Raw genomic sequence first — 115,343 nt, 5'->3', positions numbered from 1 at the left:
ATCTTATTGTCTCCTTTCGTTGTTTAGTACGAGCAGAGACATCGGATATTAATGACTCTGTTCGCTTTAATTAATACTAGTTGTGCACGTTCGCGGGTTTGAATCGTCCATATTTCTATGATTTTAATTTAAAAGCGTTGCAAAGGTAAAGAAAATAGTTGGATTGCCCGTTGATAATCAACTGGCTTAACATAGATTAAGCGTCGTCGTAACCATCTTTTTTGTACCTTTGCGCCCGAAAATCAGAGTGATAATTTAAATATTGAAATATTATGAGTAAGAAAGCCCTTTTAATGATCCTCGACGGTTGGGGACTAGGTGACCAAAAGAAAGACGACGTAATCTTCAACACTCCCACTCCTTATTGGGATTATCTGATGAACACTTATCCTCACTCTCAGCTCCAGGCAAGTGGTGAAAATGTAGGTTTGCCCGACGGACAGATGGGTAACTCTGAGGTAGGACACTTGAATATCGGTGCAGGACGCGTAGTTTATCAGGATTTGGTGAAAATCAACCGTGCGTGCGCTGACAATAGTATTCTGAAAAATCCGGAAATCGTTTCGGCTTTCTCTTATGCAAAGGAAAACGGAAAGAATGTGCATTTCATGGGACTGACTTCCAACGGTGGCGTGCATAGCTCACTTGTTCATCTTTTCAAACTTTGCGATATCGCTAAGGAATATAATATCGACAATACATTCATCCATTGCTTCATGGACGGTCGTGATACAGACCCGAAGAGCGGTAAGGGATTTATTGAGGAACTGTCTGCTCACTGTGAGAAATCGGCAGGGAAGATCGCTTCCATCATCGGTCGTTATTACGCAATGGATCGTGACAAACGTTGGGAACGTGTAAAAGAAGCATACGATCTGTTGGTGAACGGTGAAGGAAAGAAGGCAACCGATATGGTTCAGGCAATGCAGGAATCTTACGATGAAGGTGTGACGGATGAATTTATCAAGCCGATTGTAAATGCCAATGTCGACGGAACAATCAAAGAAGGTGACGTGGTAATCTTCTTCAACTATCGTAACGACCGTGCCAAAGAGCTGACCGTTGTGTTGACTCAGCAGGATATGCCGGAAGCAGGCATGCACACCATTCCGGGATTGCAATATTACTGTATGACTCCGTATGACGCTTCTTTCAAAGGTGTACATATCCTGTTCGACAAAGAAAATGTAGCTAACACTTTGGGCGAGTATCTTTCTGCTAAGGGTATGAGCCAGCTTCATATCGCTGAAACGGAGAAGTATGCTCACGTGACGTTCTTTTTCAACGGTGGACGTGAAACTCCGTTTGACAAGGAAGACCGTATCCTCGTTCCGTCTCCGAAAGTAGCTACTTACGACTTGAAGCCGGAAATGAGCGCTTACGAAGTAAAAGATAAGCTGGTGGCTGCTATCAACGAAAACAAATATGATTTCATCGTAGTGAACTTCGCCAACGGTGATATGGTAGGCCATACGGGTATTTACGAAGCTATCGAGAAAGCTGTTGTTGCTGTAGACGCTTGTGTGAAAGATGTGATCGAAGCTGCTAAAGCACAGGATTACGAAGCAATCATCATTGCCGATCATGGTAATGCTGACCACGCTTTGAATGAGGACGGTACTCCGAACACGGCTCACTCTCTGAATCCCGTTCCTTGTGTTTACGTGACAGAAAATAAGGCTGCGAAAGTAGAGAACGGTCGTCTGGCTGATGTTGCTCCGACTATCCTGAAGATTATGGGATTGGAAGTTCCGGCTGAAATGGACGGTAGCGTGTTGATTAAGTAATTTAGATTTCTATAATTGGGAGGGCGGGGTAGAACTCCGCCTTTTTTGTCTGATATAAATATTGCAAATGATACAGATTGATGATGTAGTTGTATCGCTGGATGTGCTTCGGGAAAAGTTCCTTTGTAATCTGGACGCTTGTAAAGGTGAATGTTGTATTGAGGGAGATGCAGGGGCACCTGTAGAGTTGGAGGAAGTGGAGAAATTGGAAGAAGTGTTGCCGGTTATTTGGGATGAGCTGGCACCCGAAGCCCGTGCGATAATAGAAAAGCAAGGAGTGGTATATACGGATGAGGAAGGAGATCTGGTGACCTCTATTGTTAATAATAAAGACTGTGTCTTTACTTGTTATGATGAGAAGGGATGTTGCTACTGCGCTATTGAAAAAGCCTATCGTGAAGGAAAAACAGATTTCTATAAACCGGTATCCTGCCATCTTTATCCTATCCGTATCGGAGATTACGGACCTTACAAGGCTGTCAATTATCATCGTTGGGATGTATGCAAGGCGGCAGTATTGCTGGGTAAAAAGGAAAATCTCCCGGTTTATCGGTTCCTGAAAGAGCCTTTGATCCGTAAGTTCGGTGAGGAATGGTATAAAGAACTGGAAATAGCGGTTGAGGAACTGAAAAAACAACATCTTCTCTGATTCCCGGTTTCACGGGATAGTAAGATGAAAAGAAAAACGCCTGCTGTGAGATTACTCTCCGGCAGGCGTTTCCTCGTTGTAAGATGTGAGGTTGGTTTATAAAAACGTAATATGACAACTATGCATCGATATTTGCATACGTTGCGTTCTCTTCAATAAATTCGCGGCGCGGACCTACGTCTTCACCCATTAGCATGGAGAAGATATAATCGGCTTCCGCTGCATTATCTATATTTACTTGTTTCAGCATACGGTTTTCGGGGTCCATAGTCGTACTCCATAGCTGTTCCGCATTCATCTCACCCAAACCTTTGTATCGTTGGATGTGTACGGCGCTTTCGGAACCACCGCCGTAAGTGTCGATGAAATTCTGAAGCTGTGCGTCTGTCCAGCAATATTCTTTTACCTTGCCTTTCGTACAAAGGTAGAGCGGAGGAGTAGCAATGTACAGGTATCCGTTCTGAATGATTTGAGGCATATAGCGGAAGAAGAAAGTCATAATCAATGTGTCGATGTGAGAACCATCGACGTCGGCATCGGTCATGATGATAATCTTGTGATAACGCAGCTTTTCGATATTTGCTTCTTTGCTGTCATCTTCCGTTCCGATTGTTACCCCTAATGCGGTATATATATTACGGATTTCCTCGCTTTCCAAAGCTTTGTGGTACATGGCTTTCTCCACATTCAGAATCTTACCGCGTAGCGGGAGGATGGCTTGGAACATACGGTTACGGCCTTGTTTTGCAGTACCGCCTGCCGAATCTCCCTCGACAAGGAACAGTTCGCATTTAGACGGATCTTTGTCCGAACAGTCGGCCAGTTTACCCGGCAGACCGCCTCCGGACATCGGAGACTTGCGTTGTACCATTTCACGGGCTTTTCTTGCAGCATGACGGGCGGTAGCGGCTAAAATCACCTTGTCAACAATTGTTTTGGCCTCTTTCGGATGTTCTTCCAAATAGTAGGATAACACTTCACCTACCGCTTGGTCTACGGCACCCATTACTTCGTTGTTACCCAACTTCGTTTTGGTCTGTCCCTCAAATTGAGGTTCGGCTACTTTTACAGAAATAACAGCAGTCAAACCTTCGCGGAAGTCATCTCCCGAGATTTCCACCTTCACCTTTTCCAGCATTTTGCTGTCTTCGGCATATTTCTTCAATGTACGGGTTAATGCACGACGGAATCCGGCCAGGTGCGTACCACCTTCGATGGTGTTGATATTATTAACGTATGAGTGAACGTTTTCGGAGAATCCGGTATTGTACATGATAGCCACCTCAATAGGAATTCCCTGCTTCTCTGAATTGAGATAAATAACATCGTTTATCAAGTGTTCGCGAGAAGACTCGATGAAGCGTACAAATTCTCTCAGACCTTCTTCCGAATAGAATTGCTCGCTTTTGAAACTGCCGTCTTCATTTACCACGCGGCGGTCGGTCAGTGAGATGCGTAGTCCTGCATTCAAGTAGGCCAATTCGCGCAGACGTGAAGCCAATATTTTGTAGTCATACACCGTTTCCGTGAAAATGCTGCCATCCGGCCAGAATTGTTGGCGGGTACCGGTAATGTCGGAAGTACCGACTTCTTTTACAGAATAAAGTGGTTTACCTATTTCATACTCCTGTTGGTAAATCTTACCACCCCGGAATACTTGAGTAGTCATGTGCGTGGACAATGCGTTCACACAAGACATACCTACACCGTGCAGACCTCCGGATACCTTGTAGGATCCTTTATCGAACTTACCTCCAGCATGCAGTACGGTCATGGCTACTTCCAATGCCGACTTCTTTTCTTTCTCGTGATAGTCTACCGGAATACCGCGTCCGTTGTCCTGTACTGTGATTGAGTTGTCTTCGTTGATTGTCACCTCTATGTGCGTACAGTATCCTGCCAACGCTTCGTCGATGGAGTTATCAACAATTTCGTATACTAAGTGGTGAAGTCCCTTTACGCTGATGTCACCGATGTACATCGCAGGGCGTTTTCTTACTGCTTCGAGACCTTCCAATACCTGGATACTATCCGCAGAATAAGACCCGTTATTGGGAGTGATTTGTTCTTCGCTCATAATTGCCTTTCTAACTTTAATAACAGAGCAAATATAGTGAAATTTGTCGACTTGACGAAGAATAAACCGTGAAAAATTAAGAATGGAAGAGGTTTCTCCGTTTTCTTGGGTGAACTGTAATTATAAACAAGAAAGGCCGAACTTAAAAGTTCAGCCTGATGCTATATAGAATTATTGAATTCTTCTTATTAAGCGAGCTTGTTGATGTAAATAGCCAACTTAGATTTCAGATTGTTAGCTTTGTTTTTGTGAATCACATTTGTTTTAGCCAACTTATCCAACATCTTTGTAATGCCCGGATACATTGCAACTGCTTCTGCTTTATCAGTAGTTGCACGAAGCTTTCTAACAGCATTTCTCATGGTCTTGCCATAATATCTGTTGTGAAGTCTTCTAGTCTCTTCTTGTCTGATTCTTTTCAGTGATGATTTATGATTTGCCATCTCGACTAATCTGTTTTTTTAGTTCGTTTATTCTTTTAACTTGTAGCCCGTGGGGGAATCGAACCCCCCTTTCAAGAATGAAAATCTTGCGTCCTAACCGATAGACGAACGGGCCATCCTGTGTTGCATTTCTGCTTTTGCTTTCTCGAATCTGTGTTTGTTTCTCGATTGCGGATGCAAAGGTAGGAACTTTTTTGAAACTGACAAACAATTTGCTGAAAAAAATAGCATAAATTTTCTGATTATCTTCTCTCTGTTTTCTTTTCTTTCTGATATTCAAGTAATTATACTTCTCTGTTTCTCGTGAGAAAACTTCATTTTTCCTTTTGCCAATATCGGATGTACTTTTGCCTATACCTTATTATATATAAAGGGTGCTCTTTTCGTCTTCTTTCTCTCTGCGAACGGAATCGTTTATTTTCTTTTATTCGGCAGTCAACGGGATTCTTATTTAGAAGATTTTTTGTAGTTTTGTTCCGGAATGGAAATTTGTGATTGGTTATGCTGCAAAAAACGAAAGGAATCGTTCTTCATACATTAAAGTACAATGATACTTCTATCATTGTAGATATATATACGGAGCTTTCCGGCAGGGCTTCTTTTCTTGTGGCGGTTCCCCGTTCACGAAAAGCAGCGGTGAAATCCGTTCTTTTCCAGCCGTTGTCTTTTATTGAATTTGAGGCGGATTACAGACCGAATGTGACTCTTTATCGGGTGAAAGAGGCGAAATCCTTTTATCCTTTTTCTTCCATTCCCTATGATCCTTATAAATCTGCGATGGCACTTTTTTTATCGGAATTCCTTTATCGGGCTATTCGGGAGGAGGCTGAGAACCGTCCGCTGTTTGCTTATTTGCAGCATTCCATCATTTGGTTGGATGAGTGCAGGGAAGGATTCTCTAATTTCCATCTTGTTTTTCTAATGCGTCTTTCCCGTTTTTTGGGCCTTTATCCCAATTTGGAAAACTATCATGCCGGTGATTACTTCGATTTGCTGAATGCTTGTTTTACTTCTACTCGTCCCCAGCTGCATTCATCCTATATCAATCCTGAAGATGCGGGACGTCTTCGGCAATTGATGCGTATGAATTATGAGACTATGCATCTTTTCGGCATGAGTCGTGCCGAACGTACTCGCTGTCTGACGACTATCAATGATTATTATAGTCTGCATTTGCCGGACTTCCCGGTGTTGAAATCATTAGAAGTGTTGAAAGAACTGTTTGATTAGCTCTTTTCGGCTGATAGGCACTGATTTAGTAGATGAAAGAAGTAGGGATACAATGTGTTTATTCCCTGCATTGCTCATATTGGATACCGATATAGATGGTTTGTCATGGCTGTGGTGACTTCTTCTCACGGCTGTGACGAGATCCTACCACGGCCATGAAGAGATCTCGTCACGGCCGTGACGAATTAACTATATCGGTGTTTTAACAGAACAATGTCGGTAGTTTTATAAACTTATGCCAGTGCTTTGATAGATGGATGCCGGTGCTTTGATAGATGAATGCCGATACTTGAAGGATGATGAGAGATGTTTTGAGGAAATGATGAGAGATACTGGGAGAAATGATGAGAGATAACTCATCGTGAGTTATCTCTCATAAATTATGTTGCTGATATTTAATCTTTTATCTCTGACTTATGAGATATGAGAGATCGGAAGTAAAAACTTCTCAGTAGAGAGTGGATGAATTATCCCAAAAGCTCTTTTACTTTTGCTGAGATGGCACGGCCTTCGGCAAGTCCTGCCAATTTCTTGGAAGCTACTCCCATTACTTTACCCATGTCTTTTCCGCTAGTGGCACCCACTTCGGCAATGATTTCCTTTAATGCCGCTTCCAGTTCTTCGGCAGACATTTGTTTCGGCAGATACTTCTCCATAACGGCTACCTGTCCTAGCTCTGCGTCAGCCAAGTCCTGACGGCCTTGTCCGATATAGATCTCGGCAGAGTCCTTTCCTTGTTTTACGAGTTTTTGGATGATTTTAAGTGCTGCATCATCTGTCAGTGTATCGTTAGCTCCCGGAGCAGTCTTTGCTTCAAGGAAAAACTTCTTAACGTTTCTCAAAGTCTCTAAGGCTACTTTGTCCTTTGCCTTCATTGCGTTTTTTATGTCTTCGCTGACTTTATCAAATAAATCCATACTATTATAATTAAAAATTAAAGATTAAAAATTATAACCGAAGCCTGATTCTGCGAGTTTATAATCTTCGTTCTTAGTTCTTTGTTTAGAACGTAATCACTCCATTCTCGTCTGTTGCTTCCTCCGTTGCGACTTCTTCCTCCAGAGCGGCTTTGGTCCGTATCTTGGTGAGGGTTGTCTTATCGCGCATATATGTGGGAGAATCCTCTACCATAGCGATGATGTCGTCGTTGTCCAGGTCTTCCATATTGAAGAGGTAGATGTGACGACGTTTGCGCAGGCTCTTACTTCCGATATTGCTGGCGCTTTCTCCGTATGCTTTGCGGATGCGTTCTTTGTTTTTCTCTTTCTCTTCTTCCAGTTGCAGTTGGCGTTCCTCTTCTTCCTGGCTGCGCGCAGCGTGCAGGCTGTCCATGCCGGGAACATCCTCTACTCCGAATCCGGTTGCAAGTACGGTAATCTTCACTTTTGTTTCCAAAGAGTTGTCGATGGCGACACCCCAGATAACCTCCACACCTTCGCGGAACTTACTCATGAATTCATGTATCTCGTTCATCTCTTCCATCATCAATTCGGATGACGGACAGAAGGAAACGTTCAACATCACCTTTTTGGCGTTGAAGATATCGTTGTTGTTGAGTAGCGGAGAATGCAGCGCATCATCGATTGCTTTGGTTACCCGATTTTCTCCTTCACCGAATCCGGTACTCATGATGGCTACTCCACCATCTTTCAAGATAGTCTTCACATCGGCAAAGTCCAGATTGACCGTACCGCGCATGGTGATAATCTCGGCAATACTTTTGGCAGCGATGGAGAGTGTATCATCGGCCTTGCCGAATGCATTCATAAAGGTAAGGTCGGCATATATTTCGCGCAAGCGTTCGTTGTTGATAACCAATAAAGCGTCAACGTGTTGAGCGATACGTTCCACACCGTCCAACGCTTGGATAATTTTCTTTTCCCCTTCGAAGATAAAGGGGATGGTAACGATACCGACTGTCAGAATATCCATCTCCTTTGCGATGCGGGCAATGACAGGGGCTGCGCCGGTTCCTGTTCCACCACCCATTCCGGCAGTGATGAATACCATCTTGGTGCCGTCGTTCAGTTGATTTCTAATGTCTTCTATACTTTCTTCGGCGGCATCGCGTGCCCGTTCGGGACGGTTGCCGGCCCCAAGACCTTGTGTGATGCTACGGCCCAGTTGCAGTTTCACCGGAACCGGTGATTCGGCCAATGCCTGGTTGTCCGTGTTGCAAAGAACGAACGTTACATCATGAATACCTTCCCGGTACATGTGGTTTACAGCGTTGCCACCACCACCACCTACGCCAATCACTTTGATGATCTTCGGTGAATCTGTCGGGAAATCGAATTGTACTATCTCGTCCATAATCTTATGCTAATTACTAGTTACTATTTACAAATTACAAGCTATGTCTCCGGAAGTTATTTCATATCGTCGTCAGAGAAGATTTCTTTTGTCAACGAATCTATTTTGCGTTGAATCCAACTGGGACCGGCTTCTCTTTTCCGCCTTTCTTTCTCTTCCTTTTCTTTCTGCTTGCGAAGTTTATCGGCTTCTTTGGCAGCCAGTTTGGCTTCTCGTTCCTCTTCCTCCTTCTTGAGTCGGGCGATGCGGGCTTGTTCTTTCAGCTCCTGGTCGTCCTCGAACATATCGGCTGTCTTGAGAACTTCCGCTTCCGGTTTAGGAGTGGCCGGAGCAGGTTGAGAAACTGTTTCTATCAGGCAGCAATTCTGGTTCCCTTCAAACAGAAGTCCGAATAGCGTATTCTGCGAGCCGTCTTTTTTCAGGATATCGCTAGGGGCATGAACGGTATTGCGTGGAAGTCTTGCCATTCTGATTTTCTCTATTTTGCTACGTTTGCGCAACATCTCTTCCAGGTTCTTTAGGTTGGCAGCTCCTCCTGTCATGATAATTCCTGCCAGCAGTTTGTCGTCAAAGCCGGAGAGTTGTATCTGATTCCATACATTGGCAATGATTTCTTCGGCACGGGCTTCGATGATATTGTTGAGGTCGGCTACTTTAATGGTACGGCTGTCATCGTCTAGTTTGCAAGTAGCCTCTTCTTGTTCGGGCTCTTCTTCATAAAGAGCGTCACCGTAGGTTTTCTTCAAACGTTCTGCTTCTTCCTCTTCCATCTGCAAGGTGGTGATATCTCGTGTGATACTGTTACCTCCTAGTGGCAGCACAGTCAGGAAGCGGAGGATATTGTTTTTGTAAACGGAGATGGTAGTCGTATCTGCACCGAAGTCGACCAAAGCGCAGCCCGAACGGCGTTCGCTTTCTGTCAATACCGCGTTGGCTGTCACGAGCGGGGCAATCAGTTGTTCGGCTATATCTATTTTTGCCTGTTGGAAGCAATGCTCCAAATTCTTCCGCACGGAAGCACGGGCGACAATATTGAGGAAACGGCCTTCGATATGGCTTCCTACCAGACCCACCGGATTGGCTTGCAGGTTATTTCCCACCTTATATTCCTGTGGCGCTACGTCTAGTATGTCCATATCTACCACCGGGATGGCGATGTTCTCGTCGCCGATAGCGCTGACAAGTTCCTCCGATATGATGGCTTCTTCTTCCAGATCGCGGCTTACCACGTTGCGTACTGTGCGAAGTGATTGACCGCCAATACCTACATATACTTTAGCAATTGAGTTTTTCAACTCACCTTCCAGTCTGTTGATGATAGAAGTCAGACTTTGTGCCGTCTTGTCCAGGTTAAAGATAACTCCTTTACGGATGAACGTAGAAGAGTCTTCCTGTGCATACGCCAGTATCTGCATACTTCCGTCACTGTTCTTTCTTCCGGCCACACCGGTTATCTTCGATGAACCAAGTTCAATAGCGGCGATAAATTCTGTTGTTGCCATCTCTTTATTTACTATTTAATTGTTTACAATTTACTATTTGGAGAGATCTGTCACTTATATCTCATCACTTATCACTCATCGTTCTCTTTTCGTACAGATAATCTGATTGCTGAATTCAAGGTTGATGCGTGAATATTTGTTCCAGCCTACCTTATTGAGCCCTTTCTTATAGAATTCTTTCAGGCGTGCCAGTTTGTCTTCAAAGTCATCCAGTTTGCCGAGATAGACAAGGTGGTCTCCCACACGTGGCACTAATTCGATATTGCGGTCGGGCAATACATGAATCTGTTCTATCTGCGCATCCCAGAACTTATTGTTATGCAAAAATACACCAAACTTATATAAATCCTTCATTGCAAACGACTTTTCTACGTTTCCGGTGACAATTACCCGGTGAGCGACGCATTTTGCATCGGGAGGCATGACGGTTCCTTTGTTGTCAAGGTAGTAATTCTCACCGTTGGCGCTCATTACCCGTAAGATAGGAATGCGTTGTGTCACTTCCACGCAGACTTTGCCGCTAGGAGTCTTGTAGCATTCCGCTTCGTCAATCAACGGGTGTTTACTCAGTTCCCGTTCCAATGACTTGGTAGAGATGCGTTCCATCTTTTTCCCGATGGGGTAGATGCCTTTTTTCTGAAGGATACCTTTCAGTTCGTCTTTAGTGATGAAACCGGCATAAGCGGTATCCTTAATAACTAATTCCATGTCACGGCAGGTCTGGTCGGCAGGCTTGCGGTTGAAGGCGCTGACAGCTACGACCAGGTAGGCTATGAGCACCAACATGACGATGGACAGAAGGATTCTCTTTACCATAAATTATTAATCATTCTTCCTTTCCAGTATTTTCTTTATCTCGGGGACATAGTTGTCTATATCTCCTGCTCCCAAAGTTATTAATACTTCAATGTTTTTATCTTTCAGAATGTTCAGTATATCTTCCTTTTTGCACATACTTTTTTCGATACCGGGACGGAGATTGTCGTAAATCAGCCGGCTGGTAACTCCCGGAATCGGGGCTTCGCGTGCCGGATAGATATCTACCAGAATCACTTCGTCAAGCAGCGACAGGCTGTCGGCAAAGTCTTGATAGAAATCGCGCGTACGGGTATAAAGGTGTGGCTGGAAGATAGCTGTAATTTTCTTGTCTTTGTAAAGCTCCCGCATAGACAGTACACTCTGCTTGATTTCTGAAGGGTGATGGGCATAGTCGCTCAGGAAGACTATCCGGTCGTTCTTGATCTTAAAGTCGAACCGGCGGTCTACTCCCCGAAAACTAGCCATGCCTCTTTTAATCTCTTCATCGGTTACTCTGTTCAGGTGTGCCAATGCCATAGCAGCTACGCCATTTTCTATATTGATACTCACCGGCACTCCGAGTTGGATATCGTTGATACGGGTATCCGGCGCCACAAAGTCTATAAATATCTCTCCGTTTCCGATGCGGATATTCTCTGCATGGAAGTCGCCCTCGTCACGTGAATAGGTGTAGACGCGTACACCGGGTTGCACTTTGGGCTGTAGTGAGATGCCTTTGCGGATGATCAATGCGCCGCCCGGCTGGATGAGGGTTGTGTAATGTTCGAAACTTTCCAGATAAGCTGCTTCTGTTCCGTAAATATCCAAGTGATCCGGATCGGTAGCTGTAATGACAGACATAAACGGGGACAGCCAATGGAAGGAACGGTCGAATTCGTCGGCTTCGATTACCGTGTAAGGGCTTTTCTGTGAAAGCAAGAGGTTTGTTCCGTAATTTTTCGAGATTCCTCCGAGAAAGGCGGTACATTCTACGTGTGACTGATGGAGCAGATGTGCCGTCATGGTGGATGTAGTGGTCTTGCCATGAGTACCGGCTACACACAAGCCTTTGCTCGAATGTGTAATCGTTCCCAATACTTGAGCGCGTTTTTGTATTTCGAATCCGTTGTTGCGGAAGTAAACCAGTTCTTCGTGTTCCTGTGGGACGGCGGGGGTGAATACGACGAGCGTACTTTCTTTGTCTTTACAAGCATCCGGAATCAAATCCACATTTTCTTCGTAATGTATCTGCGCGCCTTCGGCAATCAGAGCTTCAGTCAATGGAGTGGGAGTACGGTCATATCCGGCTACTACCTTGCCTTTGAAGAGGAAGTAGCGTACAAGGGCACTCATACCGATACCGCCGGCACCTACGAAATAGACTGATTTTATAGTTTCGATATTCATTTCTTCTATCTTTAGTATTTGTATGAATCGATTAGTTCTTTGCTTCCGCCAGTTTTATCACTTCCTGCGCGATGATTTTCGCAGAATCGGGTAAAGCCAGCTTGGCTATATTCTCGCTTAATTCTTTTAATCTCCGCTCATCATTGACGGTGGCTAAAGCCACATCTATCAATGTCTTTTCCGCTTCGCTGTCTTTGACGTAGATAGCTGCCTGTTTGTCTACCAGTGCTAGGGCATTCTTAGTCTGATGGTCTTCGGCCACATTGGGGGAAGGTACCAGAATGACAGGTTTATGCAATAGGCAGAACTCGGAGATGGAGCCTGCTCCTGCACGGGAGATAACAAGGTCGGCCGCTGAATAGGCAGCTGCCATATCCTTGATAAAATCCGTTACATATAGATTGGGAAGTGCGCCTGCCGCTTTCACGGCTTCTGTCACTTGCGGATAGTAATATTTACCGGTTTGCCAGATAAATTGTATGTTTCCGTTTTCTTTGATTGTCGCTAATCCGGCAGTCAGCGTGTTATTGATGGTGCGCGCTCCCAAGCTGCCACCTACGATAAGAATCGTTTTCTTGTCCGGTTGCAGATGGAAAGAACGTAGTGCGTCCTCTTTGGACGGCATATCTTCTGTCAGGTTCTGACGTACCGGATTTCCCGTCATGATAATCTTATCGGCTGGGAAAAATTTCTCCATACCGTCATAAGCTACACAGATTCTCCGGGCTTTCTGTGCCAATAGTTTATTGGTGACTCCGGCATACGAGTTCTGTTCCTGTATCAAGGTAGGCACTCCCATCATTCCGGCGGTCTTCAACGTGGGACCACTGGCGTAACCGCCTACGCCTACCGCTACTTGCGGACGGAAGTTCTTGATGATACTGCGCGCCTTCCATTGGCTGCGTATCAGTTTGATGATTACCGATACATTCTTCCATAAATGCTTGCGGTCGAAACCGGCTATCGGAAGACCGATGATCTGATAGCCCGCATCGGGAACCCTTTGCATTTCCATACGGCCTTCCGCTCCTACAAAGAGGATTTTGGCGTCAGGGCGTAACTCCATTATCGCGTTTGCAATAGAGACGGCGGGAAAGATGTGTCCTCCCGTACCTCCACCGCTAATAATAATTCTAAGTTTTTTTTCCATCATAGTTCTTTTCTCCTATCCGTTTCGTTCAGTTGACCGTTTCGTGCTACTGACCGTTCATCGCTTGTCACTCTCATCCTCGAATTTTGCATCGCTGTTCAAAATCTGTGCAGTTGGCTCGGCAGCAGTCTGAGCTTCCGAATTGGCGGTCGCATCTGTCGCGATCTGCAACTGAATCTGCGCATCGTGCGCTTTCTGTTCTTCCAGATGAGCGGTATATCGGCTGACGCTTAATATCATTCCGATGTAAGCGCAATTAATCAATGTACTTGTTCCTCCTTTGCTGACTAGAGGTAGCGGTTGTCCTGTGACGGGGAATAGTCCGACGGCAACCATCATGTTCAGTATTGCCTGCGATACCAACAACAAGGCAATCCCCATCACAAGGAAGGCGGGAAAAGTCCTTTCGCATTTCTGGGCGATTCGTCCGGCCCGCATCAGCAAGCATAGATAGAGGAATACCACGAATATCCCCCCTATCAATCCCATCTCTTCGATCACAATGGCGAAGATAAAGTCGGAGAAGGCTTGACTGAGGAAATCGCGTTGTATTGAGTTGCCCGGACCTTTGCCGACTACATTGCTGGTAGCAATGGCGATCCGGGCGTGTGCTATCTGCGCGTCTTTATCAATATCGAACTTGGCGGCAGGTACTTCTTCATTCTCGAAGAAGCCGGAAACACGGTTCTGCCAGGTCTCGAAACGGTGAAGTCCCGGTGTATTGTGCAGTGTCTTTCCGGGAATGGCCATTAGTATTCCCACAGCCACTATGCCTACAAGTGCCATTAGCCCCAGCATACCGAACAGTTTCTTGGAAGATACCCGCCCGATGAACATCATCATACATACAACTCCGAATAGCAGCATGGCTGTTGAAAGGTTTTCCGGTGCAATAAGCAGAAAGACCAGTCCGGTAAGAATCATAATGTATTTGAAGGCTTTCGAGTTGGCTCCGTATTCGTCCTGTTTCTTGGACAAGATAAATGAGACGGCAATGATAACTGCCATTTTTGCCAACTCCGACGGTTGGAACTGTAATCCCATAAAGGTCATCCAACGCGCAGCTCCGTTGACACGGTCGCCTGTAATGATACCCATCAGGGTGACAAATGCCAACAGTACCAGAGAAATCGGATACAGGAAGACCGGAAATACCTGAAACCATTTGTAGGGTATGTTGTGTAGAATTACCACTACTACTGCACCCACCATCAGAATAACAGAGTGCTGTGTAATCGGTCCCCAATGGTCGCCACTTTTATAAGTCAGTGTCGACGCTGCCGAGAACACCTCGACTATCGAGATGAGGCAGAGACAAAGGAAAATAATCCAGATTACCTTGTCGCCTTTGAATATGTTTTTTAATAAATCCAATCTTGCAGAAATTAAAAATTATAAATTAAAAATTAAAGGGCACGGACGCATTCTTTAAATTGCTCGCCACGATCCTCGTAACTCTTGAAGAGGTCGAAAGAAGCGCAGCAAGGACTCAATAATACGGTTTCACCTTTCTTCGCCAATTTATAGGCGGCTTCTACAGCGTCTTTCATGCCGGTTTGCACATCTGCTACGGGCAAACCGAAACGGTCGAAGAAATCATGCAGTTTCTCGTTGTGAAGTCCCATATATACAAGAGCCGAGCACTTTTCGCGTACCAGGTCTTCAATTTCCGTATAGTCGTTTCCTTTATCTTTTCCACCGAGAATCAATACTGTTTTGGTAGTCATGCTTTGCAGGGCATACCAACACGAATTGACGTTCGTCGCTTTGGAGTCGTTGATGAAATCAATTCCGCGGACACGTGCCACTTTCTCCAACCGGTGTTCCACGCCCTTGAAGTCGGAGAGGGCCTTGCGTATGTTCTCTTTGGTGATACCTGCCAGATTGGCTGAGATACCGGCTGCCAAAGAATTGTACAGGTTATGCTGGCCTGTCAAAGCCAATTCCTCCTGTTCCATATTGAAAGCAATCGGCTCGTTGATTTTCACTTCGTGATCTTCTACGTATGCAATCGCTCCGTCTTCCTTTACGGCTGCGAAAGGGTAGAGGTGTGCTTTCAGACCATGCTTTGCCAATTCGCGTTTAATGATAGGGTCGTCGTTCCAGAAGATAAAAGCGTCGTCCGGAGTTTGATTCTGGGTGATACGGAATTTGGCATCGATGTAATTCTGCATACAATGATCGTAGCGGTCCAGATGGTCCGGAGTAATATTCATCAATACGGCTATATTCGCACGGAAGTTATACATATTATCCAACTGGAAAGAACTCAGTTCGATAATATAATAGTCATGGTGGTCTTCGGCTACCTGCAAAGCCAGGCTCTTGCCGATATTACCTGCCAAACCTACATTCAGACCTGCACTCTTGAAGATATGGTAGATGAGGGAAGTCGTAGTCGTCTTTCCGTTCGAACCGGTGATACAGATCATTTTGGCGTCCGTGTAACGTCCGGCAAACTCAATCTCTGATATAACCGGCGTTCCTTGAGCTTTCAGTTTCAGAATGAGGGGAGCGTCATTCGGAATACCCGGACTTTTGATTACTTCGTCGGCATTCAGAATGAGTTCTTCGGTATGGCGGCCTTCTTCCCAGTCAATGTGGTGGCTGTCGAGAAGTTCCTTATACTTGTCCTTGATGGCGGACATATCCGAAACAAACGTCTCAAATCCTTTGACTTTAGCGAGTACGGCTGCACCTGCACCGCTTTCGCCAGCTCCTAAAATTACTATTCTTTTCATTTACACTAATGTGCTCTTGTCTCCAATATGCTGCATTGCCTATTAGTTGTGCACATCCTTTAAAAGTTAATAATCGGGTTAATACTCTCTGATTCTTTATTGTTAATTCACGCTTCAGCTATCTTCAGCGTTTACCTTATTTTCAGCGTTATAATCGTTATGGCTGCCAGTACGATGGTCACAATCCAAAAACGGACAGTAATTTTTGATTCGTGGAACAGTTGGTCGGGCTTGGTGAACTTCACCGTACATCCCGGTTCTATCAAACTCATGGAAGTGCGGAAATGATCGTGAATCGGCGTCCGTTTGAACAGCCGTTGTTTCACTCCTTTTCGTTTTCCGGCTTTATAGTAAGCCCGTTGAAGAATGACCGACAGATTTTCTACGAGGAATACACCGCAGAGAATCGGTATCAGCAATTCTTTATGGATGATGATGGCGAATACGGCAATGATTCCGCCAATCGTCAGACTGCCGGTATCTCCCATGAATACTTGTGCCGGATAGGCATTGTACCAGAGGAAGCCAATCAATGCACCGATAAAGGCGCAGATGTAAATTACGAGTTCTTCCGATCCCGGAATGTACATAATGTTCAGATAGCCGGCAAACTCGATGTGTGATGATACGTAAGCCAATATCCCTAGCGTAGCTCCGATGATGGCGGAGTTGCCCGCCGCCATTCCGTCCATTCCGTCATTCAGGTTGGCTCCGTTGGATACGGCGGTAACGACAAAGATGGTGATGATAACGAACAGTACCCATCCGGCCGTTTGTGCGTGATCGCCCATGAAAGCTACCAGATCTGCATAGTCGAGGTTGTTGCTCTTAAAGAAAGGGATGGTTGTCTGGGTAGATTTCAAGTCATTCGTTCCGTGTACCACTTCCATCTCCTGTCCCGGATTGTGTATCTCGATGTTTTCGCGAATGACCACGTCCGGACTTAAATATAAAGTAAGTCCGACAATCAGTCCCAGACCTACTTGCCCGATGATCTTGAACTTGCCATGCAGTCCTTCTTTATCTTTCTTGAAAATCTTGATGTAGTCGTCGGCAAAACCGAGTGATCCCAGCCATACGGTGGTGATCAACATAAGTATCATATATATATTATGCAACTTGCCTAAAAGCAGGCAAGGAATCAGGATGGCTGTAATGATGATGACGCCTCCCATACTTGGTACGCCTACTTTGTTGACGCCGAACGGGTCGATTTTCGCATCCCGTTGTGTCTCCGTGATTTGTTTCTTCTTGAGCAGGTTGATAAACTTATCTCCCCAGATACTCGAAATAAGTAGGGCGAGGATAACTGCCATCAGTGCACGGAATGAGGTATATCCAAACATTCCCGCTCCGGGAAAATTGAGCTTATGCAGCCATTCAAACAAATAATATAACATTTCTTCAGTGGTTGGTGTCTAATCGTTCAACATTCTCTTCACTTCTTCTTTGTCGTCGAAGTGATGTTTTACTCCTTTTATCTCTTGGTAATTCTCGTGCCCTTTTCCGGCAATGAGTATTACGTCTCCTTTCTCAGCCAGCATACAGGCCGTACGGATGGCTTCCTTGCGGTCGGCGATGCTTAATGTTTTTCTCATGTCTTCCGCATCCAGTCCGGCCAACATATCGTTGATGATGTCTTGCGGCTCTTCAAAACGGGGATTGTCCGAAGTGATGATAACACGGTCGCTGGCTTTGGCGGCTTCCTTTGCCATGATGGGGCGCTTGCCTTTGTCACGGTTGCCGCCCGCACCTACTACGGTGATTACTTTTCCTTTCCCTTCCAATACCCCGTGTATGGCATTCAGCACATTAGTAAGGGCGTCCGGAGTATGGGCGTAGTCGACAATTGCGGTAACTCCGTCTTTTGAACGCACAGCGTCGAAACGTCCTGCAACCGGATGCAGTGTGCTAAGGGCAACCAACACATCTTCTTCTTTTTTCCCAAGCAGGACAGCGGCACCGAATACCGCCAATAAGTTGGAAGCGTTGAACTTGCCGATAAACTGAACTGCCAACTCGTGATTGTTGAAATCAAGTAGCATTCCTTCAAAATGGGATTCCAACACCCGTCCTTTGAAGTCACTGAGACTTCTCAGCGAATAAGTATAGACTTTGGAACGTGTGTTTTGCGTCATTACCAGCCCGTTCTTGTCATCGAGATTGGTCAGACTGAACGCATTCTTCGGTAGGTCATCGAAGAACTTTTTCTTAGCTTTCAGATAATTCTCTACCGTCTTATGATAGTCCAGATGGTCACGGGTGAGATTGGTGAAGATACCTCCGGCGAATTTTAATCCGCTGATACGCTTCTGTGCGATCGAATGGGAACTGACTTCCATAAAGGCGTATTTACATCCTTCGTCTGCCATCCGTCCCAATAAATGGTTCAGCGTGATAGGGTCAGGTGTGGTGTGCTCCGTTGGAATCGGCTCGTCATCGATATAATTGCAGACTGTAGAGATAAGTCCTACTTTATATCCGAAATAGCGGAAGGTATTATATAATAAGGTAGCGATAGTTGTTTTTCCATTCGTTCCGGTGACACCGACCAACTCCAGTTTGGAAGTCGGATCTCCGTAGAAGGTAGTGGCAATCTTGCCTACCGCGTCCTCGCTGTCTTTTACTTGTATATAGGTAATTCCCTCCACCGGTTTTTCGGGCATATCCTCGCAGAGGATAGCGGTGGCGCCTTTACTGATGGCGGCGGGTATATAGGCATGACCGTCGGCTTGCGTACCGCGCATAGCCATGAACAGTTGTCCGGCTTCTACCAAACGGGAATCTATGTTGATTCCGGTAATTTCTATATTTGAATCTCCGGCTATCTGTACCGGTTGGATTGCTTTCAGTAGCTCATTTAATAACATTACTCTATTTATTTTTTAATCATTCACTATTTTAGCGTAAGCGTCACTGTCTGTCCTTTTCTAACAATGCTTCCGTTGGCTATCGACTGACTTTTTACCTTGCCCACTCCGACAAGATGCACTTTCAACCCTTTACTTTCCAGCAGGTATACAGCGTCTTTAGCTCCCATACCTATGACACTCGGTACAAAATTCTGCATATTGCTCCGACTCTCCAGCACTACGGCTTGTGGAGCCAGGTGGGTATTTCCCCACACTTCTTTTCCTGCGTCGGCTATTTTACCTTGCACCTGAATATTCAGTTCTTCCAATACCCGCTGAGCTTCCCTCATCTCTCCGGCTTTTACGTTCGGAATGACTACGGAATTCGTATCAATCGCATTGGTGAGCGGCAAACGTAAGTCTTTGGCGTATACTCTTTCGGCAATCCTGCTGAATACGCTACCTGCCATCAAACCTCCTGAGGCCGGTAGTCCCGGTTTCTGAATGGAAACAATCATACTATATTTAGGATCTTCTGACGGGAAATACCCGCAGAAACTGACTAGATAATTCGTTCTCCCCGTCTTGTATCCGGCTGCTCCCTGTGAGATTTGCGCTGTTCCCGTTTTTCCCGAAACATGGAACTGTTTGCTGCCTGCCGGTTTGGCAAGTCCTTCGCCTACTACTTTACGCAATATCATCTGTATGTCTGCCAATGTCTTGTCCGAACATATCTTCGGATTGATAACTTCGGTCGGATATTCTTTTACTACCTCTCCGTCTTTTATCGCTGCTTTTACGAACTTGGGACGCACCATTACGCCTTTGTTGGCTATTGCATTGTAAAAAGTAACGATGTTCATCGGTGGTACTTGTGTCTCGTAACCGATACTCATCCATGGCAAGGCGGTCTTTGAAAAATAACTTCTCTCTTTGGGTCCCCGAATGTTCGGCTTCCCTTCTCCGGCTATCTGCAGATGGAGAGGTTGGTCAATACTCATCCGTTTTAGTCCGTCGACAAACTTCTGCGGATTGCTTCCGTAGAAGTGGTCTATGATATACGATGTGCCCACGTTGGAAGACACCCCTAATATCTCGGTGACAGTTAGTTTGCCGTATCCTCCGCGATGCCAGTTGTGGTCCTTCATCACGCGACCATGCATCGGCATTTGCCCGTTGCCTGTATCCACTACGTAATCAGGAGTGATTTTCCCATCTTCAAGAGCTACCATAATGGAGGCCGTCTTGAAGGTAGAACCGGGTTCAAGCATATCACTGATGGCGTTATTGCGCATTTCGTAATATTCTCCGTCCTTGCCCTGCATCATATTGACGATTGCTTTTACTTCTCCCGTAGCCACTTCCATCAGAACGACTACACCGACACTTGCATTCAACTCTTTTAACTTGTCTACCAATGCCTTTTCGCAAATATCCTGCATACCCACATCAATAGTAGTGAGGAGGTCGCAACCGTCAACCGGTGGTACGTCTACTATATTCAGGTATTTATTCATCACTTTCTGGCGATGTGTCAGTCCGTCCCGTCCTTTTAAGATGGTGTCAAAAGCTAACTCTATACCATTTCTGGCTCCTTTTGCCGTATCGGCATAAACATCTCCCAACGTACGTGCTGCCAACGAGCCAAACGGTTTTTTCCTCTGGTTGTAAGCTAATTCTTTGAATCCTCCTTTGTATCGGTTCAGGCAGAATACAGGCAATCTCTTTACCTCTTTATATTGTATATAGGAGATGCGTTTCGGATAAATCAGATAGTTACGGCTCTTAGCTTGGCGTCCTTTTTTAAGATGTGCCTTGAATTGAGCGACACTCTTATCCGGGAAAATCTTGTTCAGTCCGATACAGATTGAATCCATGTTGGCGTTAAGAATGGAATCGCGTCTGGCCTGATCTTTCTTTCTTCGTTTTTCGTCCTTCTCACCGGACATGAAGTCCATATATATCCTGTATTCGGGTAAGGAACTGGCCATTAGTTTACCGTCGGAGGAAATAATGTTTCCACGATTAGGCTTCACCGTTACGTTCTCTTTCACGAAACGATCGGCTACGTCCTGCCAATACTGACGCTCGGCGAACATAGTGATTCCTGCCTTTACGACAATTGCTACACCTATCAACGCCATCACGAGGATGACGAAGAAATAGCGGGTCATTATACTCTTTTTATTAACTGCCACAGTGCTTCTCTTTTAAAACTCCCAGATCTCCACCTATTTAATAAGGTAAGGAGGGTTGGTGGATGTCTGCAAATCACTCTCCTTACTCGAAATATAGTCTTCTATACGTGACTGGCGGCTCTTCTCCATCAGTTCCGAGCTACGTGTCAGCGCATCGTATTTTATATCTATCAGTTCCTTTTTCAACCGGTCTATCTCGATCTGCTGTTGCTGACTGGCATAGCGGTTATGGATGTAGAAGATGATGAATACCATGATCAGTACCAGCAACTTCGTCTGACGGCGGAAAAAGTCGGTAGCCAGAATGTCTCCACCCAGAATACTTTTTAGTGAGGTGCGTTTTTTCTTTTTTCCCTCTTCTGTTTTCTTATTTACTACTTCCTCTTCCATTTCTCTTTATTTCTTTTCTGCAATTCGTAATTTAGCACTTCTTGAACGCGGATTCCTTTCTATTTCCGTTTCGTCGGGAACAATCACTTTGTTGTTGACAAGGCGGAAGGGGGTATTCAGATTCCCGAAGAAATCGCTTTCTGCTTTTCCCTCTACATTTCCGGTTTTCATAATGTTTTTCACCATGCGGTCCTCTAGTGAGTGATAGGTGATCACTACTAGTCTGCCACCCGGTTTCAATGCCTCTGTTGCTGCCAGTAACATTTCTTTCAAGGCTTCCATCTCTTGGTTTACTTCAATCCGCAATGCTTGAAATACCTTTGCCAATTCCTTCTTTTCCCTTTCGCGGCCAAAAAGTGGCTTGATGACTTCCAAAAACTCTCCGATGGTACGGATAGCCTGCCCGTTCCGTGCTTTGACAATCACAGACGCGAGTTTACGGCTATTCTTTAATTCTCCATAGAGATAGAAAATGTTGGCGAGGCGTTCCTCTTCGTAAGTGTTTACGATATCGGCTGCCGTAAGTCCTGCACGTTTATTCATGCGCATATCCAGATCTCCGTCGAAACGGAAAGAGAAACCGCGCTCACTGTCATCAAAATGATGGGAAGACACACCTAGATCGGCTAAAATCGCATCTACCTGCTCGATATCGTGATAACGCAGGAAATTGTGCAGGTAACGGAAGTTGCTGCGTACGAAAATAAAGTGGGGATCATCAACGATATTCCGTTCGGCGTCTTCATCTTGGTCAAATCCCAAAAGTCGTCCGCCTTCCCCGAGCCGTGAAAGAATCTCTCGTGAATGTCCCGCTCCGCCGAAGGTAACGTCTACATACGTTCCGGCAGGGCGGATGTTCATCCCGTCAACGCTTTCTTTCAGCAGTACAGGCACATGATATGTCAGTTCATCTTTCTCCATCTTGTTTGTTTTCATCGTTCATAATTTCTTCTAATGCCGCTCCGAACTCTTCGGGTGACATAAACGGCTGTTCTGCCCGCTCCTTCGACCAGATCTCTATCTTGTTGTCGATACCGATGAAGCGTATATCCCCATGTATATTGCAGATCTGTAAATACCGCTTGGGGATTAATATGCGTCCGTTGCTGTCCGGTGTCACCACCTCAACGTCGCTCACAAACTGTCTGAAAATGAGTTGATGTTTATTGTTCCACTTGTTAAGTCTGCTGCGAAGTTCGTTCAACTCCTCGTTCCACACGCTCTCTGGGTATAGAGTCAGGCAGTCTTGAAATACGTCTTTACGCATAATAAGCCTTTCTTCAGAAGCAGCTTGTAATTGCTTCCTGAAGATAGCGGGAATGAACACTCTTCCTTTAGTGTCTGCTTTGGCTTCAATATTACCTAAAAAACGTATCATTACCTTATTATAATAAGAGACCGTAAAAGTATGAAATTCCCCACAATTCCCCACGATTTTCCACAAAAACTTTTAGAGAAGTTTTCAACAGAGTGTTAAATGTTGATTTACTTGAAAAAAAGAGCCCCGAGTGTCGGTATGCTCAACACTCGGGGCTCGTACAGTTTAGTATCTTTTTAGTTAAGGTCTAGCGAAAGTCTTTCAGGTCTTCCTGCAATTTCTGGCGTGTGAAGAAGATGCGGCTTTTTACTGTACCCAAAGGGAGGTTCAGTTTTTCCGCAATTTCTCGGTATTTGAATCCTGAAACGTGCATTGCAAACGGAACTCTGTATTCTTTAGGGAGTTTGTTGACTACTCGGTGCATTTCTTTCAGGTCGTATGCTCTCTCTGTACTTTCATAACTTGCATCTTGCGGCAAGTTCAGGTGGTATAAGTTGTCGGTTTGGTCAACAAATGTTTGATCGCGGACTACCTTGCGGTAGTTGTTGATGAATATATTGCGCATGATGGTGTACATCCATCCTTTAAAATTAGTATCAGGCATATATTTATCTTCGTTATCTAATGCTTTTAATGATGTCTCCTGCAACAAATCGTTTGCTTCTTCACGATCAGTTGTCAGTTTGTAGGCGAAGCGGAATAATTCTTCTTGTACTCCTACTAAATCTTTTCTGAAGCTTAAACTTTTCATACTGTGTTGCTTTTAAATTGTGAATATTCGTTCGTAAATTTCGATGTTGCAATTTTACGGTATTTTCAGGAATCCGATGGGGGAAAATCAGACTGAATTTGACCTAAAAATTGTCAGCTGATAGTTTTTAGGTGGTATTTGATAGTTTTTGGGTGCTATTTTTTTGTGTTATGAACTTTAATCCTGCATTTTCTACCAAATTATTGCGATTAATAAAAAAGAACCGTTAATTTTGTGCCATCATTTTTATTTGAAAAGAATGACTGATGACTCTTTATTTTTGATTGATGTCGATAAGATTCTTCGGACAAAAGCTCCGAAGCAATATAAGTACATCCCTAAGTTCGTGATTTCTTATTTGAAGAAAATTGTTCATCAGGATGAGATCAATGTATTCCTGAATGAATCGAAAGATAAAGTAGGGGTAGACTTCTTGGAGGCATGTATGGACTTTCTGGATGCGAAGGTGGATGTGAAAGGTATCGAAAACCTGCCTAAAGACGGATTGTACACCTTTGTGTCCAATCATCCGCTGGGAGGACAGGACGGTGTCGCGCTTGGTTATGTACTGGGGCGGCATTATGACGGGAAGGTGAAATATCTGGTGAACGACTTGTTGATGAATCTTCACGGATTAGCTCCGCTTTGCATACCTATCAATAAAACCGGTAAACAGGCAAAGGACTTCCCCAAGATGGTGGAGGCCGGATTTAAGTCCGACGATCAGCTGATCATGTTTCCTGCCGGTCTCTGCTCGCGTCGGCGTAATGGAGTGATTCGCGATCTGGAATGGAAGAAGACATTTGTAGTAAAGAGTATACAGGCGGAACGTGATGTAATCCCCGTGCATTTTGGAGGTCGGAACTCCGATTTCTTTTATAATCTGGCAAACTTCTGCAAAGCATTAGGCATTAAGTTCAATATCGCCATGTTGTACCTTGCGGATGAAATGTTCAAGAACCGACACCAGACTTTTACTGTAACTTTCGGTAAGCCGATACCCTGGCAGACTTTCGATAAATCGAAAACTCCGGCACAGTGGGCGGAGTACGTGAAAGACATTGTATATAAACTGTAACTGATAGAACAACTATAACAAGAAATATGGAAGAGATTATTAAACCGGTAAGCAAAGAGCTGCTGAAGGCGGAGTTGACGGAAGACAAACGCTTGCGAATGACGAATAAAAGTAATAATCAGATTTATATTATTACTTATCAGAATGCACCCAATGTAATGAGGGAAATCGGTCGTTTGCGTGAAATCGCTTTTCGTGCTGCCGGTGGAGGAACGGGGCTGTCGATGGATATAGATGAATATGACACTATGGACCATCCATATAAACAGTTGATCGTATGGAATCCGGAAGCAGAGGAAATATTGGGCGGCTATCGGTATTTGCTTGGAACGGATGTGCGTTTCGATGAGAAAGGCGCTCCGATTCTGGCTACTTCTCATATGTTTCATTTCTCGGAAACTTTTATTAAAGAATATCTTCCTCAGACCATTGAACTGGGGCGTTCGTTCGTTACGCTCGAATATCAGTCTACACGTGCCGGTAGCAAAGGATTGTTTGCTTTGGATAATTTGTGGGATGGGTTGGGTGCGTTAACGGTGGTCATGCCGAACGTGAAGTATTTCTTTGGAAAAGTGACCATGTATCCTAGTTATCATCGTCGGGGACGTGATATGATTCTTTATTTCCTCAAAAAGCACTTCTATGATAAAGATGAACTGGTTACTCCAATGGAGCCTTTGAAGTCGGAGACTTCCGAAGAAGAGTTGAAGGCTTTGTTCTGTAAGGATACTTTCAAGGAGGACTATAAGATATTGAATTGTGAGATTCGTAAATTGGGATATAACATCCCGCCGTTGGTGAATGCTTATATGAGCTTGAGTCCTACGATGCGGATGTTCGGAACCGCCATCAACTATGAATTTGGCGATGTGGAAGAAACCGGAATCCTGATTGCGGTAGATGAAATATTGGAGGATAAGCGGATGAGACACATCCAGACGTTTATAGAAAGCCATCCGGATGCGATGAAAATGCCTTGTGATAATGATGAAGCATTCGCTCCGAAAGTTGTTACACCGCAGGCAGACTGTTGCCGTTAATTTTACGATAAAGATCAAGAGCGAAGACATCGGTCATACCCGATATATAGTCAAGTACCGCCTGTATTCTTTCATAGAGTGCAGGCGCTTTTATATTATACTGGCTTGAAACCCGATTGATGAGCAACTCGGAATACGCCTTTCCTGGAGAGGTTACCGCATCTATCATCAGTTCCAGCAAGGTACTGATGACGCGGAAACCGGCTAACTCGATGTCCAGTACATCCCTTGACCGGTAGATCTTTTTCAGGGATACTTCGGCGCAGTGCTTGTATGCGTTTGCCGGACGCTCGGATATATGTTTGATAAGCGCTCCTTCAAAAGTGCCGGATAGAATTTCCGCTTCGTGCTCCAGAAATACACGGGTACATTCGCGAATCAGTAATCCGATGACGGAAGAACGCAGATAAGCGATTTGCTCATTCGTGTCGCTGACAATGAGGAAGGTTTGTCGGATGCGTTCCCGGCGTTCTTCACTGAAATAGGCCATTAACAGTTCCTTTGTCTCTTCGGTAGTGAGGATTTTCAGTTTATGCGCATCTTCAATATCCATCATTTGATAGCAGATGTCATCTGCTGCCTCTACCAAGTAGACCAATGGGTGACGTGCATATTTCAACGGATGTTCATTAAGTAAGGTTAATCCCAACTCGGTTGCTATCTTATGGAAACTTTCTTCTTCGCTGACGAAGAATCCGAATTTGGATTTTGTGCCGGCAAGACTCGATGAAAAGGGGTATTTCACAATGGAAGCCAATGTCGTGTATGTCATTGCAAATCCTCCTTTCCGCCTGCCTTCAAATTGATGTGTCAGGAGTCGGAATGCGTTTGCGTTTCCTTCAAAATGTGTCAGATCTTCCCATTCCATCGCAGAAAGTTGCTCTCCGTTCGGCTGTATTTCTTTCAAGCGGAGTCCTTTCCCTTCAGAGAAGAATGTGGATATAGCCCGCTCACCGGAATGTCCGAAGGGAGGATTTCCCAAGTCATGCGCCAGACAAGCGGCGGAGACAATAGAACCGATCTCCGGTAAAAAGGATTCTTGAAGCTCCGGTTGGCGTTGCAGGATGGCTTTGGCTACATCATTGCCTAGAGAACGGCCGACACAAGAAACTTCGAGACTGTGTGTGAGCCGGTTGTGTACAAAGACACTGCCCGGCAGGGGAAATACTTGCGTCTTATTCTGTAACCTGCGGAAAGGAGCGGAGAAGATCAGACGGTCATAGTCCCGTTGAAATTCCGAGCGGTTCTCCTGTCGTACTTCGTGGAATTCTTCCATTCCGAAGCGTTTAGCTGATATTAATTGGTTCCAATTCATGGCAAATGTGTGCATTATTTATTATTTAACTGCAAACTTAACTATTTTTCAGTTCAAAATGTGTATTTTCGCCTGTTAATATAGTAAACGTGTATTTTATGAATATTCAAGTTATCAATAAATCGAAGCATCCGCTTCCGGCTTACGCCACAGAATTATCTGCAGGAATGGATATCCGTGCTAATCTTTCCGAACCTATTATATTGGAACCGTTACAGCGTTGTCTGGTACCTACCGGATTATATATAGCTCTTCCGAAAGGATTCGAAGCGCAAATACGTCCCCGTAGCGGGCTGGCTATCAAGAAAGGAATCTCCGTTCTCAATTCTCCCGGAACGATTGATGCGGATTATCGGGGGGAGATTTGCATTATTTTAGTCAATTTATCGTCCGAAGCGTTTGTGATTGAAGATGGAGAACGTATCGCCCAAATGGTGATAGCCAAGCACGAACAAGCCGTGTGGCAGGAAGTGGAGGTGCTTGATGAAACAGAACGTGGAGCCGGAGGCTTCGGTCATACAGGGAAAAAATGAAAAAGATAATACTATTCTTGCTGATAAATGCCTTACTGTTTCCTCTTTGCACGACTGTGCAAGGTAAAAAGAAAAAGGTGAGGAAGGAGGAGAAAACTGTTGTACTGCAACTGACGGAAGAGCAGCAACGTAAATATGACTATTTCTTTCTTGAAGCTATACGAATGAAGGAAAAGAAGGAATATGCTACGGCTTTTGGTCTGTTACAACATTGCTTGGATATCAACCCGAACGCTCCGTCTGCCCTTTATGAAATTTCTCAATATTATATGTTTCTCCGTCAGGTACCTCAGGGGCAGGCTGCTTTAGAGAAAGCGGTGGCTTATGCTCCGGACAATTATTGGTATAGTCAGGGATTAGTCAGCCTGTATCAGCAGCAGAATGAACTGGATAAGGCTGTGACTTTGCTTGAAACAATGGTTACTCGTTTTCCGGCGAAGCAAGACCCTTTGTTCAATTTGCTTGATATTTACAGCCGTCAGGAGAAATATAATGATGTGATTTCCACATTGAATCGTTTGGAGAAACGTTTGGGAAAGAACGAACAGTTGTCTATGGAGAAATTCCGTATTTATCTTCAGATGAAAGATGATAAAAAAGCATTCAGGGAGATAGAAAGTCTGGTGCAGGAATATCCGATGGATATGCGCTATCAAGTGATACTGGGGGATGTATATCTGCAAAACGGAAAGAAGCAGGAAGCATACGAAGCGTACCAGAAGGTATTGGCTGTGGAACCGGATAATCCGATGGCGCTTTTCTCGATGGCTTCCTATTATGATCAGACCGGACAGAAAGAATTGTATCAGCAACAATTGGACACATTATTGCTGAATAAGAAAGTGGCGCCTGATACTAAAATTAATGTGATGCGTCAGATTATTGTGGAGAATGAGCAATCGGTCGCTAAAGACAGTACCCAAGTGATAGCCCTGTTTGATCGGATTATGAAACTGGACCAGGATGATCCGCAGATTCCCATGCTTTATGCACAGTATCTATTGTCGAAGAATATGGAACCGGAAGCAGTGCCTGTATTGGAACAGGTGGTTGATTTAGATCCCACGAATAAGGCTGCCCGCTTGATGTTGGTCAGCGCTGCCGTGAAAAAGGAAGACTACAAGCAGATTATAAAAGTTTGCGAGCCGGGCATTGAAGCTACTCCGGATGCATTGGAACTTTATTATTATCTGGCTATTGCCTATCATCAGGCAGAGCAGACAGACAGTGTGTTGAGTGTTTGTAGCAGGGCATTGGAACATATTACACCCGATACCCGAAAAGAGGTCATTTCGGATTTCTATTCAATTATGGGGGATATCTATCATACCAAAAAGCAAATGAAGGAAGCTTATGCTGCCTACGATTCAGCTTTGGTGTATAACCCTTCCAACATCGGTGCGTTGAATAATTATGCCTATTATCTGTCTGTGGAACGGCGTGAATTGGATAAAGCGGAAGAAATGAGTTATAAGACCGTAAAGGCAGAACCTAATAATTCGACTTATCTCGATACGTATGCCTGGATTCTTTTTGAAAAAGGCAACTATGCTGAGGCTCGTATTTATATTGATAATGCAATGAAGAGTGATGGAGGGAAAAGTGATGTGATAGTGGAGCATTGTGGGGATATTTATTTTATGACGGGTGATGTGGAAGGCGCACTGGGATATTGGAAGAAGGCATTGGAGATGGGTAGTGAGTCGAAAACATTGAAGCAGAAAATAGAAAAGAAGAAATTTATAGCAGAATGAAAAGAATAGTTTATCTATTGTTGGTTGTGGTTGTGTTGGCTGGTTGTAAGAGTTCGAAGCGCCTGGTGACTTCGGAGACAAAGGCACCTGTATCCAGTTATCTGGCTTCCAAGCTCCAACTGACTATTCCCGATAAAAAAGGAGGAAGCCTGTCGGTAGGAGGAACCATGAGGATGAAAACTCATGAGCGGGTGCAAATCTCTTTGCTGATGCCTATTCTGCGTACAGAGGTAGCACGTATCGAAATGACTCCTGAGGAGGTATTGTTAGTGGACAGGATGAACAGAAGATTTGTTCGTGCAAGTAAAGAAGAACTGAAGGGTATATTACCCAAGAATGCGGAGTTCTCTCGTTTGGAGAAGATACTGACAGATGCGTCTTTACCCGGTGGAAAGACAGAACTGACAGGAAAGGATATAGGAATTTCTTCGTTGGAAAAAGCAAAGGTGCAACTTTATGAGTTTTCTACGAAAGAGTTTTCAATGACTCCGACTGAGTTGAGTTCTAAGTACAGACAGGTTCCTATGGAAGAATTAATAAAAATGTTGGTAGCTTTGTTATGATGAAACGTTTTTTTGTTATTCTTATCGGTTGCCTTTGGCTGGCAGTTCCGCTTTTCGCTCAATCGAACAAACTGATTCGTGAGTTGGAGAGCAAACGTGGTGCGCTGCAAAAACAGATTGCCGAGTCGGAAACGATATTGAAGAATACAAAGAAAGATGTAGGTAGCCAGTTGAATAGTCTGGCGGCATTGACCGGGCAGATTGAAGAGAGGAAACGTTATATCATGGCTATTAACAATGATGTAGAGGCTATTGAGCGTGAGTTGGCTTCTCTTCAACGGCAATTGAGGAGCTTGGAAAGAGATTTGAGAGATAAGAAAAAGAAATATGAAGCTTCTGTCCAATACCTGTATAAGAACAAATCGATAGAGGAAAAACTGATGTTTATTTTTTCTGCCAAGAACTTGGGGCAAACTTATCGCCGTATGCGTTATGTTCGCGAATATGCTACCTATCAGCGTTTGCAAGGAGAAGAAATCCTGAAAAAACAGGAACAGATACGTAAGAAGAAGGCGGAACGGCAGCAGGTAAAGGCTGCCAAAGAGAATTTGCTGAAAGAACGTGAAGGCGAAAAAGTGAAGTTGGAAGCACAGGAGAAAGAAAAACGGACTTTGGTTGCCAATCTGCAAAAGAAACAAAGAGGATTGCAGAATGAGATTAATAAGAAACGGAGAGAGGCTAATCAACTGAATGCCCGTATTGACAAGCTGATTGCAGAAGAGATTGAACGTGCCCGTAAGCGTGCACAGGAGGAAGCCCGTCGTGAGGAGGCAGCTCGCAGGAAGGCGCAAGGCAAGGAAGGGCAATCGGCTGGAACCGGAGCGAAAACGAAGTCGAAGCCTTTGGAGGTGTATACAATGAGTAAGGCGGATCGGGAGCTATCCGGCAATTTTGCCGCCAATCGTGGAAAGCTTCCTATGCCTATATCCGGTGCTTATATCATCACCAGTCATTATGGGCAATATGCGGTAGAGGGACTACGCAATGTGAAACTTGATAATAAAGGAATAGATATACAAGGAAAGCCGGGTGCTCAGGCGCGTGCCATTTTTGACGGAAAAGTGGCGGCCGTATTCCAACTGAACGGATTATTTAATGTTCTTATCCGGCATGGTAATTATATTTCCGTTTATTGTAATCTGTCTTCCGCTTCTGTGAAGTCCGGTGATACAGTGAAGACTAAACAGCACATCGGACAGGTCTTTTCGGATGGAATGGATAATGGACGGACGGTGTTGCATTTCCAACTGCGTCGTGAAAAGGAGAAACTGAATCCGGAGCCTTGGCTCAATCGATAAAGTGATAGTTGAAGATACTAGAGTATAACGAGCGGACTTCTGTATTAAAGCAGAAGTCCGTCTAATAATTCCAGATATAGTCCGATAGCTTCTTCTATCTCTTTCAGCATAATATACTCTTCTGCCGTATGTGAACGTGAAGAACGTCCCGGTCCTATTTTTACCGATGGAAAAGACATCAATGCCTGGTCGGATAGAGTAGGGGAACCGAAAGGGACACGCCCCATTTTTATTGCTTTTTGGACAAACGGATGTTGCTCGTCGATCCGTGAGGAGTTGAGACGGAACGAGCGGGCTTTGGCTTCGCAAGAGATATGTTTCTTGATTTCAGCAAATAAATCTTCATTCGAGTAAAGCTCGTTGCTACGGATATCAACAACGAAAGTACACTTATCGGGAACTACGTTGTGTTGAGTACCTGCATTAATTACAGTTACGCTCATTTTTACCGGTCCTAGTAACTGCGATTCTTTATCAAAGCGATAGTCGCGGAACCAGGCAATATCATTCAATACCTTATAAATGGCATTGTCTCCCTCGTTGCGTGCGGCGTGTCCTGCCTTGCCTGTGGCGGTAACGTCCAATACCATCAGCCCTTTTTCGGCAATGGCAGGTTGCATCTCCGTCGGTTCGCCTACGATGGCGAATGAAATGGGGGGGAGTCCAGATAATACACTTTCAATTCCGTCTTTGCCCGATACTTCTTCTTCACAGGAAGCAAGATAAATCAAATTATATCTCTGTGAAGTACGACATAGTTGCAGAAACACCTGTAATAGAGATACAACACTTGCGCCTGCATCGTTGCTTCCCAGTCCATACAATTTTCCGTTCTCTTCACGTGGCGTGAACGGGTCTTTCCGCCAGCCATTGACAGGTTTGACGGTATCTATGTGGGAATTGAGCAGGATAGTCGGTTTCTTCAGGTCAAACATAGGGCTAAAACACCATACATTATTACCCTTGCGTCCGGTCTGCATACCTTCCATTTCAATATAATTTTGCAGGAAGTCTGCGGCCTGAGCCTCTTCCCGGCTAAGAGAAGGGATACTGATTAACGACTTAAGAAGGCTTGTAGCCTCTGCTGCCATAGTCGGAATGTCATATTTCATACTGCAAATATTTTGTCTATTACTTAATATTTGCACAAAGATAGTCGTTTTGCGCAATTGTTTCAAATAAAACTAATACCTTTGTACCATATTTACTAATACAAAGAGTATGACTTATCATCATTTATCTGTCTTAGTCCATCGTCAGGCTGAAAAGTATGGCGACAAGGTAGCCTTAAGGTACCGTGACTATGAGACAGCTCAATGGATTCCGATCACCTGGAATCAATTCTCCGGAACTGTGAGGCAGGCTGCCAATGCGCTCGTTGCGTTGGGAGTGGGAGAACAAGAGAATATCGGTATCTTTTCGCAAAACAAGCCTGAATGGTTTTATGTAGATTTTGGTGCATTCGCCAATCGTGCTGTGACCATTCCATTTTATGCGACCAGTTCACCGGCACAAGCACAATACATTATCAACGACGCACAAATACGCTATCTTTTTGTAGGTGAGCAATTTCAATACGACGCTGCATTCAGTATCTTTGGCTTTTGCACCTCACTGCAACAACTGATTATCTTTGACCGTTCGGTCGTAAAAGACCCCCGTGATGTGTCGTCCATCTATTTTGATGAGTTTATGGCGATGGGAGAAGGACTTCCGCACAATGATGTGGTAGAAGAGCGTACGGGACGTGCCTCTTATGACGATTTGGCTAATATTCTTTATACGTCCGGAACGACAGGTGAGCCGAAGGGAGTCATGCTTCATCATTCTTGTTATTTGGAACAGTTTCTCACTCATGACGACCGCCTGACCACGATGTCGGATAAGGATGTTTCTATGAACTTCCTTCCATTGACGCATGTATTTGAAAAGGCTTGGTGCTATCTCTGTATCCATAAAGGGGTACAGATCTGTATCAATCTCCGTCCGGCGGATATACAGACAACCATTAAGGAAATTCGTCCGACATTGATGTGCAGCGTTCCTCGTTTCTGGGAAAAAGTGTATGCCGGAGTACAAGAGAAGATCAATGAGACCACAGGAATGAAGAAGGCATTGATGTTGGATGCTATCCGGGTTGGTAAGATTCACAATCTTGATTATCTGCGGAAAGGAAAGACGCCTCCTGTGATGAATCAATTGAAATATAAGTTCTACGAAAAGACAATTTATTCTTTACTGAAGAAGACCATCGGTATTGAAAACGGGAATTTCTTTCCGACTGCCGGTGCTGCCGTACCCGATGAAATCAATGAATTTGTCCATTCGGTAGGCATTAATATGGTTGTCGGTTATGGACTGACAGAGTCTACGGCTACTGTGTCTTGCACATTGCCGGTGGGATATGATATCGGTTCGGTAGGTGTTGTGTTGCCGGGAGTTGAAGTGAAGATCGGTGAGGATAATGAAATTCTTCTTCGAGGTAAAACCATTACAAAAGGATATTATAAGAAAGCGGAAGCTACGGCTGCTGCTATTGATCCGGACGGATGGTTCCATACGGGCGATGCAGGCTATTTTAAGAATGGGCAGTTGTTCCTGACAGAGCGTATTAAAGATCTATTCAAAACTTCGAATGGAAAATATATCGCTCCGCAGGCTTTGGAAACAAAGTTGGTTATCGACCGTTATATTGATCAGATTGCTATTATTGCCGATCAGCGTAAGTTCGTCTCTGCTTTGATTGTTCCCGTATATGGATATGTGAAAGAGTATGCGAAGGAAAAAGGTATTGAGTATAAGGATATGAGTGAATTGTTGCAACATCCTAAGATTGTAGGGTTGTTCCGTGCGCGGATAGAAACCTTGCAACAACAGTTTGCGCATTATGAGCAAATCAAACGTTTCACCTTGCTTCCCGAACCATTTAGTATGGAGCGTGGAGAGCTTACCAATACATTGAAACTGAAACGTTCGGTCGTTTCTGAAAATTATAAAGACCTGATTGAGAAGATGTACGAGGAGAGTTGAGAGCCAGGCTTGAGATTCGTTGTGAGATAAGTGTACGATTATAATTTATAACTTTTAATTTCTAATTTAAGAAGATGATTACTATTGAACAACTTAAAGACGTGAAAGAGCGCACGGATGCGCTGAGGAGGTATCTTTGACGTCGACGGGAAGAAAATTCAAGTCGAAGAAGAACAGTTAAGAACGCAGGCTCCGGGATTTTGGGATGACCAGAAGAAAGCTGAAGCCCAGATGAAGTTGGTGAAAGACCTGCAAAAGTGGATTGACGGCTATAATGAGGTCAAAACGCTGGCAGATGAACTTGAGCTGGCATTTGATTTCTATAAAGAGGAATTGGTAACAGAGGAAGATGTGGATACTGCTTATGCGAAAGCGCGTGAGGCGGTAGAAGCGCTCGAACTCAAGAATATGCTTCGTGATGAGGCCGACCAAATGGATTGTGTGTTGAAGATCAATTCCGGGGCCGGTGGTACGGAGAGTCAGGATTGGGCTTCTATGTTGATGCGTATGTATTTGCGTTATGCTGAGACAAATGGCTATAAGGCTACTATTGCTAACCTTCAGGAAGGTGATGAGGCCGGAATCAAAACCTGTACGATCAATATTGAAGGGGATTTTGCCTACGGTTATCTGAAAGGAGAAAATGGTGTGCACCGTCTGGTACGTGTCTCTCCTTACAATGCGCAGGGTAAACGTATGACATCTTTTGCTTCTGTCTTTGTCACCCCGTTGGTAGACGACAGTATTGAGGTGAATATTGAGACGGTACGTATCTCTTGGGATACCTTCCGAAGCGGTGGTGCCGGTGGTCAGAATGTGAACAAGGTAGAATCCGGAGTTCGTCTGCGTTACCAATATAAAGATCCTTATACAGGTGAGGAAGAGGAGATTCTGATTGAAAATACGGAAACCCGCGACCAGCCTAAGAACCGTGAAAATGCAATGCGCCAGTTGCGTTCTATCTTATATGATAAAGAGTTGCAGCACCGTATGGCAGAACAGGCGAAGGTGGAAGCGGGAAAGAAGAAGATCGAATGGGGCTCGCAGATCCGAAGTTATGTATTTGACGACCGCCGTGTGAAAGATCATCGTACCAACTATCAGACTTCGGATGTGAACGGAGTGATGGATGGTAAGATAGAGGATTTTATTAAGGCTTATCTGATGGAATTCTCTTCACAGGAATCATAAAATACAAAATTAGCAACTGTTATTTTTGGAAAGTTAAAAGATTTGTCCTTACTTTGTTAGCGTTGAACTTTAAAGCTAACTATTATGGGCAAGGGTAAGAAAAAAGTAGCGATTAGTAAGAAGGAAGAAGAGCAGGCCCAGAAGGTTGTCAAAATAGTGTTTGTCTCATTAATTATTTTGGCACTGATTATGCTGATTGCCTTTTCCTTTTTCGGCTGATAATCTCACCACAGGTTTGTGTAATCTGTGGTGAGTTTTTTTGTAATACTACTGTAATCGGATTGTCATTCTTGTGTATCCTTGCAGTTGTACTTTTGCTGCGGATTAAGTAGCAAACAACTGAAATGAGTAGAATTACAACAACAGTCGTAACATTATTGTTGGCGGCAACAGCTTTCGGACAGGCTAAAGAAGACGCCGGAGATGGCAAAAAATTAGATAAGCAGACGATGGAATGGAAAGACTATTTGCCCGAGATTCACGGAACGATTCGGGGAAAATACGAATTCCAGACAGAAACAGGGGAAAGTCGTTTTGAAGTACGTAACGCGCGCTTTAGTGTTTCGGGAAATGTGCATCCTTTGGTTGCTTATAAAGCGGAAATCGACCTTTCTGACGAGGGCTCTATTAAAATGCTGGATGCGTATGCACGTGTCTTTCCGATGAAAGATCTTAATTTCACGATTGGGCAAATGCGGGTACCTTTTACGATTGATGCTCATCGTTCTCCTCACCAACAGTATTTTGCCAATCGTTCATTCATAGCCAAGCAAGTAGGAAATGTCCGTGATGTTGGGTTCACTACTGCTTATAAACATACGAGTGGCTTCCCGTTTATTCTTGAGGCCGGATTATTTAATGGTTCGGGGCTTACCAATCAGAAAGAATGGCATAAAACATTGAACTACTCGGTTAAAGCTCAGTTATTACCCGGCAAAAATTGGAATATAACACTCAGCACCCAGATGATAAAGCCGGAATCCGTACGGATTAATATGTATGATGCCGGTATTTACTATCAAAATAATCGTTTTCATATTGAAGCGGAATATCTATATAAAATGTACAGGCATGAGACGTTTAAAGATGTGCACGCTGTGAATAGCTTTGTCAATTACGACTTACCTTTGAAGAAAGTATTCAATAAAATTTCTTTTCTTGCACGTTATGACATGATGACGGATCATAGTGACGGCAAAATAGATAAGACGACAAATGCCTTGGTTATAAACGATTATGCACGCCATCGTGTCACGGGTGGGATCACACTTAGCCTTTCAAAAGCTTTCATTGCCGACCTTCGTTTGAACTTCGAAAAGTATTTCTATAAGAAAACCGGTATCCCAAAAGAATCGGAGCAGGATAAAATCGTAATTGAATTTATGACAAGGTTCTGATTTTTATGATTACTTTTGCGGTATGGCACAAGAAATAGAACGTAAATTTTTAGTTATCGGAGAGTATAAGTCGTTGGCATTTGCGAAAAGTCGTATTGTACAGGGATATATCAGCAGTGCTCGTGGAAGGACTGTCCGGATACGTATCCGGGATGATAAGGGATACCTGACTATCAAGGGGGCTTCCAACGCTTCCGGTACAAGCCGTTATGAATGGGAAAAGGAACTGTCTTTGCCGGAGGCGGAAGAATTGATGAAGTTGTGTGAACCGGGAATTATTGACAAGACCCGTTATCTGGTGCGTAGCGGCAGGCATATATTTGAAGTTGACGAGTTTTATGGTGAGAATGAGGGGCTTGTGGTGGCGGAAGTCGAGCTGGTTTCTGAAGATGAGGCCTTTGTGAAGCCGGACTTTATCGGTGAAGAAGTGACGGGCGATATACGTTATTACAATTCCCGGCTAATGAAAAAACCGTATAAGATGTGGTGAACGTTAACAAATAAACCGTATATTTGTTCTTATAATAAAAAGGGTAGTATATGGATATGGAACAGTTATATGGTTATGTGCCACGAGAATTGGTAACCTTTATTCTGGTGACTTTATTCTCCTTGTTAATCGGACTCTCACAGCGCCGTATCAGTCTGAAGCGTGAAGGGGAGACGACTCTTTTCGGTACTGACCGCACATTTACTTTCATCGGTATATTAGGCTATCTTCTTTATATATTAGACCCTACGGGTATGCGTTTGTTTATGGGAGGAGGCGCCGTTTTGGGGCTGTTGCTGGGACTGAACTATTATGTGAAGCAGGCTCAATTTCATATTTTTGGCGTGACGACTATTATTATCGCCTTAATCACCTATTGTCTGGCTCCCATTGTGTCCACCCAACCTTCCTGGTTTTATGTCATGGTGATTGTGACGGTACTTCTGCTTACAGAACTAAAGCATACCTTTACGGAATTTGCCCAGCGGATGAAAAATGATGAAATGATTACGTTGGCAAAGTTTTTGGCTATTAGTGGTATTATATTACCTATGCTTCCACATAAAAACCTGATTCCGGATATAAATCTGACTCCTTATTCTATTTGGTTGGCAACAGTGGTCGTCTCAGGTATTTCCTACCTTTCTTATTTGCTGAAGCGGTATGTGTTTCATGAATCCGGCACTTTGGTGTCCGGTATTATAGGTGGGTTGTATAGTAGTACAGCCACTATTTCGGTACTTGCACGTAAAAGTCGGAAAGCTTCGGAGCAAGAGGCTACGGAGTACGTCGCAGCCATGTTATTGGCGGTCAGTATGATGTTTCTGCGTTTTATGATACTGATACTTATTTTTAGCAGGGAGATCTTTCTTTCTATTTATCCGTACCTGTTGATAATGTCAGTGGTATCCGCGATAGTAGGCTGGTTTATTCATTCACGGCAGAAACTTCCTAAAGATACTTCTGTCGAGTCGGAAGAGGATGATAGCAGCAATCCATTGGAATTTAAGGTTGCGTTGATCTTTGCCGTATTATTTGTCGTATTTACGGTTTTGACACATTATACTTTGGTTTACGCCGGTACAAGCGGATTGAATTTGCTCTCTTTTGTATCCGGTTTCAGCGATATAACCCCTTTTATTTTGAACTTATTGCAAAATACGGGGAGCGTTGCCGTACTGATTATTACAGCTTGCAGTATGCAGGCGATTGTAAGTAATATACTGGTGAATATGTTTTATGCCTTATTCTTTGCCGGGAAAAGAAGTAAACTTCGTCCTTGGATTTTGGGAGGCTTCGGAGCAGTGATTGCCTGCAACCTTATTTTGCTATTATTCTTTTATCTTTAAGCAAGTCTCCTTTTTTCTATTTGTCATACAAACATCTTCTTTTTCGTTTGCTTTCTGCTAATAAAAAGATTGAAAAACTTTGTTTTTCTTTTTTCTTTTTGTGTTTTATTAAAAAGTTAGATTTATATTTGTTATCTTGTGATATTTAATCTATTTTTGCGCCTGATTAGCATTGTATTAGGGAACAATGTAGACAAATAAGCAAAAATAAACGCGTAAGACGCAGGTTATGGGAAATGAGGGCGAAGGGCATAGTGCTTTCCTTGTACAAGGAAAGCCGGTGTCGTTTATATGTAAACACAAAAAGATTTGGCATATTTCTAGAATAAAACTACTATTTTGTGTATTGTTTTTATTCTTTTCCTTTTTAGGGGTAGAATGCTATGCTCAATCTTCTATGCGTAAAAAGGCAGTAGAAAACAAGGATTCTATCATGCCTTTTAAATCTCGATGGGCATTTAAAACAAATGCTGTCGAGTGGCTTGTATTGTTACCTAATGTTACTGCCGAATTCGATTTGTTTGGCTCTCCTTACAAACACTACACATTAAGTCTCGGTATCAAAGGCAATTGGAATACTTCTCAAAATTATAAACCTAGCATTGTATATAATCTGGTTGATGCCCGTATGGAGTTCCGGAAATATTTCCGTACTACTCAACGTAACTTCCATCATCTGGATTCTGCTTCTTTCTTTCAACGGATGAAAGAGGAAGTGTTCACTATTAAACGTTTCCATCCTCGTTATTGGCGTGCCTATTATTGGGGGGTGTATGCTGACGTTGCTAATTATAATTTTAAATTTGGTTCGACAGGGATGCAAGGTTCTGCTTACGGTTTGGGTGTATCCGGTGGATTCAGCATTCCTTTATATGGTTATCGCCAGAACTTCATTGATTTGGAGTTAGGTGCCAGTGTCGGATTTGTATACACTAAATATGATGCGTATAAGCATGATGCTGAAAGTAATTGTTATCCTCGCTTACCTGAAAAAAGTAAGGGAGGCCATTTAGTCCCTTTTCCGGTTGTCAGTGATTTGCGGGTAGCTTTTGTTTATCGTTTCTCTACTTCTGTCAAGAACAAGTATAAGCTAATTGATTATGATAAGATAAATGCGCGTGCGGAAGCTAAGCGTCAAAAGCAATTGAGGCGTGATTCTATTAGTGAAGCGCGGGATAAGGCGAAACATCTGAAAGAGTTGCAGAAAGACTCTATACGATTGGCAAAAGAAGCTTTGGATCAGATAAAGGACTCACTTAAGAGACAAGATAAGTTGATGAAAGATTCTTTAGAACAAGTGAAAAAGTTGGAGAAGAAAAATTCAAAGGAAGAGAAGAAGCAAGCTGGAAAAGTAGTGGAAACACCTGAGATACAACAATCAACGGAGGAACAGCAACCTGCTCAGGAGAAACAGCCTGCTAAGTCTGACTCGCCTGAACCGCAGGCCGTCGAACCACAATCTTTGAAAGATCAGGGAATCGTGCCACTAACGACTAATGAGGGAGGTGAAGTGTAATGAAAGTGACTGTTATATATCAAATTCTATTGGCTTCCTTGCTTTTGGTCGGTTGTACAAAGGTAGATCTGTGTGATGAAACTACACATCCGCACGTGGTGGACGGGTTCTCGGTTACATATAATTGGAATGAACTGGGCTTGTCTGCCGATGAAACGCCTGAGAAATTATATTTTGTGGCTACTCGTATCCTGAATACACGCCATATAGTTTATCAGACAGATAAAGATGGAAACTTTAAAGTGGAGAAGAGCAAAGAAGATACGGCAACAACTCCTGATGACGGAAATACTGAAACTTCGGGTGATGGTTCAACCACTCGCGATAATACCGACATCACGACTCCCGATGACCAGTCCGAACCTCAGAGTGAGTATCAGCCTGATATCAAGCTGCCTGGAGGTGAATATTTTATGATGGCTTTTACTAATCCTGCATATCCGATGGTGACAGTGACGCAGAAGGATGAAGCAAATGGAGACGTACAGGTTGAAAAAGAGGATACAAGAGTTGAATTAGTTAATCTGGATGAATTTAAGACTAATGAGGCGATTCCGGTGAAAGAAGTTAAAATGCGCCATAAGGAAGTGGAACACAAAGATGTTAGCAAAGAATTTGTAAATAATTGGAAATGGGCGGATCTAAATCCCGGTATCGGTTATGTGCGGGAAGCGGGACGAAAGTTGTTGGTTGCCCGTTGTGACTATTTAGAATTGGATGCAGGGAAGAATTATACGCAACCTTTCGATTTTGTTTCTTTAACTCAACATATTGATATAAACTTTACTGTTCAACTAGTAGCGGATAAAGATGGAAATCAGTTGACAGAGGAAGATATTCGAGATATCTATATAGAAATGGCGGGTATCGCTCCTGAGGTTTCCCTATCTACCGGCATTTTAAATATCGCAGAGTTGAAGAGAACAATTGTAGAAGTTACTGACCCGGAGGTTTCTCGGTCTGTAGAAGAAGAGAAGCCTACTGTGACTCTTTCGTGTAAAGCATCTTTGGAGGTATTTGGTTTAGTAGGGAGTGTAGATAGTTATACGATTACAGGTCCCGGTGTTTGTTGTATAGTTTTATATGTGAAGACAGGTACGGATACTCGTGCTATTCATGCGAAATCAAATTTGTCGAAGCAGATCAAGGAACAGGCAATTACGGTAGAAACAGGGCAAGTCAATGAAAGAAAGAAGGCGAAAGATCAGGCTGTATTGAAAATTGAGACACCTTTTCGTATTGTTGGTTTGAATCCTGAAATGGGAAGTGATGGCATCTGTGGATGGATACCGGTAGATGATGATATTCATGTAGAAATATAATGGGATGATGAAAAAAGGACAGATAACATATAAGAGGATTAAACAATACTTATTAATCGGGTTTTGTTCGATACTGTTGTTTAATTGTTCCAGAGATACGTATGTTGGGGAATTGCCGACAGACGATGATGCGCCTTTAGTGGAGCCAGTTCCTATTGTGTTGAGTTTAGGAATGTCTGATTTTGATATACTGACACGTGGTAGTGGTGAAGTCAATAATGGCAATGATGCCGATTTTTGGAATCAAGTAAGATTCTATGTGTATGCGTTCAATAAGGATCCGCAGACTGACTTGTCCAAACCTTGGAGTGCGACGAACGAAGATTTCTGTTTGTTGGATGGTTCTAGAACAGGAGGAGTGAATGCACAGGTTTCTAACCACGGGAAAGAAGTAGGAGTGAAGAAGGAAGATTCCAATTTAATGCTTTTCTATCCGGATGAAGAGTCGCAGAGTATCTATTATAATATGAGACATACCGATTGGCCATACAATTTCTTTGCTTACTATTTAGATGATTATGTTAGTGAGTGTCACCGTGAGAAAGATTATATCTATTACGACATCGAACTGGATGGGCGCAGAGACTTTATGTCATCTATGGCAAATATTGACAAACAGGAAGATAAATACGAGGGTAATCCATATAAAGATAAGATCTTGGGACGCGCATATAGTGCATATTCTGCTAATCATGGACTAAATCCGGTATTTCAGTTTGAACATCATTTAGTACTTCTTCGCTTTGTGGTTTGTAAACCGGATAATAGTCCCAATGAGGACAAAGATGAAAAAAAGAACATTCCCCCTTTGGATCCTAGTTTAACTGTAAAAAAGATTGAGGTAAATTCAAAATATAAAGGACGTTTTATAGTGGCGGTGAATGATCCTACTGATCAAACGAAACCTCAAAGAGGAATCTCATTTAATAATGAAGAATATAAGTATATCGAACTCAGAAAGAAGAATGGAGAATTGATAGGGAGTGATGGTTGGTGCGTAGTAGCTAAATGTCCTGTATATGGGGATGAACGGGATCATCTTTATGTCCTTGACAAAGATATAGATAATGATCGTGATACTGGTACAAGTTTATTAGTGGCACCTGCTGATTTTTATGAGGCTAAAATTAGTTTGAGTGCGGAAAATGGATTGCAAGGGTCATTATATACAGAAGTAGATGTTAAACTAGAAAATGATGAAGTATTCAGTGCAGGAAAAGCTTATACTATTTATCTGACAGTTAATAGTCTGTCTGATATTACGCCGAAGGTAACAATGGGGATGTGGGAAGATGGTGGAAGTGGAACTATAAACCCGAATGATAAATTTGAAGATGAAATGTGAAATTAAATATATTATTAATCTAAAAATTATGTGATTTATGAAACGATTTTTTCTTTATGCAATGATGACAGCCGGGATGCTGGCTTCTTGCTCGCAAAGTGAAAACGAAGGCTTATCTGGAGATGAAACAGATATGCTTCCGAGTGCAGACAAAATCCTGATTTCTGCATCTGCTCCAATTGCTAAAATAGATGCAACTCCCACTCGAAGTTCTGGCTCTATTGGAGCTGATAAAGATGATTTACACGGCAAATGGAATAATGAAATACTTCATATTTATGCCTGCCAAAAAGATCCAGAGACGGGAATAACTCGTGCTGACAAAATTACTACAACTCAGGATACTTATGTGTTATTTGATGAAAAAGCGAAAGCAACTGGTGGATCTGATAGGGGAGATATAACTTGGCTGGAAGGAACTCCTTCTCGTTATTTTCCTCGTAATGGAGCCTATGACTTTTTTGGCTATTATGCTGATAATGCAATATCGGATGGTACAGTTGCACAAGTGAAAGATGGAAAAAGTGGCAATGGAAACAAAGTTCTATTTAAAGAGTTTACGATTACTGGTGCGGAAGATTTGATGGTTGCTAAAGCTAAATTGACTGATGAACAAAAGCCTAATCTTGATCAAATTGATTATAATAAAGCATTTAGTTCATATACTGCTCGTAGAGGCGTTCAACCTTCTATGACATTTGAACATTTATTAACTCGTTTAGTCTTTTTTGTAGATGGAGAAGGTAATGCGGCACCGGAGAAAGCTTATGTAAAGTCTGTTACAGTAAAGTCAAAAACGACAGGTGAGTTAGCTGTTGTTTATTCTGATGAAGATGATAAGGGGATTGTTTGGACAACTAATGATGCCGATAGGGTACCTTTGGCTCTTAAAGAAAGAGGTGATGATGGTCAAATGATAGATCTAGTGCCAGCTAATTCTTATGCTCCTCGAAAAGATGATCCTGCCAAAACGATTGGTGAAGCATTATTGGTGGAGCCAGAAGTGGAATCTTATGAAATTACAGTAACAATTCGTCAAGAAGAGGATGCGAATGGTAATCCTATAGATAAGCCCGAAGATACATTTACTAGAATATTGAAAGCCTCTGATGTAACAACAAAAGATGGTACTAAACTTGATAAATTTAAGGCCTCTAATTCTTACAATATTACTATAAGTGTTTATGGTGTAGAGAAAGTTGAAATTGAGGCTGTACTTGGTGCGTGGGGAGAAGGTGGTTCTGCTAGTATGAATCCGGATGAATTTACAGATGTACAATAATGACTAATTTATATATGAAAAAAAATAATTTATTTGTGTTTGGAATAATAGCGATGATGGCGAGTTGTTCCAATGGAGAAATGGGTGATCAGAAGGGACAGGATAGTTCTATTATAGATATACCTTTTGATGGAAGAATAGCTTTAAGTGCAAGTCCTGAAATTTCTGTTACTGAGACGAGAGCGGCTGTAACTGGATGGACTGATACTCCTATTCGTGTATGGGGGTTAAATAATACCGGTACTGGTTGGGACACTGATGATTCTTGTTTATTTCCGGGACCAAACCATTATGCAAATGGCGTAGTTGATTCAAACGGTAATGTTGTTTTTGATGGTTCAGAAGTTTATTTTTATCCCTTGAATAGTGATGTAGACTTTTCTTTTTATTCATGTAGCCCTCAGCCGCAGTCTACAATTACGCCAAATGCTGTTTTGGCCACATATGATATTACGGGTGCCCAAGATATTCTTTGGGGAGAAGCAATTGCTGCTGATGCTGAAGCTGAAAAAGGAGAGGTAATAGTAGATGGTATAAAGTATAATGGGTATAATGCTCGTTATTTTCGTAAGGGAGGTAAAACTCCTGTGCTGAAGTTCAAACACTTATTAACTCAATTACAATTTAAGGGTATTAAAGGTGACGAAGGAGGATATACCACAGGTGATGGTGTAGTTTGGCCTGTAAGTATTAGGAATATAGAGGTTATTTCAGCTCCAAAAGCTAGCTTGGTTGTGGCTGGTGCTAATAAAGGAACTTTAACTGCTGCCGCTGCTGATGATGATATTCCTGTGTATTTTGAAGGAGATATACCATATAGTAATTCTACGGCTACGGATGTATCTCCAGTGGAAAATACAGGAGCAAATGCTGGAACTACAATGGTGTTGCCTTCAACAACTGGTACTTATAAGGTTAAAGTAACATTGGTTGCTAATGTTAATGGTAAAGATAAAACGCAAGAAAATATAATTACTATAACATATAAGAAAGATGGTGCTGTAGCTCCATTTGAAGCTGGTAAAATTTATACCGTTAATTTGACAATATATGGCTTACGTTTAGTTGATTTGGATGCGTCATTAGAACCGTGGACAAGTGAAGGTGCTATTGATCAAGAAGTAAACTAATTTATATGAATAGATGGATGATAGTAGGCGTATCATTATTATTTTTTACAGCATGTAGTAAGGATGATGATGGTACGTCTCAATCGGGTAATAATAACAATAATATGAATGGTGGAGCTGTGTTATCTTTCAGCTCCAGCATTTCTGCTTCTATTGTTGTAGATGTGATAGGACCTGGAACTCGTGCGCCATTAACGACCCTTGAACCGAATGCTCAGGTAGGCATTTTTGGTATTCCCGCAATTCAGGGTGCTTCGAATTCAGATTGTGACTTGTTTAATAAAAAACGTGAAAGTGATTTTCAGCAGAATCTGTTTAATGCTTGCTATACTTATGTGCCTGGATATGAGACTTTGCAAACAGAAAATTTGGCAACTTTTCCTAATACGAGTAATGCTGGATTAATGTTATACGGTTATTATCCTTTTACTGAAGATGTGGAGTGGCGCGAGATAAAGAGTGTGGCTCAGTGGGCTATACCATGGAAGCTGAATACTGCTGATATGTCTCTTACTAAAGATTATATGTATACATCTCAAACACCAACATGGTATTCAGAAGTAGGAACTAGTCCTATTGTTCTGAATTTTAAACATGCGTTTGGACGACTGGATTTTTGTTTTTATTCGACAAGTGCAGAGGTCTGTGAGGCTAATTATCGGGTTCAATCTGTGACAGTACAGTGTGATACTCCTGAAACTGGCTGGATGTCTTTAACGGACGGAACATTATCTTTTTCTTCTCCCAAATTATTGTCTTGTTTCCATCCTGTAGATAACGTAGGGATAGCTTATAATATGCCAGGAGAATCTGTTGCGAAGTTCATGTTTCCACCTGAGCAAACATTGATAAAAAAAATCACTTGTCTGGTTAAAGATGGGGGAAATAATGAACGTGAATATACTATTTATACTTCTAGTTATGGGTATAAGATACCGATAAAAAAGGGAAAGACTACATTGATGCGTATAAATTTCTTGCCAAAGGATGCTACATTCTCAGGACCGGCAAATGTGGATTCTTGGACTAACGGTACGACAATAGATAAGGATGTTAAGTTACAGTAATTGAAAGCATGACACGAATCGTAAAATATCTGTTCTTCTTTATTTTGCTGCTTGGGGCTGGAGCACAAGAGATGTGCGCCCAGCAAATAGCAGTGAAAACCAATGGCTTGTCACTTTTGGCAGGAGTGCCTAACTTAGGATGTGAACTTGTAGTGGGAGAACGCTCCAGTGTTGATTTAAGTTTCTATGGAGGATACAAACCTTGGGGGACAGATATCAAGCTTATCGGAGTACAGCCGGAGTATCGATATTGGTTTAACGGACGTCCTATGGTGCGTGAATACATAGGTATATCCGCTTTAGGTGCGAGCTATGATATGCATCTGGGAAAACATATTTACGATGGGGATGCCATAGGTATTGGTATAACGATGGGATATTCGATGGTATTGGGAAAACGTCTGAACCTTGAATTTTCGGCAGGTTTCGGAGCCGTTTGTTTCTGGCACCAACAATACTATGAGAATGATAATTTTGAGGATTATCTGATCAATAATCCGGGAAAGACGAATGCGCATGGATATAAATTGTTTCCAGCCAAGTTAGCGGTTTCTATTTCTTATATTATTAGATAGTTAGAAAGTGAGATTGTAGATATGAAAGTAAATTTGATAAGGGTGAACGGAGCTATGAGAATAGCTTTTCTATTGATATGTTATTTAGCTACTTGTGTTCAGTTGAATGCGCAAGCTCCCAAATTAGTGATGGGACGTATTCTGGACAAAGAAGCATCCGAGAAGAAACGAAAACCTGTCCCGTTTGATATTTCTTCTATTGGTGACATAAAGATTTATTATTTCAATACCGTTCAAGAAGGAAAGGATATGGAAGCGGCACTGAACAAAGACAATATCAGTTTGACCCTTTCAGCCATGTACGAAGTACCCGATGCGACGGGAGCTTATCAGATTACTTTACCGGAGACCGGCTCATTGGTTATCAAAGTAAGTACGGCGCCCGCCGTATTTGAAGCAATCAGTGGGCGACGGGAGATTACTACGTATGTAGATATGGGACACATGATTAGTCAGGTAACCGTTGTGGGGCAACGTACAGAGGTAACGTCCATGCCCGAAACGCCCGACCAGTATGGAGATATGATTATTTTGAACGGGGCGAAAGTTGCAGTTCCTCCACGTATTGGAAAGGACAATGCCCGAATGATTGTACAGCCATACGTGATAAATAATAGTAAAGGAAAGAAAGTTGAAATGTATCGTCTGCCTCGTGTATACGATGGTTCGCAATATTATCTGACTCAGGACCGTCGTATGGGATATGATATAACCCGGGATTCGCTGGACGCTTTTATCATTGAAAACGAACCCCTCTCGGCGGAGAAGGCTTCCTATATGTGGAATGATACAATCAAACTATCCAATGCGCAAGATAACTTCCAAGTGCTGGCTCTTATGCAGATGGAAGATTATACGCGTCCTTATTATGAACGCCTGTTGGAGCTCTCCACCCGTAGCCCCAGACGTCCGTTACGTTTCCTCGAATATTCGCTCGACCAGTATGAACTGGACCCTAAGAAATATGAGGAAAAACCGAAAGTTGAACGCCGTACCGGTGTGGAAGACATTTCTTTGAGCTTCTTACTGGGGAAGGCGGAATTGGATCCTGAAGATCCTAATAATGAAGTACAGTTGAATAAACTGAAAGCGAAGCTGTTGGAGGTGGTAAATGGCGAAAGTTCTACTTTGAAAGAACTTCATTTGTATAGCGTTTCGTCACCGGAAGGTTCTTATGCGTCTAATATGGCTTTGTCGCAACGTCGTCTGGCATATGCACGTTCGTTGGTGTACTCTGTTATTCCGGTTCATACGATGCAACGCTTGTATACTTATACACCTAATGATTCGCGAGTTGCTACTTGGTTGGAGGTAGCGGATTTGCTGGAGCAAGATACGCTGCCTGCGGAGGCTGCCGCTATTCGCGAAATTGTAGAGAAATACCCGAAGAACCAAGACCAGCAATTTCGGCAAGTAGCTGCTTTACCATATTATAGTACTATTATAAAAAGCCATCTTCCCAAATTGCGTTCAATGAAGTGCGAATATACCGCAGAAATTTATCGTGCCTTGACGAAGGAGGAAATATTGAATCGTTACCGGAATGATCCTGATTATCATTCGGGAAAAAAGAATTTTGCTTTGTATGAATACTGGCACTTATTCAATATGGTGAAAGATCCTAAGGAATTGGAGGAGCTGTATCGCCGTGCATATCACTATTCTCAAGAATTGACGGGAGGAAAGCCGTGGGTGCTGGCTGCTAATAATTTAGCGGTGGCTTACTTGAAACGCGATACGGTGGATACGGAAGTATTGAAGCCGTTAATTGATTTCTCAGTGAGAGGCTGTAATGTGGAGCGTACGTTTGACGGACGTGTGATTGGTATTGATAATGTTGAGGAGGTGGTAGCCAATCAACTTGCCATGTATTTGAAGAAGGGAGATTTCTCGGAGGCCAGTCGTCTGGCACAATTACTGCCCGACAATGAGAAGAACAAGAAGATAAAGGCATTTGCGTTCTGCTTGGGAGGATATTATAAAGTGACCAGCGGATTGAATGATGCGGAAATAGCCCGTCGTCTGGAAACATTTGAATTGGTCAAGAATAGTTCGCCTCTTAATAATGTCGTGATGTGTCTGGCGATGAAGACACACGCATGGAATGAAAAAGCGGAGAAAGCATTGGAGGATTTACCCGCAGACGATCCGAAGACGATGTACTTGAAAGCGGTGTTATATTGTCGTAAAGGAGACTTTTATGCCATGCAGGCAGAAGAGGCGTTGACAAACTGTTTCAAGAAGGACAGCAGTTATATCTCAATAGCCGAATGGGATGGAGATATCAGTGAAGACTGTTTCAAATATGCTAAGATGGGGTATGAAGATGCAATGACTACGGGAGGAAATGAATAGCTTAAATAGATAAATAATGGTGATGAAAAGATATATATTGACGTGTATTTGTTGTGGAATATTTGCGGGCGGCGTACTTGCCCAGCAGCAAGATTCCATTGCAAAGATGCGAGATGCAGCAGCTGCTCAGGATTCCGCAATGCAACGAAGAAGCCAGGCCGATACAGCCTATCGTGTGAAGTTCAATGCAATGAAGTATTCAATGCAGAAACGTTATCAGCCTAAAGGGATGGAGTTCAACAATAAAAAGTTCCTTGATAACTTCTTCTTCGGTTTTTGGGGTGGTTACAACCGTATTATTCCACAAGGGGATATGAATCTTTCCGGCGGACCGGAAATCGGACTGTCTGCAACTAAATTCTTTTCTTCTAAAAACGGAATGCGACTCTATGGAACATGGCAAAGCGCCAGTCGTCAGAGTGATAATGAAAAATGGAGCAATTATTCGTTCGGTATAGATCATATATTCAATCTTAGTACGGCTTTTGCCGGATATAATCCTTATCGTATGTTCGAGATTTCTACGGTTGAAGGGCTGGGTGTACATCTCGCTTCTTTGGCTGGAGAGAAAAAAAGAGCAGGCGATTTCCATCTGGGCTTACAGATGAAGTTGGCCACCGGAACGCGTCTGGACGTGTTTGTAGAACCGGCAATCTCCTTTTATACCGATAATATCGATATCTCCGGAGAAAATAACTGGCACGGATATGATATGGGATTTAATGCCCGTGTGGGGATGAATTATCGTTTAGGAACCTTCAAGCAGCGTGGAAGTACGGAAGCAGGAGAGGAGAATTTCTTGGATAATACTTTCATCAGTGCGGCTATGGGACTTCAAGCGCAAAATTCCTCATTGGCTAGGGAACAAGGATTGCTGGGCTCTACAGGACCTGTTTTTAATGTGTCCGTAGGTAAATGGTTCTTGGATCTGTTTGGTTTCCGCTTATCTGCATTCGGATCGTATGATGCGTGGAAAGAGAATCAAAAGGCAGGTATGGACAGAATGACTCTGTATGGAGGCGGACGGGCAGAAGTGATGTTGAATCCTTTTGCGTTGTTCAAGAAAGAAGCGCGTTCTATGCGGTGGGGAGTTGTCCCGATGTTCGGTGTCGAGTTGGGGATGATGAAGAAACAGGATGAGCAGGAGGTTATTTCTAAAACATATACGGGATGGACAGGTGGAGTACAGTTTAAGTATTATCCGATAGAGAACTTGGCTTTCTTCGTAGAACCACGTATGTCCTTTGTACCTTATACCTTTACAGAGAAGACGATTTCCGGAAAAGTGAATGAGTATTCTTTTATGGATAAGTTGATGAATATTAGTGTAGGGGTCGAATTGCGTCGTCCTACTCGTCCGCAATGGCAGCAGTTAGCCAAACTCAGGGGAGATTTTACTCCTTATTATTATACTTCTTATGCTGTCGGCATGACAATGCCGCAACAGTTGAACCGCCCTACTTCACGCCGCCCGGGTTTCATTACCGGAGCTGCGGTCGGACGGCAGTTTAGTCCGCTTTCCGGATTCCGTTTAGGACTTGACTTCAATAATGCGGCTACCCGTTTGGCGGATGCTAAGATTGACCGTTACACTTTTACGAGCCTTTCTTTGGATTATATGTTTGATATATCCAATTGGGTAATCGGTTATGATCCGGAACGTAAGTTTGGTACGGAAGTTTTTGCCGGTCCGGTCATTACCCATCGCTTTGAACCGGGAAAGACCTATTTGGGAGGAGAAGGCGGTGTACGTCCTTATTGGAGGCTAGGTGAGCAATTTGATGTTTTTGCTGAGTCTAAATTGCGACTGTATACGCAACGTTATATCAATTCGCGTGAGGGTAAGGGAACTCCTTTACAGCTCTCTTTTGCGGTGGGTACTTCGTATCGGTTCAGCCCTTCTTATCGTAAGAAATTGTTAGAAAGCGGTTTTGGTGATGGAACATTCTGGGGAAATACTTTTATCAGTGGAGGTGTCGGCTTTCAGTTCCTAAGTGGTTCGGGACGTTCTATGGGAGCTTTAGCTTCGGTAGGGCCTACTATGAGTGTATCTGCCGGTAAATGGTTTCTACCTTTCTGGGGATTACGTTTCTCCGGTTTTGCAGGCATAAGTAGTTGGGGACAGGCTGCGCGTGAAGATGGAACTCTTGCTGACAAGCGAACGATGCAAGGAGGAGTTCGGATAGAGAGTATGTTGAATCTTCTTTCTTTCTGGCAGCATGATAATGAACAACGTTGGGGAATTGTTCCGATGTTAGGTCTGGAACTAGGTAAGGTACGGAGGCAAAATGAAAATATAAAGGTTAGTGCGGCAGGTGCTGCATATGCCGGTGTGACGGCAGGGCTGCAATGTAAATATTACTTCTCCGATCATACGGCATTATTTATAGAACCTCGTTTCTCTCGTATTCCTTATTCTTACAGAGATGTCAACGTTATTGATAATTATGTGGGTCCTCGCATCTCTACGGCAGATAATGTGATGAGTGTGCAGGTCGGACTGGAATTCCGTCGTGCAGGTGGTAAGACGTTGAAAGAGCTGGCTGCTCGCAGAAGTGAATTCGAGCCTTATTATTTTGCCTCATGGAATGTAGGTGGAAATATGCCTATTCATCGGGTGAAGCTAGATGACGGTTCCGGTCTTGGAGTTTTAATAGGAGTGTCTGGGGGACGGCAGTTTTTCCCTTGTTCCGGTGCACGGGTAGGCTTGGATTATGTTGCTTTGCCGGGAAAGAACGGATCGGATGCCCGCAAGCTGATTAGTTTATCGGCAGATTATCTCTTTGATGTGACTCATTTTATGGGAGGTTATAATCCGGACCGTAAATTTGGTGTCGAGTTGCTTGCAGGTCCTGTGTTGTCATTCGGAAAAGAGCCTAATAAAACGAATATCGGTGCGGAGGGCGGCGTACATTTTTATTATAAACTGCTTAAGGGATTCGGTGTTTTTGCCGAACCTCGTTTGCGACTATACACTAAAGATATATGGTCGGGTGGAGATTTGACTCCTGTTCATGCGTCATTCTCGGTGGGAACCTCTTACAGATTTTGATTTATGAGAGTATAACGTGTACTCAAAGTATTGCAAGCTTTTTTAGGGATATTCCTTAAATATAAAATATAAGGCAACTGATTCGTAATGAAGAAGTTGCCTTATTTATTAAATATAGTCATCGCCCAGTTGAATTTGGGCGTCATTGACATATTTGCGGATGGAATGTTCTTCGTCTTTACGGCAAATAAGTAGGACGTTCTCGGATTCCGCTATCAGGTATCCTTCCAATCCGTCAATTACAGCGAGTTTTCCTTTCGGTAATACTACCATATTGTCTTTGCTGTTATATAAAAGTGAATGACATTTTAAACTGACGTTACCTTCTTGGTCTCTGTCTGATAAATCATAGAGTGATCCCCAGGTTCCAAGATCAGACCAGCCAAAATCTCCTAATGATACATATACATTATCTGCTTTCTCCATAATGCCGAAATCGATGGATACATTAGGGCATGCCGGGAAATTTTCTTCAATAAATGCTTTTTCTTCATCAGTGGCATAAATTTCCTTTCCGGGCGCCAGTTTAGAAGTCAGCTCGGGCAATAAGGATTCACTCGCTTTGATAATGCTATTTACATTCCACATGAACAGTCCGGAATTCCAATAAAATTCTCCACTTTCTACAAATACCTTAGCTAATTCCAGTTCCGGTTTCTCGGTGAATGTTTTTACTTTGTAGAAGTTATCTCCGGCAGGCTCGGCGATTTGTATATATCCGTATCCGGTTTCCGGTCGATTAGGCTTAATTCCTAGTGTCAGTAGCTTTTCAGAGTGTGAGACAAAATCCAGTCCTTTTTCGATAGCGGCAAGAAATTCATCTTCCTTTAAAATAAGGTGGTCTGAGGGGGCCACTACTATATTGGCATTTGGATTCAGTGCCCTGATGTGATAGGAGGCCCAAGCTATGCATGGAGCGGTATTTCTTCGTGCAGGTTCTAGCAGTATTTGTTTTTCGTTTACTTCGGGTAGCTGCTTTTTAACTAAGTCTGCATACATTGCATTGGTAACGATAAGAATATTTTCTGTTGGTATTACCTTTTGGAAACGATCAAACGTTTGTTGTAAGAGTGAACGACCGGTTCCGAAGAAATCTAAGAATTGTTTAGGCAATGTTTTGCGGCTAAACGGCCAGAAGCGGCTTCCAATACCGCCACCCATAATCACGCAATAATTATCCTTGTTTGTCATAATAGAGACTCTATTTAAAAGTTTCTGCTAATGTACGGTTTATTCTCTGAATATAGAAGTGTTTGAGATATGTTTTATTATTTTTTTCTCCTTTTTTCTGCCAAACTATTGCAGATTCAAAATAATGTCGTATCTTTGCACCGCAATTGAGAAATCAAGTATGCCCAGATGGCGGAATCGGTAGACGCGCTGGTCTCAAACACCAGTGGATTCACTTCCATCCCGGTTCGACCCCGGGTCTGGGTACGAAGATGAAAGCTAAGTAGTTGATAATTCAATACTTAGCTTTTTATTTTGCCTGAATTTTCCCCACATGTGCAAAAATATAGCAGTAAGTTATTATTTCCTTTGGTTGAACGTAGTAAATAAGTTACCTTTGAAAAGAAATAAAGCCTATTAAATAAAAGTAATGGAACAAGGTGTTTGGCAAGAGATAGAACTGTTGTACCAGAAGTTTCAAAAACTTGGTATCAGTGAAGCGGTGGACTATGATAAGTACTACCTTTATTCTCTCATTACCCATTCCACAGCCATAGAAGGCTCAACATTGACCGAACTTGATACGCAGCTTCTCTTTGACGAGGGAGTAACAGCGAAAGGGAAACCGCTTGTGCATCATCTGATGAATGAAGATTTGAAGCAAGCGTATGAACTTGCCAAAACTGAAGCAGACAGCCTTGTTCCTATAACTCCTGCTTTTCTGAAAAGGTTGAATGCAATACTGATGCGTACTACTGGCAGCGTTCACAGTGTGATGGGTGGCTCTTTTGATTCTTCTAAAGGAGAGTTTCGCCTATGTGGTGTTACGGCTGGCGTTGGCGGACATTCTTATATGAACTATTTGAAAGTTCCTACTAAGGTGGATGAACTTTGTGCGATTCTTCAAGAGAAGCAAAAGACCGTGGGAACATTTCGGGAACAATATGAATTGAGTTTTAATGCCCACCTTAATTTAGTAACCATACATCCGTGGGTGGATGGCAACGGCAGAATGGCTCGATTACTAATGAACTACATCCAATTTTGCAATCGCCTTTTCCCGACCAAAATATTTAAAGAAGATAGAGAAGAATATATTCTTTCCCTGCGCCAATGCCAGAATGAAGAAACTAATAAGCCGTTTTTAGACTTTATGGCAAGGCAGTTGAAGAAATCACTTTCTATAGAGATTGAACGATTCAATGTTTCACGAAAGAAAGGGTTTGGTTTTATGTTCTGATACTATATAAAACAAGAACTGCTATTTACGAGTTTATGGTAAACTTGTATGTGGGAAAGTTTGAACATCCATGGAAAGTACCGTACTTGCCTTTCCTTAAAATGAGATGTCCTCCGCATTGAGGACAAACACCTTGATTTATTAGGCGTGAACTTCTGTATTGCCGAGCCTTTGCGTTATGCTTATGCTGTTTTAGTTTTTCTTTATCAGCAATTATGCGATTCTGGTTAATTGTCTGTATTATCCAATTTATGGTCTCCTGATTAAGAATAGCAGTTCTGTATTGTAATATAGCACGTTTTAGATTATATCTGTTTACAACTATGTTATTGTCAGTATGCACTTTTAATTCCGCACTGTTATTGAAAACGACAATCAGAATAAAAAGTATATCTATGGATATGTATTTCGTTACCTAATCAGTTTTCGTTCAACAACTGTCGAACGATAGTTCAACAATTGTCAAGCGCTCGTTCAACAACTGTTGAACGAAAACCAATTAGGCAATCGAAAAACTAATATAGGTAAGAAGAATAAATAAAGTTGCATTCTGAAGAACTGTTGTATTCTGAAAAATAGATATGCAAATGCTGTTTGTTAAAAGGCGATGGGCAATTCGGAAGACTGACTGCAATTTCCTGTTTATTGTGTTTTTGCGGTAAAAGCTGTAAGTTGAATTCATAAATTTTATCCAAAAGAAGGCAAAAGAATAGAATAAACAAGCGGAAGCGTAACACCCTGTCAATAAAAATACTATATTTATTGCAGCTAGAGAGCACTTTAAGTAATGTTTAAGAGAAAAAAAGAAAAGTAGTATATATACTATATATTTTCTATTATTAATTACTTAAACACATTTTTTATGGAAGCCAAGAAATCAAAAAAGGCTGCAATTGAGAATCAACGGGGTTCTTGGTTGTTGATGGGTTTGGTTGTTGCGCTCGCTTTCATGTTCGTTTCGTTCGAATGGACACAACATGATGTCAGGGTTGCGGCACTATCATCAGATGATGAATCCATCTTTGTGACAGAGCTAGTTCCAATCACATTCCCTGAGGAGAAACTGGAACCGCCTCCACCTCCCGAAAATAAGGTCGTAGACATATTAGAAATAGTAAAGAACGATATAGAGGTGGCGGATGAGGTTTCTACAGTATCAGAGGATATGAATGCAGTTCATGAGATTGTATGGATACCGCCTGTGGTGGAAACCGAAACGGTAGTTGAAGACGTTATTCATGTCAGCGTTGAGATTATGCCGGAGTTTCCGGGTGGTACGGCTGCTTTAATGAAATATTTAAGCGGTAATATCAAGTATCCGACGATTTCACAAGAAACCGGCTCACAAGGAAAGGTTATTGTTCAGTTTGTTGTAGACAAGGACGGGACGATAACGAATCCTGAAGTGGTACGAGGGGTTGATCCGTATTTGGATAAAGAAGCTGTCCGTGTGATCAGTTCTATGCCGAAGTGGAAACCCGGAATGCAGAACGGTAAGAAAGTTCGAGTAAAATATACTGTGCCTGTAATGTTCAGACTTCAGTAATTGCTTGAAATAGATGAGTGTAAAGAGGGTATGTCAAGATTCGGAATCGAATGAGCCATTGACATACCCTCTTTTTCTATATTTGTTTTTTATCTTTTTCGGTCATACCAGATATTTGAGAGTAAAGAGGGCTGCCAGAATATACATGGTGAGTGATATCTTCTTGAACTTACCCGATAGCAGATTGGTCAGTACATAACTGATAAGCCCGAGAACAATACCGTCTGAAATGCTATACGCCATTGGAATCATAATGATACAGATGAATGCCGGAACTGATTCCGTGAAATCATCCAGATCAATGTCTTTGATAGGTGACATCATGAATAAACCGACCAACACCAGGATAGGGCAGGTTGCCGCACTTGGGATGGAGAGGAAAAGCGGTGCGAAAAGTAAGGCTATTCCGAAGCAGATAGCAGTTACAAAAGAAGTGATTCCGGAACGGCCTCCTTGAGCGATGCCTGATGCGCTCTCTACAAATGTGCTTACCGTATTGGTTCCTAACATTGCCCCTACGGTAGTCCCGATAGCGTCGGCCATAAATGCCTGTTTGGCACGGGGCACTTTCCCATTAACCAACATTCCGGCTTTGTTGGATACGCCGACCAACGTGCCGATGGTATCGAACATATCAATAAATAACAATGTAAACACAGTAAAAGCCATTTGAGTGGTGAGCACTTTTGAGAAGTCGAACTTGAAAAATACCGGTTCCAATGAGGGAGGTATACTGACGATTCCGTTAAATTCGGTAATTCCCATCGGAATGCCGATCAACATTGTCAAAAGGATTCCCCATAGCATAGACCCTTTTACCTTCTTTATAAGTAACACGGAAGTGATGGCAAGTCCGATAAGCGCCAAAAGCGGAGAGCCGGAAGTGATATTGCCGAGTGTCACTAAGGTTGCATCGTTCTTGGTGATAACTCCGGCATTCTGCAATCCGATGAAGGCGATAAAAAGTCCGATACCTGCCCCAATGGCGTTCTTTAGGGAGTCAGGTATGGCATTGAGGATGGCTTCACGTAAGTTGGAAAGGGTCAGCAGGATAAACAGGAGGCCTTCGATAAGCACTGCCGTTAATGCAAATTCCCAAGTATTGCCCATACCCAGACAGACTGTGAAAGCGAAAAAAGCATTTAGTCCCATGCCGGGAGCAAGCGCGAACGGAAGTTTGGCCCATACCGCCATAATAAGAGTGGCTATTAAGGAAGCTGTGGCGGTAGCGGTGAATACCGCCCCCTTATCCATGCCTGTGACACCCAGTATGCTAGGATTCACGGCAAGAATGTATGACATGGTCAGAAATGTAGTAATACCTGCAAGAATCTCAGTTCTTACCTGCATGGAATGAGAATTGAATCCAAACAACTTTTGTAGCATATTCTTGTTTTCCATATTCTTCGAATATTTTTAGACGTTACAAAAGTAGATAAATTTTAGACAATCGGGGTATATTCAGTTGTTGAATTCTTCTCGCGCCACTATTCTGTCTTTGCGATAAAAAACATATCTTTGTATCCGAGAATAAAAAACGAACGTTTGTTTTATGAATCTTCTACTTTCTATAAAAAGACCTTTTATTTGGCTTTCCCGTTTTCGCTATCGTTGCGGATATGGTGTGCATTCCCCTTTTGCTTTCAGTCTGATAACGGATGTGATTTATGAGAATACACCCTATTATGCATATCATGCTTTGCAAGAAGAGCAGAGAAAGAAAGTGAGAGAATGTGGGTGGAGTAAGAGTAGAGGAAAAATAAACCGCTTTTTGTTCCGGTTGGTGAATAAAGTACAACCTGCCACTGTTATAGAAGTGGGACAGCCTTCGACGGCTTCACTTTATTTGCAGTCGGCTAAACCCTCCGCTTCTTATCTATTTGCTTCCGACCTCTCGGAACTGTTTCTGGATGCAGATACTCCGGTCGATTTTTTATATATGAATAATTATCAGAATCCTGAACTGATAGAAGAAGTTTTTCATATTTGTGCGCAGCGGGTTACTTTGAAAAGTGTGTTTGTGGTGCAGGGAATTTGCTATTCAAAGAAGATGAAAACGCTTTGGAATCAATTGAAGGAGGACGAGCGGGTTGGGGTTACTTTTGATTTGTATGACTTGGGTTTACTCTTTTTTGATAAAACAAAGATAAAACAGCATTATATCGTCAACTTCTGAGAACCTTTGTACGTTAACCTTATATAGATGATTAAAAAAGAAAATTATGAAAAAGAGCCTTGTATATACAAAAACCGGTGACAAGGGGACTACCAGCCTGGTTGGCGGCAGTCGTGTGCCGAAAACGCATATCCGCCTGGAAGCCTATGGGACAGTGGACGAACTGAATTCGAATTTGGGCTGGTTGTACACCTATCTGTTGGATGAGGCGGACCGTCACTTTATTTTAGGAGTTCAGCATAAGTTGTTTGCTATCGGCTCCCATCTCGCTACCGATCAGGAGAAAATGCAGTTGAAACCTGCGAGTATTATAACTTCCGGAGACATAGAAAGTATTGAACATGAAATTGATAAGTTGGACGAACAATTGCCGGAGCTTTGTGCCTTTATTATTCCGGGTGGAAGTCGGGGCGCATCTGTTTGCCACATCTGCCGGACAGTCTGCCGACGGGCCGAAAGACGTATTTTGGCTTTATCCGAAACTTGTACAATTTCGCCCGAAGTATTAGCTTTTGTCAACAGATTGTCAGATTATTTGTTTGTATTATCCCGGAAAATTAATTTTGATGAACAAAATAACGAAATATTTTGGGATAATAGTTGGAAATGATAGATTTTATTATACTTTTGCCGAAAAATAGAAAGCAAGACAAATTTAGTATTCACTTTAAATACTCAAAATTATGTATTGGACATTGGAACTAGCATCAAAACTTGAAGATGCTCCCTGGCCGGCAACCAAGGATGAATTGATTGATTATGCCATGCGTTCGGGTGCTCCTCTTGAAGTTATTGAGAATCTCCAAGAGATGGAAGATGAGGGCGAAATCTATGAAAGTATCGAAGATATTTGGCCGGATTATCCTAGTAAGGAGGATTTTTTCTTTAACGAGGAAGAGTATTAATTTTAACTGAGAACTGAACATATAAAATGCCCGATAACTATACAAAAAAGCTATCGGGTATTTTTTATATCTTACAGTATTTAGAATACGGGCATTTGCCAGATGAAACCTACAGATACCCGGTTCGTAGTGTAATCCGTTTGTCCCAATGCTTTGGCCCGGGAAGCAAAGTCATAGCAACGTCCTACGTATGTTACGAAGAAGTGCAGATTGGTTTCCATCGGATAGAATTCAATACCGGCGAGATATCCCCACGAGGTGCGGTAATTCCCTTTTTCCACTCCTTCGGAGGCTTTAGTGACAGATGCGGTCTCATACATCCCTTTCACGAAAGCGTTCCATTTCGGCAGAAAACGGTAGTTGCATTTGGCTACAACGGAGAGATAACCGGTGTCGAAGACGTTATGTCCGCCTTGATGTCCGACAATACTCGTGATGATTCCCTTGCGGTCGATATCTTCTTTCGAATACATGAAATCTACAAAGGCGTTCCACTTACCCAGATTCAGTTCATTACCTATGGCATAATAATACATATTATGATTTTTGGCTTCATTCATGATAGAGGCCGACCAACGGGTTTTGAACACGTTGTTGAAGTTGCCATTCCAGTTCAATGTATATACCAGCGGCATTTTCCCGGATTTCAGATCGGGTACATTACCTTCGGCGTCTTCTGTAATCCCGTAGGTACTGTCGAAAGAACCGTTGCGGCTGTTTAGGATTTGCAGATTCAGTTGCTGGTCGGGAGTGATATTATAACCAACATTCAATCCGGTCATGAAGTTACTCATGTAATCAATCATGTCGCAATATTGGTAGACATCAATCGGATTCAGATCGAATTCAAAACCACCGTAAGCGGCGCATTGCTTCCCGGCGAAAAGGCTGAACTGCTCATTTAGTTGGATACCGATACCTGCATAATCTATAGAGGTGGGAAGATTATCAATCATGCCGTTTGCATCGTTCGAGCGGTTAAGGCGTTGACGGTAACGGTAGGAGAGCCAGTTGTTGATATTACCTTTTGCCTCGATGCGGAGTTGGTGCATATTGAAGTCACCTTCTTGAAATCCGTCCCGGAAATGGGCATCAAAGCTGCCTTGCATATTCAGATAAAGGTTGAACTTATCTGTTTTCTTTTTCACGTCTGTCAGTTCCTCAAATAAAGGAGTATTAGGAGAGAATTTGTCTTTTTTCTCTGCTTTTTGGGCATATATTCCCTGTATGCTGCCCGTAAGGAGCAGCATAAAAATCAATTTTTTCATAAGTCAGTCAGGGTTTAGTATTCGTTAAAATATTGCTGAATTTGCTTCCAGTCCGTAGTTTTGGTTAATGCAAGCATTAGCAATACACGCGACTTTTGCGGATTCAACTCCTGCGAAGCCACAAACTGATATTTAGCGTCGTCTACTTCTGCGTCAAGAGTAGTAGGACCGGTTGGGACACGGGAGGAACGAACAACAAGAATCCCTTTTTTACGTGCATCTATCAATGATGGGAAGATGTTTTTATGGATATTCCCGTTACCTACCCCGGCATGGATGATTCCTTTATATCCGTTGTTGAGCAGAGGAGTCATCATATCGGCCTCAATATTGGAATAGCTATATACGATACCTACTTTGGGGAGTGAAGTAAGGCGGGTCACGTCAAATACTGATCGGGTGGTATGCTTCTTGAGTGTTATCTGATTATAGAATACTTTTCCATTTAGTACATAGCCCAGTGCGCCGGAATTGGGAGCTTGGAATGTCTGTACGTCAACGGTGTTCATTTTCACTGTGCTTTCCGCTCCCAAGATAAGTCCGTTCATGGCGATCAGTACTCCTTTATCTTTCGATTCTGTGGCGGCGGCAGTGACTACGGCATTATAAAGGTTTAACGGTCCGTCGGCACTTAATGCGGTAGACGGACGCATGGCGCCTACCAATACTACCGGTTTATCACTTTTAACGGTTAGATTCAGAAAATAAGCGGTTTCTTCCATTGTGTCCGTTCCGTGAGTAACGACAATACCATCGATATCCGGACGTTTCAGCAGTTCGTTGATTTTCTTGGCAAGTGTAAGCCATACTTCATCGTTCATGTCTTGCGAACCGATTTTTACGATCTGCTCACCTGTAACGTTAGCGATCTCTTTGATTTCCGGTACGGCGTCAAGCAGCGCACCGATGGCCACCTGTCCGGCTGTGTAACTGGTTCCGGTAGCAGAGCTTCCTGTACCTGCAATCGTTCCTCCTGTGGCAAGGATATGAATATTCGGTTTTGCGGCAAACGCCATTGTCACGGTTAATAGTAGTGTTACTGCTATCAGACCAAATCTTTTGAATTGTTTCATAACTGAATGAAGTTTAGGTTAATAATATATAGTTAGAATATTTGTATAAAAAGCAACCCTAGTCCGATAGCAACAGCCGTTGATACAAGTCCGGGCATCATGAATGAATGATTCAACACATATCTGCCGATTTTTGTTGTTCCCGTACGGTCAAAATTGATAGCGGCTACTACGGTAGGGTAGTTTGGAATAAAGAAATATCCGTTCACTGCGGGGAATAAGGCAATCAGCATATAGGGAGAGATACCGAGTGCAATGCCTAGCGGTACTAGTGCACGTACGGTGGCGGCCTGGCTATATAATAGGATAGACATCACAAACAGTGCAATTCCGAAAAGCCATGGCATTTGACGTACGATACCTTCGATGGAGAAAGTCAGTTGCGCCATATTACCTTGAAGGAACGTATCTCCCATCCAGGCAATACCGAAAATGGCGATTACCGCTTGCATTCCGGCAGGAAATACAGAGCCTTGTGTAGCTTTGATTCCGTCTGTCTTTGTTAGCAATAGGATGATGGCGGCAGCCGACAACATGACGATTTCGATGATGGAGGACATTTCTAAAATAACGATTTCACCATCGATAAGAAAAGACGGGCGCATTCCTTCAAAAGAGCCGAAGAGTACGATGAAGGCGGTAGCCAACATGAAGATGATAACGGAAATCATAGCTGAACGTTTGTTCTTGACATCCTTGATTTTTATCTTCTTGTCGTTGAAAAGCCCTTCTTTCAGACGTTTCTGGTATTCGGGATCTTCTGACAGGTTTTTGCCCACTCTCATAGAAAATAACGCACCTACCAAAACACCGGCAATGGTAGCGGGAATCGTAATCTTGAGAATATCGAACAGAGTGATGTCGAAACCGGCCAATAGTCCGAGTAAAGCAACTGTGGCTGCAGAAATCGGGCTTGCGGTAATCGCTTGTTGAGAAGCGATTACCGCGATACCGAGCGGACGTTCCGGACGGATTTTTGTTTCGGTGGCAACTTCCGCAATAACCGGTAATACGGAATAGGCCACATGACCGGTTCCGGCCACAAAAGTAAACAAGTAAGTCACTAATGGGCTTAACAAAGTAACGTGTGACGGATTCTTCCGTAATAAATGTTCTGCCAGCTTCACCATATAATCGAGTCCGCCGGCAGCCTGCATACAGGCGGCGGCTGAGATAACGGCTGCAATCATTAACATTACGTCGATAGGAGGAGCCGTAGGTTGCAGTCCAAAAACGAAGGTAAGTATCGCCAATCCGATTCCTCCCATCACTCCGAGACCGATTCCTCCCAAGCGTGCACCAATAATAATGGCAGTCAGAACAAATGCTAATTGTAATATCATAAGGTTATTGCGTTAAGTTTAAAGACAAAGATAAGTGATTTCTTTCTTTGTACTTTCTTTTTCCTGTATTAAGAACAAAAAAGTTATTGAATAGTTTTTGCATATTTATTAAAACAATAACCTTGTTGGTTGGTTATTATAAGAACTAACTAAAATGTCATTGTTATAAAACAACCGATATGAAACAGAATTTATCAATAAAAACTCGTACAGAAAGCGACTTGATAGGTAGTCGTGAGGTGCCGGAAAGTGCATTGTACGGAGTGCAGACACTCCGTGGTATTGAAAATTTTCGCATCAGCAAATTTCACTTGAACGAATACCCTTTGTTTATTCAGGCTTTGGCTATTACAAAGATGGGAGCTGCCGTTGCCAATCGTAAATTGGACCTGTTGACAGAAGAACAGGCAGACGCCATATTGAAAGCCTGTAAGGAAGTTCTTGAGGGCAAGCATCATGAACAATTTCCGGTCGATATGATTCAAGGTGGTGCCGGAACGACTACGAATATGAATGCCAATGAGGTGATTGCCAACCGTGCATTGGAATTGATGGGACACCGGCGCGGAGAATACCAGTATTGTTCTCCCAATGACCATGTGAACCGTTCCCAGTCTACTAATGATGCTTATCCTACCGCTATTCACATTGGTTTGTATTACACTCATCTCAAATTGGTGAAGCATTTTGGAGAATTGATAGCTTCTTTCCGGAAAAAAGGGAAAGAGTTTGCACATATTATCAAAATGGGACGTACCCAATTGGAAGATGCGGTACCGATGACGCTTGGACAAACTTTTAATGGATTTGCAAGTATTCTGGAGCAGGAAGTGAAGAACTTGGATTTTGCCGCACAGGATTTTCTGACAGTCAATATGGGAGCGACAGCTATTGGAACCGGAATCACAGCCGAGCCGGAATATGCGGAAATGTGTATTGAGGCTCTGTGTAAGATTACAGGACTGGATATAAAGTTGGCGGATGATTTGATTGGAGCGACTTCGGATACTTCTTGCATGGTGGGTTATTCGGCAGCGATGAAGCGGGTAGCTGTAAAGATGAATAAGATATGTAATGACTTGCGACTGTTAGCGTCCGGACCGCGTTGTGGGCTGGGCGAAATTAATTTGCCGGCTATGCAGCCGGGCTCCTCCATCATGCCAGGAAAAGTGAATCCGGTAATACCTGAAGTAATGAATCAGGTCGCCTATAAAGTAATAGGTAACGACCTTTGTGTGACAATGAGTGGGGAGGCTGCCCAGATGGAACTAAATGCAATGGAGCCGGTGATGGCGCAATGCTGTTTTGAATCCGCTGATCTGTTGATGAATGGTTTTGATACTTTGCGTACTTTATGTGTAGACGGCATTACTGCCAACGAAGAAAAGTGCCGTAGAGATGTTCATAATAGTATCGGGGTAGTGACAGCTTTGAATCCGGTAATCGGTTATAAAAACTCTACTAAGATCGCAAAAGAAGCTTTAGAGACAGGGAAAGGAGTGTATGAACTTGTATTGGAGCACAATATTCTTTCTAAAAAAGACTTGGATACCATTCTGAAACCGGAGAATATGATTAAGCCGGTGAAGTTGGATATTCACCCGAATCGTTGATTGGTATTTATAGTAAGTGGGATTGGTTTAAGATGAGAAATCGCCGAGCAGATCGTTGATCTGTTCCGGTGGTTTTGATGATGTACTACTTTGATTTTATACGGGAATAATTGCTAATTTATCCGGCGAAATGGTTATTGTTTATTACTTCGAAAGTGGCGAACTTTGCAATATCCATTGGCGCGTATCGGATTGAATGAGGATGAGGCTCGAAAGCTGAATTTGGATGTGATTATCAAGAAATTGCCTGTTATGGCGATACCGAGAGCAAAGACATTGGGAGAGACGGACGGTCTGCTAAAAGCTGTCATTGATAAGAATACGGGAGAAATAGTAGGTTGTATGTTGTTTGCGCCTGATGCCAGCGAAGTCATCAATATAGTTGCCATGGCAATGAAAACAGGTCAGGATTATACTTTTCTGCGTGATTTCATTTTTACTCATCCCTGCATGAGCGAAGCGTTGAATGATTTGTTTGCCCTGTGATTACTGATTAGCTAATTTCCGGTCAGCGGAAGTTTTGACTGAATAAATTATGTATGAGAATCAGGAAGTAAAGAATGAACAAAGAACCGATAATTTGTGTTTATATAATCTAAATATATATCTTTGTCCCGAATTATAAACACGTAAATTTATGAAAAAGATTTTTGGTGCTTTAATGATTGCCGTATGTATCGGTATGGCAATGCCTGCTCAGGCGCAGATACACTTTGGTGTAAAGGGAGGTTTGAACTTGTCAAAGGCGAGTTTCTCTAATGTGGGCGAAAACTTCAAGAAGGATAATTTTACTGGTTTCTTTATCGGTCCGATGGCCGAGTTTAATATTCCAATCGTAGGGTTGGGAGTAGATGCATCTTTGCTTTTTGCTCAACGGGGTATCAAAGTTTCAGAAGGAAATGATGAGTACACTATTAAGCAGAACGGTATTGATATTCCTGTAAACCTGAAGTATACCATTGGTTTGGGAAGTCTGGCAGGTATTTATCTGGCTGCAGGTCCTGACTTTTATTTCGATTTTGCTGGAAATAAGACTGTTGAAGGTATGAGAACAGATAAGAAGAAAGCTGAAGTAGGTATCAATGTGGGCGCCGGTTTGAAGTTGCTGAACCATTTGCAGGTGGGTGCTAATTACAATATCCCATTGGGTGATACAGCTGATATTGAAGGAACAAATGCTTCTTATAAGACTAAGACTTGGCAAGTATCTGTAGCCTATATTTTTTAAGTAGTCTATCGCTTTACCTAATATATGAAAAAGAGTTTCCGATAACCGGAAACTCTTTTTTGTTTGGGATTGTCCTGTTGCGCTCTCAAATATATTTCTTCCAATTCTCGTATGAAGTAGAGTTTTCTTTTTAAGTGTTCTCTCTCCCTTCTTTTAAATCCCCGTTTTTTTATTGTATTTTTGTAGCTGCAATGAAAAAGTATGTAGATGTCATATTACCGCTTCCGCTTCCGAAGAGTTTTACTTACTCTTTGCCGGATGAATGTGCGGAAGATGTGAAGATAGGCTGCCGGGTGGTAGTTCCTTTCGGGCGGAAGAAGTTTTATACGGCTATCGTCCTTAATGTTCATTATTGTGCTCCAACGGAGTACGAAGTGAAAGATATATCTGCATTGCTGGATGCTTCTCCCATTCTGTTACCCGCTCAATTCAAATTTTGGGAGTGGATAGCTGATTATTATCTCTGTACACAAGGCGATGTCTATAAAGCGGCACTTCCCTCCGGCCTGAAACTGGAGAGCGAAACAATAGTCGAATATAATCCGGACTTTGAGGCTGATGCACCATTGCCGGAACGTGAACAACGCATTTTGGACTTACTTGCCGTAGATTCACAACAGTGCGTCACTAAACTGGAGAAGGACAGCGGTATCAAAAATATTCTTACCGTCATCAAGTCTCTGCTCGATAAAGAAGCGATTTTCGTAAAGGAGGAGTTGAGGCGTACTTATAAACCTAAAACAGAGGCGCGGGTTCGGCTTGCGGGTACAGCGGATGAAAAGCGGCTTCATATCCTGTTTGATATTCTGTCTCGTGCCCCGAAGCAGTTGGCATTACTCATGAAGTATGTGGAGTGTTCCGGTGTTTTAGGAGCGGGAACTCCGAAAGAAGTCTCCAAGAAAGAACTGTTGCAGCGGGCTAATGTGGCCCCTTCTGTATTGAATGGATTGGTGGATAAGAAGATTTTTGAAATCTACTACCATGAAATAGGCCGGTTGGATAAGCAGGAGAAGGAGATTGTCGAATTAAATCCTTTGAATGAGTTTCAACAGCGTGCATTTGATGAAGTCGTGCAGTCTTTTCAGGAGAAAAATGTCTGTCTGCTTCATGGGGTAACGTCCAGCGGCAAGACTGAAATTTATATCCATCTGATAGAAGAAGCGATTCGCCAGGGAAAGCAGGTGTTATATTTGTTGCCGGAAATTGCATTGACCACTCAAATCACGGAGCGTTTGCAACGGGTCTTCGGTGCTCGTCTGGGTATCTATCATTCTAAGTTCCCTGATGCCGAACGGGTTGAAATATGGCGGAAGCAACTGGGAGAGAACGGGTATGATATTATTCTGGGTGTTCGTTCTTCTATTTTCCTGCCTTTCCGAAATCTGGGATTGGTGATTGTGGATGAAGAGCACGAAAATACGTATAAGCAACAAGATCCCGCTCCCCGCTATCATGCGCGTAGCGCGGCTATTGTATTGGCTGCCATGTACGGAGCTAAAACCCTGTTGGGTACGGCTACTCCCTCTATCGAGTCATGGCAGAATGCAAGAGAGGGAAAATATGGTTTCGTACAACTGAAAGAACGATATAAAGAAATCCAGTTGCCGGAGATTATTCCGGTGGATATCAAGGAACTGCATCGCAAAAAGCGGATGGTCGGACAATTCTCGCCACTCCTGATACAATATATGAAAGAGGCTTTGGAACAGAAAGAACAAGTGATTCTCTTTCAGAACCGTCGTGGGTTTGCTCCGATGGTGGAGTGTCGTACCTGCGGTTGGGTGCCTAAGTGTAAGAATTGCGACGTAAGCCTTACCTATCATAAAGGAATCAATCAATTAACCTGTCACTACTGCGGTTATACGTATCAACTGCCGAAATCCTGTCCTGCCTGCGAGGGTACGGAACTGGTGAATCGTGGTTTCGGTACGGAAAAGATTGAAGATGACATCAAAATCCTTTTCCCGGAAGCTGCCGTGGCCCGGATGGACTTGGATACTACACGTACCCGCTCGGCTTATGAGAAGATTATTGCAGACTTTGAGCAGGGAAAGACGGACATATTGATTGGTACGCAAATGGTATCAAAAGGATTGGATTTCGATCATGTCAGTATAGTAGGTATATTGAATGCCGATACCATGTTGAATTATCCCGATTTCCGTTCCTATGAACGTGCTTTTCAGTTGATGGCACAAGTAGCGGGACGTGCCGGACGTAAGAACAAACGCGGACGGGTGGTATTGCAAACCAAGAGTATCGATCATCCTATCATTCATCAGGTCATTGCCAATGATTATGAAGATATGGTAGGCGGACAATTGGTGGAACGTCAGATGTTCCATTATCCTCCCTATTACCGGCTGGTATATGTTTATCTGAAAAATCATAATGAAGCGTTGCTGGATCAGATGGCGGCAGTGATGGCGGATAAGTTGCGGGCTGTATTTGGCAATCGGGTATTAGGTCCGGATAAACCTCCTGTTGCCCGTATCCAGACTTTGTTTATCAAAAAGATCGTCGTCAAGATTGAGCAGAATGCCCCGATGGGACGTGCACGGGAATTGTTGCTACGTATTCAGCGCGAGATGTTGGCGGACGAACGCTATAAATCTTTGATTGTTTATTATGATGTAGACCCTATGTAATGAAAATGAAGAAAATATTATTTGTCTGTTTAGGAAATATTTGCCGTAGTTCTACGGCTGAAGGTGTAATGCTTCATTTGATAAAAGAAGCAGGACTGGAGAAAGAGTTTGTGATAGATTCTGCCGGAATCTTGTCTTATCATCAGGGTGAATTACCGGATAGTCGGATGCGTGCTCACGCGGCTCGTCGCGGTTATCAATTGGTACATCGTTCGCGTCCTGTCCGTACGGAAGATTTTTATAATTTTGATCTGATAATCGGTATGGACGACCGGAACATAGATGATCTGAAAGACAAAGCTCCTTCTCCAGAAGAATGGAAGAAGATTCATCGTATGATGGAGTACTGTACTCGTATCCCGGCAGATCATGTCCCCGACCCCTATTATGGAGGGGCTGAGGGCTTTGAATATGTGCTTGACATACTTGAAGACGCTTGTGCGGGGCTGCTTACTTCTTTAACTCAGGATAACTGATCCGGGTGTGATAAGCAATCTTTAGTTTTTCTTTGAATACGGCTTTCACAGTGGCTATATCCTTGAAAGTGATAGGACATTCTTTAAAGTAACCTTCAGTGACTTGGGAATCGATAATCTTGTCGACCAGATTACTGATTGTCTCTTCTGTATATTCCGGAAGACTGCGTGATGCAGCTTCTACAGCGTCTGCCATCATCAGGATGGCTTGCTCTTTGGTGAACGGATTCGGACCGGGATAGGTGAACAGTTCTTCATTCGGTTCTTCGTCCGGGTGCTCGTTCTTCCAGGAAATATAGAAATATTTTGTTTTTCCCCGTCCATGATGAGTACTGATAAAGTCCTTAATAACCTTAGGCAGATTATGTTTGTCGGCAAGTTTCAATCCATCTGTCACGTGACTGATGACTACTTGAGCACTTTGTTCGTAACCTAGATTTTTATGCGGGTTGACTCCTCCTGATTGATTTTCGGTGAAGAAAGCCGGATTCTCCATTTTCCCGATATCATGATACAAAGCTCCGGTGCGCACCAACTGACTTTTGGCGCCGATACGGATAGCTGCTTCCGCTGCTAGATTGGCTACCTGCATGGAGTGTTGGAATGTTCCGGGCACAGTCTCGGACATTTGACGCAGTAAGTCGTTATTAATGTTTGAAAGCTCTACCAAAGTAACGTTGGAAGTAAATCCGAACGTCTTTTCCAATAGGAATAATAATGGATAGGCGAACAGCAATAAAATTCCGTTGATAAAGAAATAGGTATACATCCGTATATTCAACTTCGAGAAATCGTTGGCAAGTCCGTTTTCTGTCATCAGTTCGAAAGAGAAATAAACAGCGGCGTAGGTCAGTATGACTAATAATGCCGTTCGGAAAAGCTGTGATCTCTGTGACAGTTCTCTCAAACTGAATATCGCAACCATACCGGCAGCTAGCTGAGTGAGAATGAATTCATGTGGAAAGCGTAGTGATATGGAACAGATTAATATTGTGATGACATGAGTCAGAAACGCAGTTCTCGAATCAAGGAACACACGGATAATAATAGGTAGCATTGCATACGGAATGATATACACATTGAATAGGTTATGTGTCATCATAAAAGCCGTAACAATACTATAAAATACAATCAATGTAAAGAGTAGTGACAGACTGCCCTTTCGCTGATAATAATCTTTTCGGAACAAATCAAGATAGAGCATAAAGCAAAGCATTAACATGCCGACAAACAGAATTTGTCCGCCAAGAATCAGACGGCTTTGTCCCATAGATTCGTTTCGCTTGATGGACTCTTTACGCAGGGATTCCAAAATATTATAAGTTTCCGGACTGATGATCTCGCCCCGGTCGATAATTTTCTGACCACTCACAACCAAGCCGTTTGCCCAAGAATAGTTGTTCAGTATCTCCTCTTTGGCTGTCTGAGTCCGTTGTTCGTCAAAAGTGAGGTTCGGACTGATATATTCATTCAGCGAACACTGCCGTAGAATGTCCCTGTTGAAGTGAACGGAGTCTGCCGTAAGTAAATACTCGTATGCCTTCTTTACCGTGTAAATACCTTCGATGGGGTGCGAATTGGCCAACTTGTCATCTATTACCATGATGGCGGATGTGCTATCTTTGTAAAGTTGCTGTATAGCTTCGGTAGATACGATGCCCGCCTGATAAATCTCTTTCAGCGTACGTTCGATGTAGCGTAAATAATCTGTAGAAGGAAGAATCCCTTTCAGGTTCGTATGATAGTTCTCTTTCAGTTTGGCTATCGCCTCCTTCTCGACTTTCTTGTCGAGTTCATAATAGGGCTGGAAGAGAGCCATCAGGCTGTCTTGCTCTCGTTTCACTATCGCTTCATCTTTATAAATAGGAAAATCGAAAGTTGCGATTAACTGTCCGTATTTCCAAGGCTTGTTTATATCAAACTGATAGTTGAACTTGCCGTCGCGCGGTAGGAAATAGACAATCAATGCCACAGTACCTATGAATAGCAGCGATTTATATAACAAATCTTTCCATGAAAAGCTCTTTTTTTTCTTCAAATGTTCCATATCCACTGAAATTTTTGCGAAAAGTACAAAAAAAAACAATAGTGTGGAAAAAAAGGTTTAATTTTGCCGCGATTTACCTATACTAACCCAAATTATGGCAGAAAGAAAAGTAAGAGTTCGTTTTGCTCCGAGTCCTACGGGAGCATTGCACATTGGTGGTGTGCGTACAGCTTTGTATAATTATCTATTTGCGCGTCAACACGGCGGAGACTTAATATTTCGTATTGAGGATACTGATTCTCACCGGTTTGTTCCGGGAGCGGAAGAGTATATCCTCGAATCTTTCAAATGGTTGGGTATCCACTTTGATGAAGGAGTGAGTTTCGGTGGCGAACACGGTCCTTACCGTCAGTCGGAGCGTCGCGACATCTATAAAAAATATGTGCAGGTTCTGTTGGAGAACGGAAAAGCATACATTGCTTTTGATACTCCGGAGGAATTGGATGCCAAACGTGCGGAAATTGCGAACTTCCAGTACGATGCGTCTACGCGCGGCATGATGCGCAATTCATTGACAATGCCGAAAGAAGAAGTAGATGCGCTGATTGCAGAAGGCAAGCAGTATGTTGTCCGTTTCAAGATAGAGCCGAATGAAGATATTCGTGTGAATGACTTGATTCGTGGAGAAGTTATCATCAATTCATCCATTCTTGATGATAAGGTCCTTTACAAATCGGCTGATGAACTGCCTACTTATCATTTGGCGAATATCGTTGACGACCATTTGATGGAAGTTTCTCATGTGATCCGTGGTGAGGAATGGTTGCCTTCCGCACCATTGCATGTGTTGTTGTATCGTGCTTTCGGCTGGGAAGATACAATGCCGGAATTTGCTCACTTGCCTTTATTGTTGAAACCGGAAGGAAATGGAAAATTGAGCAAACGTGACGGTGACCGTTTGGGATTCCCTGTGTTCCCGTTAGAATGGCACGATCCGAAATCCGGAGAAATATCTTCGGGCTACCGTGAGTCTGGTTATTTGCCGGAAGCGGTAATCAACTTCCTTGCTTTGTTGGGTTGGAATCCGGGTAACGATCAGGAAGTAATGTCGATGGAGGAACTGATAAAGCTGTTTGATCTTCATCGTTGCAGCAAGTCGGGAGCCAAATTCGATTATAAAAAAGGTATATGGTTCAACCATCAATATATACAGCAGAAACCTAATGAAGAAATTGCGGAACTGTTCTTGCCATTTTTGAAAGAACAAGGCGTGGAAGTTCCTTTCGAAAAGGTGGTGACAGTGGTTGGCATGATGAAAGACCGTGTCAGTTTCATTAAAGAATTATGGGGTGTATGTAGCTTCTTCTTCGTAGCTCCTATCGAATATGATGAAAAGACGGTGAAGAAACGCTGGAAAGAGGATTCTGCAAAATGTATGACTGAACTGGCGGAAGTCATTGCCGGTATCGAGGACTTCAGTATCGAAGGACAGGAGAAAGTCGTTATGGACTGGATTGCAGAGAAAGGTTACCATACAGGTAATATCATGAATGCTTTCCGTCTGACATTGGTGGGCGAAGGAAAAGGCCCGCATATGTTCGATATTTCCTGGGTATTGGGTAAAGAAGAAACAATAGCTCGTATCAAACGTGCGGTTGAGGTTTTGAAGTAATCGACATAGTGCTATGCTTTACAACCTGGCAATAGTCATTTATGACTTTATCGTTCATCTGGCCGCGCCGTTCAGCCGCAAGCCCCGTAAGATGATGAAGGGGCATTGGGTGGTGTACGAACTTTTGCGCCAGCAGGTGGAAAAGGGGGAACAGTATATCTGGTTCCACGCCGCTTCATTGGGAGAATTTGAGCAGGGGCGTCCGTTGATAGAAATGATTCGGGCAAAATATCCAGCTTATAAGATATTGCTGACTTTCTTTTCTCCTTCGGGCTATGAGGTGCGCAAGCATTATCGGGGAGCGGATATTGTCTGCTACCTGCCGTTTGATAAACCCCGGAATGTGAGGAAGTTCCTTGATATCACTAATCCGTGTATGGCGTTCTTTATCAAATATGAGTTTTGGAAGAATTATCTGGATGAGCTTCACAAGCGCCGGATTCCGGTGTATAGTGTGTCGTCTATTTTCCGCCGCGACCAAGTGTTTTTTAAATGGTATGGCGGTACCTATCGCAATGTCCTGAAAGATTTCGACCATCTGTTTGTGCAAAACGAGGCTTCCAAACGTTATTTGTCGAAGATTGGCATTCTCCGTGTAACAGTGGTGGGAGATACCCGTTTCGACAGGGTGCTGCAAATACGTGAGGAGGCGAAAGACCTTCCGCTGGTGGAGAAGTTCAAAGGAAACAATGCTTTCACTTTTGTAGCCGGCAGTTCGTGGGGACCGGATGAAGATCTGTTTCTCGAATATTTCAATAATCATCCGGAAATGAAACTGATTATCGCTCCGCATGTGATCGACGAGAATCATCTGGTGGAGATTATTGGTAAGTTGAAACGTCCGTATGTGCGCTATACTCGTGCCGATGAAAAAAATGTATTGAAAGCGGATTGTCTGATTATCGATTGCTTCGGCTTACTGTCTTCCATCTACCGCTACGGAGAGATTGCTTATATCGGTGGCGGTTTCGGTGTTGGTATTCATAATACGCTGGAAGCTGCCGTGTATGGTATTCCTGTCATTTTCGGACCGAAGTATCAGAAATTTATGGAAGCTGTGCAACTGCTGGAAGCGAAAGGTGCTTACTCCATCAAGGATTACGAAGAACTGAAAAGCCTGTTAGACCGTTTCCGGACAGACAAAGACTTTTTAGACGAGACGGGAAAGAATGCCGGATATTATGTGACCAGTAAGTCCGGTGCGACAGAAAAAATTATGAATATGATTAATTTTTGATGTTTCTATAAAAAGATAGCGGGAGACTCTTTCCGAAAAGAGTCTCCCGCTATCTTTTTATAAGTCATCTGTGAAACTGACTTATTCTTCTTTATACCATTGCGAATACATCAAATAATTGTGGGCAATCTTCTCGTTCAGTTCCTTTGCCTGCTCCGGGTCTACTTTCTTGATGAACTTGGCAGGTACGCCGCCCCAGATGCTTCCGGGTTCAATCACGGTATTGCTTAATACCAGCGATCCGGCTGCTACGATTGCTCCTTCACCCACTACGGCATGATCTAAAATAGTAGAGCCCATGCCGATTAATGCATAATCTTTGATGGTCGCTCCGTGAATGGTAACATTATGTCCCACAGAAACATGGTCGCCGATTTCAATAGTCGATTTCTGGTATAATGTATGCAAGACACTTCCGTCTTGGATGTTAACGCCATTACCGATTCGTATAGAGTTGACATCTCCCCGTAGCACGGTACTGAACCAGACGCTACAGTCATTTCCTATCTTTACATCTCCTATAATAGTTGCATTGTCTGCGAGAAAACAGTTTTCTCCGATTTCGGGAGTGAATCCGCGTACTGATTTTATTAAAGCCATGGGATTTGTTTGATTTAATAATGTTTTTAGTTGATACTATGTTATGTTGTCCGACACCCGGGTGTCAGACATCTTATCTTTAAATAGAAGTAGTGGCTTCCTGTAACCAAGCTTTTTCTTCTTCGTTAAGATCCGGAGATAGCTTTTCGTAAACAGTCTGATGATAATTATTCAGCCATTCGATTTCCTCCTTTGTCAACATCTCCTTGATGATCCCCTTTTTGCAGATAGGACATAAAGTGATAGTCTCAAATTTAAGATATTCTCCAAACATTCCCTCTCCATCTTTGCAGACTAACGTCAGATTTTCCGTACGTATCCCATGACTGCCTGCCTTATAAACACCGGGTTCGTTGGATGTAACCATGCCGGGCTGGAGAATTACAGGGTTTTCATTCATGCGAATGCTTTGTGGCCCTTCGTGTACACTTAAGAAATGCCCGACGCCGTGCCCTGTGCCATGGAGGAAGTTCATTCTGTGATTCCAGATAGGCATACGCGCCAGTACATCGAGTTGCGCGCCACGGGTTCCGGCTGGGAATTTGGCCATAGCCAATGCTATGTGTCCCTTTAATATTAAGGTATAATCCGTCTTTTCCTCTTCCGTCAGTTCGCCTAATGCGATGGTACGAGTGATGTCAGTGGTTCCGTCCAAGTATTGTGCTCCTGAATCTAAGAGTAGGAATCCTTTAGGTTGAAGAGTTACATCGCTTTCCGGTGTTGCCGAATAATGCACGATTGCTCCGTGCTCTTTATATCCTGCAATGGTGTCGAAACTTTCTCCCATGTAGAGAGGTTGTGCTGCCCTGAACTCATGCAATTTTTTATCTATACTTAATTCAGTTTCTTTTCCGGCAGATATAGATTCTTCCAGCCACTTGAGGAATCTGACAAGTGCCACTCCATCCCGTTGCATGGCAGCATGGATGCCGGCTATTTCCTGTTCATTACGAATGGCTTTCAATAATGTGACGGGAGACTCGCCACGAATAATGGAACATTTCGGATGGATGGCCGAGTAAATCGCATAATTCGTTTTCCGTGGATCAATAAGAATATTTTCTCCGTGGAAGGAATTCAGGAATGTCTCTACCTCATCATATTTCTGTATTCCTATTTGTTGTTTCTTCAGATAAGCCTCGACCTCCGGCGTCACTTTTTCCGGTGAAATAAAGTAAGTCACTTCATCCTGTGTAATTAACAGGTAGCTCACTATGACTGGATTGCAATGTACATCGTTTCCTCGTAGATTGAGAGTCCATGCTATTTCGTCCAGTGCAGATATGAATAAAGCGTAGACGCCTTTCTTCTTCAACTCCTCACGGATGGCGGATATTTTTTCTTCGCTGCTTTTTCCTGCATATTTGATATCATAAATAAAGGCTGGAGAGTCAGGTATGGAGGGACGGTCTTTCCAGATGTTTTTTAATGGATCTCCAAATATATCTACCTGTAGCTGATGTGCCGCTAGTTCTTCTTTCATTTGTTCTACCTGTTGCACGGAGAACATTTTCCCGTCGATGCTTACGGATTCTCCGGGTTTTAAGTGCTGGCAGAGAAACTCTGTTATGCTTGGAGTTTCCGGCAGCATCTCTTTGTAGAGTGTGATGCCGCTACCTTCCAGCTCTTTCTCTGCCTGAAGGAAGTAACGTGAGTCGGTCCATAATCCCGCTTCGTCCATCAGGATGACCGCTGTTCCTGCAGAACCCGTAAAACCGGAAATCCATTCGCGTGACATCCAGTGGGGAGCCACATACTCACTAAGGTGAGGGTCGGTGCTGGGGATAATGAATGCTTTGATGTAATTGGGATGGAATGTCATGCGCAGAGCATGTACTCGTTCTTTTATGTTCTGTTTCATACCTTATTATATTATTATAGACATATAAATGTTTCAAAGGTACTAACTTTCTGTATTTAATGACCTGTTTATGAATAGTTTTTGAGAAATATTTGCCGAAAGTTTTGTGAATAAAGAAAGTATGTGTAATTTTGCGGCGCAATTTGACTGCGGAATTTTTTTAATCATAACATATTAATAGTAACAAAATGATTGTAGTACCTGTAAAAGAAGGCGAAAACATTGAAAAAGCGCTGAAGAAGTTCAAAAGAAAATTTGAGAAAACTGGCATTGTGAAAGAATTGAGAAGCAGACAGCAGTTTGACAAACCGTCTGTAACTAAAAGACTTAAGAAAGAACGTGCAGTTTACGTACAACAACTTCAGCAAATAGAAGATTAATAATTCGTAATTTCCTTTGAATTATTGAATTCTTTTCATACATTCGTTGCACGATTTAGATGTAGCGATTATGTTGGTAGAATCTTTTCTTGATTATCTCCGGTATGAGCGGAATTATTCTGATAAAACCGTTCTTGCGTATGGTGAGGATATAAGGCAATTACAGGAGTTTGCTCAGGAAGAGTATGGGAAATTTGATCCGCTGGAGGTCGAGGCTGAACTGATTCGTGAATGGATTGTTTCATTGATGGATAAGGGGTATACCTCAACTTCTGTAAATCGCAAGCTAAGTACGCTTCGGACATTTTATAAGTTTCTTTTGAAGAAAGGAGAGGTGACGGTAGATCCATTACGAAAAATAGTGGGACCTAAAAATAAAAAACCGTTGCCGGTATTCTTGAAAGAAAGTGAAATGAATAAATTGCTGGATGAGACGGACTTTGGCGAGGGGTTTAAAGGTTGTCGGGATCGATTGATTATTGAAATGTTTTATGCTACCGGCATGAGACTTTCGGAATTGATAGATTTGGATGATAAAGATGTGGATTTCTCAGGATCTTGCCTGAAAGTGACCGGGAAAAGAAACAAGCAGCGGTTGATTCCGTTCGGTGATGAACTGCGGGATTGGATGCTTGGGTATATTGATGTAAGAAACGAAATGATTCCGGAAAGGTCGGAGGCTTTTTTTGTAAGAGAGAACGGCGAACGGCTTTATAAGAATCTGGTCTATAATTTAGTGAAACGGAACCTGTCAAAGGTGGCGACGCTGAAAAAAAAGAGCCCTCACGTGTTGAGGCATACTTTTGCAACCACAATGCTGAATAATAACGCGGAGTTGGGTGCAGTAAAGGAACTTTTGGGTCACGAGAGTATAACAACGACCGAGATCTATACGCATGCCACATTTGAAGAACTTAAAAAAGTGTATAAACAGGCTCATCCAAGAGCCTAAAAAAAGGAGGTAAGTATGGATATTAGAATTCAATCAATTCACTTTGATGCGTCAGAGCAATTGCAGGCATTTATTCAGAAAAAAGTGTCTAAGTTGGAAAAATATTACGAAGATATAAAGAAAGTAGAGGTGTCATTAAAGGTAGTTAAACCGGAAGTTGCTGCAAATAAAGAAGCAGGTATTAAAATACTTGTCCCTAACGGGGAATTTTATGCCAGCAAAGTGTGTGATACGTTTGAAGAAGCGATTGATTTGGATGTGGAAGCACTCGAAAAACAACTGGTTAAGTACAAGGAAAAACAGCGTAGCAAATAAAAAAATCCCAAATATTTTGCGGGAAAGAAATAAATAACTAAATTTGCAGCCGTTTCGCTCGCGTTAGAACGTGACGGTTGCATTTTTTAGCTAAAACGCCTCTTTAGCTCAGTTGGCCAGAGCACGTGATTTGTAATCTCGGGGTCGTTGGTTCGAATCCGACAAGAGGCTCAAAGAAGTGGAAAGTTGAGAATGGAGAATTGAGAGTTCCATGCGAAATTTGAAACTTCAATTGAAAATAATAAGGAGAACTGAGACGGAAAAGAATTCACTCTCAACTTTCAACTCTACATTCTCCACTTGTTTAAGGGCAAATACCAGAGTGGCCAAATGGGGCAGACTGTAAATCTGCTGGCTTACGCCTTCGGTGGTTCGAATCCATCTTTGCCCACGATCAGAGTGACAACTTTGGCAAGAATGCGGAAGTAGCTCAGTTGATAGAGCATTAGCCTTCCAAGCTGAGGGTCGCGGGTTTGAACCCCGTCTTCCGCTCTTTTTCTTGCTGTTATAGCTCAGTGGTAGAGCACTTCCTTGGTAAGGAAGAGGTCCCGGGTTCAAATCCCGGTAACAGCTCATAAAGATGTAAATGCTGATTATTAATCAAATAAATAACAAGTAAAGCTATGGCTAAAGAGAAATTTGAACGTACCAAACCGCACGTAAACATTGGTACAATCGGTCACGTAGACCACGGTAAGACAACGTTGACAGCTGCTATCACTACAGTGTTGGCAAAGAAAGGTCTTTCTGAGTTGCGTTCTTTCGATTCTATCGACAACGCTCCTGAAGAAAAGGAAAGAGGTATTACTATCAATACTTCACACGTTGAGTACGAAACAGCTAACCGTCACTACGCACACGTTGACTGTCCGGGACACGCCGACTATGTAAAGAACATGGTTACTGGTGCTGCTCAGATGGACGGTGCTATCATCGTTTGTGCTGCAACTGATGGACCGATGCCTCAGACTCGCGAACATATCTTGTTGGCTCGTCAGGTAAACGTACCTCGTCTGGTTGTATTTTTGAACAAGTGCGATATGGTTGATGATGAAGAAATGTTGGAACTCGTTGAAATGGAAATGAGAGAACTTCTTTCTTTCTATGATTTCGATGGTGACAATACTCCTATCATCCGTGGTTCTGCTCTTGGCGCATTGAATGGCGTTGAAAAGTGGGAAGATAAAGTGATGGAATTGATGGAAGCTGTTGATACTTGGATTCCACTGCCTCCGCGTGATGTTGATAAACCATTCTTGATGCCGGTTGAAGACGTGTTCTCTATCACAGGTCGTGGTACTGTAGCAACAGGTCGTATCGAAACAGGTGTTATCCACGTAGGTGACGAAATCGAAATCCTTGGTTTGGGTGAAGATAAGAAATCAGTTGTAACTGGTGTTGAAATGTTCCGTAAACTGTTGGATCAGGGTGAAGCTGGTGATAACGTAGGTTTGTTGCTTCGTGGTATCGACAAAAACGAAATCAAACGTGGTATGGTTCTTTGTAAACCGGGTCAGATTAAACCGCACTCTAAATTCAAAGCTGAGGTTTATATCTTGAAGAAAGAAGAAGGTGGTCGTCACACTCCGTTCCACAACAAATACCGTCCTCAGTTCTACTTGCGTACTATGGACTGTACAGGTGAAATCACTTTGCCGGAAGGAACTGAAATGGTAATGCCGGGTGATAACGTAACTATCACAGTTGAGTTGATCTACCCTGTAGCATTGAATCCGGGTCTTCGTTTCGCTATCCGCGAAGGTGGACGTACGGTAGGTGCTGGTCAGATTACAGAAATTCTTGACTAATACACAATAATTAATCAGTTCCCGGTTCTTTATCGGGAACTGATTATGTACACACGGGAGTAGCTCAGTTGGTAGAGCACCGGTCTCCAAAACCGGGTGTCGGGAGTTCGAGCCTCTCCTCCCGTGCTAATATTATTGAAATGAAAAAGGTAATAGCTTATATTAAAGAATCTTACGACGAACTTGTTCATAAAGTTTCGTGGCCTACGTATTCTGAACTTGCTAACAGTGCAGTAGTTGTTTTATATGCTTCCCTGCTTATTGCATTGGTAGTATGGGGTATGGATGTCTGTTTCCAGAACTTCATGGAAAAAATTGTTTATCCACATTAAAAATTAGGAATTGAAAATGGCTGAGATTGAGAAGAAATGGTACGTTCTGCGTGCTATTAGCGGAAAAGAAGCTAAGGTTAAGGAATACCTTGAAGCTGACATTAAAAACAGCGACCTTGGTGAATATGTATCTCAGGTATTGATTCCTACTGAAAAAGTTTACCAGGTTCGCAATGGTAAGAAAATTGTGAAGGAAAGAAGTTATCTTCCTGGTTACGTTTTGGTGGAGGCTGCTTTGGTTGGTGAGGTTTCTCATCACTTGCGCAATACTCCGAATGTGATAGGCTTTTTAGGCGGCTCCGAGAAACCGGTGCCTCTCAGACAATCAGAAGTGAATCGTATACTTGGTACAGTGGACGAATTGCAGGAAACGGGTGAAGAACTCAATATTCCGTACGTGGTTGGTGAAACTGTTAAAGTTACTTTTGGTCCTTTCAGCGGATTCAGTGGTATCATTGAAGAGGTGAATAGCGAAAAAAAGAAACTAAAGGTCATGGTAAAGATATTCGGGCGCAAAACGCCGCTTGAATTGGGCTTTATGCAAGTGGAAAAGGAATAACACGGAATTGTTACGCTGTTGTTGTTCTTCGTTTAATGTTTATATATAAATCAATAAAAAAATGGCTAAAGAAGTTGCTGGACTAATCAAATTACAGATTAAAGGAGGCGCTGCAAATCCATCACCTCCCGTTGGACCTGCTTTGGGTTCTAAGGGTATCAATATCATGGAATTTTGCAAGCAATTCAATGCCAGAACCCAAGACAAGGCAGGTAAAATTTTACCTGTTATCATTACTTACTACGCAGATAAGTCTTTCGATTTTGTAATCAAGACTCCTCCCGTTGCCATTCAGTTGCTTGAAATGGCTAAGGTAAAGAGTGGTTCTGCTGAGCCTAACCGTAAGAAAGTTGCCGAGCTTACTTGGGAACAGATTCGTACGATTGCTCAGGACAAAATGGTTGACTTGAACTGTTTTACTGTGGAAGCTGCCATGAGAATGGTTGCAGGTACAGCTAGAAGTATGGGTATCGCTGTAAAAGGGGAGTTCCCGGTTAATAACTAATAAACTTCAATTGTAATGGGTAAACTGACAAAAAATCAAAAGTTAGCTGCAGAAAAGATTGAAGCAGGGAAAGCATACTCACTGAAAGAGGCTGCATCTTTGGTAAAGGAAATCACTTTTTCCAAATTTGATGCTTCATTGGATATTGATGTACGTTTAGGTGTCGATCCACGTAAAGCTAACCAGATGGTGAGAGGTGTTGTTTCACTTCCTCATGGTACTGGTAAACAAGTACGTGTGTTGGTACTTTGTACACCGGATGCTGAAGCTGCTGCAAAAGAAGCTGGTGCTGACTATGTTGGTCTTGACGAATATATTGAAAAGATCAAAGGTGGATGGACTGATATTGATGTGATTATCACTATGCCATCTATCATGGGTAAAATTGGTGCACTCGGTCGTGTACTTGGTCCTCGTGGATTGATGCCGAACCCGAAGAGTGGTACTGTAACTATGGATGTTGCTAAAGCTGTAAAAGAAGTAAAACAAGGTAAGATTGACTTTAAAGTTGATAAGAGCGGTATCGTTCATACTTCTATCGGTAAGGTATCATTCAGTCCTGATCAGATTCGCGACAATGCGAAGGAGTTCATCTCTACACTGAACAAGCTGAAACCGACCGCAGCAAAGGGTACATATATTAAGAGTATTTATCTTTCTAGTACAATGAGTGCGGGTATCAAAATCGACCCGAAATCAGTGGATGAAATCTAATAAAACAGAGAAATAATGAGAAAGGAAGATAAAAGTACGATTATAGAGCAAATTGCTGCTACAGTAAAGGAATATGGTCACTTCTATTTGGTAGACGTTACAGCGATGGACGCTACTGCTACAAGCGCACTGAGAAGAGATTGTTTTAAATCAGACATCAAATTGATGGTGGTTAAAAACACCTTGCTTCACAAAGCACTTGAAAGCTTGGAAGAAGACTTTTCACCTCTTTACGATTCTTTGAAGGGTACTACTGCTGTTATGTTTTGCAACACTGCAAACGTTCCTGCAAAACTTATCAAGGATAAAGCGAAAGACGGTATTCCCGGACTGAAAGCTGCATATGCAGAAGAAAGCTTCTACATTGGTGCAGATCAATTGGATGCTCTCGTTGCAATCAAGAGTAAGAATGAAGTTATCGCCGATATCGTTGCACTGTTGCAATCTCCGGCCAAGAATGTTATTTCTGCTCTTCAATCAGGTGGTAACACCCTTCACGGAGTTCTCAAGACTCTTGGTGAGAGACCCGAATAATTTTCAAAAACAACAAAGTATTTAAACAATTAAAATCATACAAAAAATGGCAGATTTGAAAGCTTTTGCAGAACAATTAGTTAACTTGACAGTAAAAGAAGTTAATGAACTTGCAACTATCCTTAAAGAAGAATACGGTATTGAACCTGCTGCTGCAGCTGTAGCTGTTGCTGCTGGTCCTGCAGCTGGTGCTGCTGCCGCAGAAGAAAAAACTTCTTTCGACGTAGTATTGAAGAGCGCTGGTGCAGCTAAACTTCAAGTAGTTAAGGCCGTTAAGGAAGCTTGTGGTCTTGGTTTGAAAGAAGCTAAAGACTTGGTAGACGGTGCTCCTAGCACAGTTAAAGAAGGTTTGGCTAAAGACGAAGCAGAATCATTGAAGAAAACATTGGAAGAAGCTGGAGCTGAAGTTGAACTTAAATAACATTGGCCTGGTAATCAGGTAATTCGGTTAGGAATCCTTCGCAAGAGGATTCTTAACCTTTTTGTGTATATATTTCAAATTAAGTTCTCCAAATTCATTAATAGATGTCTTCAAATACTGTAAATCAAAGAGTTAATTTTGCTTCGACTAAGAATCCGCTCGAATATCCGGATTTCCTGGAAGTACAATTGAAGTCATTCCAAGACTTTCTACAATTAGATACCCCGCCCGAAAAACGTAAGAATGAGGGATTGTATAAAGTATTTGCTGAAAACTTCCCTATTGCCGATACTAGAAACAATTTTGTTCTTGAGTTTCTGGATTATTATATTGATCCGCCGCGTTATACCATCGATGATTGTATAGAGCGTGGGCTCACTTATAGTGTTCCTTTGAAAGCGAAACTTAAGCTTTACTGTACCGATCCCGATCACGAGGATTTTGATACAGTGATTCAGGACGTATTCCTCGGCCCTATTCCTTATATGACTGATAAGGCTACTTTCGTTATCAACGGCGCCGAACGAGTAGTTGTATCGCAGCTTCACCGTTCTCCGGGTGTGTTCTTCGGTCAGAGCGTACATGCCAATGGTACGAAACTTTATTCGGCTCGTATTATTCCGTTTAAGGGTTCGTGGATCGAGTTTGCTACTGACATCAATAATGTGATGTACGCATACATCGACCGTAAGAAGAAATTGCCGGTAACTACTTTGTTACGTGCGATTGGCTTCGAGAATGACAAAGATATCCTTGAGATTTTCAACCTTGCGGAGGACGTGAAGGTTAACAAGACAAATCTGAAGAAAGTGCTGGGCCGTAAATTGGCTGCACGTGTCTTGAAAACATGGATTGAAGATTTCGTTGATGAAGATACCGGTGAAGTGGTTTCTATCGAACGTAACGAAGTTATTATCGACCGTGAAACCGTACTGGAAGAAGAGCATATTGATGAAATTCTTGAATCGGGAGTTCAGAACATTCTGTTGCATAAGGATGAGCCGAACCAGTCCGATTATTCTATCATATATAATACATTGCAGAAGGACCCGAGTAACTCGGAAAAAGAGGCTGTGTTGTATATCTACCGTCAGTTGCGTAATGCCGATCCGGCTGATGATGCAAGTGCGCGTGAAGTTATCAACAACCTGTTCTTCTCGGAAAAACGATATGACCTTGGTGATGTAGGTCGTTACAGAATCAATAAGAAATTGAATCTGACGACTGACATGGATGTGCGTGTCCTCACTAAGGAAGATATTATTGAAATCATTAAGTATCTGATTGAGTTGATTAACTCAAAGGCAGATGTAGATGATATTGACCACTTGAGTAACCGTCGTGTGCGTACAGTAGGCGAACAGCTTTCCAACCAGTTTGCCGTTGGTTTGGCTCGTATGTCCCGTACGATTCGTGAGCGTATGAACGTTCGTGATAATGAGGTGTTTACTCCGATTGATTTGATTAACGCGAAGACTATTTCTTCTGTAATCAATTCATTCTTCGGAACGAACGCACTGTCTCAGTTTATGGACCAGACAAACCCATTGGCTGAAATTACGCATAAACGCCGTATGTCTGCGTTAGGTCCCGGTGGTCTTTCTCGTGAACGTGCCGGATTTGAGGTTCGTGACGTTCACTACACACATTATGGTCGTCTTTGTCCGATCGAGACTCCTGAAGGTCCGAACATCGGTTTGATTTCTTCATTGTGTGTATTCGCTAAGATTAATGATCTTGGATTCATTGAAACTCCTTACCGTAAGGTAGAAAATGGAAAAGTGGATCTTTCTGAAAACGGTCTGGTTTATCTGACGGCCGAAGAAGAAGAAGAAAAGATTATTGCACAGGGTAATGCTCCGTTGAATGACGACGGTACATTTGTGCGTAATAAAGTTAAATCTCGTCAGGATGCTGACTTCCCGGTTGTTGAACCGTCTGAAGTTAACCTGATGGATGTATCTCCTCAGCAGATTGCCTCTATTGCCGCTTCATTGATTCCGTTCTTGGAACATGATGATGCTAACCGTGCATTGATGGGATCTAACATGATGCGCCAGGCAGTTCCTTTGTTGAGAAGTGAAGCGCCGATTGTAGGTACAGGTATCGAACGTCAGTTGGTAAGAGACTCCCGTACGCAGATTACTGCAGAAGGAGATGGTGTTGTTGACTACGTGGATGCTACTACTATTCGTATTTTGTATGACCGTACGGAAGACGAAGAGTTCGTAAGCTTCGAACCTGCCTTGAAGGAATATAGAATACCTAAGTTCCGTAAGACTAACCAGAACATGACGATTGACTTGCGTCCGATCTGCGACAAGGGACAACGGGTGAAGAAGGGTGATATCTTGACCGAAGGTTATTCTACAGAAAAGGGTGAACTGGCATTGGGTAAGAACCTGTTGGTGGCTTATATGCCTTGGAAGGGATATAACTATGAGGATGCTATCGTATTGAACGAGCGCGTTGTACGTGAAGACCTGTTGACTTCAGTTCACGTAGAAGAATATTCTCTCGAAGTTCGTGAAACGAAACGTGGTATGGAAGAATTGACTTCCGATATCCCGAACGTCAGTGAAGAGGCAACTAAGGACTTGGACGAAAACGGTATCGTAAGAATCGGTGCCCGTATCGAGCCGGGTGATATCATGATCGGTAAGATTACTCCGAAAGGTGAATCTGATCCTTCTCCTGAAGAAAAACTGCTTCGTGCGATCTTTGGTGATAAGGCCGGTGATGTGAAGGACGCTTCTTTGAAGGCATCTCCTTCTCTGAAAGGCGTTGTTATCGATAAGAAATTGTTCTCACGTGTGATCAAGAACCGTAGCTCTAAGTTGGCGGACAAGGCACTGTTGCCTAAGATTGATGATGAGTTTGAATCTAAGGTTGCAGACTTGAAACGTATTCTGGTTAAGAAACTGATGACTTTGACAGAAGGCAAGGTTTCTCAGGGCGTGAAAGACTACTTGGGTGCGGAAGTGATTGCCAAGGGAGCGAAGTTCAGTGCATCTGATTTTGATTCACTTGACTTTACTTCTATCCAGTTGAGTAACTGGACCAGTGATGAGCATGCTAACGGTATGATTCGCGACTTGGTGATGAATTTCATCAAGAAATATAAAGAACTGGATGCGGAACTGAAGCGTAAGAAGTTTGCTATTACCATTGGTGATGAGCTTCCTGCCGGTATTATCCAGATGGCAAAAGTATATATTGCTAAGAAACGTAAGATCGGCGTGGGTGATAAGATGGCAGGTCGTCACGGTAACAAGGGTATCGTATCCCGTGTTGTTCGTCAGGAAGATATGCCGTTCTTGGCAGATGGTACTCCGGTCGACATTGTATTGAATCCGTTGGGTGTGCCTTCTCGTATGAATATCGGTCAGATTTTTGAAGCTGTACTTGGACGTGCCGGAAAGACATTGGGTGTGAAATTTGCTACTCCTATCTTCGACGGTGCTACAATGGAGGATCTGAACGAATGGACAGACAAGGCAGGGCTGCCGCGTTACTGTAAGACGTATCTTTGTGACGGTGGTACAGGTGAGCAATTTGACCAGCCGGCAACTGTAGGTGTAACTTATATGTTGAAGTTGGGCCACATGGTTGAAGACAAGATGCATGCTCGTTCTATCGGTCCGTACTCATTGATTACTCAGCAACCTCTTGGTGGTAAAGCACAGTTCGGTGGTCAGCGTTTCGGAGAAATGGAGGTTTGGGCACTCGAAGGTTTTGGTGCTGCTCATATCCTGCAGGAAATCCTTACTATCAAGTCTGATGACGTGGTAGGACGTTCGAAAGCTTATGAAGCAATTGTGAAAGGTGAACCGATGCCGCAACCTGGTATTCCGGAATCCTTGAACGTATTGTTGCACGAGTTAAGAGGATTAGGTTTGAGTATCAACTTGGAATAATTAATAAATTGGGAATTGAAAATTGAGAACTGAAGATGGAGAGTTTTTAGTTTTCAGTTTTCATTCTTCGGTTTCTTAATTTTTAATTTTTAATTTTCCATTTTCAATTAAATATAGAGTATGGCTTTTAGAAAAGAAAATAAGACGAAAAGTAATTTCTCGAAGATCTCAATTGGTCTGGCTTCTCCGGAAGAAATCCTTGAGAATTCGAGTGGTGAAGTTTTGAAGCCTGAAACCATTAATTACCGTACGTACAAACCCGAACGTGATGGCTTGTTCTGCGAGCGCATTTTCGGTCCTATCAAGGATTATGAATGTCATTGCGGTAAATACAAGCGTATCCGTTATAAAGGTATCGTCTGCGACCGTTGTGGTGTGGAAGTTACTGAAAAGAAAGTACGCCGTGAACGTATGGGACATATCCAGTTGGTTGTGCCGGTGGCTCATATCTGGTATTTCCGTTCGCTCCCTAATAAAATCGGTTATTTGCTCGGATTGCCGACAAAGAAACTGGATTCGATTATATACTACGAACGTTACGTTGTTATTCAGCCGGGTGTAAAAGCTGAAGACGGTGTAGCTGAATATGATTTGCTTTCTGAAGAAGAATATCTGGATATCCTGGATACACTTCCAAAAGACAATCAATATCTTGAAGACAATGATCCGAACAAATTCGTTGCAAAGATGGGTGCTGAAGCTATCTATGATTTGCTGGCCCGTTTGGATCTGGATGCTTTGTCTTACGAATTGCGTCACCGTGCAGGTAACGATGCTTCACAGCAACGTAAGAATGAAGCTTTGAAACGTCTTCAGGTAGTAGAATCGTTCCGTGCATCACGTGGACGCAACAAACCGGAATGGATGATTGTACGTATCGTACCGGTTATCCCGCCCGAACTTCGTCCGTTGGTTCCGTTGGATGGTGGCCGTTTTGCTACCTCTGACTTGAACGACCTTTATCGTCGTGTGATTATCCGTAATAACCGTCTGAAACGACTGATCGAAATCAAGGCTCCGGAAGTGATCTTGCGTAATGAAAAACGTATGCTTCAGGAATCTGTAGATTCTTTGTTCGATAACTCACGTAAATCAAGTGCTGTGAAGACAGACGCCAACCGTCCGTTGAAGTCATTGTCTGACAGCTTGAAAGGTAAACAAGGACGTTTCCGTCAGAACTTGCTGGGTAAACGTGTTGACTACTCTGCCCGTTCGGTAATCGTCGTTGGTCCGGAATTGAAGATGGGTGAATGCGGTATCCCTAAATTGATGGCTGCCGAATTGTACAAGCCGTTTATTATCCGTAAACTTATCGAGCGCGGTATCGTTAAGACTGTGAAGTCTGCCAAGAAGATCGTTGACCGCAAGGAACCGGTGATCTGGGATATTCTGGAACACGTAATGAAGGGACATCCGGTACTGTTGAACCGTGCTCCGACATTGCACCGTTTGGGTATTCAGGCTTTCCAGCCTAAGATGATCGAAGGTAAAGCTATCCAGTTGCACCCGTTGGCATGTACGGCATTCAACGCCGACTTTGACGGTGACCAGATGGCAGTTCACTTGCCTTTGAGTAACGAAGCAATTCTGGAAGCGCAAATGTTGATGCTTCAATCACACAATATATTGAATCCGGCAAACGGTGCGCCTATTACTGTGCCTGCACAGGATATGGTTCTTGGTTTGTATTATATTACTAAGTTGCGTGCCGGTGCGAAAGGTGAAGGTTTGACATTCTACGGACCGGAAGAGGCGTTGATCGCTTACAATGAAGGTAAGGTAGATATTCATGCTCCGGTGAAAGTTATCGTGAAAGACGTTGATGAAAATGGTAACATTGTAGACGTAATGCGCGAAACTTCGGTAGGACGTGTGATTGTTAATGAGATCGTTCCGCCTGAAGCCGGTTATATCAATACAATCATCTCTAAGAAATCTCTTCGTGATATTATTAGTGATGTAATCAAGGTATGTGGTGTGGCTAAGGCTGCCGACTTCCTGGATGGAATCAAGAACTTGGGTTATCAGATGGCGTTTAAGGGTGGTTTGTCATTCAACTTGGGTGATATTATCATTCCGGAGGAAAAAGAAACCTTGGTACAGAAAGGTTACGACGAAGTGGAACAAGTCGTAAACAACTATAACATGGGTTTCATTACCAACAACGAACGTTACAACCAGGTGATCGATATCTGGACACATGTAAACTCCGAGTTGTCTAATATCCTGATGAAGACTATTTCTTCGGATGACCAGGGATTCAACTCTGTATATATGATGCTTGATTCCGGTGCCCGTGGTTCTAAAGAACAGATTCGTCAGTTGTCAGGTATGCGTGGTTTGATGGCAAAACCCCAGAAAGCAGGTGCAGAAGGTGGTCAGATCATCGAGAACCCAATCTTGTCGAACTTTAAAGAAGGACTTTCGGTGTTGGAGTACTTTATCTCTACCCACGGTGCTCGTAAAGGTTTGGCGGATACAGCTTTGAAGACTGCCGATGCCGGTTATCTGACTCGTCGTCTGGTGGACGTATCACACGATGTGATTATTACAGAAGAAGACTGCGGTACACTTCGCGGATTGGTTTGTACAGACCTTAAGAATAACGATGAAGTTATTGCTACTCTGTACGAACGTATCTTGGGACGTGTTTCCGTACATGATATTATTCATCCTACAACAGGGGAACTGCTTGTTGCCGGTGGTGAGGAAATCACAGAAGAGATTGCCAAGAAGATTCAGGATTCTCCGATCGAGAGTGTTGAAATCCGCTCGGTACTGACTTGTGAGGCTAAGAAGGGTGTTTGTGCTAAATGTTACGGACGTAACCTGGCTACGAGCCGCATGGTTCAGAAGGGTGAGGCTGTCGGTGTAATCGCTGCTCAGTCTATCGGTGAGCCGGGTACACAGTTGACATTGCGTACATTCCATGCCGGTGGTACTGCCGCCAATATCGCTGCTAATGCAAGTATCGTTGCTAAAAACAATGCACGTCTTGAATTTGAAGAGTTGCGTACGGTAGATATTGTAGACGAGATGGGTGAATCTGCAAAAGTGGTAGTAGGTCGTTTGGCTGAAGTTCGTTTTGTAGACGTAAATACCGGTATCGTTCTTTCTACTCATAACGTTCCTTACGGTTCAACGCTGTATGTAGGCGATGGTGAATTGGTAGAAAAAGGCAAGATGATTGCTAAGTGGGACCCGTTCAACGCTGTAATCATTACTGAAGCAACCGGTAAGATTGAATTTGAGGGCGTAATAGAAAACGTTACTTATAAGGTTGAATCGGATGAAGCTACAGGTCTTCGTGAAATTATTATTATTGAATCCAAAGATAAGACAAAAGTACCTTCGGCTCATATCTTGACAGAAGACGGTGATCTGATTCGTACTTATAACTTGCCGGTAGGTGGTCACGTGATCATCGAAAATGGTCAGAAAGTGAAGGCTGGTGAGGTTATCGTGAAGATTCCGCGTGCCGTAGGTAAGGCGGGTGATATCACGGGTGGTCTTCCTCGTGTTACTGAATTGTTTGAAGCTCGTAACCCGTCCAACCCTGCTGTCGTTTCTGAAATCGACGGTGAGGTGACAATGGGTAAGATCAAGCGTGGTAACCGTGAGATTATCGTAACTTCTAAGACTGGTGAGGTTAAGAAATACTTGGTAGCATTGTCTAAGCAGATCCTTGTACAGGAAAATGACTATGTACGTGCAGGTACTCCGTTGTCTGACGGTGCTATTACTCCGGCGGATATCTTGGCTATCAAAGGTCCTACGGCTGTACAGGAATATATCGTGAATGAAGTTCAGGATGTATACCGTCTGCAGGGTGTGAAGATCAATGATAAGCATTTTGAGATTATCGTGCGTCAGATGATGCGTAAGGTACAGATTGACGAACCGGGTGATACTCGTTTCTTGGAACAACAGGTTGTAGATAAGCTTGAGTTCATGGAAGAAAACGATCGTATCTGGGGTAAGAAAGTCGTAGTTGATGCAGGTGATTCTCAGAATATGCAAGCCGGTCAGATTGTGACTGCCCGTAAGTTGCGTGATGAGAATAGTATGCTGAAACGTCGTGACTTGAAACCTGTTGAGGTTCGTGATGCGGTAGCCGCAACTTCTACTCAGATTCTTCAAGGTATTACACGTGCTGCTTTGCAGACTTCAAGCTTTATGTCGGCTGCTTCCTTCCAGGAAACAACGAAGGTATTGAATGAGGCTGCTATTAACGGCAAGGTTGATAAACTGGAGGGTATGAAAGAGAACGTTATTTGCGGTCACTTGATTCCGGCAGGTACAGGCCAGCGTGAATTTGAAAAACTTATTGTTGGTTCAAAAGAAGAGTATGACCGTATCTTGGCTAACAAGAAAACAGTACTCGACTACAATGAAGTAGAATAATACAATTCAATTGACTAGATAAAGGAGGAGCGATTGCCTGATGAGGTAGTTGCTCCTTTTTTTGATCTTGAAGGTAATTGGTTGTGGAGGGAAACTTATCAGATAGTCTGATTGTACATAGAGTTTTTTTCATTACTTTTGTATAAAGTATATAGGTATTTGATTAATCCTTGAATAATAATGCGACAATCATGAAAAAGTTCTGTTTCTTGTTTATCAATTCTTTATTTCTAGTCTCTGGTATTTTTGCGGGCGAAACAGAGTATACCAAAGGGCTTTCAATCTGGTTTGATACTCCGAATGTGATGGAAGAACACACTGCTTGGGAATCGCAGTCATTGCCCATTGGAAATGGTAGTCTGGGTGCTAACATTATAGGGTCAGTGGACACCGAACGTATCACTTTCAATGAAAAGACGCTTTGGCGGGGTGGTCCTAATACGGCGAAAGGAGCGGAGTATTATTGGAATGTTAATAAACAATCCGCTCATGTTTTGGATGAGATACGTAAGGCGTTTACGGAAGGGGACCAGCAGAAGGCGGAAATGCTGACACGTCAGAACTTCAATAGTGAAGTACCTTATGAGGCGAACCGAGAGAAGCCGTTCCGTTTCGGCAATTTTACCATCATGGGTGAATTTTATGTGGAAACCGGACTTGATACGTTGGGAATAAGTGATTATAAGCGTATTCTTTCGTTGGATTCGGCATTGGCCGTCGTGCAGTTCAAGAAGAACAATGTGGCTTATCAACGTAGTTATTTCATTTCTTATCCTGCCAATGTAATGGTGATGCGTTTTAGTGCAGACCGAGCAGGGATGCAGAATCTTGTCTTTAGCTATGCGCCTAACTCGATATCTCAAGGGAGTCTGTCCGGTGACGGGGATAAAGGATTGGTCTTTTCCGCCTCTTTGAATAATAATGGTATGAAATATGTAGTCCGTATTCAGGCGGAGACAAAAGGCGGGACTTTATCGAATGCGGGTTGCAGGTTGACCGTAAAGGGGGCTGACGAGGTCGTGTTTTATGTTACGGCGGATACTGATTACAAGATGAACTTCAATCCGGATTTTAAGGACCCTAAGACTTATGTCGGTGTCGATCCGGCTGAGACAACCTGCCAGTGGATAAGTAATGCGGTGATGCAAGGATATACCGCCTTGTTCCAGCAACATTATAGCGATTATGCCGCTCTTTTTAATCGAGTCCGGTTGAATCTGAATCCCACTGTAAAGACATCTGATATACCGACTCCGCAACGTTTGAAAAATTACCGGAACGGACAACCGGATTATTATTTGGAAGAGCTGTATTATCAGTTTGGACGTTATCTGTTGATTGCCAGTTCTCGTGCTGGTAATATGCCGGCTAACTTGCAAGGTATCTGGCATAATGATGTGGATGGTCCCTGGCGTGTAGATTATCATAATAACATTAATGTTCAGATGAACTACTGGCCTGCCTGCCCCACTAATCTGAGCGAATGTATGTTGCCTTTGGTCGATTTTATCCGTACTTTGGTGAAACCGGGAGAAAAAACTGCACAATCTTATTTCGGTGCACGAGGTTGGACGGCATCTATTTCCAGCAATATATTCGGTTTCACTACGCCATTGGAAAGTCAGGATATGTCTTGGAACTTCAACCCGATGGCAGGACCTTGGTTGGCTACTCATATCTGGGAATATTATGATTATACAAGGGATTTGAATTTTTTGAAAGAGACGGGATATGAACTGATCAAGAGTAGTGCGGATTTTGCGGTTGATTATTTATGGCATAAGCCGGACGGTACTTATACGGCGGCGCCTTCTACTTCTCCCGAGCATGGTCCTGTTGACCAAGGGGCTACTTTTGTCCATGCTGTGGTCCGTGAAATATTATTGGATGCCATTGAGGCCAGTAAAGTGTTGGGTGTTGATAAAAAGAAACGTAAGCAGTGGAACGATGTATTATCTAAGCTTGTCCCCTATAAAATAGGGCGTTATGGTCAGCTGATGGAATGGTCGACGGATATTGACGACCCGAAGGATGAACACCGTCATGTGAATCATTTGTTTGGGCTGCATCCGGGACATACAGTATCTCCGGTCACCACTCCTGAACTTGCGACAGCCGCTAAAGTCGTCTTGTTACATCGGGGAGACGGGGCTACCGGTTGGAGTATGGGGTGGAAGTTAAATCAATGGGCACGTTTGCAGGATGGCAATCATGCCTATACATTGTTTGGTAATTTGCTGAAAAATGGAACGATGGATAATCTATGGGATACACATCCGCCTTTCCAGATTGACGGAAATTTCGGAGGTACAGCAGGAGTTACTGAAATGCTGCTTCAAAGTCACATGGGCTTTATCCAGTTATTACCGGCTTTGCCGAATGCCTGGAAAGACGGTTCTGTCAGTGGTATCTGTGCAAAAGGAAATTTTGAGGTTGATATGATATGGGAGAATAATCAGTTGAAAGAAGCCACGCTCCGTTCCGGTGCGGGAGGAAATTGTGTGATAAAGTATGGGGATAAAATGTTGTCCTTTAAAACCATAAAAGGGCAAAGTTATCAGATAAAATATAATGTGGCTAAAGGATTGATTCGAAACTAAACTTAGCATAATAGGAAAGCAGTAGGAATGATGTTGGAATACCTGAAGTTGTTTGTGACATTTGCGAAGATTGGGATGTTTACTATTGGGGGTGGTTATGCGATGATTCCGTTGATTGAACGGGAGATTGTGGCAAAACAATGGATGAGCAAAGAAGAATTTATGGAGATGTTTGCTTTGACACAGTCCCTTCCCGGCGTGTTTGCAGTGAATATAAGCATATTTGTAGGATATAAACTATATAAGGTTGGAGGAAGTTTGGTGTGTGCATTGGCTACGATTCTTCCATCTTTCGTAATCATGATGTTGATAGCAATGTTCTTTGCCCGTTTTCAGGATAATGAAGTAATGATTCGTATATTTAACGGAATACGACCCGCAGTCGTGGCATTGATTCTGTTCCCTTGCATTTCTGCGGTAAGGGCGTTGAAACTGAAATATTTCCAGTTGATTGCTCCTGCCATAGCTACTGTCCTGATCTGGCAGTTCGGACTATCACCGGTTTATATTGTATTGGCCGGAATTATAGGAGGATTGGTATATACTTTATGGTTGAAAGAGAAAATAGTAGATAAACGGGTATGATATATTTACAGTTGCTTTGGGTGTATCTTAAAATAGGTACGTTCGGTTTTGGAGGCGGATATGCAATGTTGTCTCTCATCCAGCATGAGATTGTAGACTTGCACCACTGGCTGACTCCCCAGCAGTTTACGGATGTAGTGGCGATTTCGCAGATGACTCCGGGACCGATTGGTATAAATAGTGCTACATACGTTGGTTACGCAGTGACGCAAAGTGTTTGGGGCGCAGTGGTAGCTACTGTGGCAGTTTGTTTGCCGTCATTTATACTGGTGTTACTCATTTCCTATTTCTTTGTAAAATGCAAGGATAATAAGTATATTAAGGCTGCTATGTCCGGACTATTGCCAATGTCGGTTGCATTGATCGCTTCAGCCGCATTACTTATGATGAATAAGGAGAACTTTATGGATTATAAGAGTATAGCTATTTTTGCGGTAGCTTTTGGAGTTACATGGAAATGGAATCTTCATCCTATTCTGTTGATTTGTTTGGCAGGTGTGATAGGCCTGCTGTTGTATTAACTTTGTAAATGCAAGAAAAAAATAAAATCCCGGTGGAGTCATAAAAGATTTCACCGGGATTTCTATTTTATTATGCAGTATTGTAAGACTGATTAGCTCTTATTTGCGCGTTTGCGTTCTATCTCGTCTAGAATTACTTTACGCATACGCATTGCTTTCGGAGTAACTTCTACATACTCATCTTCCTTGATATATTCCAACGCTTCTTCAAGAGAGAATTGAACGGGAGGAATCAAACGTGCCTTTTCATCGGAACCGGAAGCACGCATATTCGTCAACTTCTTCGATTTGGTAACGTTGATAACCAAGTCATTGTCGTGAGAATGTTCGCCTACCACTTGTCCGGCATACACTTCGTCTTGCGGGAATATGAAGAACTTGCCGCGATCCTGCAATTTGTCGATTGCATAAGCAAAAGCTGTTCCGCTTTCCATAGCGATCATGGAACCGTTGGTACGGCGTTCTATTTCTCCTTTGAATGGCTGATATTCTTTGAAACGGTGAGCCATAATCGCTTCACCGGCAGAAGCAGTCAATACATTCGTTCGTAAGCCGATAATACCGCGTGAGGGCATGTCAAACTCAAGATTGATACGTTCGCCGGTATTTTCCATCTTGACCATCTCCCCCTTACGGCGTGTCACCATATCAATGATCTTGCTTGAATACTCTTCCGGTACGTTGATAGTCAATTCTTCAATCGGTTCACATTTGACACCGTCAATCTCTTTGAAAATAACTTGCGGCTGTCCCACTTGGAGTTCATATCCCTCGCGGCGCATCGTCTCGATCAGTACGGAAAGGTGAAGTACACCACGTCCGGAAACGATCCATTTACCATCTTCCTCACTTTTCTTTACGCGAAGAGCCAAGTTTTTATCTAACTCTTTCATCAGGCGATCGTGGATATGACGTGAAGTCACAAACTTACCGTCTTTGCCGAAGAACGGAGAATCGTTAATGGTGAACAGCATACTCATGGTCGGTTCATCAATGGCGATTGGCGGCAAAGCTTCCGGGTTTTCGAAGTCGCAAACAGTATCTCCGATCTCAAATCCATCGATGCCTACCAATGCGCAAATATCTCCCGATGAGACTTCTGTCGTTTTCACACGGCCCAGACCTTCGAAAACATGAAGCTCCTTAATTTTAGTCTTGAACATATCGCCGTTGCGTTTTACAAGCGTTACGTTCATACCTTCTTTTAAAGTACCGCGATGTACACGGCCTACGGCAATACGGCCGGTATAGGAAGAATAATCCAAAGAAGTAATCAACATCTGCGGAGTACCTTCCAACTGTTGTGGAGCCGGAATGTTTTCAACGATACAATCCAGCAGAGGAGTTATTGTATCGGTTGGCTTTTGCCAGTCGGTACTCATCCAGTTGTTTTTGGCAGAACCGTAGATAACGGGGAAATCCAACTGGTCTTCCGTCGCATTAAGACTGAACATCAAGTCGAATACCATTTCGTAAACCTCTTCCGGACGACAATTCGGCTTATCCACCTTATTGACTACGACAATGGGTTTCAAACCGATTTCCAATGCTTTTTGCAGTACGAAACGGGTTTGAGGCATGGGACCTTCAAAGGCGTCTACCAACAGAATACAGCCATCGGCCATATTCAACACACGTTCTACTTCACCGCCGAAGTCACTATGTCCCGGAGTGTCAATAATATTAATTTTGGTACCGTTGTAGTTGATGGAAACGTTCTTAGAAAGAATCGTTATACCACGTTCACGTTCCAGATCGTTGTTGTCCAGTATAAGTTCACCACTATTTTGGTTGTTGCGGAACAAGTTTCCCGCCAATAGCATCTTGTCAACCAGCGTTGTTTTCCCATGGTCTACATGGGCAATGATTGCAATGTTTCGAATATTTTGCATATAATACCTATTATTTGGCTGCAAAGGTACGAAAATAGGATTAGAAATATGTGCAATGATAGCAATTTTTTCTTGTAAAACGTTGTGGGATATAAAGATAATACCTATCTTTGCACGCTCAAAAGAATAATTTACTATATTAAAATTCTAAAAGTTATGTATTTAGACGCTGCTAAAAAGCAAGAAATCTTCGGAAAGTACGGAAAGTCTAACACTGATACTGGCTCATCTGAGGCGCAGATAGCTTTGTTTTCCTACCGTATTTCTCATCTGACTGAGCACATGAAGCTCAACAGAAAAGATTATAGTACAGAGAGAGCTTTGACAATGTTGGTAGGTAAACGTCGTCGTTTGCTTGACTATCTGAAAGCAAAAGATATCGAAAGATATCGTGCAATCGTTAAAGAACTCGGTTTGCGTAAGTAATTTACTTGCTGCGAAAAGATTGAAAAGCCGTTCCTTGTTAGGGGGAACGGCTTTTTTATTTCTTCTTTTGGGCTGATGAGCATATTTTCTCACTTATAATTGTGTCCATCTAAAGAATTTGCTATTTTTGCAGTTTAATTATTATAAATTATCACCTTTGATAACTAAAATGCTTTCAATATGGATACAAGTAAAATTGTCGGCGAAAAAATTAAAGCTCTGCGAGAAGATAAAACAATAACCATAGAAGAACTGGCGCAACGTTCCGGTCTGGCCATTGAACAGATTGAACGTATCGAGAATAATATCGATATTCCTTCTCTTGCACCGCTAATTAAGATTGCGCGCGTGCTGGGAGTGCGTTTGGGTACTTTCCTTGACGACCAAGATGAAGTCGGTCCGGTGGTATGCCGTAAGAAAGAAGCTAAAGATGCGATTAGTTTCTCTAATAATGCGATTCATTCCCGCAAGCACATGGAATATCATTCTCTGTCGAAGTCGAAAGCGGATCGCCACATGGAGCCGTTTATTATCGACGTAATGCCGACTGAGGATACCGACTTTGTGCTGTCTTCTCATGAGGGAGAGGAGTTTATTATGGTGATGGAAGGTATCATGGAAATCAGTTATGGTAAAAATACCTATCTGCTGGAAGAGGGAGATAGCATTTATTACGATTCCATTGTTCCTCATCATGTGCATGCTTACGAGGGGCAGGCCGCTAAGATTCTGGCAGTGATTTACACTCCGATTTAGCGAAATACGGTTAATCATTAATTACTAATCAATTAATCACTAACTACATGCAATTATTTGATCGTACTTTGGGCCAGTGGCTGGAACACTGGGCTGAAGAGACCCCTGATAAGGAATATATCGTATATTCCGACCGCAATCTCCGTTTCACCTGGAGCCAGTTCAATCACCGTGTGGATGATATGGCGAAAGGACTTATTTCTATCGGCGTGGAACGGGGAACCCATGTCGGCATTTGGGCGGCTAATGTTCCGGATTGGCTGACGTTGCTTTATGCTTGTGCCAAAATCGGTGCGGTATATGTTACGGTAAATACGAACTATAAGCAATCCGAGTTGGAATATCTTTGCCAGAACTCGGATATGCATACCCTTTGTATTGTAAATGGCGAGAAGGATAGCGACTTCGTACAGATGACTTATACCATGCTTCCGGAATTGAAGACTTGCGAACGTGGTCATTTGAAGAGCGAGCGCTTTCCGTATATGAAGAATGTAGTATATGTCGGTCAGGAGAAACATCGCGGAATGTATAATACGGCGGAGATTCTTTTGTTGGGAGAGAATGTGGAAGATGACCGTTTGAATGAGCTCAAAAGCAAGGTTGACTGCCACGATGTGGTCAATATGCAATATACGTCAGGTACTACCGGATTCCCGAAAGGAGTGATGTTGACACATTATAATATTGCAAATAACGGATTCCTGACCGGTGAACACATGAAGTTCACGGCAAATGACAAGCTTTGTTGTTGTGTGCCGTTGTTCCATTGTTTCGGAGTTGTGCTGGCTACCATGAACTGTCTGACTCATGGTTGTACGCAAGTGATGGTGGAGCGTTTCGATCCGTTGGTTGTACTGGCTTCCATTCACAAGGAACGCTGTACGGCTCTTTATGGAGTACCTACTATGTTTATTGCCGAACTACATCACCCGATGTTTGACCTCTTTGATATGTCCTGTCTTCGTACCGGTATTATGGCGGGTTCGTTGTGTCCTGTCGAATTGATGAAGCAGGTAGAAGAAAAGATGTATATGAAGGTGACCAGTGTATATGGATTGACGGAAGCGGCTCCCGGTATGACGGCTACCCGTATAGATGATTCATTTGATGTGCGCTGTAATACGGTAGGGCGTGATTTTGAGTTTACGGAAGTGAAGGTGATTGATCCGGAGACAGGTGAGGAATGTCCGGTTGGTGTACAGGGTGAGATGTGTAATCGTGGATATAACACCATGAAGGGATATTATAAGAATCCGGAAGCTACGGCGGAAGTCATTGATGAGAATAATTTCCTTCATTCGGGCGACTTGGGCATTAAGGATGAAGATGGAAATTATCGGATTACCGGGCGTATCAAGGATATGATTATTCGTGGTGGAGAGAACATTTATCCACGTGAAATCGAAGAGTTTCTTTATAAACTTGATGGAGTGAAAGATGTGCAGGTAGCCGGTGTTCCGTCAAAGAAATACGGAGAGGCTGTCGGTGCATTTATCATTCTGAAAGAAGGTGTGACAATGCAGGAAGAAGATGTGCGTGACTTCTGCAGAAATAAAATCTCTCGTTATAAAATCCCCAAATATATCTTCTTTGTGGATGAATTCCCGATGACGGGCAGTGGCAAGATTCAGAAATTCAGACTGAAAGATCTTGGTTTGAAACTTTGCAAGGAGAAGGGGATAGAGATTATTTAAATGAATAATTAGGAATACTGTATGGGTTGTCTGTATTTCGCAATGAAAAAGTAGCCTGATGTTTTCCTTATTTTGAGAATTTCTATTATAAAAAGAGTCCGAACCATTCATCAGGGGTTCGGACTCTTTTTTGTTAATACTTATTTGGATTAGAAGTCGATATCGTCGAAGCTGTTTACCAGTAGTTGGTAGGTAATGTAACTACCGGAACTAGAAGAGTATTTCGTATAAATAGCGGTTATGTTCCCTGTCTTGCCGGCCTCCGGTAATGGTTGTAAGGCAAAGTTAGAGTAGCCGCTTACGCGTACGATATAATTGCCTTTGTCTTCGGTTGTTGTTCCACCATAGGAGAACCATGCGGAGCCGTAATAACGTTGGTTATTGTAACTGTAAGCATAAGTTGGCGTAAGGCCTTCGGCTGAATAAGACTTGCTCTTATATGTAGCTTCCGAGCTGCCATTCTCATAAATAGCTTCCAGATAAGAAGGATAGAAGTTATTTCCGGATGTCCCTTCCTTATAAGTTAGCCTTTCGAAACGTACTAAGCGTCCAAGAGCATCGTCATTGAGGGCTGTCTGGTAATTCTCCGGAGTAATCACTAGAATGTCATCGTCTGTCAGTTCTCCCATAGCTCCCGGACAAATATGTTCGTTTACTAATAACTGATTTTCAAGGTTACGGTTTGCGTATTTCTTTTCAATATCGGCTGCGGTAGGCATTGCACCGAGACTCAACATATAACGATAGTTTCCGAGCGCCATTCCTTTAGTTTTCACATAAATGGTTTGCCCGATATGATAATATACGTAGTTGCTAACCATTAATTTTAGTTCGATACCTGACTGAGAAGTCTCGTCATAAATATACAATGACTTATAAACATTACCAGCCTGGTCACTTGATATGACTTTGCCGCGAATAACATAGTCTTCTGTGATTTCGACGTATTTTCCCAATCCGGCTGTTGATGAAGGGGCATATTTGGCATAAAACATGTCTTTCAACTGCTTGATAGTGATAATCTGCTCACTGCTAAAATCCGCATCTGTCCATACCTTGGCTGGTGCAGGATCATCAAAATCATTGTAGCAGCCGGTAAAACTGAATACGACAGCTACAACCATACATATCTTTAATAATCTGTTCATTGTTCTCATTTTTATTCGTTACAAATTAGAATCGGAAATAAAGATTCAGGTAATACGTTGATCCGAACATATAGAAATATTTGGAATCAAACGGTTGGTAAGTTTGCTCGCTTGTATCTTTGTTTTTCAACAAACGAACTTGTTCGTAGCCACCTGTCTTGATATCCTGATCATTGAGGATATTTTTCAATTCCAGATTAAATCCGAGTGTATACTGGCGTTTGATAAACCAGTTCTTACCGATGCTGGCATTCATCACATAAGCAGAATTGAATTTTTCCTGGCTGCGGAGGTTGGCTATATCCTCTTTATCCATACCGGGAGTAAGTACCGCATCCGTACGATATAACGGGCTCATGGATATATACATATTGCTGTAATAGTTTAAATCCAGGGAAGCGTAGATGTTTTTGCGACCGCGATACGACAAACCGATATTCATTGCTTTCTGTGGAGTGCTTTCTACACGGAAGTTTTTCCAATATACCTTACCTTCATTTTTAATCTCACCACTATTATCCTGTATTTGAACATAGTTAGGATTAGAGTCGTATGTATATTGTCCCCAGCTAAGAGCACCATTCAGATAGAATCCGGCATCAAGAGGAATCGATGCAGCTATTTCCACACCAAAGTGACGCTTATCAATACCGCTCATTGCGAAATTGGAGAAAGTCGCTTCTACGTCATCATAGTAGGAAAGAACCTTATTCTGATCCATAAACTTTGTGTAATATCCGGATACACGAGCTCTAAGTTCACCCAATCGGAGATTATAAGAACCATCCACTCCAAACACTTTTTCTGCTGAGAGTCCCGGAGTTACAGAGTTACGTGTACGGGGAGAAACAAATGCAGACTGGAATGCCGGTGCATCTTGCATATACATAATGTTAGCTTCGATGGAGTGGGCTGCCGAGAACTTATAGCTGAAATTAGCTTTGGCTTTATAGGTAAGGTAATTAAGTTTCTCCGAGTCACCCAAAGAATTATCGGGGAATAGTCCCTTTTTCCATAATCCGTGTCTCCATAAAGAAGCACTTCCTATCTCACCGCCAAGATTGATCCCCAGATTACCGAAGTTCATTCCATATTGTATCCATGCTTTGGCGTTTAATACGTTTCCATAATAGTCATATCCGTATTTGTCTCCTTCTTTGGCGGCACGTGCATGACCATATTTTTCGTAATACTCCATATCATTCTGATAAGGGATAGGATTTAGACCACCCATATCTCGTTCGGCAAACTTATCTACGTCTACCCAATAATCACCTCCCAACAAGTCTTTTACTTCGCTATAATATTCCGTTCGGTTACGACGTAGATTTACTCCTCCGTTGATTTTGGAATAATTGCGGAACGTATGCGAGAACTGAGTATAGAGATTCCAGTCTAACTGATCGGTATGGCGTTCTTCAATCATATTGATGGAACGTCGTCCCGGACCGTAAGTTGCGTTCTCTTCTTGGTTACGGTTGATGTCGTACAATTGTCCCCAGTTGATATGGCGGATATTATCAGTATTAGCACGCCATGCTTCGTCCAGCCAGGCACCATAAGTCGTTCCGTCGGAATAACTGGGCAGATATCTATAATAGTCGGGGCGTGGGTCGGGACCAGCGTACCAAGTAAGTGCGGAGTAGCCGTTCTGTCCGAATCGCACAGAAGTAGCGACATTTAATTGTGAACGGTCATTGATGTCGAAGGTGTAGTTGAGCATGGCGATCGGTTCGTGATAATTGCGTACACGTGCGTTTCGCCGTTTACCGCTTTGCCATCCCCAGTTCGGATTGTAGTAATTATTGCCTACTAAATCATACGCTTCCTGAGTTGAGGCTTGTTGTGTTCCTCTTTCTGTCGGAGCTCCCAATACAGTTAGTGCGAGACGATGCTGTTCATTGAATTGTTTTTCTATGGCAGCAAAATAGCCGAATGCGTTATAATATACTCCGTGTACGTAAGAATTTCCTCCCTGACGTGTTGAAACAGACAGAGCATAAGACCACCCATTGTCCTGCGGCCCTGAAGCGTAGGTTACCATTCCGCGGAAACGATAAGTCGAGTTACCGTTGACCAGGCTGGCACGGAATCCTTTACGCATTTGGGAAGGACGCGTGTTTATATTAGTCGTACCACTGATACTACCAATACCTATTTCTCCCATGTTTAATCCCGAAGTTACTTCCTGATTACGGGTAGCATCATTCAGTCCGCTCCATAATGACCACGGAGAATAGCCGGTTAGTGCATCGTTGAGCTGTATGCCATTCATATATACATCTGAATATCTTGAATCATATCCACGAAGATTGAAACGCATTTCGCTGAACTTATAGGAAGCAATGTTATTGAAGACATCTTTAGAAGCTGACAAGGAAGATGGCAACGACTGTGTGTCATCCAATGTCTCTGTATCAAACTCAGCAAAGATAGCGTCGTCCACAGTGGGGCTCAGGTTGTCGGGAACCATCACCACGTTGTTTATATCCCTCATCATCTTGTCTATGCGGACAGCGATACTCAAAGGCTCATATTCTGTAGCTTCAAAAGCAAGAGAATATTCTCCTTTATTCAGCTTGTCAAATTCGAAATAACCTTTTTCATCGGTTGTTGTCGTAATATTGCCTGGAGTCAAAGTTACTTTGACATCGCTAATGGCGGCACGTGTGGCACGTGATACGACTTTACCTTTGACTCCACCTTCCTGCGCAAAGGCAGTCAGGGAAACCAAAGACAATAGCATGATTAAAAAACTTTTTATTCTCATAAGTATTTTAGTTTTTATTTGCTTATATAGATGTATACGGGGAAATGGTCGCTGAATCCGCCTTGAAAGTTATTTCCTACGTATGTACGTAGCGGATAGCCTTTGTATTGCCCTTCTTTTTGTATCATATAATGTTGTTTGAAAATATTGCCATAGAACTTTGAACCGGGAGCTTTCTGCAACTTAAGCTTTCCGGCCGATCCTTTGGCTAGATTTTCAGATACTACGATGTTGTCGAAGATATTCCATGCGTCGCCGTAAGCGAGTGTTCCATAGCCGGCCTTTAGCATATCTGCGAATGGATTGTATAAATCTTCTGCCGACAACTCTTTCATTTTAAGTTTCGCTCCGAGTCCTTCCGTTATACTCTTGTCGGTAGGATCATCGTTAAAGTCACCCATCATTACCACCTTGGTAGCGGGATTGGCTCTTAATACAGAGTCGGCGATACTACGCATCTGGTTTCCTACAGCAATACGTTTAAATTCAGACGCTTCTTTTCCCCCCAAGCGTGATGGCCAATGGGCTACCATGAAGAAGAAAGGTTCGTTTTCAATCGTTCCCCACATTGTCAGGATATCACGGGTTTTAAAATCGGGCAACGAAGGTATGACCGTTTTTACCGGATACTGTCCTTCGAGCTTGAATACGTCCGGACGATAAAGGAAAGCTACATCTACTCCACGAGCTTCCGGTGAATCGAAGTGCGAAATTCGGTAGTTACCCGGTGCCAGCTTGGATGTTGCTACAATGTCTTCCAGTACATTTCGGTTCTCCACTTCGGAAACACCGATAACAATCGGGTACTCTTTGTCAATGGCGGCAATACCGAACAAGACCCGTTCGATATTACTGAGCTTCTTGTTGTACTTGGCTGTATTCCATTTCTTCGGTCCATCAGGTGTGAATTCATCATCTCTCACTTCTGGGTCATTTATTGTGTCGAAGAAGTTTTCGAGATTATAAAATACCACTTTGTATGGTTTCTGTCCGAAACAGACAGTAAGTAGCAAAACAAAGGATATGGTAAAAAATAAATGTTTCTTCATAAATCAGTATTTTAGTTTATACCCCAGTCTCTCGGTGCATTTTGCTCTTTTACCGAAGCTGCTACTTTGGGGAAGAATGTGAAACCTGTTTTAGTCTCTATTTCTTTAACGCTTTTACAAATTTCAGTCGGGATACCGCCACTATATGCTTTATGTTCTACCCAGAACCCAATGGATTTTAATTCTTCAGGTGCACAATCTTCAATTTTCTTTCCCGTTTTTCCGTTTATGGTACGGAGCAGAACTTTGAAATAATGTGTAGGAATGGGTACGAGGTTGCCTGCACCATCAAAAGTGGTTGTATTGTCATTTTCGAAATAAGCTCCGGTGACTACATATAATGTATCACTACAACTGTTTGTGCGTACTCTACTTTCTAATGTTCCCCACATTGCTCCGTTTAAAGAACTGGCTTGCGGAGTCATGTTCGACATATAGAACGTTTGGGCATTCATTTCGTCTGTACATACACGGTCGGCCGATGCGACTTGGTGACCACGATCGTAGCTTCCTTTGTAAGAATATTCCACGCAATTGGCTTGGGCACTTATTGGAATAGTAGGGTCGAAAGCCCAACGGTTTGTACGATCGGGGATATTCTTTGTAGTATATACATCGTGTATCGGATAGGCTACCCATAAAGCTGCTTTTTTAGTTTTATCAAAACAGATGGAATAATTGCGGAGTGTTTTGTTATTCAAAAGTCCGTAATGAGTGACGTATTGATAATTACTGTTGTCTACTTTTGCAGGAAGTTCAGCCCATATATTGAATGCGGGTAAGAGTTCTTCTGATTCGGCTAGTTGAATTAAATCAAAAGTCTTCTCAGGGTTTTCGGCATAGCGCAGAGTTAGTTGTGCATGGCGTTGTAATTTCCCTGTGTTGGCTTTATAATATACATATAGTACGTTAAGACCATCTGCAAGCTGTCCATTTTTGGTCTTTGCATTGGCAAAGTCTTTGCTGCTGAAAGAGCACCATTCTGCTCCTTCTGTCAGTTCTGCATACCATCTCGTGCCGGGTTCTCCCGACAAGATGATGGCCGATGAACCGGATACGGATTTCACAGTTGAAGATATTTTCCAATGTGCTTCTCCATCACCGGTTGGCTCTGAATCATTGTTACTACATGAGTAGGTGCACAGTATCAGCACCGCAAGTAATGCGGACTTTATTGCTGCTGCGTAGTATTTGGAGGTTGATATCATATATATAAATTACTATAGAAATGATTCTTGGAGGAAATTATGACCAAGAATCATTTCAAGATGTTTTTATCTATTGTTTTAATTGGAATCCACATAACAGAGCTCGTGGGTTGGCCGTATCAGTAGTACTGAAATTGGGGCTTGTAGAGATTATGATTGTGGAGGTAGCTGTTAATCCTGTTAGATTAAATGTGTAATGATCAGTATCGGCAAATGTGACTGTATAGGGTGATGAGTCTGAAATGCCAGTATTAGCTGTTAATTCAGCATTGTTGCTTCCAGATATCTCACCACCTCCCTCTACTTTTAAATATATTGTCGCCTTTTTCTCCTTCCAAGCGCCTGCGTAGAAGGATAGTTGATAATTGCCCGTAACATTTAATGTACCGGATTTGAATACACCACAGTTCTTACTTTTGCCTAACTTGATACAATCATATTCAATCCCTTCTATTTTAACTTTTTCTCCGTAAGTATTTCCCTTGTTCTCTCCATTACCAAATATAAATGGAGTGATTGATGAATAATCTTTGGCTTCTTCATTGCCTCCTGCTACCTTTATAGGAACTGTTATTGAACCTCCCGTACTCAATGAGATCACTAAATCCTGTTTGACCTCACTTCCGGTATTAGCTTCTGCTTTTACTTTTACAGTATTTCCTGTACCTATTTCTGCGGATAAGATACCACTCAATGGAGCTACTTGCAGGGTACTGCTTCCTTGATTACTTATTTCGACAGTAACTGTCTCTTCTCCACCTGTTGCAGGAAAGTTTACTTGTGTTGGAGTAACAGAAATAATTGTAGGTCCTGTAATCTCAAAGTCCTTTACATCATCCAAATTTCGTGGCAAGATTTGTGCATCAGTTTTATAAGCTGCAGCAATACCTGTAATGGAACCGGTCTTAGCTGCAAAAGGTTTATCCTTGAAGATTTCTGCTCCTTTATTTATATATACAGTCAGATCAGCTCCACTAACTTTGAATTTATGTGTTACGTATTTGTTCTCTTCCTGTTTCCAGGTTCCGGCTTGTTCGATCGTTACATTTTTTATAGTTACAGGCATACAGACGAAGTCTAGTAGCTGGTCTACTGTTGTTTCTACAGGAATTACTTCATTATTTGAAGATATCTTCTCAATTTCAGCTGGATCGAAACCGCTTACTTGTGGAGAACTATTATACACTTGCATTTTTGTATTTTCTTTGCGTAGTATAACTTTTATCTCATCACCAAGAGAATAGGTTTCCGAAGCGATATCTGTGTTATAAACAGTTACTGCATTGCCAGCTGTGGTAGCTCCCTTAGTCATCAAATACAATGTTCCGAATGAACAGTTTTTGCTTTGTGGATCACCACAAATAATACCTTGAATTACATAGTCCTTATCTATTAGAGTTTCCGTTGTAGTTGCCTTTATTTTAGTAACTAAATCTGCGATGCTAATAGGCTCGGGAGCTGTGGCAATGAATGTTATGATAGAACCATAAATTTTTCCTGTAGCCGTTGTTGCATATGCACGAACTGCATATTGCTTGTCGGCTGTTAAACCTGTAATCATTACTTTCCATGGAGTTACTTTCTCTGTAGCTGCTGCTTTTGTTGCATTATCCCAGTTAATACTAGCAACTTCTCCTGTATATTCTATATATTCAACGCCAACCTCTGTTGTAGAAGCAATATCCATATTGACTAGTGAACCTCCGAGAGTGGCAGATGTGCCGTTTATTTGGCTAGCTTCCGTTGTTGATACTGTTGGATCGGTAGTTCCTAAATCAATTTCTTGTCCGCCATTGCCTGTTGATAATGTCACATCGTCAAGACGGAATGCATTACCTACTGATGAGGCAGTAAATTTGATGTATATATTGTTGATACCATGTTTTAAGGTAAAATCAGCTGTTGCAAAAATCCAGAATGGCTCTTTTGAATCTCCATCGTTCTTCGTATAGGAGATTGGAACCCATTCCGTCCCATTAGAACTTAATGCTACATTAAACTGGTTTGTGTTAAAGGTATTATCCCATTCAGTAGCTCCCTCTGGTTTATATGAATAATTGCCACCAAATGTGAGTTTGAGAGTTGTTTGTTCTGCATTAAGAGCTATTTTGTTAATTTGGAATACACCTGTTTGTGAGAAGAATACAACGTTTGGTCCAGAGCCTTCGTAAGAAGCTTCTGCACTACTTTTACCTGTATTGCGAATTGTAGTTCCCTCTCCTGTGTATGTAACATTTGTTGCACCTTCTCCCGTTGTATCCCAGCCTACATAATTTGTCACAGCAGGGTTACTAGAGGCATCCATAGTTCCAAACGTCTCATTGTAAATAACGACTTTGGGAACTACGTTTCCACTTCTAATCGTGACTTTCTCTGTCAATAAAACTCCTACCTTATTAGATATTTGAATCATTACCGTGGCTTCATCTGTAATGCCTTCCGGAATACTGACTTGGACTTTATCTGAACCATTTCCTTCCATCTTTGAAAGAGTGACCCAAGTCTTGTCATCTACAACGGTTGCTGTCCATTTGCGGTTTGCCGAGATTTCAAAATAATCTTGACTCCCGTCTACAGGGGATCCTTCATCATTAAATACTAATGTCTTCGGAGAAATCTCCAAACGTGGAGCTTCAGTGTCGTCGTTATCGTCAACGCAACCTGCAAAAAGTGCTGTAGTCGTCACAAATATTGTTGCAAGGAACAGCTTGAGGAAATTTAGATTTTTCATTAGCGTTTTGAATAAATAGTTAATATTTCTTGTGAATTATTGGTTATCATCTGCTATGTGCTAAATAATTAGAAAACAAAGATATTCCATTTCGCGTAATAACCAAAGCTTTATGGCATTATTTTTCTATTACAATTGGGTTAAGGGAGGGTTACTGCTTTACAATATGGTATTTCAATAGGGAAGAAATTAAAATGAAGTTTGTTCAAAGTGTTTTAATTGCTTAAAACACTTTGTTTCACGGTGGTGAACACTTTGTTTCACGCTGGCGAACATATTGTTTCACGCTGATGAAACGCCACTCTATGCCGTATGTTTAGGGTGAAACGTATAGTCGTTTTAGCCGAATCGTGTAGTCGTATGGGGCGAATCGTATAGTCGTATGAGGTGACAGATACGTATATCCTACACCATCTGTCACCTGTATCCTACACCTGCTTAATTTGTTGTTGTTCAGTGAAATAAGTTGTAGATGGTGTAGGATGGCAGATGTATTTATGTTTTGAACTTATAGAAAGAATAGTTTGCGTTCGGAAAGTGGCAATGTTATTTTTCTTTTTCCTAAGATTATCGCTTGCGGTCTGTCTGTAAATACCTATATTTGCCTGTGATTCACTTTAATAAAGACAGACATGGATAATACTTTTAGAATATATCCGATAGGAATACAAAACTTTGAGCAGTTACGCAATAATAATAACGTCTATGTAGATAAGACGGAATTAAAATGCAAGATGCCATTTCTGTTTTTGAATTTAAGGTGGACGGTACTCCGGAAGAGGCTTTAAAACAAATAAACAGTAAAGGGAAGATTAATAAAAAACTAAATAATTCTAGTCATGAAACACAGACTATTGCTACTATTACTATTCATGTTCGTTACATCTGCGTTGGGATGGGCCCAGAAATCCGCTCCTCTTTCTTTTACTGTTAAAGGGATACTATTGGATTCCTTAACTCAGGAAGGAGAACCGTATGCAACAATCAGGATTACAAAGAAGAATGCTCCGAATAAGGCCGTGAAAATGGCGGTGACCGGAGCGAACGGACACTTTCAGGAAAAACTGAATGTGGCTTCGGGTGAGTATGTTATTACGATTTCCTCTATTGGCAAATCTCCTATCGTGAAAGAATTTGCTTTAAAACCGTCGGTGAGGGTGGTTGACTTGGGGACTTTATACTCTTCGGAGGCTAACAATGTGTTGAAAGGTGTGGAAATCGTCGCACAAAAGCCTTTGGTTAAAGTGGATGTGGATAAGATTGAATACAACATTGAAGATGATCCGGATTCAAAATCGAACAGTATATTGGAAATGCTTCGGAAAGTTCCTCTGGTAACGGTGGACGGAGAGGATAATGTGCAGGTAAACGGTAGCAGCAGTTTCAAGATACACGTGAATGGGAAACCTAACAATATGATGAGCAACAATCCGAAAGAGGTGTTGAAAAGTATGCCGGCAAATACAATCAAGTATATTGAGGTCATTACTTCACCGGGTGCTAAATATGATGCGGAGGGGATCGGAGGTATTCTGAATATTGTTACGGTGGGTAGCGGATTTGAAGGATATACGGCTACTTTTAGAGGAAATGCCAATAATAACGGGGTGGGTGCGGGTAGCTATGCCATGATAAAACAAGGAAAACTGACCCTCTCCGCCAATTACAACTATAATTATAACAGCAGTCCGCGTAGCTATTCCGACAGTTACCGGGAAAATTATGAATCGGACAAAGAGAAGTATCTGGAATCGGGAAGCAGCTCCAAGTCGAAAGGGAACTTTCAATATGGAAATCTGGAGGCTAGTTACGAGATAGATACGTTACGGCTGCTGACGGTGGCTTTCGGAATGTACGGCAGTAATAATAAGAGTAATAGTGATGGAAGTACCATCATGTATGGAGCCGACCATCAGAGTTTTGCCTATCGGTATAATACGAATAATCATGGAAAAGGCTCTTGGTATTCCATCAATGGTAATGTAGATTACCAACGTACCTCGAAGAAGAATAAGGAACGGATGATTACCCTCTCTTATAAAATAAACTCACAGCCTCAAACAAATGATTCATATAACACTTACTTGGACATCGAACCGGAGGCGGACAGGCAGGAAATCATAGATAATCTCCTGTTAAAGAACTTCCATTCGGATGGAAAAACGAATACGATGGAACAGACTTTCCAAGTGGACTTCACAACTCCGATTGGGAAATTGCATACGATTGAAACGGGTGCCAAGTATATTTTCCGCCGTAATTCCAGTGACAACAAGTTTTATGAAGCCGAAGGAGGAAGAGAAAATTATGTATATACTGAGGATCGTAGTAGCGAGTATCGACATCTGAACCATATTATTTCGGCTTATGCCGGATATACGCTGAAATATAAGGGGCTTACTTTCAAACCGGGACTTCGCTATGAACAGACCGTGCAACGGGTGAAGTATATTGTAGGTCAGGGAGAGGATTTCAATACGAATTTCAGCGATCTGGTACCTTCCGTTTCGTTAGGTATCAAGCTTGGAAAGACGCAGAATCTGCGTGGAGGATATAATATGCGTATTTGGCGACCGGGAATCTGGAACTTGAATCCTTACTTTGACAATCAGAATCCGATGTTTATTAATCAGGGTAATCCGAACTTGAAGAGTGAGAAAAGCCATTCGTTCGATTTGTCTTATAGCAATTTCACGGCGAAATTCAATGTCAACCTTTCGTTGCGCCATTCTTTCAATAATAATGGTATCGAAAGGGTCAGCCATTTGGTAACCGACCCGAATGGAGAAATCTTTGATGGAGACCATAAAGCTCCTCAAGGTGCTCTGTACAGTACTTATGATAATATCGGGAAGAGTAGGGAAACCGGTTTGAGCTTTTATGTGAACTGGAATGCTTCTCCCAAGACGCGGATCTATATTAACGGGCGTGGAAACTACAGGGATTTGCGAAGTCCTTCACAGAATTTGCATAATTATGGGTGGAGCGGTTCCGCTTATGGAGGAATACAGCATACTTTGCCTTGGAAAATCCGTCTGAGCCTGAATGGAGGAGGGAGCACACCGTATATTAGTCTGCAAGGAAAAGGTTCGGGTTATAATTACTATGGTTTAGGATTGAGCCGTTCTTTCTTGAAAGAAGACCGTTTGTCATTGAATGTCTATTGTAACAACTTTGTGGAGAAATACAGGACATACAATAATCATACTGAGGGACAAAACTTTATGTCGAAAAGCTCCAGTAAATATCCGAGCCGGTATTATGGATTCAGTATCAGCTATCGGATTGGAGAACTGAAGGCGAGCGTGAAGAAAGCTGCCCGAAGCATTGACAACAACGATGTCAAAGGTGGAGGAGGTGGAAATGGAAATACCGGTGGGGGAGGGGCTCAATAGCCCGCTCCCGCCAACCGTAATTCCTTTTTATTGTTGTCTCACATCCTGCTTGTTGGTGTTGAAACCGAGCTTGGTGAGTCCTGCTTGTACGTCAGGATGGCTCATGAAGAGTTTCCAAAGCAATCCTGTCCGGTAGTTCTCGATCATGACTGCGATAGGACCTTGATCGATAGCGAGGTAACGTTTCGGATACCAGTTGTCCGTTTCGCTGAAAGCGTCGTAGAACCCGAAGGGACCGAATACCTTATCTCCCATATTATAGAGATGACGCATCACTTGCATCGAATATTCCGGAGTATATACGATGGATGACAGTGCGGCGGTAGGAGAAATGACGCCTTTATCGTCCTGCTCGTTGGGAGAATGAGCGGCATATCCGTCTACGGAATAACTGGCTGTCAGTCCCCAGCAGTCTGCCCCGAACCCTTTGTAATGTTTGGGGTTGCGGATGCAATAAGCCCGGTTAACCAATGTCAGATTGCGCATTTCGTGGAAATAACTGGGACAATACTCATCTTTTAGTCCTACGGGATCGAGTCCCAGAAAAGAGTACTGAGCCCAAAAGAGCGGTCCGGCTTCCGTTCCCTGATAGCGGAGATGCAGTTCGATTCCTTCTACCTTATGCGGAGAAACGATGGCGCCGTTCTGTGCCCATCCGTCATGATAAACGGCGGCAGGTACTCCATGCGTGGGCGAAGCAGCGGCAAGGATATACATAATCATACATTCGTTATAGCCATGTACGGGGAAATCCATTTCCCAGCCGTACGTCGGACTCCAATGCCAGTAGAGCACATTTTGCCCGCCTTTCCGATACCAGTCCCAGTCTACGTCGCGCCAGATACGGTCGATGCGTTGGGCGATCGCTTTTTCTTTCTCATTTCCGTTTACATAATATTGGTGTACGGCAAGGAGACCTTGAATGAGGAAAGCGGTTTCCACCAGGTCGCCTCCATTGTCCTTTTGACCGAAAGGCTTTACTTTTCCGGTGTCACCATACCACCAATGAGGGTATGCGCCGTGAAAACGGTCGGCTTTCTCAAGGAAGGAAACGATACGTTCCATCCGGGCCAATCCCTCTTCGCGGGTGACATAGCCACGATCTATCCCCGCAAGGATAGCCATGATACCAAAACCGCTGCCACCGGACGTGACTACATTGGAGTCATTTTGGGGATATACTCCGTCTACATGGTAACGTTCGGGAGCCAGGCCGCTATTCGGTTCCGCACCTTCCCAGAAATAAAGGAAAGTTCTCCGTTGGACAGTGTCCATTAAGGCATCATCTGTCAGTGTGTCGGCAGCGGATGCATCCGATTGGTTACCCTTGTTTTTGCAATTTCCGAAAGTCAGGATGATAGCCGCAAGAAACACAAGTGTGAGAGGCAATGCACCCATTTCTGACATTCTTCGATATTTATCTTTCATAATGAGTTCGCTTTAGTTTAAAGTAAATTTTGCAGATTTTACATCCCGGCTATTTGTGCCGATCATCACCTCAAAATCACCTGGCTCGGCTACCAGTTGCAAGTCATAGTTATAATATCTCAGCATTTCTGGAGCAATCTTGAAACGGACAATCTTCATCTCACCCGGTTGCAGGAATATCTTCTGGAAACCTTTCAGCTCTTTCACAGGGCGGGTACTGCTGCCTACGAGATCACGGATGTAGAGCTGTACCACTTCTGTGCCGGGCCATGTGCCGGTATTGGTAACTTCTACTGCTGCGGTCAGTGAGCCGGTCATGTCCATTGATGAATGACTCAGGTCGATGTCGCTGTAAGAGAAGGTAGTGTAGGACAGTCCGTAGCCGAATGGGTAAAGCGGATCATTGTCCACATCCAGATAATTACTGCGGAACTTCTCAAACCATTTGCCTTCTTTCAACGGGCGTCCGGTATTCTTATGTGCGTAATAAAGAGGAATCTGTCCAACATTCTTAGGGAAAGTCATAGTGAGTTTACCACCCGGATTGACATAACCGAAGAGTGCGTCGCCAATGGCGTATGCAGCCTCACTGCCTCCGAACCACACGTTCAGAATAGCGGGTACATGTTCCTGTTCCCAAGTCAACGTAAGCGGACGGCCGGTGAATAATACCAGTACCACAGGCTTTCCTGTCTTTAACAGTTCCTTCAATAAGTTCTGTTGTACATCAGGGATGTTCAGATCCGTACGGCTGCTGCTCTCGCCACTCATTTCCGAAGATTCTCCTAAAGCGGCAATGATAATATCCGAACGGCGTGCTACATTGAGCGCTTCGTCCAACAGCTGTTGGTCTGTGCGGCCATCACGGTTCAACGAACGGCCGAACATCGTTGCCCGTTCTTCGTATGCGGCGTCACTGATCAGGTTGCTCCCTTTGGCGTACATGATATTCGCTTTTCCTGCTGTCATCTCTTTCAGACCTTCCACCAATGAAGGAGAGCGGTCGAGCACGGCAGCCACACTCCATGTGCCGGGCATATTCGTCCGACTGTTGGCGAGCGGACCGATTACGGCAATATTGCCTTTGGGATTGAAAGGTAATAGCGGATTTCCGTTAGGGTTCCCGTCGGGGCTGTCGTTCTTTAATAAGACAAAGCTTTCTGCTGCAATCCTGCGGGCGGCTTCACGGTGGGCTTTGGTAAAGATGTCACGTGCCGGACGTTTCGGGTCGCAATATTTATAAGGATTATCAAATAATCCGAGTTTATATTTGGCTTCCAGAATACGGCGGCAGGCTGTATTCAGTGTCTCCATCGAAACTTTACCTTCTTGAACGGACTTTTTCAGTGTTCCCACAAAGCCCTCGCTTACCATATCCATATCGACTCCGGCATTGATGGCACGTGCCGATACTGTCTGAAGGTCACCGATTCCGTGATCGACCATTTCAGAAATCCCCGTGTAGTCAGTTACAACAAAACCGTTGAAGCCCCATTGCCCGCGCAAAATATCGGTCATCAGCCATTTATTGGCGGTGGCGGGTATTCCGTCTACTTCGTTAAATGACGCCATCACACTGCCTACACCTGCTTCGACGGCAGCTTCGTAAGGCAACATATAGTCGTTGAACATTCGCTGGCGGCTCATGTCTACGGTGTTATAATCACGACCGGCTTCTCCTGCGCCATATAAGGCAAAGTGTTTCACACAAGCCATGATTTCATCGTTCCGTTGCATATTCTTTCCTTGATAACCGCGTACCATCGCTTCGGCAATCATGGCTCCCAAAAACGGATCTTCACCGCTACCTTCGGATACACGTCCCCAACGAGGGTCGCGTGAGACGTCCACCATCGGACTAAACGTCCATGAAATGCCGTCGGCACTGGCTTCTACAGCTGCAATACGGGCGGATTCTTCAATAGCGGACATATCCCAAGTGCAGGATAGGCCGAGCGGGATGGG

Annotated in this window: 90 protein-coding genes, 7 tRNA genes and 4 pseudogenes (2 of these 101 only partly in view); 63 read left to right on the top strand and 38 right to left on the bottom strand. The window is 42.9% G+C overall.

Annotated features, from left to right (window positions below; genetic code table 11):
- Positions 1 to 2, bottom strand: a 2-nt sliver of a protein-coding gene (locus ACNOGP_RS02900) for a magnesium transporter CorA family protein (protein ID WP_007763262.1). Its footprint begins 928 nt before the window's first position; only 2 of the gene's 930 nt are visible here; only part of the start codon is in view: it crosses the left edge, with 2 bases visible at positions 1 to 2; the stop codon falls past the left edge of the window.
- Between the two features lie 270 nt (positions 3 to 272).
- Here ACNOGP_RS02900 and gpmI point away from each other — a divergent pair, with 270 nt between their 5' ends.
- Positions 273 to 1,787, top strand: a complete 1,515-nt coding sequence (gpmI, locus tag ACNOGP_RS02895) for a 2,3-bisphosphoglycerate-independent phosphoglycerate mutase (RefSeq protein WP_007763264.1) — start codon at positions 273 to 275, stop codon at positions 1,785 to 1,787.
- A 67-nt stretch (positions 1,788 to 1,854) separates the two neighbouring features.
- Entirely contained in the window at positions 1,855 to 2,436 is a 582-nt protein-coding gene (locus ACNOGP_RS02890) for a DUF3109 family protein (protein ID WP_007756492.1), read from the top strand.
- Positions 2,437 to 2,554: 118 nt separating this feature from the next.
- On the opposite strand, the gene gyrB is transcribed toward ACNOGP_RS02890, so the two are convergent.
- The 3 genes from gyrB to ACNOGP_RS02875 all read right to left on the bottom strand — a co-directional run bounded on the left by gyrB (position 2,555) and on the right by ACNOGP_RS02875 (position 5,071).
- A complete protein-coding gene (gene gyrB, locus ACNOGP_RS02885) occupies positions 2,555 to 4,513 on the bottom strand; it encodes a DNA topoisomerase (ATP-hydrolyzing) subunit B (RefSeq protein ID WP_007756494.1) in 1,959 nt (652 codons plus the stop codon).
- A 188-nt stretch (positions 4,514 to 4,701) separates the two neighbouring features.
- Entirely contained in the window at positions 4,702 to 4,956 is a 255-nt protein-coding gene (gene rpsT / locus ACNOGP_RS02880; protein WP_007756504.1) for a 30S ribosomal protein S20, read from the bottom strand.
- Between the two features lie 43 nt (positions 4,957 to 4,999).
- Positions 5,000 to 5,071 (bottom strand) — tRNA-Glu (locus tag ACNOGP_RS02875).
- Positions 5,072 to 5,457: 386 nt separating this feature from the next.
- Between ACNOGP_RS02875 and recO the strand changes: the two genes are divergently transcribed.
- The gene (recO, locus tag ACNOGP_RS02870) at positions 5,458 to 6,186 is read left to right on the top strand and encodes a DNA repair protein RecO (RefSeq protein ID WP_186966383.1); all 729 of its coding nucleotides are present in this window, start codon (positions 5,458 to 5,460) and stop codon (positions 6,184 to 6,186) included.
- A gap of 467 nt (positions 6,187 to 6,653) precedes the next feature.
- Here recO and ACNOGP_RS02865 read toward each other — a convergent pair whose 3' ends face one another.
- The 15 genes from ACNOGP_RS02865 to ACNOGP_RS02795 all read right to left on the bottom strand — a co-directional run bounded on the left by ACNOGP_RS02865 (position 6,654) and on the right by ACNOGP_RS02795 (position 23,606).
- Positions 6,654 to 7,103, bottom strand: coding sequence for a GatB/YqeY domain-containing protein (locus ACNOGP_RS02865; protein WP_007756512.1), 450 nt, complete (start codon positions 7,101 to 7,103; stop codon positions 6,654 to 6,656).
- 85 nt (positions 7,104 to 7,188) lie between these two features.
- Complete coding sequence (gene ftsZ / locus ACNOGP_RS02860; RefSeq protein WP_007763286.1) at positions 7,189 to 8,499, bottom strand: cell division protein FtsZ; 1,311 nt, start codon at positions 8,497 to 8,499, stop codon at positions 7,189 to 7,191.
- A 56-nt stretch (positions 8,500 to 8,555) separates the two neighbouring features.
- Complete coding sequence (ftsA, locus tag ACNOGP_RS02855) at positions 8,556 to 10,001, bottom strand: cell division protein FtsA (protein WP_195533868.1); 1,446 nt, start codon at positions 9,999 to 10,001, stop codon at positions 8,556 to 8,558.
- A gap of 75 nt (positions 10,002 to 10,076) precedes the next feature.
- A complete protein-coding gene (locus ACNOGP_RS02850) occupies positions 10,077 to 10,817 on the bottom strand; it encodes a cell division protein FtsQ/DivIB (RefSeq protein WP_143865154.1) in 741 nt (246 codons plus the stop codon).
- 6 nt (positions 10,818 to 10,823) lie between these two features.
- Positions 10,824 to 12,206 (bottom strand): UDP-N-acetylmuramate--L-alanine ligase, encoded by a 1,383-nt coding sequence (locus tag ACNOGP_RS02845; protein WP_418214024.1) that lies wholly within the window; start codon positions 12,204 to 12,206, stop codon positions 10,824 to 10,826.
- Positions 12,207 to 12,237: 31 nt separating this feature from the next.
- A complete protein-coding gene (murG, locus tag ACNOGP_RS02840) occupies positions 12,238 to 13,356 on the bottom strand; it encodes an undecaprenyldiphospho-muramoylpentapeptide beta-N-acetylglucosaminyltransferase (RefSeq protein WP_418214728.1) in 1,119 nt (372 codons plus the stop codon).
- Between the two features lie 57 nt (positions 13,357 to 13,413).
- Positions 13,414 to 14,730: an FtsW/RodA/SpoVE family cell cycle protein gene (locus tag ACNOGP_RS02835; protein ID WP_418214023.1), complete on the bottom strand. Its 1,317-nt coding sequence runs from the start codon at positions 14,728 to 14,730 to the stop codon at positions 13,414 to 13,416.
- 32 nt (positions 14,731 to 14,762) lie between these two features.
- On the bottom strand, positions 14,763 to 16,097 hold the full coding sequence (murD, locus tag ACNOGP_RS02830) for a UDP-N-acetylmuramoyl-L-alanine--D-glutamate ligase (protein WP_007763301.1): 1,335 nt from the start codon (positions 16,095 to 16,097) through the stop codon (positions 14,763 to 14,765).
- A gap of 131 nt (positions 16,098 to 16,228) precedes the next feature.
- Positions 16,229 to 17,497 carry a phospho-N-acetylmuramoyl-pentapeptide-transferase gene (gene mraY, locus ACNOGP_RS02825; RefSeq protein ID WP_022276265.1) on the bottom strand — a complete coding sequence of 423 codons (1,269 nt, stop codon included), beginning with the start codon at positions 17,495 to 17,497 and terminating at the stop codon, positions 16,229 to 16,231.
- An 18-nt stretch (positions 17,498 to 17,515) separates the two neighbouring features.
- Positions 17,516 to 18,967 (bottom strand): UDP-N-acetylmuramoyl-L-alanyl-D-glutamate--2,6-diaminopimelate ligase, encoded by a 1,452-nt coding sequence (locus ACNOGP_RS02820; protein ID WP_418214022.1) that lies wholly within the window; start codon positions 18,965 to 18,967, stop codon positions 17,516 to 17,518.
- Between the two features lie 26 nt (positions 18,968 to 18,993).
- The gene (locus ACNOGP_RS02815) at positions 18,994 to 21,123 is read right to left on the bottom strand and encodes a penicillin-binding protein (protein WP_195474871.1); all 2,130 of its coding nucleotides are present in this window, start codon (positions 21,121 to 21,123) and stop codon (positions 18,994 to 18,996) included.
- Between the two features lie 57 nt (positions 21,124 to 21,180).
- Positions 21,181 to 21,537 (bottom strand): FtsL-like putative cell division protein, encoded by a 357-nt coding sequence (locus ACNOGP_RS02810; protein WP_007756538.1) that lies wholly within the window; start codon positions 21,535 to 21,537, stop codon positions 21,181 to 21,183.
- Positions 21,538 to 21,543: 6 nt separating this feature from the next.
- On the bottom strand, positions 21,544 to 22,458 hold the full coding sequence (gene rsmH / locus ACNOGP_RS02805; RefSeq protein WP_418214727.1) for a 16S rRNA (cytosine(1402)-N(4))-methyltransferase RsmH: 915 nt from the start codon (positions 22,456 to 22,458) through the stop codon (positions 21,544 to 21,546).
- Complete coding sequence (mraZ, locus tag ACNOGP_RS02800) at positions 22,445 to 22,915, bottom strand: division/cell wall cluster transcriptional repressor MraZ (RefSeq protein ID WP_143865148.1); 471 nt, start codon at positions 22,913 to 22,915, stop codon at positions 22,445 to 22,447. Before mraZ ends, rsmH begins: the two co-directional genes overlap by 14 nt.
- Positions 22,916 to 23,102: 187 nt before the next feature.
- On the bottom strand, positions 23,103 to 23,606 hold the full coding sequence (locus tag ACNOGP_RS02795; protein ID WP_007763320.1) for an RNA polymerase sigma factor: 504 nt from the start codon (positions 23,604 to 23,606) through the stop codon (positions 23,103 to 23,105).
- Positions 23,607 to 23,865: 259 nt separating this feature from the next.
- Here ACNOGP_RS02795 and ACNOGP_RS02790 point away from each other — a divergent pair, with 259 nt between their 5' ends.
- Complete coding sequence (locus tag ACNOGP_RS02790; RefSeq protein ID WP_186966390.1) at positions 23,866 to 24,684, top strand: 1-acyl-sn-glycerol-3-phosphate acyltransferase; 819 nt, start codon at positions 23,866 to 23,868, stop codon at positions 24,682 to 24,684.
- 26 nt (positions 24,685 to 24,710) lie between these two features.
- Complete coding sequence (locus ACNOGP_RS02785) at positions 24,711 to 25,724, top strand: GNAT family N-acetyltransferase (protein WP_418214021.1); 1,014 nt, start codon at positions 24,711 to 24,713, stop codon at positions 25,722 to 25,724.
- On the opposite strand, the gene ACNOGP_RS02780 is transcribed toward ACNOGP_RS02785, so the two are convergent.
- Positions 25,696 to 27,039 carry a deoxyguanosinetriphosphate triphosphohydrolase gene (locus tag ACNOGP_RS02780; RefSeq protein ID WP_270540902.1) on the bottom strand — a complete coding sequence of 448 codons (1,344 nt, stop codon included), beginning with the start codon at positions 27,037 to 27,039 and terminating at the stop codon, positions 25,696 to 25,698. The genes ACNOGP_RS02785 and ACNOGP_RS02780 overlap by 29 nt on opposite strands.
- A 98-nt stretch (positions 27,040 to 27,137) precedes the next feature.
- Between ACNOGP_RS02780 and dut the strand changes: the two genes are divergently transcribed.
- Genes dut through ACNOGP_RS02760 form a run of 4 tightly spaced genes read left to right on the top strand, consistent with a single transcriptional unit; the run spans position 27,138 to position 31,187 of the window.
- Positions 27,138 to 27,572, top strand: a complete 435-nt coding sequence (gene dut, locus ACNOGP_RS02775) for a dUTP diphosphatase (protein ID WP_007763334.1) — start codon at positions 27,138 to 27,140, stop codon at positions 27,570 to 27,572.
- Positions 27,569 to 29,326, top strand: a complete 1,758-nt coding sequence (locus tag ACNOGP_RS02770) for a tetratricopeptide repeat protein (RefSeq protein ID WP_418214020.1) — start codon at positions 27,569 to 27,571, stop codon at positions 29,324 to 29,326. The genes dut and ACNOGP_RS02770 overlap by 4 nt, the downstream gene beginning before the upstream one ends.
- The gene (locus tag ACNOGP_RS02765; RefSeq protein WP_418214019.1) at positions 29,323 to 29,889 is read left to right on the top strand and encodes a DUF4292 domain-containing protein; all 567 of its coding nucleotides are present in this window, start codon (positions 29,323 to 29,325) and stop codon (positions 29,887 to 29,889) included. Before ACNOGP_RS02770 ends, ACNOGP_RS02765 begins: the two co-directional genes overlap by 4 nt.
- Positions 29,886 to 31,187, top strand: coding sequence for a murein hydrolase activator EnvC family protein (locus ACNOGP_RS02760; RefSeq protein WP_418214018.1), 1,302 nt, complete (start codon positions 29,886 to 29,888; stop codon positions 31,185 to 31,187). Before ACNOGP_RS02765 ends, ACNOGP_RS02760 begins: the two co-directional genes overlap by 4 nt.
- Before the next feature lie 44 nt (positions 31,188 to 31,231).
- Here ACNOGP_RS02760 and ACNOGP_RS02755 read toward each other — a convergent pair whose 3' ends face one another.
- Positions 31,232 to 32,299, bottom strand: coding sequence for a M20 family metallo-hydrolase (locus ACNOGP_RS02755; RefSeq protein ID WP_418214017.1), 1,068 nt, complete (start codon positions 32,297 to 32,299; stop codon positions 31,232 to 31,234).
- A 109-nt stretch (positions 32,300 to 32,408) separates the two neighbouring features.
- Here ACNOGP_RS02755 and ACNOGP_RS02750 point away from each other — a divergent pair, with 109 nt between their 5' ends.
- The 15 genes from ACNOGP_RS02750 to ACNOGP_RS02680 all read left to right on the top strand — a co-directional run bounded on the left by ACNOGP_RS02750 (position 32,409) and on the right by ACNOGP_RS02680 (position 52,288).
- Positions 32,409 to 34,217, top strand: a complete 1,809-nt coding sequence (locus tag ACNOGP_RS02750) for an AMP-dependent synthetase/ligase (RefSeq protein ID WP_418214016.1) — start codon at positions 32,409 to 32,411, stop codon at positions 34,215 to 34,217.
- 74 nt (positions 34,218 to 34,291) lie between these two features.
- Positions 34,292 to 35,408 (top strand): peptide chain release factor 2 gene (gene prfB, locus ACNOGP_RS02745; RefSeq protein WP_418214015.1). Its coding sequence is split into 2 segments (ribosomal slippage): positions 34,292 to 34,354 and positions 34,356 to 35,408, totalling 1,116 coding nucleotides; the frame shifts between segments, so codons are not numbered across the junction.
- An 84-nt stretch (positions 35,409 to 35,492) separates the two neighbouring features.
- Positions 35,493 to 35,627, top strand: a complete 135-nt coding sequence (locus ACNOGP_RS02740) for a hypothetical protein (protein WP_007756564.1) — start codon at positions 35,493 to 35,495, stop codon at positions 35,625 to 35,627.
- A 125-nt stretch (positions 35,628 to 35,752) separates the two neighbouring features.
- Positions 35,753 to 36,805, top strand: coding sequence for a porin (locus ACNOGP_RS02735; RefSeq protein WP_418214014.1), 1,053 nt, complete (start codon positions 35,753 to 35,755; stop codon positions 36,803 to 36,805).
- 22 nt (positions 36,806 to 36,827) lie between these two features.
- A complete protein-coding gene (locus ACNOGP_RS02730) occupies positions 36,828 to 37,295 on the top strand; it encodes a CYTH domain-containing protein (protein ID WP_195533879.1) in 468 nt (155 codons plus the stop codon).
- A 56-nt stretch (positions 37,296 to 37,351) separates the two neighbouring features.
- The gene (locus ACNOGP_RS02725) at positions 37,352 to 38,644 is read left to right on the top strand and encodes an MgtC/SapB family protein (RefSeq protein ID WP_418214726.1); all 1,293 of its coding nucleotides are present in this window, start codon (positions 37,352 to 37,354) and stop codon (positions 38,642 to 38,644) included.
- Positions 38,645 to 39,077: 433 nt separating this feature from the next.
- Entirely contained in the window at positions 39,078 to 40,160 is a 1,083-nt protein-coding gene (locus ACNOGP_RS02720) for a DUF3575 domain-containing protein (RefSeq protein ID WP_418214013.1), read from the top strand.
- A complete protein-coding gene (locus ACNOGP_RS02715) occupies positions 40,160 to 41,482 on the top strand; it encodes a hypothetical protein (protein WP_418214012.1) in 1,323 nt (440 codons plus the stop codon). Before ACNOGP_RS02720 ends, ACNOGP_RS02715 begins: the two co-directional genes overlap by 1 nt.
- A gap of 4 nt (positions 41,483 to 41,486) precedes the next feature.
- On the top strand, positions 41,487 to 42,827 hold the full coding sequence (locus ACNOGP_RS02710) for a hypothetical protein (RefSeq protein ID WP_418214011.1): 1,341 nt from the start codon (positions 41,487 to 41,489) through the stop codon (positions 42,825 to 42,827).
- Positions 42,828 to 42,864: 37 nt separating this feature from the next.
- Positions 42,865 to 44,109 (top strand): fimbrillin family protein, encoded by a 1,245-nt coding sequence (locus ACNOGP_RS02705; protein ID WP_418214010.1) that lies wholly within the window; start codon positions 42,865 to 42,867, stop codon positions 44,107 to 44,109.
- A 14-nt stretch (positions 44,110 to 44,123) separates the two neighbouring features.
- Positions 44,124 to 45,239 carry a fimbrillin family protein gene (locus ACNOGP_RS02700; RefSeq protein ID WP_195474762.1) on the top strand — a complete coding sequence of 372 codons (1,116 nt, stop codon included), beginning with the start codon at positions 44,124 to 44,126 and terminating at the stop codon, positions 45,237 to 45,239.
- Positions 45,240 to 45,244: 5 nt separating this feature from the next.
- Positions 45,245 to 46,306, top strand: coding sequence for a fimbrillin family protein (locus ACNOGP_RS02695; protein ID WP_143865134.1), 1,062 nt, complete (start codon positions 45,245 to 45,247; stop codon positions 46,304 to 46,306).
- 8 nt (positions 46,307 to 46,314) lie between these two features.
- A complete protein-coding gene (locus tag ACNOGP_RS02690) occupies positions 46,315 to 46,881 on the top strand; it encodes a DUF3575 domain-containing protein (protein WP_007756596.1) in 567 nt (188 codons plus the stop codon).
- Positions 46,882 to 46,902: 21 nt separating this feature from the next.
- Positions 46,903 to 49,236: a hypothetical protein gene (locus tag ACNOGP_RS02685; RefSeq protein WP_418214009.1), complete on the top strand. Its 2,334-nt coding sequence runs from the start codon at positions 46,903 to 46,905 to the stop codon at positions 49,234 to 49,236.
- 22 nt (positions 49,237 to 49,258) lie between these two features.
- The gene (locus tag ACNOGP_RS02680; protein WP_418214008.1) at positions 49,259 to 52,288 is read left to right on the top strand and encodes a hypothetical protein; all 3,030 of its coding nucleotides are present in this window, start codon (positions 49,259 to 49,261) and stop codon (positions 52,286 to 52,288) included.
- A 108-nt stretch (positions 52,289 to 52,396) separates the two neighbouring features.
- Here the strand turns inward: ACNOGP_RS02680 and ACNOGP_RS02675 are convergent, their stop codons facing one another.
- Complete coding sequence (locus tag ACNOGP_RS02675; protein WP_418214007.1) at positions 52,397 to 53,479, bottom strand: mannose-1-phosphate guanylyltransferase; 1,083 nt, start codon at positions 53,477 to 53,479, stop codon at positions 52,397 to 52,399.
- Between the two features lie 162 nt (positions 53,480 to 53,641).
- On the opposite strand from ACNOGP_RS02675, the gene ACNOGP_RS02670 reads away from it, so the two are divergent.
- A tRNA-Leu gene (locus ACNOGP_RS02670) sits at positions 53,642 to 53,725 on the top strand.
- 163 nt (positions 53,726 to 53,888) lie between these two features.
- A complete protein-coding gene (locus ACNOGP_RS02665; RefSeq protein WP_418214006.1) occupies positions 53,889 to 54,698 on the top strand; it encodes a Fic family protein in 810 nt (269 codons plus the stop codon).
- A gap of 25 nt (positions 54,699 to 54,723) precedes the next feature.
- On the opposite strand, the pseudogene ACNOGP_RS02660 reads toward ACNOGP_RS02665, so the two are convergent.
- A pseudogene (locus tag ACNOGP_RS02660) lies at positions 54,724 to 55,098 on the bottom strand (topoisomerase DNA-binding C4 zinc finger domain-containing protein); the annotation flags it as partial.
- 462 nt (positions 55,099 to 55,560) lie between these two features.
- Between ACNOGP_RS02660 and ACNOGP_RS02655 the strand changes: the two are divergent.
- Positions 55,561 to 56,244, top strand: coding sequence for an energy transducer TonB (locus ACNOGP_RS02655; protein WP_418214005.1), 684 nt, complete (start codon positions 55,561 to 55,563; stop codon positions 56,242 to 56,244).
- A gap of 102 nt (positions 56,245 to 56,346) precedes the next feature.
- Here ACNOGP_RS02655 and ACNOGP_RS02650 read toward each other — a convergent pair whose 3' ends face one another.
- Entirely contained in the window at positions 56,347 to 57,630 is a 1,284-nt protein-coding gene (locus ACNOGP_RS02650; protein ID WP_029425926.1) for an NCS2 family permease, read from the bottom strand.
- Between the two features lie 166 nt (positions 57,631 to 57,796).
- Here ACNOGP_RS02650 and ACNOGP_RS02645 point away from each other — a divergent pair, with 166 nt between their 5' ends.
- The 3 genes from ACNOGP_RS02645 to ACNOGP_RS02635 all read left to right on the top strand — a co-directional run bounded on the left by ACNOGP_RS02645 (position 57,797) and on the right by ACNOGP_RS02635 (position 59,325).
- Entirely contained in the window at positions 57,797 to 58,420 is a 624-nt protein-coding gene (locus ACNOGP_RS02645; RefSeq protein WP_143865127.1) for a hypothetical protein, read from the top strand.
- Between the two features lie 46 nt (positions 58,421 to 58,466).
- A complete protein-coding gene (locus ACNOGP_RS02640) occupies positions 58,467 to 59,030 on the top strand; it encodes a cob(I)yrinic acid a,c-diamide adenosyltransferase (protein WP_007763482.1) in 564 nt (187 codons plus the stop codon).
- A 73-nt stretch (positions 59,031 to 59,103) separates the two neighbouring features.
- On the top strand, positions 59,104 to 59,325 hold the full coding sequence (locus ACNOGP_RS02635) for a DUF2795 domain-containing protein (protein ID WP_002558131.1): 222 nt from the start codon (positions 59,104 to 59,106) through the stop codon (positions 59,323 to 59,325).
- An 80-nt stretch (positions 59,326 to 59,405) separates the two neighbouring features.
- Here ACNOGP_RS02635 and ACNOGP_RS02630 read toward each other — a convergent pair whose 3' ends face one another.
- From ACNOGP_RS02630 to ACNOGP_RS02620, 3 genes are read right to left on the bottom strand one after another with little or no spacing between them, the layout of a single operon-like run.
- Complete coding sequence (locus tag ACNOGP_RS02630) at positions 59,406 to 60,593, bottom strand: porin (protein ID WP_418214004.1); 1,188 nt, start codon at positions 60,591 to 60,593, stop codon at positions 59,406 to 59,408.
- Positions 60,594 to 60,607: 14 nt separating this feature from the next.
- Positions 60,608 to 61,666, bottom strand: coding sequence for an L-asparaginase 2 (gene ansB / locus ACNOGP_RS02625; protein ID WP_007755734.1), 1,059 nt, complete (start codon positions 61,664 to 61,666; stop codon positions 60,608 to 60,610).
- A 32-nt stretch (positions 61,667 to 61,698) separates the two neighbouring features.
- A complete protein-coding gene (locus tag ACNOGP_RS02620; RefSeq protein WP_418214003.1) occupies positions 61,699 to 63,009 on the bottom strand; it encodes an anaerobic C4-dicarboxylate transporter family protein in 1,311 nt (436 codons plus the stop codon).
- A gap of 179 nt (positions 63,010 to 63,188) precedes the next feature.
- Between ACNOGP_RS02620 and ACNOGP_RS02615 the strand changes: the two genes are divergently transcribed.
- The 5 genes and pseudogenes from ACNOGP_RS02615 to ACNOGP_RS02595 all read left to right on the top strand — a co-directional run bounded on the left by ACNOGP_RS02615 (position 63,189) and on the right by ACNOGP_RS02595 (position 68,974).
- The gene (locus ACNOGP_RS02615; RefSeq protein WP_418214002.1) at positions 63,189 to 64,622 is read left to right on the top strand and encodes an aspartate ammonia-lyase; all 1,434 of its coding nucleotides are present in this window, start codon (positions 63,189 to 63,191) and stop codon (positions 64,620 to 64,622) included.
- Between the two features lie 174 nt (positions 64,623 to 64,796).
- A pseudogene (locus tag ACNOGP_RS02610) lies at positions 64,797 to 65,108 on the top strand (pyridine nucleotide-disulfide oxidoreductase); the annotation flags it as partial.
- Positions 65,109 to 65,259: 151 nt separating this feature from the next.
- The gene (locus tag ACNOGP_RS02605; RefSeq protein WP_195474792.1) at positions 65,260 to 65,850 is read left to right on the top strand and encodes a porin family protein; all 591 of its coding nucleotides are present in this window, start codon (positions 65,260 to 65,262) and stop codon (positions 65,848 to 65,850) included.
- Between the two features lie 191 nt (positions 65,851 to 66,041).
- Entirely contained in the window at positions 66,042 to 68,498 is a 2,457-nt protein-coding gene (gene priA, locus ACNOGP_RS02600) for a replication restart helicase PriA (RefSeq protein WP_074637439.1), read from the top strand.
- Positions 68,499 to 68,503: 5 nt separating this feature from the next.
- On the top strand, positions 68,504 to 68,974 hold the full coding sequence (locus ACNOGP_RS02595; RefSeq protein WP_418214001.1) for a low molecular weight protein-tyrosine-phosphatase: 471 nt from the start codon (positions 68,504 to 68,506) through the stop codon (positions 68,972 to 68,974).
- Here the strand turns inward: ACNOGP_RS02595 and ACNOGP_RS02590 are convergent.
- Complete coding sequence (locus ACNOGP_RS02590; protein ID WP_418214000.1) at positions 68,949 to 71,021, bottom strand: HD family phosphohydrolase; 2,073 nt, start codon at positions 71,019 to 71,021, stop codon at positions 68,949 to 68,951. The two genes, ACNOGP_RS02595 and ACNOGP_RS02590, sit on opposite strands and share 26 nt — an antisense overlap.
- 94 nt (positions 71,022 to 71,115) lie before the next feature.
- Here ACNOGP_RS02590 and gltX point away from each other — a divergent pair, with 94 nt between their 5' ends.
- Both gltX and ACNOGP_RS02580 read left to right on the top strand, forming a co-directional pair.
- Positions 71,116 to 72,633, top strand: a complete 1,518-nt coding sequence (gene gltX, locus ACNOGP_RS02585; protein ID WP_418213999.1) for a glutamate--tRNA ligase — start codon at positions 71,116 to 71,118, stop codon at positions 72,631 to 72,633.
- A gap of 13 nt (positions 72,634 to 72,646) precedes the next feature.
- Positions 72,647 to 73,870 carry a 3-deoxy-D-manno-octulosonic acid transferase gene (locus ACNOGP_RS02580; RefSeq protein WP_270539336.1) on the top strand — a complete coding sequence of 408 codons (1,224 nt, stop codon included), beginning with the start codon at positions 72,647 to 72,649 and terminating at the stop codon, positions 73,868 to 73,870.
- A gap of 81 nt (positions 73,871 to 73,951) precedes the next feature.
- Here the strand turns inward: ACNOGP_RS02580 and ACNOGP_RS02575 are convergent, their stop codons facing one another.
- Both ACNOGP_RS02575 and ACNOGP_RS02570 read right to left on the bottom strand, forming a co-directional pair.
- Positions 73,952 to 74,470, bottom strand: coding sequence for a gamma carbonic anhydrase family protein (locus tag ACNOGP_RS02575; RefSeq protein ID WP_143865116.1), 519 nt, complete (start codon positions 74,468 to 74,470; stop codon positions 73,952 to 73,954).
- A 79-nt stretch (positions 74,471 to 74,549) separates the two neighbouring features.
- Positions 74,550 to 76,331, bottom strand: a complete 1,782-nt coding sequence (locus ACNOGP_RS02570; RefSeq protein ID WP_418213998.1) for an aminopeptidase P family protein — start codon at positions 76,329 to 76,331, stop codon at positions 74,550 to 74,552.
- Positions 76,332 to 76,519: 188 nt separating this feature from the next.
- Here ACNOGP_RS02570 and rpsU point away from each other — a divergent pair, with 188 nt between their 5' ends.
- The 20 genes from rpsU to ACNOGP_RS02470 all read left to right on the top strand — a co-directional run bounded on the left by rpsU (position 76,520) and on the right by ACNOGP_RS02470 (position 94,878).
- Positions 76,520 to 76,711, top strand: a complete 192-nt coding sequence (gene rpsU, locus ACNOGP_RS02565) for a 30S ribosomal protein S21 (RefSeq protein ID WP_007755673.1) — start codon at positions 76,520 to 76,522, stop codon at positions 76,709 to 76,711.
- A 70-nt stretch (positions 76,712 to 76,781) separates the two neighbouring features.
- Positions 76,782 to 77,663: a tyrosine recombinase XerC gene (xerC, locus tag ACNOGP_RS02560; RefSeq protein WP_418213997.1), complete on the top strand. Its 882-nt coding sequence runs from the start codon at positions 76,782 to 76,784 to the stop codon at positions 77,661 to 77,663.
- A 15-nt stretch (positions 77,664 to 77,678) separates the two neighbouring features.
- Positions 77,679 to 77,978: a ribosome hibernation-promoting factor, HPF/YfiA family gene (gene hpf / locus ACNOGP_RS02555; protein WP_143865113.1), complete on the top strand. Its 300-nt coding sequence runs from the start codon at positions 77,679 to 77,681 to the stop codon at positions 77,976 to 77,978.
- A 97-nt stretch (positions 77,979 to 78,075) separates the two neighbouring features.
- Positions 78,076 to 78,149: transfer RNA gene (locus tag ACNOGP_RS02550), tRNA-Thr, on the top strand.
- A 137-nt stretch (positions 78,150 to 78,286) separates the two neighbouring features.
- Positions 78,287 to 78,369: transfer RNA gene (locus ACNOGP_RS02545), tRNA-Tyr, on the top strand.
- 28 nt (positions 78,370 to 78,397) lie between these two features.
- Positions 78,398 to 78,470 (top strand) — tRNA-Gly (locus ACNOGP_RS02540).
- A gap of 9 nt (positions 78,471 to 78,479) precedes the next feature.
- Positions 78,480 to 78,551: transfer RNA gene (locus tag ACNOGP_RS02535), tRNA-Thr, on the top strand.
- A 50-nt stretch (positions 78,552 to 78,601) separates the two neighbouring features.
- Positions 78,602 to 79,786: an elongation factor Tu gene (gene tuf, locus ACNOGP_RS02530; RefSeq protein ID WP_055279243.1), complete on the top strand. Its 1,185-nt coding sequence runs from the start codon at positions 78,602 to 78,604 to the stop codon at positions 79,784 to 79,786.
- Positions 79,787 to 79,839: 53 nt separating this feature from the next.
- Positions 79,840 to 79,912 (top strand) — tRNA-Trp (locus ACNOGP_RS02525).
- Positions 79,913 to 79,926: 14 nt separating this feature from the next.
- On the top strand, positions 79,927 to 80,118 hold the full coding sequence (gene secE, locus ACNOGP_RS02520; protein ID WP_004296363.1) for a preprotein translocase subunit SecE: 192 nt from the start codon (positions 79,927 to 79,929) through the stop codon (positions 80,116 to 80,118).
- A 16-nt stretch (positions 80,119 to 80,134) separates the two neighbouring features.
- A complete protein-coding gene (gene nusG, locus ACNOGP_RS02515; protein ID WP_007755661.1) occupies positions 80,135 to 80,677 on the top strand; it encodes a transcription termination/antitermination protein NusG in 543 nt (180 codons plus the stop codon).
- Positions 80,678 to 80,738: 61 nt separating this feature from the next.
- Complete coding sequence (rplK, locus tag ACNOGP_RS02510; RefSeq protein ID WP_007763556.1) at positions 80,739 to 81,182, top strand: 50S ribosomal protein L11; 444 nt, start codon at positions 80,739 to 80,741, stop codon at positions 81,180 to 81,182.
- A gap of 15 nt (positions 81,183 to 81,197) precedes the next feature.
- Positions 81,198 to 81,896 (top strand): 50S ribosomal protein L1, encoded by a 699-nt coding sequence (gene rplA, locus ACNOGP_RS02505; protein WP_007755659.1) that lies wholly within the window; start codon positions 81,198 to 81,200, stop codon positions 81,894 to 81,896.
- A 15-nt stretch (positions 81,897 to 81,911) separates the two neighbouring features.
- Positions 81,912 to 82,430, top strand: coding sequence for a 50S ribosomal protein L10 (gene rplJ, locus ACNOGP_RS02500; RefSeq protein ID WP_007763557.1), 519 nt, complete (start codon positions 81,912 to 81,914; stop codon positions 82,428 to 82,430).
- Between the two features lie 46 nt (positions 82,431 to 82,476).
- The gene (gene rplL, locus ACNOGP_RS02495) at positions 82,477 to 82,851 is read left to right on the top strand and encodes a 50S ribosomal protein L7/L12 (protein ID WP_004296358.1); all 375 of its coding nucleotides are present in this window, start codon (positions 82,477 to 82,479) and stop codon (positions 82,849 to 82,851) included.
- A gap of 104 nt (positions 82,852 to 82,955) precedes the next feature.
- Positions 82,956 to 86,768: a DNA-directed RNA polymerase subunit beta gene (gene rpoB / locus ACNOGP_RS02490; protein WP_007763559.1), complete on the top strand. Its 3,813-nt coding sequence runs from the start codon at positions 82,956 to 82,958 to the stop codon at positions 86,766 to 86,768.
- 120 nt (positions 86,769 to 86,888) lie between these two features.
- On the top strand, positions 86,889 to 91,172 hold the full coding sequence (gene rpoC, locus ACNOGP_RS02485; protein ID WP_143865111.1) for a DNA-directed RNA polymerase subunit beta': 4,284 nt from the start codon (positions 86,889 to 86,891) through the stop codon (positions 91,170 to 91,172).
- Between the two features lie 191 nt (positions 91,173 to 91,363).
- On the top strand, positions 91,364 to 93,772 hold the full coding sequence (locus ACNOGP_RS02480; protein WP_418213996.1) for a glycosyl hydrolase family 95 catalytic domain-containing protein: 2,409 nt from the start codon (positions 91,364 to 91,366) through the stop codon (positions 93,770 to 93,772).
- A gap of 27 nt (positions 93,773 to 93,799) precedes the next feature.
- On the top strand, positions 93,800 to 94,357 hold the full coding sequence (locus ACNOGP_RS02475) for a chromate transporter (RefSeq protein WP_186966422.1): 558 nt from the start codon (positions 93,800 to 93,802) through the stop codon (positions 94,355 to 94,357).
- Positions 94,354 to 94,878 carry a chromate transporter gene (locus ACNOGP_RS02470; protein ID WP_418213995.1) on the top strand — a complete coding sequence of 175 codons (525 nt, stop codon included), beginning with the start codon at positions 94,354 to 94,356 and terminating at the stop codon, positions 94,876 to 94,878. The genes ACNOGP_RS02475 and ACNOGP_RS02470 overlap by 4 nt, the downstream gene beginning before the upstream one ends.
- A 92-nt stretch (positions 94,879 to 94,970) precedes the next feature.
- Here the strand turns inward: ACNOGP_RS02470 and typA are convergent, their stop codons facing one another.
- Positions 94,971 to 96,770, bottom strand: coding sequence for a translational GTPase TypA (typA, locus tag ACNOGP_RS02465; RefSeq protein WP_007755649.1), 1,800 nt, complete (start codon positions 96,768 to 96,770; stop codon positions 94,971 to 94,973).
- Between the two features lie 156 nt (positions 96,771 to 96,926).
- Between typA and rpsO the strand changes: the two genes are divergently transcribed.
- The 3 genes from rpsO to ACNOGP_RS02450 all read left to right on the top strand — a co-directional run bounded on the left by rpsO (position 96,927) and on the right by ACNOGP_RS02450 (position 99,649).
- Positions 96,927 to 97,196 (top strand): 30S ribosomal protein S15, encoded by a 270-nt coding sequence (gene rpsO / locus ACNOGP_RS02460; RefSeq protein WP_007763600.1) that lies wholly within the window; start codon positions 96,927 to 96,929, stop codon positions 97,194 to 97,196.
- Between the two features lie 180 nt (positions 97,197 to 97,376).
- Positions 97,377 to 97,952, top strand: a complete 576-nt coding sequence (locus ACNOGP_RS02455; protein WP_007755644.1) for a helix-turn-helix domain-containing protein — start codon at positions 97,377 to 97,379, stop codon at positions 97,950 to 97,952.
- Positions 97,953 to 97,999: 47 nt separating this feature from the next.
- Complete coding sequence (locus ACNOGP_RS02450; protein WP_143865108.1) at positions 98,000 to 99,649, top strand: AMP-binding protein; 1,650 nt, start codon at positions 98,000 to 98,002, stop codon at positions 99,647 to 99,649.
- Positions 99,650 to 99,798: 149 nt separating this feature from the next.
- On the opposite strand, the gene ACNOGP_RS02445 is transcribed toward ACNOGP_RS02450, so the two are convergent.
- From ACNOGP_RS02445 to ACNOGP_RS02425, 5 genes are all read right to left on the bottom strand, one after another.
- Positions 99,799 to 100,797, bottom strand: coding sequence for a DUF5689 domain-containing protein (locus tag ACNOGP_RS02445; protein WP_195630679.1), 999 nt, complete (start codon positions 100,795 to 100,797; stop codon positions 99,799 to 99,801).
- A gap of 25 nt (positions 100,798 to 100,822) precedes the next feature.
- Positions 100,823 to 103,567, bottom strand: coding sequence for a carboxypeptidase-like regulatory domain-containing protein (locus ACNOGP_RS02440; RefSeq protein ID WP_186966426.1), 2,745 nt, complete (start codon positions 103,565 to 103,567; stop codon positions 100,823 to 100,825).
- 14 nt (positions 103,568 to 103,581) lie between these two features.
- The gene (locus ACNOGP_RS02435; RefSeq protein ID WP_186966427.1) at positions 103,582 to 104,616 is read right to left on the bottom strand and encodes an endonuclease/exonuclease/phosphatase family protein; all 1,035 of its coding nucleotides are present in this window, start codon (positions 104,614 to 104,616) and stop codon (positions 103,582 to 103,584) included.
- A gap of 11 nt (positions 104,617 to 104,627) precedes the next feature.
- Positions 104,628 to 105,824 carry a DNA/RNA non-specific endonuclease gene (locus ACNOGP_RS02430; RefSeq protein WP_186966428.1) on the bottom strand — a complete coding sequence of 399 codons (1,197 nt, stop codon included), beginning with the start codon at positions 105,822 to 105,824 and terminating at the stop codon, positions 104,628 to 104,630.
- 70 nt (positions 105,825 to 105,894) lie between these two features.
- Positions 105,895 to 108,555: a DUF5689 domain-containing protein gene (locus tag ACNOGP_RS02425; protein ID WP_186966429.1), complete on the bottom strand. Its 2,661-nt coding sequence runs from the start codon at positions 108,553 to 108,555 to the stop codon at positions 105,895 to 105,897.
- A gap of 632 nt (positions 108,556 to 109,187) precedes the next feature.
- On the opposite strand from ACNOGP_RS02425, the pseudogene ACNOGP_RS02420 reads away from it, so the two are divergent.
- The 3 genes and pseudogenes from ACNOGP_RS02420 to ACNOGP_RS02410 all read left to right on the top strand — a co-directional run.
- Positions 109,188 to 109,280 (top strand): annotated as a pseudogene (locus ACNOGP_RS02420) (AAA family ATPase); the annotation flags it as partial.
- A pseudogene (locus tag ACNOGP_RS02415) lies at positions 109,277 to 109,489 on the top strand (hypothetical protein); the annotation flags it as partial. The pseudogenes ACNOGP_RS02420 and ACNOGP_RS02415, both read left to right, overlap by 4 nt.
- Positions 109,395 to 111,950 (top strand): TonB-dependent receptor domain-containing protein, encoded by a 2,556-nt coding sequence (locus ACNOGP_RS02410; protein ID WP_418213994.1) that lies wholly within the window; start codon positions 109,395 to 109,397, stop codon positions 111,948 to 111,950. The pseudogene ACNOGP_RS02415 and the gene ACNOGP_RS02410, both read left to right, overlap by 95 nt.
- Before the next feature lie 27 nt (positions 111,951 to 111,977).
- Here ACNOGP_RS02410 and ACNOGP_RS02405 read toward each other — a convergent pair whose 3' ends face one another.
- Together ACNOGP_RS02405 and bglX are read right to left on the bottom strand one after the other, a co-directional pair.
- Positions 111,978 to 113,348, bottom strand: coding sequence for a glucoamylase family protein (locus ACNOGP_RS02405; protein WP_288214202.1), 1,371 nt, complete (start codon positions 113,346 to 113,348; stop codon positions 111,978 to 111,980).
- Positions 113,349 to 113,390: 42 nt separating this feature from the next.
- On the bottom strand, positions 113,391 to 115,343 hold the 3' portion of the coding sequence (bglX, locus tag ACNOGP_RS02400; RefSeq protein WP_195474816.1) for a beta-glucosidase BglX. Its footprint extends 357 nt past the window's final position; only the last 1,953 of its 2,310 coding nucleotides appear in the window; its start codon lies beyond the right edge, outside the window — the gene reads right to left on this strand; the stop codon is at positions 113,391 to 113,393.

The organism is Bacteroides difficilis, assembly GCF_048319815.1.
Lineage (GTDB): Bacteria > Bacteroidota > Bacteroidia > Bacteroidales > Bacteroidaceae > Bacteroides > Bacteroides zhangwenhongii.
This window is presented reverse-complemented; position numbering and strand designations above follow the sequence as displayed.

What these genes read in the sequence shown, in the direction of transcription:
- gpmI (WP_007763264.1), top strand. Translation starts at nt 273, where the DNA reads ATGAGTAAGAAAGCCCTTTTAATGATCCTCGACGGTTGGGGACTAGGT.
- ACNOGP_RS02890 (WP_007756492.1), top strand. Translation starts at nt 1,855, where the DNA reads ATGATACAGATTGATGATGTAGTTGTATCGCTGGATGTGCTTCGGGAA.
- gyrB (WP_007756494.1), bottom strand. Translation starts at nt 4,513, where the DNA reads ATGAGCGAAGAACAAATCACTCCCAATAACGGGTCTTATTCTGCGGAT.
- rpsT (WP_007756504.1), bottom strand. Translation starts at nt 4,956, where the DNA reads ATGGCAAATCATAAATCATCACTGAAAAGAATCAGACAAGAAGAGACT.
- recO (WP_186966383.1), top strand. Translation starts at nt 5,458, where the DNA reads ATGCTGCAAAAAACGAAAGGAATCGTTCTTCATACATTAAAGTACAAT.
- ACNOGP_RS02865 (WP_007756512.1), bottom strand. Translation starts at nt 7,103, where the DNA reads ATGGATTTATTTGATAAAGTCAGCGAAGACATAAAAAACGCAATGAAG.
- ftsZ (WP_007763286.1), bottom strand. Translation starts at nt 8,499, where the DNA reads ATGGACGAGATAGTACAATTCGATTTCCCGACAGATTCACCGAAGATC.
- ftsA (WP_195533868.1), bottom strand. Translation starts at nt 10,001, where the DNA reads ATGGCAACAACAGAATTTATCGCCGCTATTGAACTTGGTTCATCGAAG.
- ACNOGP_RS02850 (WP_143865154.1), bottom strand. Translation starts at nt 10,817, where the DNA reads ATGGTAAAGAGAATCCTTCTGTCCATCGTCATGTTGGTGCTCATAGCC.
- ACNOGP_RS02845 (WP_418214024.1), bottom strand. Translation starts at nt 12,206, where the DNA reads ATGAATATCGAAACTATAAAATCAGTCTATTTCGTAGGTGCCGGCGGT.
- murG (WP_418214728.1), bottom strand. Translation starts at nt 13,356, where the DNA reads ATGGAAAAAAAACTTAGAATTATTATTAGCGGTGGAGGTACGGGAGGA.
- murD (WP_007763301.1), bottom strand. Translation starts at nt 16,097, where the DNA reads ATGAAAAGAATAGTAATTTTAGGAGCTGGCGAAAGCGGTGCAGGTGCA.
- mraY (WP_022276265.1), bottom strand. Translation starts at nt 17,497, where the DNA reads ATGTTATATTATTTGTTTGAATGGCTGCATAAGCTCAATTTTCCCGGA.
- ACNOGP_RS02820 (WP_418214022.1), bottom strand. Translation starts at nt 18,967, where the DNA reads ATGTTATTAAATGAGCTACTGAAAGCAATCCAACCGGTACAGATAGCC.
- ACNOGP_RS02815 (WP_195474871.1), bottom strand. Translation starts at nt 21,123, where the DNA reads ATGACCCGCTATTTCTTCGTCATCCTCGTGATGGCGTTGATAGGTGTA.
- ACNOGP_RS02810 (WP_007756538.1), bottom strand. Translation starts at nt 21,537, where the DNA reads ATGGAAGAGGAAGTAGTAAATAAGAAAACAGAAGAGGGAAAAAAGAAA.
- rsmH (WP_418214727.1), bottom strand. Translation starts at nt 22,458, where the DNA reads ATGGAGAAAGATGAACTGACATATCATGTGCCTGTACTGCTGAAAGAA.
- mraZ (WP_143865148.1), bottom strand. Translation starts at nt 22,915, where the DNA reads ATGATACGTTTTTTAGGTAATATTGAAGCCAAAGCAGACACTAAAGGA.
- ACNOGP_RS02795 (WP_007763320.1), bottom strand. Translation starts at nt 23,606, where the DNA reads ATGAAAAGTTTAAGCTTCAGAAAAGATTTAGTAGGAGTACAAGAAGAA.
- ACNOGP_RS02790 (WP_186966390.1), top strand. Translation starts at nt 23,866, where the DNA reads ATGACTGATGACTCTTTATTTTTGATTGATGTCGATAAGATTCTTCGG.
- ACNOGP_RS02785 (WP_418214021.1), top strand. Translation starts at nt 24,711, where the DNA reads ATGGAAGAGATTATTAAACCGGTAAGCAAAGAGCTGCTGAAGGCGGAG.
- ACNOGP_RS02780 (WP_270540902.1), bottom strand. Translation starts at nt 27,039, where the DNA reads ATGAATTGGAACCAATTAATATCAGCTAAACGCTTCGGAATGGAAGAA.
- dut (WP_007763334.1), top strand. Translation starts at nt 27,138, where the DNA reads ATGAATATTCAAGTTATCAATAAATCGAAGCATCCGCTTCCGGCTTAC.
- ACNOGP_RS02770 (WP_418214020.1), top strand. Translation starts at nt 27,569, where the DNA reads ATGAAAAAGATAATACTATTCTTGCTGATAAATGCCTTACTGTTTCCT.
- ACNOGP_RS02765 (WP_418214019.1), top strand. Translation starts at nt 29,323, where the DNA reads ATGAAAAGAATAGTTTATCTATTGTTGGTTGTGGTTGTGTTGGCTGGT.
- ACNOGP_RS02760 (WP_418214018.1), top strand. Translation starts at nt 29,886, where the DNA reads ATGATGAAACGTTTTTTTGTTATTCTTATCGGTTGCCTTTGGCTGGCA.
- ACNOGP_RS02755 (WP_418214017.1), bottom strand. Translation starts at nt 32,299, where the DNA reads ATGAAATATGACATTCCGACTATGGCAGCAGAGGCTACAAGCCTTCTT.
- ACNOGP_RS02750 (WP_418214016.1), top strand. Translation starts at nt 32,409, where the DNA reads ATGACTTATCATCATTTATCTGTCTTAGTCCATCGTCAGGCTGAAAAG.
- ACNOGP_RS02740 (WP_007756564.1), top strand. Translation starts at nt 35,493, where the DNA reads ATGGGCAAGGGTAAGAAAAAAGTAGCGATTAGTAAGAAGGAAGAAGAG.
- ACNOGP_RS02735 (WP_418214014.1), top strand. Translation starts at nt 35,753, where the DNA reads ATGAGTAGAATTACAACAACAGTCGTAACATTATTGTTGGCGGCAACA.
- ACNOGP_RS02730 (WP_195533879.1), top strand. Translation starts at nt 36,828, where the DNA reads ATGGCACAAGAAATAGAACGTAAATTTTTAGTTATCGGAGAGTATAAG.
- ACNOGP_RS02725 (WP_418214726.1), top strand. Translation starts at nt 37,352, where the DNA reads ATGGAACAGTTATATGGTTATGTGCCACGAGAATTGGTAACCTTTATT.
- ACNOGP_RS02720 (WP_418214013.1), top strand. Translation starts at nt 39,078, where the DNA reads ATGCCTTTTAAATCTCGATGGGCATTTAAAACAAATGCTGTCGAGTGG.
- ACNOGP_RS02715 (WP_418214012.1), top strand. Translation starts at nt 40,160, where the DNA reads ATGAAAGTGACTGTTATATATCAAATTCTATTGGCTTCCTTGCTTTTG.
- ACNOGP_RS02710 (WP_418214011.1), top strand. Translation starts at nt 41,487, where the DNA reads ATGATGAAAAAAGGACAGATAACATATAAGAGGATTAAACAATACTTA.
- ACNOGP_RS02705 (WP_418214010.1), top strand. Translation starts at nt 42,865, where the DNA reads ATGAAACGATTTTTTCTTTATGCAATGATGACAGCCGGGATGCTGGCT.
- ACNOGP_RS02700 (WP_195474762.1), top strand. Translation starts at nt 44,124, where the DNA reads ATGAAAAAAAATAATTTATTTGTGTTTGGAATAATAGCGATGATGGCG.
- ACNOGP_RS02695 (WP_143865134.1), top strand. Translation starts at nt 45,245, where the DNA reads ATGAATAGATGGATGATAGTAGGCGTATCATTATTATTTTTTACAGCA.
- ACNOGP_RS02690 (WP_007756596.1), top strand. Translation starts at nt 46,315, where the DNA reads ATGACACGAATCGTAAAATATCTGTTCTTCTTTATTTTGCTGCTTGGG.
- ACNOGP_RS02685 (WP_418214009.1), top strand. Translation starts at nt 46,903, where the DNA reads ATGAAAGTAAATTTGATAAGGGTGAACGGAGCTATGAGAATAGCTTTT.
- ACNOGP_RS02680 (WP_418214008.1), top strand. Translation starts at nt 49,259, where the DNA reads ATGAAAAGATATATATTGACGTGTATTTGTTGTGGAATATTTGCGGGC.
- ACNOGP_RS02675 (WP_418214007.1), bottom strand. Translation starts at nt 53,479, where the DNA reads ATGACAAACAAGGATAATTATTGCGTGATTATGGGTGGCGGTATTGGA.
- ACNOGP_RS02665 (WP_418214006.1), top strand. Translation starts at nt 53,889, where the DNA reads ATGGAACAAGGTGTTTGGCAAGAGATAGAACTGTTGTACCAGAAGTTT.
- ACNOGP_RS02655 (WP_418214005.1), top strand. Translation starts at nt 55,561, where the DNA reads ATGGAAGCCAAGAAATCAAAAAAGGCTGCAATTGAGAATCAACGGGGT.
- ACNOGP_RS02650 (WP_029425926.1), bottom strand. Translation starts at nt 57,630, where the DNA reads ATGCTACAAAAGTTGTTTGGATTCAATTCTCATTCCATGCAGGTAAGA.
- ACNOGP_RS02645 (WP_143865127.1), top strand. Translation starts at nt 57,797, where the DNA reads ATGAATCTTCTACTTTCTATAAAAAGACCTTTTATTTGGCTTTCCCGT.
- ACNOGP_RS02640 (WP_007763482.1), top strand. Translation starts at nt 58,467, where the DNA reads ATGAAAAAGAGCCTTGTATATACAAAAACCGGTGACAAGGGGACTACC.
- ACNOGP_RS02635 (WP_002558131.1), top strand. Translation starts at nt 59,104, where the DNA reads ATGTATTGGACATTGGAACTAGCATCAAAACTTGAAGATGCTCCCTGG.
- ACNOGP_RS02630 (WP_418214004.1), bottom strand. Translation starts at nt 60,593, where the DNA reads ATGAAAAAATTGATTTTTATGCTGCTCCTTACGGGCAGCATACAGGGA.
- ansB (WP_007755734.1), bottom strand. Translation starts at nt 61,666, where the DNA reads ATGAAACAATTCAAAAGATTTGGTCTGATAGCAGTAACACTACTATTA.
- ACNOGP_RS02620 (WP_418214003.1), bottom strand. Translation starts at nt 63,009, where the DNA reads ATGATATTACAATTAGCATTTGTTCTGACTGCCATTATTATTGGTGCA.
- ACNOGP_RS02615 (WP_418214002.1), top strand. Translation starts at nt 63,189, where the DNA reads ATGAAACAGAATTTATCAATAAAAACTCGTACAGAAAGCGACTTGATA.
- ACNOGP_RS02605 (WP_195474792.1), top strand. Translation starts at nt 65,260, where the DNA reads ATGAAAAAGATTTTTGGTGCTTTAATGATTGCCGTATGTATCGGTATG.
- priA (WP_074637439.1), top strand. Translation starts at nt 66,042, where the DNA reads ATGAAAAAGTATGTAGATGTCATATTACCGCTTCCGCTTCCGAAGAGT.
- ACNOGP_RS02595 (WP_418214001.1), top strand. Translation starts at nt 68,504, where the DNA reads ATGAAGAAAATATTATTTGTCTGTTTAGGAAATATTTGCCGTAGTTCT.
- ACNOGP_RS02590 (WP_418214000.1), bottom strand. Translation starts at nt 71,021, where the DNA reads ATGGAACATTTGAAGAAAAAAAAGAGCTTTTCATGGAAAGATTTGTTA.
- gltX (WP_418213999.1), top strand. Translation starts at nt 71,116, where the DNA reads ATGGCAGAAAGAAAAGTAAGAGTTCGTTTTGCTCCGAGTCCTACGGGA.
- ACNOGP_RS02580 (WP_270539336.1), top strand. Translation starts at nt 72,647, where the DNA reads ATGCTTTACAACCTGGCAATAGTCATTTATGACTTTATCGTTCATCTG.
- ACNOGP_RS02575 (WP_143865116.1), bottom strand. Translation starts at nt 74,470, where the DNA reads ATGGCTTTAATAAAATCAGTACGCGGATTCACTCCCGAAATCGGAGAA.
- ACNOGP_RS02570 (WP_418213998.1), bottom strand. Translation starts at nt 76,331, where the DNA reads ATGAAACAGAACATAAAAGAACGAGTACATGCTCTGCGCATGACATTC.
- rpsU (WP_007755673.1), top strand. Translation starts at nt 76,520, where the DNA reads ATGATTGTAGTACCTGTAAAAGAAGGCGAAAACATTGAAAAAGCGCTG.
- xerC (WP_418213997.1), top strand. Translation starts at nt 76,782, where the DNA reads ATGTTGGTAGAATCTTTTCTTGATTATCTCCGGTATGAGCGGAATTAT.
- hpf (WP_143865113.1), top strand. Translation starts at nt 77,679, where the DNA reads ATGGATATTAGAATTCAATCAATTCACTTTGATGCGTCAGAGCAATTG.
- tuf (WP_055279243.1), top strand. Translation starts at nt 78,602, where the DNA reads ATGGCTAAAGAGAAATTTGAACGTACCAAACCGCACGTAAACATTGGT.
- secE (WP_004296363.1), top strand. Translation starts at nt 79,927, where the DNA reads ATGAAAAAGGTAATAGCTTATATTAAAGAATCTTACGACGAACTTGTT.
- nusG (WP_007755661.1), top strand. Translation starts at nt 80,135, where the DNA reads ATGGCTGAGATTGAGAAGAAATGGTACGTTCTGCGTGCTATTAGCGGA.
- rplK (WP_007763556.1), top strand. Translation starts at nt 80,739, where the DNA reads ATGGCTAAAGAAGTTGCTGGACTAATCAAATTACAGATTAAAGGAGGC.
- rplA (WP_007755659.1), top strand. Translation starts at nt 81,198, where the DNA reads ATGGGTAAACTGACAAAAAATCAAAAGTTAGCTGCAGAAAAGATTGAA.
- rplJ (WP_007763557.1), top strand. Translation starts at nt 81,912, where the DNA reads ATGAGAAAGGAAGATAAAAGTACGATTATAGAGCAAATTGCTGCTACA.
- rplL (WP_004296358.1), top strand. Translation starts at nt 82,477, where the DNA reads ATGGCAGATTTGAAAGCTTTTGCAGAACAATTAGTTAACTTGACAGTA.
- rpoB (WP_007763559.1), top strand. Translation starts at nt 82,956, where the DNA reads ATGTCTTCAAATACTGTAAATCAAAGAGTTAATTTTGCTTCGACTAAG.
- rpoC (WP_143865111.1), top strand. Translation starts at nt 86,889, where the DNA reads ATGGCTTTTAGAAAAGAAAATAAGACGAAAAGTAATTTCTCGAAGATC.
- ACNOGP_RS02480 (WP_418213996.1), top strand. Translation starts at nt 91,364, where the DNA reads ATGAAAAAGTTCTGTTTCTTGTTTATCAATTCTTTATTTCTAGTCTCT.
- ACNOGP_RS02475 (WP_186966422.1), top strand. Translation starts at nt 93,800, where the DNA reads ATGATGTTGGAATACCTGAAGTTGTTTGTGACATTTGCGAAGATTGGG.
- ACNOGP_RS02470 (WP_418213995.1), top strand. Translation starts at nt 94,354, where the DNA reads ATGATATATTTACAGTTGCTTTGGGTGTATCTTAAAATAGGTACGTTC.
- typA (WP_007755649.1), bottom strand. Translation starts at nt 96,770, where the DNA reads ATGCAAAATATTCGAAACATTGCAATCATTGCCCATGTAGACCATGGG.
- rpsO (WP_007763600.1), top strand. Translation starts at nt 96,927, where the DNA reads ATGTATTTAGACGCTGCTAAAAAGCAAGAAATCTTCGGAAAGTACGGA.
- ACNOGP_RS02455 (WP_007755644.1), top strand. Translation starts at nt 97,377, where the DNA reads ATGGATACAAGTAAAATTGTCGGCGAAAAAATTAAAGCTCTGCGAGAA.
- ACNOGP_RS02450 (WP_143865108.1), top strand. Translation starts at nt 98,000, where the DNA reads ATGCAATTATTTGATCGTACTTTGGGCCAGTGGCTGGAACACTGGGCT.
- ACNOGP_RS02445 (WP_195630679.1), bottom strand. Translation starts at nt 100,797, where the DNA reads ATGAACAGATTATTAAAGATATGTATGGTTGTAGCTGTCGTATTCAGT.
- ACNOGP_RS02440 (WP_186966426.1), bottom strand. Translation starts at nt 103,567, where the DNA reads ATGAGAATAAAAAGTTTTTTAATCATGCTATTGTCTTTGGTTTCCCTG.
- ACNOGP_RS02435 (WP_186966427.1), bottom strand. Translation starts at nt 104,616, where the DNA reads ATGAAGAAACATTTATTTTTTACCATATCCTTTGTTTTGCTACTTACT.
- ACNOGP_RS02430 (WP_186966428.1), bottom strand. Translation starts at nt 105,824, where the DNA reads ATGATATCAACCTCCAAATACTACGCAGCAGCAATAAAGTCCGCATTA.
- ACNOGP_RS02425 (WP_186966429.1), bottom strand. Translation starts at nt 108,555, where the DNA reads ATGAAAAATCTAAATTTCCTCAAGCTGTTCCTTGCAACAATATTTGTG.
- ACNOGP_RS02410 (WP_418213994.1), top strand. Translation starts at nt 109,395, where the DNA reads ATGAAACACAGACTATTGCTACTATTACTATTCATGTTCGTTACATCT.
- ACNOGP_RS02405 (WP_288214202.1), bottom strand. Translation starts at nt 113,348, where the DNA reads ATGGGTGCATTGCCTCTCACACTTGTGTTTCTTGCGGCTATCATCCTG.